This window comes from Alcaligenes sp. Lyrl_28, assembly GCF_051948705.1.
In the GTDB taxonomy this organism is placed as follows: domain Bacteria; phylum Pseudomonadota; class Gammaproteobacteria; order Burkholderiales; family Burkholderiaceae_B; genus Alcaligenes; species Alcaligenes ammonioxydans.
In genome coordinates, this window is sequence record NZ_JAYJLG010000003.1 from 115,344 (window position 1) to 229,474 (window position 114,131).

At 57.4% G+C, this 114,131-nt stretch carries 105 protein-coding genes, 2 tRNA genes and 1 riboswitch (2 of these 108 cut by a window edge); of the genes, 53 read left to right on the top strand and 54 right to left on the bottom strand.

Features of this window, described 5'->3' with window-relative positions:
- From VF694_RS08275 to VF694_RS08295, 5 genes are all read left to right on the top strand, one after another.
- Positions 1–1,195 carry the 3' portion of a formylglycine-generating enzyme family protein gene (locus VF694_RS08275; protein ID WP_440164074.1) on the top strand. 362 nt of this gene lie to the left of the window's left edge, so 1,195 of the gene's 1,557 nt are visible here — the last part of the coding sequence; its start codon lies beyond the left edge, outside the window; the stop codon is at positions 1,193–1,195.
- 48 nt (positions 1,196–1,243) lie between these two features.
- Complete coding sequence (locus tag VF694_RS08280) at positions 1,244–1,975, top strand: hypothetical protein (protein ID WP_003804589.1); 732 nt, start codon at positions 1,244–1,246, stop codon at positions 1,973–1,975.
- A 12-nt stretch (positions 1,976–1,987) separates the two neighbouring features.
- A complete protein-coding gene (locus VF694_RS08285; RefSeq protein ID WP_003804587.1) occupies positions 1,988–2,494 on the top strand; it encodes a hypothetical protein in 507 nt (168 codons plus the stop codon).
- A gap of 6 nt (positions 2,495–2,500) precedes the next feature.
- The gene (locus tag VF694_RS08290; RefSeq protein WP_440164076.1) at positions 2,501–4,039 is read left to right on the top strand and encodes a hypothetical protein; all 1,539 of its coding nucleotides are present in this window, start codon (positions 2,501–2,503) and stop codon (positions 4,037–4,039) included.
- A gap of 122 nt (positions 4,040–4,161) precedes the next feature.
- A complete protein-coding gene (locus tag VF694_RS08295; protein WP_003804584.1) occupies positions 4,162–5,478 on the top strand; it encodes a DUF445 domain-containing protein in 1,317 nt (438 codons plus the stop codon).
- Between the two features lie 165 nt (positions 5,479–5,643).
- Here the strand turns inward: VF694_RS08295 and VF694_RS08300 are convergent, their stop codons facing one another.
- Positions 5,644–7,299, bottom strand: coding sequence for a methyl-accepting chemotaxis protein (locus VF694_RS08300; RefSeq protein ID WP_440164078.1), 1,656 nt, complete (start codon positions 7,297–7,299; stop codon positions 5,644–5,646).
- A 283-nt stretch (positions 7,300–7,582) separates the two neighbouring features.
- Positions 7,583–9,313, bottom strand: a complete 1,731-nt coding sequence (locus VF694_RS08305; protein WP_003804581.1) for a methyl-accepting chemotaxis protein — start codon at positions 9,311–9,313, stop codon at positions 7,583–7,585.
- A 408-nt stretch (positions 9,314–9,721) separates the two neighbouring features.
- On the opposite strand from VF694_RS08305, the gene VF694_RS08310 reads away from it, so the two are divergent.
- From VF694_RS08310 to VF694_RS08320, 3 genes are all read left to right on the top strand, one after another.
- Entirely contained in the window at positions 9,722–10,666 is a 945-nt protein-coding gene (locus tag VF694_RS08310) for an NUDIX hydrolase (protein WP_003804578.1), read from the top strand.
- Between the two features lie 95 nt (positions 10,667–10,761).
- Complete coding sequence (gene nadC, locus VF694_RS08315) at positions 10,762–11,661, top strand: carboxylating nicotinate-nucleotide diphosphorylase (RefSeq protein WP_131071456.1); 900 nt, start codon at positions 10,762–10,764, stop codon at positions 11,659–11,661.
- 20 nt (positions 11,662–11,681) lie between these two features.
- Positions 11,682–12,701 (top strand): tripartite tricarboxylate transporter substrate binding protein, encoded by a 1,020-nt coding sequence (locus tag VF694_RS08320; RefSeq protein ID WP_440164320.1) that lies wholly within the window; start codon positions 11,682–11,684, stop codon positions 12,699–12,701.
- Between the two features lie 199 nt (positions 12,702–12,900).
- Here the strand turns inward: VF694_RS08320 and VF694_RS08325 are convergent, their stop codons facing one another.
- A complete protein-coding gene (locus VF694_RS08325; RefSeq protein WP_003804572.1) occupies positions 12,901–13,173 on the bottom strand; it encodes a hypothetical protein in 273 nt (90 codons plus the stop codon).
- Between the two features lie 163 nt (positions 13,174–13,336).
- The gene (locus VF694_RS08330) at positions 13,337–14,740 is read right to left on the bottom strand and encodes a GntP family permease (RefSeq protein WP_003804570.1); all 1,404 of its coding nucleotides are present in this window, start codon (positions 14,738–14,740) and stop codon (positions 13,337–13,339) included.
- A gap of 322 nt (positions 14,741–15,062) precedes the next feature.
- Here VF694_RS08330 and VF694_RS08335 point away from each other — a divergent pair.
- Positions 15,063–15,139: transfer RNA gene (locus VF694_RS08335), tRNA-Met, on the top strand.
- A gap of 1,323 nt (positions 15,140–16,462) precedes the next feature.
- Here VF694_RS08335 and VF694_RS08340 read toward each other — a convergent pair.
- Positions 16,463–17,167, bottom strand: coding sequence for an SDR family oxidoreductase (locus tag VF694_RS08340; RefSeq protein ID WP_440164080.1), 705 nt, complete (start codon positions 17,165–17,167; stop codon positions 16,463–16,465).
- A gap of 104 nt (positions 17,168–17,271) precedes the next feature.
- Here VF694_RS08340 and VF694_RS08345 point away from each other — a divergent pair, with 104 nt between their 5' ends.
- From VF694_RS08345 to VF694_RS08370, 6 genes are all read left to right on the top strand, one after another.
- Complete coding sequence (locus tag VF694_RS08345; protein ID WP_059317880.1) at positions 17,272–18,165, top strand: LysR substrate-binding domain-containing protein; 894 nt, start codon at positions 17,272–17,274, stop codon at positions 18,163–18,165.
- A 149-nt stretch (positions 18,166–18,314) separates the two neighbouring features.
- On the top strand, positions 18,315–18,659 hold the full coding sequence (locus tag VF694_RS08350; protein WP_336579658.1) for a zinc ribbon domain-containing protein YjdM: 345 nt from the start codon (positions 18,315–18,317) through the stop codon (positions 18,657–18,659).
- Between the two features lie 180 nt (positions 18,660–18,839).
- Positions 18,840–19,334 carry an RNA polymerase sigma factor gene (locus VF694_RS08355; RefSeq protein WP_240209326.1) on the top strand — a complete coding sequence of 165 codons (495 nt, stop codon included), beginning with the start codon at positions 18,840–18,842 and terminating at the stop codon, positions 19,332–19,334.
- Positions 19,331–20,266 (top strand): FecR family protein, encoded by a 936-nt coding sequence (locus VF694_RS08360; RefSeq protein WP_440164082.1) that lies wholly within the window; start codon positions 19,331–19,333, stop codon positions 20,264–20,266. Before VF694_RS08355 ends, VF694_RS08360 begins: the two co-directional genes overlap by 4 nt.
- Positions 20,267–20,367: 101 nt before the next feature.
- The gene (locus VF694_RS08365; RefSeq protein WP_440164084.1) at positions 20,368–23,085 is read left to right on the top strand and encodes a secretin and TonB N-terminal domain-containing protein; all 2,718 of its coding nucleotides are present in this window, start codon (positions 20,368–20,370) and stop codon (positions 23,083–23,085) included.
- The gene (locus VF694_RS08370; protein WP_440164085.1) at positions 23,058–24,287 is read left to right on the top strand and encodes a cytochrome-c peroxidase; all 1,230 of its coding nucleotides are present in this window, start codon (positions 23,058–23,060) and stop codon (positions 24,285–24,287) included. Before VF694_RS08365 ends, VF694_RS08370 begins: the two co-directional genes overlap by 28 nt.
- Before the next feature lie 141 nt (positions 24,288–24,428).
- Here the strand turns inward: VF694_RS08370 and dctP are convergent, their stop codons facing one another.
- From dctP to VF694_RS08425, 11 genes are all read right to left on the bottom strand, one after another.
- Positions 24,429–25,526 (bottom strand): TRAP transporter substrate-binding protein DctP, encoded by a 1,098-nt coding sequence (gene dctP, locus VF694_RS08375; RefSeq protein WP_336579655.1) that lies wholly within the window; start codon positions 25,524–25,526, stop codon positions 24,429–24,431.
- A 17-nt stretch (positions 25,527–25,543) separates the two neighbouring features.
- Positions 25,544–26,866, bottom strand: a complete 1,323-nt coding sequence (locus tag VF694_RS08380) for a TRAP transporter large permease (protein ID WP_003804548.1) — start codon at positions 26,864–26,866, stop codon at positions 25,544–25,546.
- A complete protein-coding gene (locus tag VF694_RS08385; RefSeq protein WP_003804547.1) occupies positions 26,856–27,356 on the bottom strand; it encodes a TRAP transporter small permease subunit in 501 nt (166 codons plus the stop codon). Before VF694_RS08385 ends, VF694_RS08380 begins: the two co-directional genes overlap by 11 nt.
- Before the next feature lie 410 nt (positions 27,357–27,766).
- Positions 27,767–29,137, bottom strand: a complete 1,371-nt coding sequence (locus tag VF694_RS08390; protein ID WP_275694131.1) for an amino acid permease — start codon at positions 29,135–29,137, stop codon at positions 27,767–27,769.
- A 414-nt stretch (positions 29,138–29,551) separates the two neighbouring features.
- Positions 29,552–29,641: riboswitch (glycine riboswitch) on the bottom strand.
- Between the two features lie 254 nt (positions 29,642–29,895).
- Complete coding sequence (locus tag VF694_RS08395) at positions 29,896–30,378, bottom strand: cysteine hydrolase family protein (protein WP_440164087.1); 483 nt, start codon at positions 30,376–30,378, stop codon at positions 29,896–29,898.
- Positions 30,379–30,473: 95 nt separating this feature from the next.
- Positions 30,474–31,481 carry a YeeE/YedE family protein gene (locus VF694_RS08400; RefSeq protein ID WP_440164088.1) on the bottom strand — a complete coding sequence of 336 codons (1,008 nt, stop codon included), beginning with the start codon at positions 31,479–31,481 and terminating at the stop codon, positions 30,474–30,476.
- Positions 31,482–31,513: 32 nt separating this feature from the next.
- Positions 31,514–32,809 (bottom strand): NAD(P)/FAD-dependent oxidoreductase, encoded by a 1,296-nt coding sequence (locus VF694_RS08405; RefSeq protein ID WP_003801731.1) that lies wholly within the window; start codon positions 32,807–32,809, stop codon positions 31,514–31,516.
- Positions 32,810–32,811: 2 nt separating this feature from the next.
- Positions 32,812–33,165 carry a c-type cytochrome gene (locus VF694_RS08410; protein WP_003801730.1) on the bottom strand — a complete coding sequence of 118 codons (354 nt, stop codon included), beginning with the start codon at positions 33,163–33,165 and terminating at the stop codon, positions 32,812–32,814.
- Between the two features lie 162 nt (positions 33,166–33,327).
- A complete protein-coding gene (gene soxZ / locus VF694_RS08415; protein ID WP_003801728.1) occupies positions 33,328–33,654 on the bottom strand; it encodes a thiosulfate oxidation carrier complex protein SoxZ in 327 nt (108 codons plus the stop codon).
- A gap of 13 nt (positions 33,655–33,667) precedes the next feature.
- Positions 33,668–34,171 (bottom strand): thiosulfate oxidation carrier protein SoxY, encoded by a 504-nt coding sequence (locus VF694_RS08420; protein ID WP_003801727.1) that lies wholly within the window; start codon positions 34,169–34,171, stop codon positions 33,668–33,670.
- Positions 34,158–35,486: an FAD-dependent oxidoreductase gene (locus VF694_RS08425; RefSeq protein WP_003801725.1), complete on the bottom strand. Its 1,329-nt coding sequence runs from the start codon at positions 35,484–35,486 to the stop codon at positions 34,158–34,160. Before VF694_RS08425 ends, VF694_RS08420 begins: the two co-directional genes overlap by 14 nt.
- A gap of 389 nt (positions 35,487–35,875) precedes the next feature.
- Here VF694_RS08425 and VF694_RS08430 point away from each other — a divergent pair, with 389 nt between their 5' ends.
- The gene (locus tag VF694_RS08430; protein ID WP_009461028.1) at positions 35,876–36,085 is read left to right on the top strand and encodes a cold-shock protein; all 210 of its coding nucleotides are present in this window, start codon (positions 35,876–35,878) and stop codon (positions 36,083–36,085) included.
- Positions 36,086–36,257: 172 nt separating this feature from the next.
- On the opposite strand, the gene VF694_RS08435 is transcribed toward VF694_RS08430, so the two are convergent.
- Positions 36,258–37,613: an ATP-binding protein gene (locus VF694_RS08435; RefSeq protein ID WP_003801722.1), complete on the bottom strand. Its 1,356-nt coding sequence runs from the start codon at positions 37,611–37,613 to the stop codon at positions 36,258–36,260.
- Between the two features lie 12 nt (positions 37,614–37,625).
- On the bottom strand, positions 37,626–38,288 hold the full coding sequence (locus tag VF694_RS08440; RefSeq protein WP_003801720.1) for a response regulator: 663 nt from the start codon (positions 38,286–38,288) through the stop codon (positions 37,626–37,628).
- Between the two features lie 253 nt (positions 38,289–38,541).
- On the opposite strand from VF694_RS08440, the gene VF694_RS08445 reads away from it, so the two are divergent.
- The 5 genes from VF694_RS08445 (at position 38,542) to VF694_RS08465 (ending at position 43,496) form a co-directional block, all read left to right on the top strand.
- Positions 38,542–40,137 (top strand): cbb3-type cytochrome c oxidase subunit I, encoded by a 1,596-nt coding sequence (locus VF694_RS08445; RefSeq protein WP_301607099.1) that lies wholly within the window; start codon positions 38,542–38,544, stop codon positions 40,135–40,137.
- Complete coding sequence (locus VF694_RS08450) at positions 40,134–40,784, top strand: cbb3-type cytochrome c oxidase subunit II (RefSeq protein WP_003801717.1); 651 nt, start codon at positions 40,134–40,136, stop codon at positions 40,782–40,784. The genes VF694_RS08445 and VF694_RS08450 overlap by 4 nt, the downstream gene beginning before the upstream one ends.
- An 8-nt stretch (positions 40,785–40,792) precedes the next feature.
- Entirely contained in the window at positions 40,793–41,602 is an 810-nt protein-coding gene (locus VF694_RS08455) for a c-type cytochrome (protein ID WP_440164091.1), read from the top strand.
- Positions 41,603–41,623: 21 nt separating this feature from the next.
- Entirely contained in the window at positions 41,624–42,712 is a 1,089-nt protein-coding gene (locus tag VF694_RS08460; protein ID WP_003801712.1) for a c-type cytochrome, read from the top strand.
- Positions 42,713–43,163: 451 nt separating this feature from the next.
- The gene (locus tag VF694_RS08465) at positions 43,164–43,496 is read left to right on the top strand and encodes a hypothetical protein (protein WP_157784348.1); all 333 of its coding nucleotides are present in this window, start codon (positions 43,164–43,166) and stop codon (positions 43,494–43,496) included.
- Positions 43,497–43,640: 144 nt separating this feature from the next.
- Here VF694_RS08465 and VF694_RS08470 read toward each other — a convergent pair whose 3' ends face one another.
- On the bottom strand, positions 43,641–44,315 hold the full coding sequence (locus tag VF694_RS08470; RefSeq protein ID WP_230406281.1) for a metallophosphoesterase: 675 nt from the start codon (positions 44,313–44,315) through the stop codon (positions 43,641–43,643).
- A gap of 188 nt (positions 44,316–44,503) precedes the next feature.
- Here VF694_RS08470 and VF694_RS08475 point away from each other — a divergent pair, with 188 nt between their 5' ends.
- A complete protein-coding gene (locus VF694_RS08475; RefSeq protein WP_440164094.1) occupies positions 44,504–45,637 on the top strand; it encodes an aminotransferase class V-fold PLP-dependent enzyme in 1,134 nt (377 codons plus the stop codon).
- A gap of 170 nt (positions 45,638–45,807) precedes the next feature.
- Here VF694_RS08475 and VF694_RS08480 read toward each other — a convergent pair whose 3' ends face one another.
- From VF694_RS08480 to VF694_RS08495, 4 genes are read right to left on the bottom strand one after another with little or no spacing between them, the layout of a single operon-like run.
- Entirely contained in the window at positions 45,808–47,283 is a 1,476-nt protein-coding gene (locus VF694_RS08480; protein ID WP_440164096.1) for a TolC family protein, read from the bottom strand.
- Positions 47,284–47,293: 10 nt separating this feature from the next.
- Positions 47,294–47,980 carry a MarC family NAAT transporter gene (locus VF694_RS08485; RefSeq protein ID WP_003801704.1) on the bottom strand — a complete coding sequence of 229 codons (687 nt, stop codon included), beginning with the start codon at positions 47,978–47,980 and terminating at the stop codon, positions 47,294–47,296.
- A gap of 22 nt (positions 47,981–48,002) precedes the next feature.
- Complete coding sequence (locus tag VF694_RS08490; protein ID WP_003801702.1) at positions 48,003–49,475, bottom strand: metal-dependent hydrolase family protein; 1,473 nt, start codon at positions 49,473–49,475, stop codon at positions 48,003–48,005.
- A gap of 44 nt (positions 49,476–49,519) precedes the next feature.
- Positions 49,520–51,154 carry a Na+/H+ antiporter gene (locus VF694_RS08495; RefSeq protein WP_003801700.1) on the bottom strand — a complete coding sequence of 545 codons (1,635 nt, stop codon included), beginning with the start codon at positions 51,152–51,154 and terminating at the stop codon, positions 49,520–49,522.
- Positions 51,155–51,357: 203 nt separating this feature from the next.
- On the opposite strand from VF694_RS08495, the gene VF694_RS08500 reads away from it, so the two are divergent.
- From VF694_RS08500 to VF694_RS08520, 5 genes are all read left to right on the top strand, one after another.
- Positions 51,358–51,612, top strand: coding sequence for a YtcA family lipoprotein (locus VF694_RS08500; protein ID WP_003801698.1), 255 nt, complete (start codon positions 51,358–51,360; stop codon positions 51,610–51,612).
- A gap of 7 nt (positions 51,613–51,619) precedes the next feature.
- Positions 51,620–52,669, top strand: coding sequence for a multidrug transporter subunit MdtN (gene mdtN, locus VF694_RS08505; RefSeq protein WP_440164099.1), 1,050 nt, complete (start codon positions 51,620–51,622; stop codon positions 52,667–52,669).
- On the top strand, positions 52,656–54,407 hold the full coding sequence (locus tag VF694_RS08510) for an FUSC family protein (RefSeq protein WP_440164100.1): 1,752 nt from the start codon (positions 52,656–52,658) through the stop codon (positions 54,405–54,407). The genes mdtN and VF694_RS08510 overlap by 14 nt, the downstream gene beginning before the upstream one ends.
- Positions 54,408–54,723: 316 nt before the next feature.
- On the top strand, positions 54,724–56,103 hold the full coding sequence (locus tag VF694_RS08515) for an NCS2 family permease (protein ID WP_240209318.1): 1,380 nt from the start codon (positions 54,724–54,726) through the stop codon (positions 56,101–56,103).
- A gap of 69 nt (positions 56,104–56,172) precedes the next feature.
- On the top strand, positions 56,173–56,784 hold the full coding sequence (locus tag VF694_RS08520) for an HAD-IB family hydrolase (protein ID WP_240209317.1): 612 nt from the start codon (positions 56,173–56,175) through the stop codon (positions 56,782–56,784).
- 165 nt (positions 56,785–56,949) lie between these two features.
- Here VF694_RS08520 and VF694_RS08525 read toward each other — a convergent pair whose 3' ends face one another.
- The 4 genes from VF694_RS08525 to VF694_RS08540 form a co-directional block, all read right to left on the bottom strand.
- Positions 56,950–57,519 (bottom strand): HdeD family acid-resistance protein, encoded by a 570-nt coding sequence (locus VF694_RS08525; protein ID WP_003801687.1) that lies wholly within the window; start codon positions 57,517–57,519, stop codon positions 56,950–56,952.
- Positions 57,520–57,864: 345 nt separating this feature from the next.
- Positions 57,865–58,347, bottom strand: a complete 483-nt coding sequence (locus VF694_RS08530; RefSeq protein WP_003801686.1) for a copper chaperone PCu(A)C — start codon at positions 58,345–58,347, stop codon at positions 57,865–57,867.
- 20 nt (positions 58,348–58,367) lie between these two features.
- On the bottom strand, positions 58,368–58,985 hold the full coding sequence (locus tag VF694_RS08535; RefSeq protein ID WP_131071470.1) for an SCO family protein: 618 nt from the start codon (positions 58,983–58,985) through the stop codon (positions 58,368–58,370).
- A 56-nt stretch (positions 58,986–59,041) separates the two neighbouring features.
- Complete coding sequence (locus tag VF694_RS08540; protein ID WP_301607116.1) at positions 59,042–59,455, bottom strand: hypothetical protein; 414 nt, start codon at positions 59,453–59,455, stop codon at positions 59,042–59,044.
- A gap of 82 nt (positions 59,456–59,537) precedes the next feature.
- Here VF694_RS08540 and VF694_RS08545 point away from each other — a divergent pair, with 82 nt between their 5' ends.
- Positions 59,538–59,702, top strand: a complete 165-nt coding sequence (locus VF694_RS08545) for a hypothetical protein (RefSeq protein WP_157784347.1) — start codon at positions 59,538–59,540, stop codon at positions 59,700–59,702.
- A 21-nt stretch (positions 59,703–59,723) separates the two neighbouring features.
- Here the strand turns inward: VF694_RS08545 and VF694_RS08550 are convergent, their stop codons facing one another.
- A complete protein-coding gene (locus VF694_RS08550; protein WP_003801681.1) occupies positions 59,724–61,430 on the bottom strand; it encodes an FMN-binding glutamate synthase family protein in 1,707 nt (568 codons plus the stop codon).
- Between the two features lie 372 nt (positions 61,431–61,802).
- Here VF694_RS08550 and VF694_RS08555 point away from each other — a divergent pair, with 372 nt between their 5' ends.
- The 3 genes from VF694_RS08555 (at position 61,803) to VF694_RS08565 (ending at position 64,842) form a co-directional block, all read left to right on the top strand.
- On the top strand, positions 61,803–63,722 hold the full coding sequence (locus VF694_RS08555; RefSeq protein WP_440164104.1) for an FUSC family protein: 1,920 nt from the start codon (positions 61,803–61,805) through the stop codon (positions 63,720–63,722).
- On the top strand, positions 63,722–64,210 hold the full coding sequence (locus VF694_RS08560; RefSeq protein WP_003801677.1) for a MarR family winged helix-turn-helix transcriptional regulator: 489 nt from the start codon (positions 63,722–63,724) through the stop codon (positions 64,208–64,210). Before VF694_RS08555 ends, VF694_RS08560 begins: the two co-directional genes overlap by 1 nt.
- Before the next feature lie 101 nt (positions 64,211–64,311).
- Positions 64,312–64,842, top strand: a complete 531-nt coding sequence (locus tag VF694_RS08565) for a CinA family protein (RefSeq protein WP_301607120.1) — start codon at positions 64,312–64,314, stop codon at positions 64,840–64,842.
- Between the two features lie 37 nt (positions 64,843–64,879).
- On the opposite strand, the gene acnA is transcribed toward VF694_RS08565, so the two are convergent.
- The gene (gene acnA, locus VF694_RS08570; protein WP_003801673.1) at positions 64,880–67,534 is read right to left on the bottom strand and encodes an aconitate hydratase AcnA; all 2,655 of its coding nucleotides are present in this window, start codon (positions 67,532–67,534) and stop codon (positions 64,880–64,882) included.
- Positions 67,535–67,703: 169 nt separating this feature from the next.
- On the opposite strand from acnA, the gene VF694_RS08575 reads away from it, so the two are divergent.
- Both VF694_RS08575 and VF694_RS08580 read left to right on the top strand, forming a co-directional pair.
- A complete protein-coding gene (locus VF694_RS08575) occupies positions 67,704–68,708 on the top strand; it encodes a GntR family transcriptional regulator (protein ID WP_003801671.1) in 1,005 nt (334 codons plus the stop codon).
- A gap of 4 nt (positions 68,709–68,712) precedes the next feature.
- Positions 68,713–69,873 (top strand): 2-methylaconitate cis-trans isomerase PrpF family protein, encoded by a 1,161-nt coding sequence (locus tag VF694_RS08580; protein ID WP_003801669.1) that lies wholly within the window; start codon positions 68,713–68,715, stop codon positions 69,871–69,873.
- Here the strand turns inward: VF694_RS08580 and VF694_RS08585 are convergent.
- Positions 69,870–70,856, bottom strand: coding sequence for a helix-turn-helix domain-containing protein (locus tag VF694_RS08585; RefSeq protein ID WP_059317863.1), 987 nt, complete (start codon positions 70,854–70,856; stop codon positions 69,870–69,872). The two genes, VF694_RS08580 and VF694_RS08585, sit on opposite strands and share 4 nt — an antisense overlap.
- Positions 70,857–71,161: 305 nt before the next feature.
- Between VF694_RS08585 and VF694_RS08590 the strand changes: the two genes are divergently transcribed.
- The 6 genes from VF694_RS08590 to VF694_RS08615 all read left to right on the top strand — a co-directional run bounded on the left by VF694_RS08590 (position 71,162) and on the right by VF694_RS08615 (position 77,486).
- Entirely contained in the window at positions 71,162–72,343 is a 1,182-nt protein-coding gene (locus tag VF694_RS08590; protein WP_131071475.1) for an ABC transporter substrate-binding protein, read from the top strand.
- A 39-nt stretch (positions 72,344–72,382) separates the two neighbouring features.
- Positions 72,383–73,774 (top strand): aromatic ring-hydroxylating dioxygenase subunit alpha, encoded by a 1,392-nt coding sequence (locus tag VF694_RS08595; protein ID WP_003801664.1) that lies wholly within the window; start codon positions 72,383–72,385, stop codon positions 73,772–73,774.
- 32 nt (positions 73,775–73,806) lie between these two features.
- On the top strand, positions 73,807–74,343 hold the full coding sequence (locus VF694_RS08600) for an aromatic-ring-hydroxylating dioxygenase subunit beta (protein WP_003801662.1): 537 nt from the start codon (positions 73,807–73,809) through the stop codon (positions 74,341–74,343).
- A complete protein-coding gene (locus VF694_RS08605; RefSeq protein WP_003801661.1) occupies positions 74,343–74,951 on the top strand; it encodes a cysteine hydrolase family protein in 609 nt (202 codons plus the stop codon). The genes VF694_RS08600 and VF694_RS08605 overlap by 1 nt, the downstream gene beginning before the upstream one ends.
- Before the next feature lie 9 nt (positions 74,952–74,960).
- On the top strand, positions 74,961–75,788 hold the full coding sequence (locus VF694_RS08610) for an SDR family oxidoreductase (RefSeq protein ID WP_440164107.1): 828 nt from the start codon (positions 74,961–74,963) through the stop codon (positions 75,786–75,788).
- A gap of 105 nt (positions 75,789–75,893) precedes the next feature.
- Positions 75,894–77,486: a phytoene desaturase family protein gene (locus VF694_RS08615; RefSeq protein WP_240209313.1), complete on the top strand. Its 1,593-nt coding sequence runs from the start codon at positions 75,894–75,896 to the stop codon at positions 77,484–77,486.
- Between the two features lie 199 nt (positions 77,487–77,685).
- Here VF694_RS08615 and VF694_RS08620 read toward each other — a convergent pair whose 3' ends face one another.
- Together VF694_RS08620 and VF694_RS08625 are read right to left on the bottom strand one after the other, a co-directional pair.
- Entirely contained in the window at positions 77,686–78,024 is a 339-nt protein-coding gene (locus tag VF694_RS08620) for a hypothetical protein (protein ID WP_003801655.1), read from the bottom strand.
- 71 nt (positions 78,025–78,095) lie between these two features.
- Positions 78,096–78,542 (bottom strand): carboxymuconolactone decarboxylase family protein, encoded by a 447-nt coding sequence (locus VF694_RS08625; RefSeq protein ID WP_153008891.1) that lies wholly within the window; start codon positions 78,540–78,542, stop codon positions 78,096–78,098.
- Positions 78,543–79,420: 878 nt separating this feature from the next.
- Between VF694_RS08625 and VF694_RS08630 the strand changes: the two genes are divergently transcribed.
- The 5 genes from VF694_RS08630 (at position 79,421) to VF694_RS08650 (ending at position 87,263) form a co-directional block, all read left to right on the top strand.
- Positions 79,421–81,862 carry a DUF3772 domain-containing protein gene (locus tag VF694_RS08630; RefSeq protein ID WP_059317857.1) on the top strand — a complete coding sequence of 814 codons (2,442 nt, stop codon included), beginning with the start codon at positions 79,421–79,423 and terminating at the stop codon, positions 81,860–81,862.
- A 39-nt stretch (positions 81,863–81,901) separates the two neighbouring features.
- On the top strand, positions 81,902–84,304 hold the full coding sequence (locus VF694_RS08635; protein ID WP_131071479.1) for a mechanosensitive ion channel family protein: 2,403 nt from the start codon (positions 81,902–81,904) through the stop codon (positions 84,302–84,304).
- Between the two features lie 99 nt (positions 84,305–84,403).
- Positions 84,404–85,702 carry an MFS transporter gene (locus tag VF694_RS08640; protein WP_301607131.1) on the top strand — a complete coding sequence of 433 codons (1,299 nt, stop codon included), beginning with the start codon at positions 84,404–84,406 and terminating at the stop codon, positions 85,700–85,702.
- 18 nt (positions 85,703–85,720) lie between these two features.
- Positions 85,721–86,833 (top strand): aminotransferase class V-fold PLP-dependent enzyme, encoded by a 1,113-nt coding sequence (locus tag VF694_RS08645; protein WP_003801645.1) that lies wholly within the window; start codon positions 85,721–85,723, stop codon positions 86,831–86,833.
- Between the two features lie 13 nt (positions 86,834–86,846).
- Positions 86,847–87,263 carry a hypothetical protein gene (locus VF694_RS08650; RefSeq protein ID WP_003801643.1) on the top strand — a complete coding sequence of 139 codons (417 nt, stop codon included), beginning with the start codon at positions 86,847–86,849 and terminating at the stop codon, positions 87,261–87,263.
- A gap of 9 nt (positions 87,264–87,272) precedes the next feature.
- Here VF694_RS08650 and VF694_RS08655 read toward each other — a convergent pair whose 3' ends face one another.
- The 4 genes from VF694_RS08655 to mgtE all read right to left on the bottom strand — a co-directional run bounded on the left by VF694_RS08655 (position 87,273) and on the right by mgtE (position 93,513).
- Positions 87,273–87,803: a helix-turn-helix domain-containing protein gene (locus VF694_RS08655; protein ID WP_003801641.1), complete on the bottom strand. Its 531-nt coding sequence runs from the start codon at positions 87,801–87,803 to the stop codon at positions 87,273–87,275.
- 235 nt (positions 87,804–88,038) lie between these two features.
- On the bottom strand, positions 88,039–89,052 hold the full coding sequence (locus VF694_RS08660; protein ID WP_440164108.1) for an HD-GYP domain-containing protein: 1,014 nt from the start codon (positions 89,050–89,052) through the stop codon (positions 88,039–88,041).
- On the bottom strand, positions 89,045–92,011 hold the full coding sequence (locus tag VF694_RS08665; RefSeq protein ID WP_059317852.1) for an MHYT domain-containing protein: 2,967 nt from the start codon (positions 92,009–92,011) through the stop codon (positions 89,045–89,047). Before VF694_RS08665 ends, VF694_RS08660 begins: the two co-directional genes overlap by 8 nt.
- A gap of 161 nt (positions 92,012–92,172) precedes the next feature.
- Positions 92,173–93,513: a magnesium transporter gene (gene mgtE / locus VF694_RS08670; RefSeq protein WP_003801633.1), complete on the bottom strand. Its 1,341-nt coding sequence runs from the start codon at positions 93,511–93,513 to the stop codon at positions 92,173–92,175.
- A 150-nt stretch (positions 93,514–93,663) separates the two neighbouring features.
- Between mgtE and VF694_RS08675 the strand changes: the two genes are divergently transcribed.
- Positions 93,664–94,032, top strand: a complete 369-nt coding sequence (locus tag VF694_RS08675; protein ID WP_003801631.1) for a NirD/YgiW/YdeI family stress tolerance protein — start codon at positions 93,664–93,666, stop codon at positions 94,030–94,032.
- Positions 94,033–94,183: 151 nt separating this feature from the next.
- On the top strand, positions 94,184–94,945 hold the full coding sequence (gene cnbZ, locus VF694_RS08680) for a 2-amino-5-chloromuconate deaminase CnbZ (RefSeq protein ID WP_003801629.1): 762 nt from the start codon (positions 94,184–94,186) through the stop codon (positions 94,943–94,945).
- Positions 94,946–94,996: 51 nt separating this feature from the next.
- Here cnbZ and nhaA read toward each other — a convergent pair whose 3' ends face one another.
- The 7 genes from nhaA to VF694_RS08715 all read right to left on the bottom strand — a co-directional run bounded on the left by nhaA (position 94,997) and on the right by VF694_RS08715 (position 99,647).
- On the bottom strand, positions 94,997–96,361 hold the full coding sequence (gene nhaA, locus VF694_RS08685) for a Na+/H+ antiporter NhaA (RefSeq protein ID WP_301607139.1): 1,365 nt from the start codon (positions 96,359–96,361) through the stop codon (positions 94,997–94,999).
- A 118-nt stretch (positions 96,362–96,479) separates the two neighbouring features.
- Positions 96,480–96,938 (bottom strand): D-aminoacyl-tRNA deacylase, encoded by a 459-nt coding sequence (gene dtd, locus VF694_RS08690; RefSeq protein ID WP_003801625.1) that lies wholly within the window; start codon positions 96,936–96,938, stop codon positions 96,480–96,482.
- Between the two features lie 15 nt (positions 96,939–96,953).
- On the bottom strand, positions 96,954–97,298 hold the full coding sequence (locus VF694_RS08695; RefSeq protein WP_003801624.1) for a DMT family transporter: 345 nt from the start codon (positions 97,296–97,298) through the stop codon (positions 96,954–96,956).
- A 6-nt stretch (positions 97,299–97,304) separates the two neighbouring features.
- On the bottom strand, positions 97,305–97,823 hold the full coding sequence (locus VF694_RS08700; protein WP_003801622.1) for a DedA family protein: 519 nt from the start codon (positions 97,821–97,823) through the stop codon (positions 97,305–97,307).
- Positions 97,824–97,859: 36 nt separating this feature from the next.
- Positions 97,860–98,330 carry a GNAT family N-acetyltransferase gene (locus VF694_RS08705; protein ID WP_440164111.1) on the bottom strand — a complete coding sequence of 157 codons (471 nt, stop codon included), beginning with the start codon at positions 98,328–98,330 and terminating at the stop codon, positions 97,860–97,862.
- A complete protein-coding gene (locus VF694_RS08710) occupies positions 98,327–98,728 on the bottom strand; it encodes a YchJ family protein (protein WP_059317846.1) in 402 nt (133 codons plus the stop codon). Before VF694_RS08710 ends, VF694_RS08705 begins: the two co-directional genes overlap by 4 nt.
- 160 nt (positions 98,729–98,888) lie before the next feature.
- Complete coding sequence (locus VF694_RS08715; protein ID WP_440164113.1) at positions 98,889–99,647, bottom strand: M48 family metallopeptidase; 759 nt, start codon at positions 99,645–99,647, stop codon at positions 98,889–98,891.
- 290 nt (positions 99,648–99,937) lie between these two features.
- On the opposite strand from VF694_RS08715, the gene VF694_RS08720 reads away from it, so the two are divergent.
- Positions 99,938–100,423: an SgcJ/EcaC family oxidoreductase gene (locus VF694_RS08720; RefSeq protein ID WP_003801612.1), complete on the top strand. Its 486-nt coding sequence runs from the start codon at positions 99,938–99,940 to the stop codon at positions 100,421–100,423.
- 277 nt (positions 100,424–100,700) lie between these two features.
- Entirely contained in the window at positions 100,701–100,931 is a 231-nt protein-coding gene (locus VF694_RS08725; protein WP_440164115.1) for a hypothetical protein, read from the top strand.
- A 208-nt stretch (positions 100,932–101,139) separates the two neighbouring features.
- On the opposite strand, the gene VF694_RS08730 is transcribed toward VF694_RS08725, so the two are convergent.
- Positions 101,140–101,218, bottom strand: a tRNA-Ile gene (locus VF694_RS08730).
- Between the two features lie 788 nt (positions 101,219–102,006).
- Between VF694_RS08730 and VF694_RS08735 the strand changes: the two genes are divergently transcribed.
- Positions 102,007–102,273, top strand: a complete 267-nt coding sequence (locus VF694_RS08735) for a hypothetical protein (protein WP_100214838.1) — start codon at positions 102,007–102,009, stop codon at positions 102,271–102,273.
- 143 nt (positions 102,274–102,416) lie between these two features.
- Here the strand turns inward: VF694_RS08735 and VF694_RS08740 are convergent, their stop codons facing one another.
- On the bottom strand, positions 102,417–102,947 hold the full coding sequence (locus tag VF694_RS08740) for an AAA family ATPase (RefSeq protein ID WP_301607149.1): 531 nt from the start codon (positions 102,945–102,947) through the stop codon (positions 102,417–102,419).
- Positions 102,948–103,085: 138 nt separating this feature from the next.
- On the opposite strand from VF694_RS08740, the gene VF694_RS08745 reads away from it, so the two are divergent.
- Positions 103,086–103,433, top strand: coding sequence for a DMT family protein (locus VF694_RS08745; protein WP_100214837.1), 348 nt, complete (start codon positions 103,086–103,088; stop codon positions 103,431–103,433).
- 328 nt (positions 103,434–103,761) lie between these two features.
- On the opposite strand, the gene VF694_RS08750 is transcribed toward VF694_RS08745, so the two are convergent.
- Together VF694_RS08750 and VF694_RS08755 are read right to left on the bottom strand one after the other, a co-directional pair.
- Entirely contained in the window at positions 103,762–104,577 is an 816-nt protein-coding gene (locus VF694_RS08750; RefSeq protein ID WP_003801574.1) for an META and DUF4377 domain-containing protein, read from the bottom strand.
- 106 nt (positions 104,578–104,683) lie between these two features.
- Positions 104,684–105,391: a tellurite resistance TerB family protein gene (locus VF694_RS08755; protein ID WP_039943287.1), complete on the bottom strand. Its 708-nt coding sequence runs from the start codon at positions 105,389–105,391 to the stop codon at positions 104,684–104,686.
- A 210-nt stretch (positions 105,392–105,601) separates the two neighbouring features.
- On the opposite strand from VF694_RS08755, the gene VF694_RS08760 reads away from it, so the two are divergent.
- Complete coding sequence (locus VF694_RS08760) at positions 105,602–106,753, top strand: ABC transporter substrate-binding protein (RefSeq protein WP_440164118.1); 1,152 nt, start codon at positions 105,602–105,604, stop codon at positions 106,751–106,753.
- A 78-nt stretch (positions 106,754–106,831) separates the two neighbouring features.
- On the opposite strand, the gene VF694_RS08765 is transcribed toward VF694_RS08760, so the two are convergent.
- The 4 genes from VF694_RS08765 to VF694_RS08780 form a co-directional block, all read right to left on the bottom strand.
- Positions 106,832–107,098: a DUF3892 domain-containing protein gene (locus VF694_RS08765; protein ID WP_221081945.1), complete on the bottom strand. Its 267-nt coding sequence runs from the start codon at positions 107,096–107,098 to the stop codon at positions 106,832–106,834.
- A gap of 87 nt (positions 107,099–107,185) precedes the next feature.
- Positions 107,186–107,842 (bottom strand): 3'-5' exonuclease, encoded by a 657-nt coding sequence (locus VF694_RS08770; protein WP_003801567.1) that lies wholly within the window; start codon positions 107,840–107,842, stop codon positions 107,186–107,188.
- Positions 107,843–108,184: 342 nt separating this feature from the next.
- Positions 108,185–109,633, bottom strand: coding sequence for a GGDEF domain-containing protein (locus VF694_RS08775; RefSeq protein ID WP_415302257.1), 1,449 nt, complete (start codon positions 109,631–109,633; stop codon positions 108,185–108,187).
- A 178-nt stretch (positions 109,634–109,811) separates the two neighbouring features.
- On the bottom strand, positions 109,812–110,078 hold the full coding sequence (locus tag VF694_RS08780) for a hypothetical protein (protein WP_003801561.1): 267 nt from the start codon (positions 110,076–110,078) through the stop codon (positions 109,812–109,814).
- A 552-nt stretch (positions 110,079–110,630) separates the two neighbouring features.
- On the opposite strand from VF694_RS08780, the gene VF694_RS08785 reads away from it, so the two are divergent.
- Positions 110,631–111,500, top strand: coding sequence for an MOSC domain-containing protein (locus VF694_RS08785; RefSeq protein ID WP_100214826.1), 870 nt, complete (start codon positions 110,631–110,633; stop codon positions 111,498–111,500).
- A 42-nt stretch (positions 111,501–111,542) separates the two neighbouring features.
- On the opposite strand, the gene VF694_RS08790 is transcribed toward VF694_RS08785, so the two are convergent.
- Positions 111,543–112,001: an Lrp/AsnC family transcriptional regulator gene (locus VF694_RS08790; protein ID WP_440164323.1), complete on the bottom strand. Its 459-nt coding sequence runs from the start codon at positions 111,999–112,001 to the stop codon at positions 111,543–111,545.
- A 149-nt stretch (positions 112,002–112,150) separates the two neighbouring features.
- On the opposite strand from VF694_RS08790, the gene metC reads away from it, so the two are divergent.
- Positions 112,151–113,374 carry a cystathionine beta-lyase gene (metC, locus tag VF694_RS08795; protein WP_003801555.1) on the top strand — a complete coding sequence of 408 codons (1,224 nt, stop codon included), beginning with the start codon at positions 112,151–112,153 and terminating at the stop codon, positions 113,372–113,374.
- Here the strand turns inward: metC and VF694_RS08800 are convergent.
- Together VF694_RS08800 and VF694_RS08805 are read right to left on the bottom strand one after the other, a co-directional pair.
- On the bottom strand, positions 113,354–113,827 hold the full coding sequence (locus tag VF694_RS08800) for a hypothetical protein (RefSeq protein ID WP_003801553.1): 474 nt from the start codon (positions 113,825–113,827) through the stop codon (positions 113,354–113,356). The two genes, metC and VF694_RS08800, sit on opposite strands and share 21 nt — an antisense overlap.
- Positions 113,828–113,982: 155 nt before the next feature.
- Positions 113,983–114,131, bottom strand: partial view of an NUDIX hydrolase gene (locus tag VF694_RS08805; protein ID WP_440164120.1) — the 3' portion only. The gene runs 265 nt beyond the window's last position; only the last 149 of its 414 coding nucleotides appear in the window; the start codon falls outside the window, past its right edge — the gene reads right to left on this strand; it ends in the stop codon at positions 113,983–113,985.

Below are 114,131 nucleotides of genomic sequence, written 5' to 3' on the forward strand. Positions count from 1 at the left end.
CTGCCCGACACCCAAAAATACCTTGGTGGTGCCGCAGACCGAAATCAGCTGGATGGACGCGATCCGTGTGTCCGACCTGTACAACCAGTGGTTGCGCGACAATGCCGCCGACAAGCTGCCCAAAGAAGACGGCTTGGCTGGGTTTGTGCGTCTGCCAACGGAAATCGAGTGGGAATACGCGGCCCGTGGTGGCTCGTCCTTGTCTTCGGCCGAGTTCCGTGACGTGCGCTATCCCATGCCTGAAGGCATGAACGACTACGAGTGGTATGCCGGGTCGCAGTCGTCCAATGGGGCGGTTCAGCTAATGGGGCGGCTCAAGCCCAATCCGCTGGGGCTGCACGACATCTTGGGCAATGTGGACGAGATGATTCTGGAGCCGTTTCGCTTGAACAAGCTGGATCGTCAGCATGGTCAGGCAGGCGGCTTTGTGGTGCGGGGCGGCAATTTCCTGTCCAAGCCCGAAGCCTTGCGCGCTTCGGCGCGCAAGGAATTAGCCTATTACGGCTCCAAAGGGCCTACCCAGGCCAAAACGACGGGTATGCGGCTGGCTCTGGTGTCAATTGCCCTGACTTCGCGCGACCGGGTGCAGGCCATTGAAAAGAGCTGGCAGGCCTTGGGGACCGAGCAAGGCACTGTCAACCCGGATGCGCCGGCACAAGAGTCCGCCGTGCAGCGTTTGGGCTCCCTGGCCAGTAGTCTGGAGGACGACACGCTCAAGACGCAGCTCAAGCAGCTGGAAGGGGATTTGCGCGCTGCCAATTTGCGACAGGAGGAAATGCGCGACCAAGCCATTCGCGCCAATCTGGAGCTGGGCTCTTTTCTGTGCACCAAACTTAAAGACGACGTCTTGTTCGTGGAGCTGCTGCAACGAAATTACGAGGCGCTGTGTCAGGCCAGCCCGGACGACAAACAATGTGTCAGCCGCAAATTGAAGCTGGATGAACAGCACGATCGTGTTGCGAAACTGGCGCGTTATTACGCCAGCAACTTGATTGACGCCTCGTCCCTGTACGGGCTCACCTTGCTGGAAAAACAGGTGCCGGTCGCACGCCAGATGATGGAACAGAACAAGAGCCTCAGCGCCCTGAAACCTTATCTGGACGTGCACTGGAAGAATCAAAAAGACTATTTGAAAACAGATTCGATTGATATCAGTGCCTGGAAGAACAACTGCAAATCGATTCCCAACTCGTAAAGAGCGGGTCAATAAAAAATAGACGTACTTCAATTGTAAGAGGAAGTTATGCAACACGTGCGCCGTTTTACCCCTAGAACCTTACTGGGCAGTCTGATGCTGGGTGTGGCTTTGCTTTCGGGCTGTGCCAGCACGGGCAGTAGTTTGCTCAGTGGTGCTCAGGCCGATGATCGTCTCACCAGTGGTCAGGATGCCAAATTCTTCAGCCGCTCTGGCTTTCAGGCCTGCGCCGGCGCGGCGGCGGTGGGCGTGCTGGCTTGCATGCTGTCGAACTCCAGCAACAAGGCGGCTTGCGCGATTATCGCGGGCGTGGCGGCCTGCGGGGTCGCCATGGGGACCAACTACTATCTGGATCAGCGTCGCACCGAATACGCCAATACCACGGAGCGTCTGGCCGCCATGCAACGTGACGTCGAGGCCGATACTGCCAATATTCTTGAGCGAACCCGTACGGCCCAGCAGGTGATTGCTGACGATAAAAGGCAGATTGCCGACATTGAAAAGCACATGAAGGCCAAGACGATGGAGAAAAAACAGGCTGAAAAGCAACTGGCCCGTATTGATAAGAATATCGAGGTTCTCAATCGCGATCTGAAAAACATGACTGAAAAAGTCAGCCTATATCGGGATGTGGCCGATGCGGAGCGCAAGGACGGAGGCAAGAAGGCGGAAGTCCAGCGTCTGGATCGTCAGATTGACGAGATGAATGTCAAAGTGGCCGTGCTGCAAAAAGAAGTGGACGACCTGTATTCCATGCGTTCTGCAGTGACCTTGGGTTAAAAGGGATTTTTCATGCGAGTATTTCTACGTTGGTCACCCGTTGCGGCCAGTCTTGTGCTGGCAGGTTGCGCCACCACCATGAGCGAGTGTGATCCGTCGGATCAAAACGCCGGTTTCCTGACCAAGATCAGTTGCGACACCTCGGGCGCCTATCGCCAGCACATTGACACGCGCGAGCAAAGTTTGCTGAGCGCGCAGCAAGCCAATGCGCTGTTTCATCAGGTCTACAAGGATATTCAGGCTCAGCAAAGCTTGAGCAACGCCAGTCTGGCCCGGCAGCGTCAGGCCCAGACTGCGCTGAACCGTTCCATGGGGCAGTTGTTGCGTAGTTTGCAGGCCAGTAAAGGTCAGCAAGCCGGCTTGCAGAATCAGCTCAAGGATCTGGATAAAGGGCTCAAGGACGTAAACCGTTCCACCGAAGACAACAGCCCGGCCGCGATAGCCCAAAAGCAGCAGCAGTTGCAACAGCTGCAAAAAGATGTCAGCCGCCTGCAGTCCAGTTTGGGATACGACGAGTAAAGGCCTATGCAGCGCGTCATACTTGATTCGGTGGGGCCCTCCGGGGCCTATCGTCAGCATCAGCTTGCGCTGGATATCCTGAAGCGTCAGGATGAACCCCTGACGCATCTGTTTTCCATTTATCAGGCCGATGGTTCGCAGACGACGGCCTGGTGGACGGGCCTGCAGGGCCAGGCTGTGGCCAAAAGCAGTTTGCCGGCTGCTCAGCAACAGGCACTGGACGCGCGTTATCAGCAAGCGTTGGACCGGATTGAGCTGTTGATTCGCCAGTTGCACGATCAGGGGGCGAGCCAAGATGCGCAGGCGCTACAAGCCCTGCTGCAAGACGGGGCGGCCCAAGGGGCGATCTACAGCGTAGGCGGCAAGCCGTTGCTGGTGATGAGCGAGAATCCGGCGCTGTCGCCCGAACCTTTGTTCGCGTCTGCCCGACGTCGGATGGCCGGAGCAGCGGCTGTGCCGCCGGGTCCACCGGCGACAGCGGCTCTTGGGGCTGGCGCGGCTGTCATGGGGGAGCCTGCTGCCAAGGCTCGCCCGCTTCTGTGGTTTCTGTTGGCCGCGCTACTGGCCCTCCTGCTGGTGCTGCTCTTGTCCTGGTGGTTCAAGTGGCCTGCCAACTGGTGGGACAGGAGTGGGATGCCCGTGGCCCCGCCCGCAGTGGTCAAGCCAGCGCCTGCGGTGCAGGAGCCTGTCCTGCCCCCGGTTGTGCCTGCTCAAGAGCCGTTGGCGCCGGTCCCCGAACCGCCCAAGGTCGAGCCTGTGGTACCGGAGCCGCCCGTGCCTGAGCCATCGCCTGCGCCCAAACCCCAGCCCGATCCCAAGCCTGCCCCCAAGGTGTCATCAGACCCTAATTTTGTGTGTGCGCACGATGATAAGGGCCAGGTGCTCAAACCCGAGGTCTACCTTATTTTTGATACGTCCATGTCCATGCTGTTGAGCGTGGATGCCAAGATTCAGGACGAGGAGTGGTTTTTCAGCCAGGACTTGAGCGATATGGGTTCCTGGAGCGATTACGCGACCCAACGGGCTAAAACCCTGTTTGAAGGGACGTCGCGCATCAAGGCGGCGCGCAGCGCTTTCTCCAGCATGGTGGACAGTTTGCCCGCGGGGCAGGACCTGCATTTGATAACCTTTGCGCAGCAGTGCGCCGCACCCAATTACCAGGGCCGCTTTACGACGGCTCAGCGGGGACGGTTGAAAAACCTGATTCAGACTATCGAGGCCAAGGACAGCACCAATCTGGTTCATTCCCTGAATCTGGCGGCCAGTCGGGTGGATGGCGTTAAACGGGATGCTTTGATTGTCTTGTTTGTTGATGGCAATGACGGTTGCGAGCAGGATATTTGCGCTGTGTCCCGCAGTATTGCACGCGCCAAGCCGCGCTTGCGGATCAATGTGGTGGATATCACCGGTCAAGGCCTGTCCGCCTGTGCGGCTACGGCGACGGGCGGAGTCACGCTGGCTCCCAAGCAAGCGGGTCAGATTGCCCAGGCCTTGCGCGATGCTACAACCGACTTTGTGAAGCGTGCCGAACAGGCTTGCCAGTAAACCCCCGGCATGTGGCTGGGCCTGAATCAGCCTGGATTGCCCCAGGCTGATTTGCTTCTGGACAGCCAGAAAAAGACAGGGTGACAATAAGGTGGTCGCTAAACGACGCATAGACTGTGCACATGCCTGTATCTCCCTCTCGCCCCGATTCGCCTGAACGTCGTCTGCGTCGCATGAAACGCGGCGCCCTGGCTTTGCTGGGCCTGACGATCAGCCTGTTCCTGCTCAGTCACGCCATGATTGGCCGGGGCGAGGCTGCGCCGGTTGCTGGACTGTGGCCTTGGCTGCGTGCCTTTAGTGAAGCGGCCACGGTGGGCGCGCTGGCTGACTGGTTTGCCGTCGTGGCCTTGTTCCGGCATCCCCTGGGCCTGCCTTTTCCGCATACGGCCATTATTCCCAATAAGAAAAACAGTCTGGGGGAAAGTCTGGGCGTATTTGTGCGCGACCACTTTCTGGATTCGGCGATGTTGTTGGAGAAACTGCGCAGTCTGGACCCGGCGGCTCGCCTGGGGCAGTGGCTGTCGCAACCTGAGCAAAGCGAACGTGTGAGCCGTGCTTTGCAAACGGCCCTGGGCGAGGCCCTGCGTTTACTGGACGAGCGTAGCGTCAAACAGGCCCTGACCGATGGGGTGCGCAGCTATCTGATGCGGGTGGATATGGCGGGGACCAGCTCCCAGATTCTGGGCTTGCTGACGCGTAATGCCCGGCATCAGCGCCTGCTCGATGAGGTCTTGCAGCAATTGGGCACTTATTTGTCCAATGAAGCCGTCAAGCAACGCGTGGCGGCTGTGCTTGTGCGTTACGCTCAGCGCGAATGGCCCAAACTGTTGGCGATGGTGGGCGTGGTGACCTCCGTGGACGAATTGTCAGGCAAGATGGCCGACCGCTTGGCGCGTGCGCTGGTGGACGAGGTACACACAATTTTGAGTGAACCCGAGCATCCCTTGCGTAAGGATTATGAGCAGTGGGTGCTCGATTATATTCAGCGCCTCGGCCAGGACTCTGAGCTCAGAGAACAGGTCGAAGCCATCAAGCAGCGGTTTTTGCATCACAAAGAGGTGGGCGAATACATCGATGGCATCTGGACTGATGTCATGCGTGTGCTGCGCAGCGATCTTGCCAGACCGGACTCCTCGGTTGCCGCCCATTTGCGGCAGGTGGCTCAGGACCTTGGCGCCCGCCTGAATACCGACGCCACGTTGCGGGCCACCTTGAATGAGCATATGTTGTCGGCGGCGGCCGGGCTGGCCGAGCAGTTGCGCGAAGGGGCCAAGGATCATATTTCGCGCACCGTTCGTCAGTGGGATGACAGGCAACTGGTGCGCGAGCTGGAACTGACGGTGGGTACCGATCTGCAATACATCCGCTTTAACGGCACGGTCGTAGGTGGCCTGGTGGGCGTGGGCCTGCACGCCATCCTGCTGTTGGGGCTGGTCTGACAATAGCAGTCAGAGTGGTGCCAGGCGAAGATGCAAACCGTGCCCGGCGAACGAACATGTTCGTCGCTGCCAGTCAGAATGTGTTCAGATCTCAGGGCGGAGCGGGCCAGGGCATAAGCGGGTGGGGCAGCGAGCCGCTGGGGCCTTTGCCACCCAGCCCTTCACTCAGGCCACTTTCAGCAAGGGGACGGGCTTCTGGGTAGCATTTGGGTCGGGCACGTAAGTCGAGCGGTTCGTCGTGCCGGTATTGAGCAATTGAATCGACAGTTTCAGCTCCTTGGCCTGGCGGCTCAGTTCGTTGACGGTCTCGCCCAGGTTGCGAGCCAGATCCGCGTTGTCGTTGATGTCGCTGTCCATGGTGGATACGGCATCGTTGATTTGCGCCAAACCGTTGGCTTGCTCGTTGGAGGCGGTGGAGATTTCGCTGATCAGATGGGTGACATCTGAGACGGATTGCATGATCTCGTCCATGGTGGAACCTGCCCGCTTGGCGTGATGCGCCCCGGTCGCCATGCGTTTGAGCGAATCCTCCACCAGGTTTTTGATTTCCCCGGCGGCTTGGGCACTTTTTTGCGCCAGACTGCGCACTTCACCGGCCACCACGGCAAAGCCCTTGCCTGCCTCACCCGCGCGGGCCGATTCTACAGCGGCATTCAGGGCCAGGATATTCGTTTGAAAAGCCAGTCCTTCAATAATCGACACAATATCGCCAATACGCTCAGAGCTGTTGTGTATGTCCTGCATGGTGCTGACCATGTCCTGAACCACTTCACCACCTCGCCGTGCGGTAGACAGGCTCTGGTCGGCCAATTGATTGGCCAGACGGGCATTGTCCGCGGTCTGCTGCACATTCATGGTCAACTGCTCCATATTGGCGGCGGTGCGCTGTAAGGAGCCCGACTGAGCGGCGGTACGATGGGAAAGCTGGCGATTGCCCTCTTCAATCTGTGTGGACACATCCAAAGAGGCCTGGATGCCTTGATGCACGTCGCAAGCCAGACCCAGCAGGCTTTTGCGCATCATGTCCATGTAGAAATAGAGCTGTGCGATTTCCTGGCTGCGGGTGTGCTGGGGGTTCAGATCGATCAACAGGTTGCCGGTGGCAATTTGCTGGGCGATATGGGTGGCGCTGTGCAGGGGCTGCATCATGCGCTGGGTGACCATCCAGCCGTAGGCCAAGGTTACCAGGCTGACCAGCCCCAGACTGCTCAGCCCGACAGTCAGATACGTGCCGGATGCGCCACTGCCCACCAGCAAGCCGGCGCTCAAACTTACAAGTGCCGTGGTCAGAAACCCAAATCGCAACAAGCTGGCACGCAGGCTGCGATTCAAGGGTTGGAGCAGGGTGTTCAGAACCGAGCGCCAGCCTCTGGCCTGCAATTGACCTTCGTGTAAACGAAAACCGCGCAATCCTTGTTGCTGGATGGAGTGGTACAGATACTCCGCTTCTTTGATGTCCTTGGCTTGGGCACGTACCCGAACCGAGGCGTAGCCGCTGACGCGGCCGTTTTCAAATAAAGGAATGACGCGGGCTTTGACCCAGTAAAAGCCGCCGTCTTTGCGGCGGTTCTTGATCAGCCCCGACCAGGATCGTTGTTGTTTGAGTGTCTGCCATAAATCCTGAAAAATCACGGCCGGCATGTGGGGGTGGCGCACAATATTGTGGTGTGCTCCGATCAGCTCGTCGAGGCTGTAGCCGCTCACCTCGATAAAGGCGGGATTGGCATAGACGATGCGCCCTTTCAGGTCGGTCTTGGAGATTAAATAGGTTTTTTCGGGTACCTGTGTTTCATGAGAGGTAATGGCTTGGTTTTCACGCATGATCTGGCCCTGTTAAAGACGTAGGCGGAAAAGGACAGATCATTATGTTGCATATCGACTTAATTTTGTTACTTAGTATTTGTATTAAAGTCTAAATGTGTCACCGTGATGACGGAGAAAAACCGGTTCAAAAAGCGTAATCCGGTCTCTATAAGCAGTTGATTTTATTAATTATTGTTTTTTGCTGGTCTGGTTGTAAAAAACCGATCCCAGATTAAATGTTTTGTCTAGCTGTCAGTAGTATCAGGATCGGCAAGGGGGCTGCCGATCCTGAAGGGCCTGCTTAACGACGAATCGCTTCCAGTCTGGCGTTCGCCGTTTTGGCGCTGTGAGCCTGGAAGGCCGGTGTGTTCTGGTAGGACAGCACCTGCACGGTAGAGGCTTGACTCAACTGAGCCAGGGCCGGGGCACCCTGGGCCGATTCCACCGAGCCCGTATTCAAAGCCTTGATTGCATCGGCCAGCTCGGACGCTTCCGAGGCCAGGTCGCTCATGGTATTGCCCAGATCCTGCACCAGGGCGGCGTTTTGCTGGGTGACACCATCCATTTTGGCCATGGCCTCATTGATCTGGTCCAGGCCACTGGCCTGCTCGATCGAGGCGGTCGAGATTTCGCCAATGATGTCCGTGACACGTTTGACCGAATCGACGACCTCGCCCATGGTGGCGCCGGCGCGGGCCGCCTGTTCGGCCCCGATGGCCATGCGGCTGACAGAGGCGTCGATCAGGTTCTTGATTTCTCCGGCAGCTTGCGAGCTCTTTTGAGCCAGGCTACGTACCTCACCGGCCACGACCGCAAACCCGCGTCCCGCTTCGCCGGCGCGAGCCGATTCCACCGCTGCGTTCAACGCCAGGATATTGGTCTGAAAGGCAATGCCTTCAATAACAGTGACGATATCGCCAATGCGACGTGAACTGTCGTGAATGCCTTGCATGGTTTGCACCACTTCGTTCACCACAGCGCCGCCACGTTGGGCAATCTGCATACTGGCATCGGCCAGTTGGCTGGCTTGATTGGCATTGTCGGCGTTCTGGCGCACCGTCACGGTCAGCTCTTCCATGCTGGCGGCGGTTTCCTGCAAGGAGGCGGCCTGATCTTCAGTGCGGGAGGCCAGATTGGTATTGTTCACCTCTAGGATGCGGGCGGCATGAATCGAGGCGTCAATTCCCGCTCGGGCATCGCTGGCAATGCCCACCAGACTTTTGCGCATCAGGTCCAGGCAGAAGTAGAGCTGACCAATTTCCGAATTGCTTTCGCTGGAGCTGACATCAATGTCCAGTTGCAGATTGCCGGTGGCAATTTGCTGGGCGATCAGCGAGGCCTGATCCAGGGGGCGGATGACGCGCTGGGCAATCAGCCAGCCGTAGCCCATCATGACCGCACTGGCCAGACACAAGCCACCGGTCAGCCACAGGCCCGAGCCCTGGGGAACCCCTCCCGTCAGGGCGAAGTACAGCGCAGTTCCGGTGGTAGCCAGCGCCAATGTGCCCATACGGAACAGGCTGGCCCGCAGGGAGTTGCTAAATGGGCGGCGCAACTGGCTCAAGGCCTTTCGCCAGCCGGTCGGCACAGCACGACCTTCATGCAAGCGCACGCCGTGGGCACGTCCCTCATTGATGGCGGTGTACAGGCGCTCAGCCTCGTCAATCTGTTCCTGGCTGGGTTTGACCCGGACCGAGGCATAGCCGGCTACCGTGCCATTTTCATAAATGGGCACCGCCATGGCGTAGACCCAGTAAAAGCCACCATCCTTGCGTCGGTTCTTGACCACCCCCATCCAGGGGCGCTTGTTTTGCAAGGTGTCCCAGAAATCCTGAAACGCCTCGGGCGGCATGTCGGGGTGGCGGACAAGATTGTGCGCCTTGCCGATCAGCTCTTCCCGGGTGAAGCCGCTGATGGCGATAAAGGCCGCGTTCGCGTAGGTGATCCGTCCTTTCAGATCGGTTTTTGAAATAAGGTACTGATCGGCCCGGACGCGAACCTCGTCCTGGGTAATGGGGAAATTCTTACGCATTCATCATCCTGGAGGGGAGCAACAAAGGGGACGCGAGGGGCCGTCAAGCCCGCAGGGGCCATGCAAAAAAAGCAAAGGTTTCTACGCCCGGTTACTGACTGCTCTGAACTGTCAGAAACCTTCTATTTTTGCGAATGGCGGAGCAGAACAAAGCGTGAAACTGTTGACTGATCCGGCCTTTGACTGAGCGCTTGCTTGTCATTTATGGCAAACACATACAGTTCAAATGCTTAACGGCTGTCAAACAAAATTCTTTAGGCTTAGATGTTCATGGATCATAATTTGATCATCTGAAAATAATGTACGGACTGTATTGCGTGGCGTACGTGCTCGCTCCGAGGTGGGGGCGGCTCAGGGCTCGCTTATAATCGGCCACACGCGCATGGGCGAGATTCAGAAGGAGAATATGTGATCGATACGCAGGAACCTGTAGTCAGCGCTGAGCTGGTCGCTGTGTTAGTCGCTGTCAGCGACGGCGAGCCCCGTGTCTTGACCACGGATGGCGGGCAGGCCTTGCCCGCCGGGCCGTTTCAACATACGCATCGCTCTTTGCAAACGGGGCTGCGCGATTGGGTGGAAACGCAAACCCATCACCCGGTAGGGTATGTGGAGCAGCTTTATACCTTTGCAGATCGCGATCGTTTTGACGCTCAGGGAACGCGTATCGTGTCAGTCAGCTATGTGGGGCTGACGCGGGAAGTGGGTCAGCCGGATGTGGCTCAGGTGATCTGGCAGGATTGTTATCGTTACTTTCCGTGGGAGGACTGGCGTGAGGGTACTCCTTCGATCATTCAGCAGACCATCGTGCCGGCCTTGTTGACGTGGTGCGAGCAGGACGAGTCCTTGCGTGCATTACGACGTCAGCGCGTCAATTACAGCTTTGGGCTGGAGGGCGCCATCTGGAACGAAGATTTTGTCTTGCAGCGCTACGAGCTGCTGTACGAAGCGGGCCTGTTACCCGAATCCTGTCGCCGTCGCCAGCAGGAGCAGCAAGCGCAGGGCAAGCAGGATGCCTTGGGACTGGGCATGCGCCACGACCATCGCCGGATTCTGGCTACGGGTCTGGCGCGCCTGCGCGCCAAAATCAAATATCGCCCCGTGGTGTTTGAGCTGATGCCCCCGGAGTTCACCTTGCTGCAATTGCAGCAGGCGGTCGAAGCGCTGGCTGGCCGTGGCCTGCACAAGCAGAATTTCCGCCGCTTGATTGAGCAGCAGGCATTGGTCGAGGAAACCGGCGCGATGAGCATGGGCGGCTCGGGGCGGCCTGCCAAGCTGTTCCGCTTTCGGGGTGACGTGTTGTTTGAGCGGGCTATCTCGGGTAGCAAGTTGCCCTTGGCGAAACAGGCGCGTTAAAAACCGGGCCTATGGCTTGACAGTGCTTATGCTCAGGAATAGCATAAATGCACCGTGCCATTAGGCCTTATTTTTTAGCGATTTAAATACTCATAATGAGCATAATTAATGCCCCTGCGCCGGCAGCGCAAGCTGCGCAGACACGCGCGCACCGTATTCCTTCCCTGCCCGACGTGATGCTTGAGCCTCTGGTGCGCGCCACCTTGCAGGAAGATCTGGGTCGTGCGGGTGATCTGACAACGGACGCCATTGTGCCTGCCGACTCTCGTACGCAAATGCGCCTGGTAGCCCGCGAACAAGGCGTGTTGGCTGGTCTGGATCTGGCTCGTCTGGCGTTTACCTTGCTGGACCCTACGCTGCGCTTTGAGGCCCAGCTTCAAGATGGGGATGACCTGATGCCGGGTGCCCAGATCGCCGTCATCAGTGGCTCGGCCCGCTCCATGCTGACGGCAGAGCGTAGCGCATTGAATTTTCTGGGGCATTTAAGTGGCGTGGCATCGGCAACGGCCTCCATCGCCCGGGCCATTGCGCCTTACGGCACCCAGGTTACCTGCACCCGCAAAACCATGCCCGGCCTGCGCGCAGTGCAGAAATATGCGGTGCGCGTGGGCGGTGGCAGCAACCATCGCTTTGGTCTGGATGATGCGGTGCTGATCAAAGACAACCACATCGCTGTGGCCGGGGGCGTGAAAGCGGCCGTGGAAGCGGCTCGCGCCTATATCGGCCATCTGGTGTGCATCGAGGTGGAAGTCGATACCCTGGAGCAGCTCGATGAAGTGCTGGAGCTAGGGGTGGACAGCATTCTTTTGGACAATATGGATATTGCGACCTTGAGCGAGGCTGTGGCCCGCGTTGGTGGCCGCGCCAAGACCGAAGCCTCGGGTCGTATCACGCCCGAGACCGCGGTGGAAATTGCCCGCTGTGGCGTGGATCGGATCGCGGTGGGTTGGATTACACACAGCGCCCGTGTGCTCGATATTGGTCTGGATGCTTGAGTAACAAGGTGCTGGCGGTCATGGCGGGTTTTCAGGTGAGCAAGCGGGTGGCAGCGGCCGCCTTGCTGGGGGTGGTGGCGTGGGGCGCAAGCCCCTTGACGGGGCGGGCCAGCGAGGTAGCAGTCGCCCAGACTGCAAAGTATCCCCTCAGACCCATTACCGTGATCGTGACCTTTCCGCCGGGTGGGGGAACCGATTTGCTGGCTCGCAAGTTGGGCCCCCGTCTGGAAAAAGCCCTGGGCCAGCCGGTCATCATCGACAATCGGCCCGGGGCCAGTGGCAATATTGGTGCGCGTGCCGTGGCTTATGCCCGTGCCGATGGGCATACCTTGCTGATGGCCAACAGTTCCTTTGCCATCAATCCAGGTGTGTTCCGCAACCTGGGTTTCAAGCCTAAAGAAGACTTCGCACCCATTGCCAATATAGGCTTTGTGCCCTCCGTCATTGTGACCGGGAGCGGCTCGGATACTCAGAGTCTGCAGCAAGTCCTGCTGCAGCAGTCCGAACCGGCGTTGGCCTATGCGTCATGTGGCAATGGCACCCCGCAGCACCTGGCCGGAGAAATGCTCTACGATCTGCGTGGTGCGGCCTTATTGCATATCCCTTACCGAGGCTGCGGCCCGGCCTTGAACGATGTGGTCGCCGGGCAGGTGCCGATTGGCATCGTCACCTTGTCCAGCGCAGCTACCTTGATCGAATCCGGACATCTGCGCGCTCTGGCGGTCACCTCTGCCCAGCGCAGTCCGGTACTGCCTGATGTGCCGACGGTGGCTGAAGTGAGCAAGACAGGGTTTGAACTGGATCAGTGGCATGGCTTGCTGGCTCCTTCCCACACCCCCGAACCCATCATCACTACGCTGAATCGTGTCGTGCAAAAAGCCTTGACGGACCCCGCCCTGCAGGCGGAATTGCTGGCATTGGGTTATACGCCGCAAGAAGGAAACGAGTCTGCCCGGCCCAGCGGCTTCAAGGCCATGATCTGGAACGATATCGACCGGTTCGGGGCCCTGTCGTCCAAAATAGGCTTGCAGGTGGATTGATGCGGCAGCGGTGTGGCCTTGAGTGCGAGGCCGTTTTTTCAGGTGCGGATCGCCCCTTGCCCGCGCATGCAAGCAGAGTCAGAATCAGGCAGCCGTTTCAGGCTGCCTGGCTGAGGCTAAACATCGTCGGGGCACAGAAAGAGGGCTCGAGCAGCGTGTCAGCGACGTAGGCGGAACGCGGAAAACGGCCTGCAGGTGGTTAAAAGAAGCTGTCTTCCTCAGGCGTTTCAGGAACAGGCTGGGTGGCAAACCAGTGTTTCTCCAACAGCAGCGTATGCGTCAAACCGTCCTTGCTGCAGTGAGAGTCAATCTCGATCTGGCCGCGCTGGCTGCCACCTTCATTGAAGTTGTCGGCCTCGACTTCGGCAGCGGCCATATACGCCTGTAGGTTCAGCTCAGGCTGACCACGATCCAGCACAAACTGACGAATGGCTTCCGCGCCTAACTCATTGAGGGTATAGGTGTAGTTCATGGCGTGCTCCTGATTATGGCTAATGATAATACGGGCCCCTACGCGTGAATCCTAGCATGCTCAGTCTCAACAACGGATAGCAAAGCGTTACCGGTTTTGGATAAAAAAACAGCGATGTGCGAGGGGCACACCGCTGTGGACAAGGCCATTTTAGGCAGACGGTTTAAAAGCTGCCAAAAATCGTACCCAGCGTAATCACGGTGATCAGCGCCACAATAGGGGCTGCCATCGTCACCATGGCGATATTGCCGTAGGACTGGCGGTGGTTCAGCTTGCAGATGGACAGCAAGGTGATGATGGCCCCGCAATGGGGCAGGGTGTCCAGGCCACCTGCGGCCATCACGGCGACACGGTGCAGCAATTCGGGGCTGATGCCGGCTTGTTGAGCCATGGCCAGATAGTCCGGGCCCAGGGTCTGCAAGGCAATGCTCAAGCCGCCCGAGGATGAGCCGGTAATACCGGCCAGCGTGGTCATGGCGACTGCCTCGGAAATCAGTGGATTGCCCGGTGCCACGTTCAGTACAAAGTCCCGAATAATCGCAAAGCCTGCCAGGCTGGCAATGACCGCACCGTAACCAACTTCAGAGGCGGTATTGAACAAGGGCAGCATAAAACCGAATACCCCTTTGTTGATGCTTTCGCGCAGGTTTTTCCAATGCCCCAGACGGCTGATGATCAAGACCAGAATGGCCGTGATCAACGCAATAATCAGCGCCCACAGACCGGTAATTTTGGCCGGGTCCAGCTGAGGGAAGCGCTCGGCCATGAACCCGAAGTTTGTGTCGGGGAAAATGCCATAGGTGAACAGGGCATTGACGCCGATCACCAGAATCAAAGGCAGCAAAGCCAGGAAGATGGGCATGGGTTTCTCACCTTCCGTGCTATCGGGGGTGCTGGCGTCGAACTTATCCTGCCCATGATCCCCGTAGGTCTCGCCTTGGGCAATGGCCTTGCGAGCCCGTGACTGCAGCCACCACAAGCCACCGAAGGCCATGATCAAGGCACCAATAATTCCCAGTCCGGGCGCTGCAAACACGTTGGTGCCGTAGTAAGGGATAGGTATGGCGTTCTGGATGGCGGGCGTGCCGGGCAGGGCGGTCATGGTAAAGGTAAAGGAGCCCAGGGCAATGGAGGCGGGAATCAGACGCTTGGGAATGCCCGCGGCACGAAACAGATCCTTGGCAATGGGATAGATAGCAAAGGCCACGACAAACAAGGACACGCCGCCATAGGTCAGCACAGCACACACCATCACAATAGTGGCAATCGCGTGGCGATGCCCCAGCTTATGGGTGATCCACTTGGCAATGGCCTGCGCCGCTCCGGAGTCCGCCATCAACTGACCAAACAGGGCGCCCAGCAAGAAGATGGGCAGGAACTGCAGCACATAGCCGCTCAGTGCGCTCATGAAGGTGGAGGTATAGATGGGCAGCAAAAACCCGGAATCCCCCGAAAGCAGCACGGCCAAAGCGGCCATCAAGGGAGCCAGCAACAGAACCGTCACCCCCCGATAAGCAAAAAACATCAGCAGTAAAAGCGAGACAACGATAGCAAGCGTACTGGCCATAAACAAAGTTCCTGTGCAAGGTCCGGATCACGGACGTCAATAAATGAGGTGGGGTCGAACGCCAAGCAGGCAGTGTAGCAACAGGCAATGACAAAACGGCTTGATAGCGCGCAAGACGGGGACCGGGCCCCAAAGACGGAGTTGCATCGGGTTTCTTACATCTTGTTTCTTGATGATGAGAACGGGCTAGGGTTACGGGAAATGGGTAAAGCTAGTAAATACAAGGGCTTAGCGGTTTTATGGGTGGAAGACATCAAAAAGAGTAAAAAATTTCGAGAGAAGTGCTTGCCAAAAGAAGAAACCTTGCTATAATTTCTTCTTCGGCGCATTAGCTCAGCAGGTTAGAGCGACGGAATCATAATCCGCAGGTCCCCTGTTCGAATCAGGGATGCGCCACCAAAATTTAAGCGGCTCACAGCAATGTGAGCCGCTTTTTCTTTGCTCCGCCGTTTTGGTCGTGCTGCGCGCAATCTATTTGGTAGGGCTTGCCTTGCCGCCGCCACGGTTTTGGGCCTAGTGCGCCATTCTGCTTGCCGACTAGTGCCCAGGCTGATGCTGTGTCTGGTGGATGTGACCGATACTCTTTGCCTGGACTGTGTCCGCTTTGGCGGGTAAGTCACGGTGTTGCAATTTGCTGTTCGGGGCGCTGGCAGCGTCGCGTGCTCTGACAAATCTAACGCTTAAGCTCCCGTCCCTAATGGATGACCATTCGCGTCAGCGATGAGCGGGAGACTCGTGGTCTTGGGGTTGTCCGTATTGCTCATTCGATTACATGTGCAGATGCGATGCGGCTGGGTTGCACTGCGTATTTCATCGCTGTAGTTATGTCTCTTTCTGGGTCAAAGAATGAGCAGGGAAGGCTGCCCCCTTTGAGAAACGGCTCTCGCCGTGTGGGACGTATGGTTTTAGTGGCCCGTCCGGCAGTGGCCTTGTTGTGGGGTAGGCATGGGTGCTTGCCTGGGTGTCTGCTCGGGGCCTATTCGAGCCGGTTTGCTCAATCCCTGCTATGCTCAACTTGGCTGAGGGCTTGTTCGTGATGATTTGACCCTTCAGTTGTGCCTTTATACCTTAAGGCACTGCCGAATATCCTCTTGTCTGTTTCCTGCTGCCACGCATAAACCGGGCACATGGGAAACAAGTGCAAATTTAATCAAACTGGAGAGAGAGAGACATGGGTACTAAAATTGTGACTGAAGCCGATCGTAAGCGTACTCCGGCCCCCGCCGCTCCCAAGGGTGTCACCCTTAGCACAAAGTGCCGGGGTCAACGTGTTAGTCAGGAGCGTGGTGCGCATACTCGCAACAAGAAAAATCCTGGCAAGCGCGCACATTCGGGGTAATGTCTTGGGGGGGCGTCACTGGTGTTCTTATGCCTTCTTGGTGATGCCACTGGCCCCAGTTTTTTACGCTTGTCCGCCCGCCGTTCCAGACGACGCTATAGTGCGGCAAGGTGAATCAGTAATGCGGCATTCAGATAAAGAAAACGGCCACCCAGCAAGGGTGGCCGTTTTTTTTGGTGTTCAAACCGTCGGTGATGGACTCTGGGCTCATAGAGTTTGGGTGGTGCGGAGAGAGGGCGATTAGCTCTGTTTTTTGCCGCACAGCGTCTGGCTCCTAATCCCTCAATGCCAATGCGCATGGCCTTTCCTGCTGCGCATGAGCGCCTTTCTTGTCAGGATAAGCCCTCTATAAGACGGGTCCAGTGGGCTGCACGGCTTGCGGTTTACACCGAACGTGTCAGCCCTCCATCCACTTTGATGTTCTGACCCGTAATGTAAGCGGCGCCGTCTGACAGCAGGAACGCAATGGTCGCCGCAATTTCCTCGGCCTTGCCATAGCGCCCCATCGGTACGCTGTCGCGCCGCTCGTCGGTCGCTGGCAGGCTATCAATCCAGCCAGGCAGCACGTTGTTCATGCGTACATTTTGGGCTGCATAGCTATCCGCAAAAATCTTGGTGAAGCTTGCCAATCCGGCGCGGAACACCGCCGAAGTGGGGAACATTTCCGCAGGCTCAAACGCCCAGGCGGTCGAGATGTTCACGATAGCGCCGCCGCCTTGCGCTGCCATGATGGGGGCCACCAGTCGGGCGGGGCGCACAGCATTCAAGAAGTAGATGTCCATGCCTGTGTGCCAGTCTTCGTCGCTGATGTCCAGGATGGGGCCGCGTGGGCCGTGCCCGGCCGAGCTGACCAGTGCGTCAATGCGTCCCCATCGGTGCATGGCCAGGTCGACCAGTCGTTTCAAGTCCTCGTTGCACTGGTTGGATCCCGTCAGTCCGATGCCGCCTAGTTCCTTGGCCAGTGCCTCCCCTTTGCCGGATGAGGACAGGATGGCGACCTGATAGCCATCTTGAGACAGTCGACGTGCGGCCGCGGCCCCCATGCCGGATCCCCCAGCGCTGATAAGAGCAACTTTTTCTATAGTCATATAAGGCTCCTTGTTAAGTGATTAACGTTATTATTTCAGTCTGATAGGAAAAAATCAGGCGTTAAATAAACGTCTTAGACTGTAGAAAAACTATTGCCTATACCATGAGCTCCTCACGTCGTTCCCTGCCTTCCTTAAATGCCTTGCGCGCCTTCGAAGTGTCGGGGCGCAGGCTCAGTTTCCGAGCAGCGGCTCAGGAGCTGGGGGTGACGCAGGGGGCGGTGGCGCAGCAAGTCAGGGCCTTGGAAGAGCATTTAGGCGTGGTGTTGTTTCAACGTCGGCCGCGTGGACTGCACCTGACGGGGAGGGGGGCGGCGTATCTGGCCGATGTCACCCGTGCTTTTGATACGCTAAGCGAGGCGACAGGGCGTTTACTGACGCGCCCGGATACCGTCACCATCAGTGTGACGCCCACCGTTGCGGCCAAGCTATTGATTCCACGGCTGGGAGATTTGCAAACTCTGCTGCCGGATGTGGAGTTGCGCACCGTGGCAACGGAAGCCTTGTCGGATTTTGAACGCGACCAGGTCGATATTGCGGTGCGTCTGACTCGTCCTCCCTTTGCGGCGGATCTAGAGGCACAGTTGTTGTTTCGTCAAGATGTGGTCGCGGTAGCCAGCCCTGGACTGGTAGGGAATGCCGCACTGCCTTTGTCCATGGAGCAGTTGCATGCCTTGCCGCTGTTGCATGATGCGCAGAATCATTGGGCTGCTTTCTTGAAAACCCCTAGAAAACTGCCCGGTGCGGTGTTCAATCAGACCACTCTGGCACTGGATGCCGCATTAGCCGGCCAAGGGGTGGCATTGGCTTGCAAGGCGTTTGTAGCCAGGGATCTGGCGGCCGGCCGTTTGGTGCAGGTGGCGCATGCGGGGACCGTGGGCGCGGACTTTTATTTGCTGCGCAAGCGTTCGACCCCCGCCCGAAAGTCGGTCGAGGCGGTATGGGGCTGGTGTTTGCATAGGCTATTAATTGACTTGCCTGACGCGCCGCTCATTTGACCGGTTCTTGGCCGGACTGTGCCTTGGCGACGAGGCTGGCGCAGTATCGCGCTGGTCTTGCGTGGGGTGTTTTTGGTGTTCCTGATGCGAGGGGCTACACTGGCCGCACTTCTGGTGCGGTAGCACCCAGCTTTTTACAGGAAAAAAATATGAGCACACCGCTTCCCTGTCCTCAGTGCACCTTGGAAAATACTTACCATGACACCGAGCAATGGGTCTGTGCCGATTGTGGCTATGAATGGCAAGATAATCATCAAACGACGGATGTCGAAACGGACGAGGACGAGCTGATTGTCAAAGACAGCAACGGCAATGTGCTGCTTGCGGGCGACGATGTGATTCTGATCCGGGATTTGAAGGTCAAAGGTTCCAATACCCTGAAAAAGGGTGCCAAGGCCAAAGGCATTCGTCTGGTTCGAGGTGACCATGAGGTCGATTGCAAAATTGATGGCATCAGCTACTTGCTGAAAGCCATGTATTTGAAGAAAGCCTGAGCATTCAGGCTGGGTTTCGCCAGGCGCCGCATTGTAATGCGGCGCTTTTTTTTATGCCTGATCGCCAAGGGAGTGACAACGATCAGCACATTCAAGGAGTTCTGACAGCGGTAAATCAGATGCCTGGCGCGTATATAATAATGAGAATGATTATTGATTATGTAAATTGATCGCCTTTTCATGTCCAAGCTGACGGCGGCCTTTCTGGCCCATTATCCGGATCTGATCCGCTATTTGCGCAGGCGCACGCATTGTCCTGAACTGGCACAGGACTGCGCGCATGACACCTGGTTGCGCTTGCTGGAAAAGGGCAAGCAGGTGCAGGCCGATAACCATCGCGCGTATGTATTCCAAGTGGCGGCCAATATCGCTGCAGACTGGTATCGACGCCATACGCGTGAGCAGCGTGCTGTCGACGGGTACGCTTTGAGCATCGCCCATCACCATGCCCCTGATACCTATGAGGAAGTGCTGGCCAAAGAGATCTTGCAGCGTTTAGAGCACGCCTTGATGGCCCAATCCCCCCGCAGCGTGCGTATCTTCATGATGCATCGTTGCGAGGAGCTGAGTTATGCCCAGATTGCCCAAAAGCTGGGCGTCTCCGAAAGTACGATTGAGAAGCATATGATGCGCATCTTGCTGGTGGCCCATCATGTTCTGATGACGACGGCATGAGCGCGCTGCCTGATCCGACCTGGAGCCCAGTCGATGAGGACGCGGCCCGTTGGGTATTGCGCAACGCCCAGGGCCGGCTGCCGCCAGGGGGCAGGGCCGAGTTTGAGGCCTGGTACGCGGCCGATCCCTTGCACGCGCGAACCTACGATGCCCTGGCGGCAAGTTGGCGACGACTGGGGCAGTTGAAGGTGTTGCCGGTGGCGCGCAAGAGAGGCAAGCCTGGTTTCAAGGCCTTGTTGGGGGCCTGTGTAATGGTGGCTGCGTCTTTGCTTGCCTGGCAAGCCTGGCAGCAACACGGAACGATCAGCAGCGGGATAGCGTTGACCCGGCTGACTTTGCCAGATGGTTCCTTAGCGATTCTGGACGCGCACACGCGTGTACGTTTGCACTTTGAAAAGGGGCAGCGACACGTTCAGCTGGAGGCAGGCCGGGCCTTTTTCCAGGTAGTGCCGAGCAATGACAAGACAGGTCCCTTTACGGTGGTGGCGGGCCCGGCGCAGGCGATGGCCTTGGGTACACAGTATGAGGTCAGTCTGAACGGCCAGCTCAGCCGCGTTGCGGTTTACGAACACACGGTACGTGTGCAGTGCCACGTTTGTGACACCGCCCAAGCTGTGATCCTGCAGCCCGGTGAGCGTGCCACCGTGGCTGGCAGACGGCTGCAGACGCTGAGTTCACCGCCGGGACAGGCGGACACAGCCCCGGCCTGGACACGCGGCTTGCTCAGTGTTGATGATATGAGTGTGCATGAGTTGGCCCGTCAGTTGGGCCAGTACACGAAGCGCCTTATCTGGGTCGTGAATGAGCGTGCGGGTTCCACCCGTGTGTCCGGGGTGGTGCGAGCTGCTCAACCTGCCGCCGCCTTGAGTCTGTTGCTTGCCGGCAGTGACGTGAGTATCAGGGAATTGCCGGGAGTCATAGTTATTTACTAATGATAGTTATTATCAATTAAAAAATATGATGGCAACCCGGGGTGAGGGGAGACGGATAGCACAGCGTCCTGATAGTAGTTGTTTAAATAGGATGCTCAATCATGAAGTGCGCTTTGCAGTACACGCCGTCTGTTCTTGCCCTGCGCAGGCAAACGCTTGCTGAGATGGCGGCCGACCTCGGTCCCTCGCATCGGCCAGGACGTCTGAAACCGGGACCATTGGTGTTATGGATTGCCAGCATGCTGCTGGTTTTTCCACCTGCACAGGTGCGGGCTGACGACGCTTTGGTGTTGAACATGAGCCCTCAAGCGCTGGCAGACGCGCTTTTGCAGATAGGGCGTCAGGCTCAGGTGGAAATCGCATTCTCACCTGGGCAGGTTCGGGAGAAACAGGCCGTGGCCCTGCAGGGTGAGCTGACGGTCGAGCAGGCACTGGACAATTTGCTGGCCCCCTGGGGGCTGGCCGCGCGCCAGCAGGGGGCGCGTCGTTATACGGTAGTGACGGCGACGGTGCCCAAGGGCTTGTCGGTGCTGGAACCTGTGCGTGTTCAGGGCCAGCGCATCGGCGAACGTGTTTACTCCCGAGGGGATATGGATCAGCGGCCCGCCGGCAATCGGGACGTGTCCAGTTTGCTGGCCGATCACCCCGCGGTGCGTCAGGATGATGCCGCGCAAAGCGGTGTGAATCGAGGTTCCCTGGCGCTGCAAGACATCAGTTTCTACGGGGCCAGCCCTTTTCAGAACCAGTTCCAGATTGACGGCATTAGCGCCACCAACCAGATCGACCCTGCCAGCCGCAATTTGAATCTGCAGGTGGGCAATGTACCGGCCTATGCCCAGGCTTACAACCTGGATACGCACCTGCTGGAAAGCGTGACGGTACTCGATAGTAGTATCCCTGTGGACTATGGTCGTTTCACGGGGGGTGTGGTCGATGCCAGGGTACGTAATCCCCAAGGCGACAACAGTGTCCGGTTTGATTTCAGCTACAACTCCTCGGGGCTGACTGCGCAGAAGATTGCGCCCGAACAAAAGAAGAATTTTGAGGCGGGCAAACCCGGTTTTTCTCCGGTCTGGACCAAACGGTTCACCTCGGCAATGCTTGACGTGGGATGGACACAGGATACGGCAGCCCTGATCCACCTCTCCCGACGTCAGTCCACGATTGATCGGTCCATGCGTGTGCGCTACGATACGGTCTTCACGGATTTGAAGACGCGCTCCATAGACCGGGTCGATAATGGGTTTGTCAAAATTCATACTCGCTGGAGTGCCGACACCGACTCCGCCTTGACCCTCAAGTATGCGGATCGTCGTGAGGATCTGGTGGACTCGGGCAGTTTGGCCGACCAGATTCAGTGGCAGCACCAGCAACAATCCTACGGTCTGGGGTTTGATCTGAACCATGATCTGCGCTGGGGGCAGGCGCGTGTGCAACTGGGTTATGACCAGATGAACAGTTACCGCCATTCTGACGGTACCGACTATATGGTCCACATGATGTATCAGCCCACGGGTCGCCTGGATTACACCTATATCACCGGTGGCTTTGGACAGGAATCGACCGAACAGCGCAATCTGACCTTGAAGTCCCGACTGGAGTTCAAGCCGGTTCAGACCGGGGCAATTGAACATGCCACGTATGCCGGTGTTGAGCTGGCCCATACCCAGGGCGAATTCGTGCGTCAGAAGGATGCTTACGGCGGTAATACTCGCCATTTCAGCAATGGTCAGCCCGATAAGCTGCAGACCTTGAACTACTACCAGGCCGGCAATGTGGGGGTCAGCTATACCGCTGCGTCGGTTTACCTGTCTGATCGTTTGTCATGGCAGCGGCTGGCCCTGACCGGCGGTTTGCGTGTGGACAGGGACAATTATTTCGGCAACACCAATGTGGCGCCACGTACCTTGTTGGAGTGGGATGTGCTCGGGACAGGGGAAACGCGTTTGTCGGGCGGCTGGTCCCGTTATTACGGCATGGACATTCTTGGGACCGCCATGCGTGAGCGCAAGAGCCAATTGCACACCTTGTTAATCACCGGAGGTAATCGGGTAGATCGACCTTCCCATACCGCCTATACGCTTGACGGCTTGCGCACGCCCTATGACGACGAGTGGGCTCTGCGTGTGCAGCAACAGTTGTCAAGCACGGTGGTCGCCGAGTTGGGCTATGTGCGTCGTTATGGCCGCCAACAGGTCTCTATCGAAGGCACGAGCAAAACTGGCTACCTCTACACCAATAAGGGACACGCCAAAACCGATGCCTTCACCTTGAGTGTAAAGAGCATTGCACCCTGGGCGGTGGGGCCGAGTCGATGGACGGCGCATCTGGATATCACCCATCAGCGCAGCAAGCGCAATACCAAACTGGCCGATGGTTATGAGGGCGCCGCCGAGGAGATGGACGACGACATTTACTACAATGGCGACCTGATCCGTCGAGGTGACCGTCCCGTAGGAGATTACAACCTGCCGTGGCGTGTCAGTGCGGGTCTTACAGGAAGGTGGGCATCGTATGGTCTGCAACTTAGTAACCGCATTCATTGGAATGGCGCCCGTAAGGATGTGCATTATCTGGGCCTGAATCGGAGTGACGGGCGGGAAAAATACGAGTCTGGCCGGGTAGGTTCTTACTGGACCTGGGATATGCGTCTGGACTGGGAGCCGACGATGTTCAAAGGCTTGGGCGTGGGGCTGGATGTGCTGAATGTGCTGGACAAGCAAGCGCCTTTGGTGATCAGCACGCCGAACTCGGCAAGCAGCCAGAACCTTTATCGGACAGGAAGAGAGCTGTGGTTGCGCGCTTCGTACCGTTATTGAAGATCAAACGGCGCGGCGTCGTCTGGCTGAGGGTGGCGCTGGGAACCCTGTTGTCCGGTGCGGCCTGCGCGGCCTCTGTGACGACTACGTCCACTGCAGGGGGCGATGATCCCGCGGTGGTGCTTGCCCGCTGGTCGCCCGGTCTGGAAGCGACGCCCCCATCTTGCTGGCAGGAGGGCGAACTTGATGCCGCTTGCCTGCGCACACGCTATGAGCATGTTCCGCGTCAATGGCCGGCCCCTGATATGGATGAGGCAGAGCGGTGGCTGGAGTGGGGGCCGATACCAGGCCCAGGCTCGGACGCACAGCATGAGGCAGCCCAGGATGCCAGTAACAAGCAGATTGTGGCCTTGGGCGCGCGCCTGTTTTTTGATAAGCGGCTCTCGCGTCGGCAACAGATCTCCTGCGCATCCTGTCATCAGCCCGACAAATCATTTAGCGATGGCAAGGCATTGGCGATTGGGGAGGACGGTCTGATGGGCAAGCGTCGTACGCCACCCTTATTCGCTGCGCCATTTGCCAAAGACTTGTTCTGGGATGGTCGGGTGCAGACTTTGCAGGATCAGGTGCTCGGTCCGATTGAAAACCCGGTGGAAATGAATCATGCCTTGCGCGATCTGATTGTGCGCCTGCGTACCTTGGACGATTATCCCCAGGCGTTTCAACAGGCCTTTGGACCGGCCTGGAACGCTGGGGTGGATGCCCAAGGACTGGCACGGGCGCTGGCCGCCTATGTGGTCACCCTTCGACCGGCCGCAACGCGTTTTGACGATTTTCTCGCGGGTAATGTGGCTGCCTTGAATGATCAGGAGCTCACTGGCCTGCACTTGTTTCGCACCAAGGCGCGCTGCATGAACTGCCATAACGGCCCCTTGCTGACGGATAACCGCTTTCACAATATAGGCCTGTCTTTCTATGGACGTCGCTTGCAGGACCTGGGCCGGTTTGAGTGGTCTCGCGACCCGGCCGACCTGGGGCTGTTTCGTACCCCCAGCTTGCGCAACGTCGCGCGGGCGGGGCCCTGGATGCACAATGGCTTGTTCCCGAGCCTGGAGGGTGTCGTACGCATGTACGATGCGGGCATGATCCCTGACGCTGGGCAAGCCGGTCCGTTGATACCACGTAAGTCACCACGCATACGAAAGCTGAATTTGAGTGAGGCGGAAATCCAGGCTTTGTTGGCGTTTTTACAGGTGCTGTGACACGTGTGGCTCAAGAAGCGAGCCGTGGGCCCATAAAAAAACGATAGTGGCAGACCACTATCGTTTGGAGGTAGTTGCCGCGGCGAGGGGTTCCGATTGATCTCAGGACCGGGTTCCTCTGCCACGGCAAGGACGTCGGCTTTATTTCAGGCAGGCTTTGATTTTGTCCAGATCGGGCCCCTCGATGGGACGGCCAAGATTGAACGGCATAGAGGTTTCGCGCCAGTCTTTGTAGTCGTGCAGGTACTCCATCTGGCTGGCATACACCTTGGCGGCATCCGGGTTGCTGCAAGCCATGGCAATCATGACTTCATTGGTGACTTGCTGAATGGTTTTCAGGCTCTCATCGTCCATGCGGTGGATTTCCACCCCGGCTTTCTGAAAGGTGCGCAAGCCTTCGGTCGCTTTCTTTTCAGTAAAAGCGATGGACCACATCATGGTGGCATCGGCTGCGATTTTCAGTTTTTCCTTGGCCGAGTCGCTCAGGGCATCCCAGGCGGCTTTGTTGATCATGACGCCAAAGACGGATGCAGACTGGTGCCAGCCGGGCGTTGTCCAGTGCTTGGTGACTTGATGAAGGCCGGCAGACACATCCACGTTAGGAGTGGAGAATTCGGCGCCTTCGATCACCCCCCGCTCCAGTGACTGATACAGCTCTTGCCCAGCCATGGAAACCTGAGTGCCGCCAATTTTTTCCAGTACCTTGCCTTGCTCCAGTCCGGACAGACGCAGGCGCTTACCCTTGATTTCCTCCAGGTTGCGAATCGGAACGTTGGTATGGAAACCGGATTCATTATTGGTGATGGCGTAGGGGAGGTAGACCATGCCATATTTGCCATAAATCTCGTTATAAAGCTCGGCGCCTCCCCATTCCTTGATCCAGTTGGCGTAGTCCACCGCATTGAATAGACTGGAGTGAGTCCCCAAGGGGGAGAAGGCCGGGTTGCGGCCTGCCCAGTACCCTGGCCAATCAGCCCCTGCCTGGATGGTGCCGGACTCAACGGCACTAAAGACCTCGCCGGTAGGGACAAGGGCGCCGCCTTCGTAGAACTCGATTTTCAGTTCATCTCCAACCAGTTTATTGGCTAGATCGACCCATTTTTTGTCCAGTTCCACCAATTCGATCGAGGCTGGCCAGGTGCTGGTCATGGTCCATTTCTGGGCGGCCTGGCTCAGGCCCGTCATGCCTAGCAAAGCCAGACCGGTCAAGGCGCCAATTGCCTTTTTTGTCAGTTTCATTATGTCTCCTTGTTGTATTAGGTTCCGTACAGCACGGTGGGTAACCAAGTGGCCAGACCAGGGAAAATGGCCAGCAAGATGCACATCAAAATAATCAGGCCGATAAAGGGGATGACGCCGGTAATGATCTCCATGGTCTTGACCGATTTGGGTGTGATGGCCCGCAAATAGAACAGGGCATAACCAAAAGGCGGGGTCAAAAAGGACGTTTGCAGGACAACCGAAACCAGAATCACAAACCAGAGCAGGCTGATGCCCATCTCCTGCACAATCGGCAGCAGGATGGGGAAAGACAGCAGGACGATGCCGGTCCAGTCCAGAAAGCAGCCCAGAATAAAGATGATCAGCAGCATGACGACGATCAGCAGCCAGGGTTCCATGTCTAAACCGCGCATGATGTCCTGGGCAGCGCCCAAACCGCCGGTGATGTTAAAGACCCCGGTAAAGGCCGTGGCACCGACCACAATGAACAGAATCATGGAGGAGGTGCGACCGGTTTCATACAGGGCATTGAGAAAAATGGACCATTTGAACTTGCCCCGGAAAATCACGATCAGCAAGGACAGCAGCACCCCGATAGCGGAGGCTTCGGTGGCCGTGGCAATGCCGGCCAGCATGGAACCTAAAATGCCCAGAATCAGAAAGATGGGTGGCACGGCTTCCACCAGCAGCATGCGGATCAAGGCGGGCCTGGAGATCTTTTCATCGGGCTCCACGGAAGGGGCGCGTTCAGGATGACGCCAGGCAACAAACACGACCCACAGGGCATAGAGCAGGCCCAGCAGCACGCCAGGAATCAGCGCGCCGGCAAACAGCTCGCCAATCGACAGTGGGGAGTAGCTGGCCATCAGGATCAGCATGATGGACGGCGGGATCAGGATGCCCAGGCAGCCCGAAGCGGCAATCACACCGGTGGTCAACTTGGGGCAATAGCCATAGCGCAGCATGGGGCGCAGTGCCATCATGCCGGTAACCGTAATCGAGGCGCCGATAATGCCGGTGGTGGCTGCCAGCAAGATGGAGATAAATACCACAGCCAGCGCCAGCCCACCCCGAACGCGAGACATCAGCAGGCGCAAGGCCTCAAACATCTTGTCGGTGACTTCGGAGTCGGACAGAAAACGTGCCATCAGAATAAACAGCGGGATGGCAATCAGCGTGTAGTTGTCCAGGACATCGCCGTAAATGCGGTTAACCACAATGCCCAGAACCATGGGTTTGCCCGCCACCAGCGCGCCGATGACAGCCGTGCTGCCCAGAACAAAGGCCAAGGGGTGTCCCATGAACAGCCCCAGCAACAGCAGGCCACCCATGACAAGTGCAATCAATTCAGGCGTCATGGCGGGGGGCGTCCTTCTGACTGAGCAAACGGATAACTTCAGCAATTCCCTGGAGCAGCAGCAAGGCGGCCGCCAGAACCATGGAGAGTTTGAGTGGATAAACAGGTAATTGGACCGCGCCGTAGGTGGTCTCGCCTTGAGCCCAGGAGCGCATGGCAAAGTCATAGCTGCGGGTTAGGAAAACCCAGGCGAAGGGGAAAAAGAAAATCAGGTAACCTGCAATTTCCGTCCATTTTCGGACGGCAGGAGAAAAGCGCTGGATGAGCAGATCGACGCGGACGTGGGCCTGGTGCTTGAGTGCGTAGGCGCCCAACATCAGAAAGTAAAACCCATATAGCTGCTTGGTGACGTCAAAAGTCCAGCGTGTGGGCTGGTTCATCACGTAGCGCATGAAGACTTCGTAAATAATGATGGTGGAAAAAATGATGGCGATAAAGGAAATAAGCTTCCCTATCCATTCATTGAGCGAGTCGATTAGACGTAAAACCATGCTTGTCCCTTTTGTACATTCTTATTGGCTACACATCGGGTTTAGTCTATGAGTAAGCTTTGCCGCGTCACAACTTGGGTTTACCCTTACGTCAACCTGAGAGAAGGCATTAAGGGTAATAAGGTGTAAATGAGGGCGTGTAAAAGGTTTTTCCGTCTGAATCTGTGTTATTGGCGTGAAATATCGGGGGCCTAAAGGGTTGGGGGCTCGCGGCTACCGCTTGTCTGCACATAGAAAAAGCCACCCCAAAGGGTGGCTTTCGAGTGCCGGGCTTCAGCCCTTGCTCCAGGTCTACTCTCCCACGATTGCAGGATGAGAGGTCGTCTGTGGGTGCGGACCTACGCCTGTGGAGCCAGCCCCTGGCTGCGGCAACACGGCCCCTGGCAGGGCCGTGTTGGGCGCAGGGGATCTTAACGGACGCTTTGCGCCGCCAGGCCCAGGGCCAGATGCTGTTTCATGCGTTTCTTGTAGAAAGGCAGGCAGATGAACAGCGCCAGGAACCAGAACGGCGTGGCAATCAGGCCGATCAGGGTTTCTTCTTCCTGGCTGAACAGATAGAGCGCGAAGGCAAAGAAAGCCAGGGTCAGGTAACACATGGGAATCGCAAAGGGCATTTTGTAGCTCGATGCGGCATGGGCTTCGGGGCGAACCCGGCGGTACTTCAGGTAGGTGATCAGGATCACGGCCCAGACAAAGATAAAGCAGATGCTGGCCACGGTGGTCACGATGGTGAACACACGCATGACATCGCCTTCTGCATACAGCAGGAACAGGCTGGACAGCAACAGGGCGCAAGAATAGATCAGGCCATTGCGGGGGGTACCATTGCGCGACAGCTGGCTGAATGCTTCAGGAGCCAGCTTGTTCTTGGACAGACCGTACAACATGCGGCCTGTCGAGAACATGCCGCTGTTGGCCGAGGACAGGGCCGAGGTCAACACCACGAAGTTGATGATGGCAGCGGCTGCACCTACGCCGATCAGCAAGAACATGTTTACAAAGGGGCTCTTGTTGGGGGCCACAATATCCCAGGGAGTGACGGTCATGATGGCGGTCAGGGCCAGCACGTAAAACACAATCACGCGAACGGGAATCTTGTTGATGGCTTTGGGCAGGTTCTTGGCAGGGTCCGCTGTTTCAGCCGAGGCCGTACCCACCAGCTCAATACCCACGAATGCGAAGATGGCGATCTGGAAGGCAGCAAAAAAGCCACCCAGGCCATTGGGGAACATCCCGCCCCGATCCCACAAGTGGGTCAGGCTGGCTTTTTCACCGGTTGGGCCCACAAAGCCGGTAAACAGCAGATACGCACCCACGCCAATCAGGGCCACAATGGCAATAATCTTGACCAGTGCAAACCAGAACTCCAGCTCACCAAATAATTTGGCCGACAGCAGATTAAAGACCAGCAAAAAAGCAATGCAGGCCAGTCCTGGTAACCACAATGGAATATCCGGCCACCAGAATTGGGTATAGCCGGTAATGGCCACAATATCTGCAATCCCAATGACTACCCAGCAAAACCAATAACTCCAGCCCAGAAAATAGCCCATGGTCGGGCCTAGAATATCGGCGGCGAAATCGACAAAAGATTTGTATTCCAGATTATGCAGAAGCAATTCTCCCATTGCCCGCATAACAAAAAACAAAAAGAACCCGATGATCATGTACGTAAACAAGACCGAGGGGCCGGCCAGGCTGATCGTGCGGCCTGATCCCATAAATAGCCCTGTGCCGATAGCGCCTCCAATTGCTATCAGTTGCAGGTGCCGGTTTTTCAACGAGCGCTGCAGTCCAGATGAATGTTGCTGAGACACACTGTTCTCCTGATTTTTATTCGTTCAAATGCGTAATTATGACTGTGCTGCGAGAAAACAAAGGGTACAACCCGTCCTCAAGGACGGTTTTCTTGATACCGATCTAAATATGATGGGGAGCGCACAACAGTCCTCCTTGTTCTGATGACATGAAATGTCAGAACAGACCTGTGTGCGATTAAAAATAGAAATAAAGTAGTGGTGGGTCAGGCGTCCAGAAAAGGCACCTGACTATCTGCTCATAGATAGACTCCGGACAAATAGGTGAACAAAGACCATATGGTCTCTGTACCCCCTCTGTCCGTTTACCTGAGAGCTTATCCATCGGTTCGCGATGGTCCCCTTCGGTGGGCACGGGTGTGCCTCTCTCCAGATGGTCAAAGGTTCAGGATTCTTTTGCCTGAGAGATTCCGGGGTCGTTGCTCCGTCGGCGCTTCATCAATGTGAAGACTCTCACCTGAACCGTTATTGACGCCGCTATTGTATAGACAGGCAAAAAGCGATGACTACTAGCGTTAACCTGTAGTGTTTTAAGACGGGTAATTCTTGTTTCTTGGCCGGTTTTGTGGCTATGTGGGACCGCAGACATGAGGCGCAGAACGCTTGGCAGCTGGGCACTGAAGCGGGCCGATGCGATGCATCAGAGGGTCGACAGGCTTAAGAGCGTTTAGCAAGCGGGTGTCAATGACAAGCAAGGCGTAACGCAAGGGGAGTGACTAAGGTTATGGCGGGTCCTGCTCAAGCCGCAGCTCGCGGCTATGAATCGTGCGACCGAAGTGATGTTTCCACAGCTTGATGCCCATCGCGCCGGATCGATCCAGCGATGAACCCACGGTTAGATCGGTAATCAGGGTGGGATGCAGCCCAGCATCAAACAAGGCAAAACCCGCAGCCAGCACGCAGGTATCGGTCTGAATACCGCAGACCAGAATGCGATCGGCCTGATACTGCCGCAGATACTCCATTGCAGCAGGGCTGGGTGTGTAACCATGCTTGATGAAGATGGCGTCGGCATCGATCAGGCAGCAATCATCGCGCGGCGGACACCAGCCGAGCTGACTGAGGAAAGGGGTTTGGGACTCGTCATGCTGCTCGATCAGCGCCACACAGGGCAGGTGGCGGCTGAGCCTATTAATCCCTTCGATCAGCCACAAGGGAGGAGCAAAACAGCTTTGCACATCGACAACAAGCAGGATCTGTCGCATTGCACGAGCCTCAATAAGCGCCTGCAGCAATGCTAGCCTCAGGAGCGTCGGGCAGCCTGCAGGGTGGTCCATCAAACCCCTATTGAAACACGGACTCAGGAGTTGGGGCGTGCCCAGACCAGGCGCGAGCCAATCACGATCCCCAGCACCGCCAGCAAGGAGGTGGCGGACAAGGTAGACAGGCCACTCAAGCCCTGGCCGATGGTGCAGCCCAGGGCCAGTACACCGCCTACGCCCATCAGGGTGCTGCCGGTCATGGCACGCAGCATGTGGCGCGGTGATTCAAAGCCTTCCAGTTTCCAGCGTCGGCGCAGCAGAGCACTCAGGCAGGAACCGGCCAGCACACCCGCCACCATCAGGATGGTAAAGCGTGGACTCATGCCGGTGGAGATCATGGCGTATTGAATACTTTCCCCAATCGGGGCCACAAAGCTCAGCGAGCTGACGGGCACAGGCTCGAAGGGGTCATCGCCCAGCCAACCGGTGGTCAGCCAGCCTGCTACGATCAGCAGCCCGATAAAGACGCCTGCCAGCAGATCATTCAGCCGCTGGCCGTCCAGACGGGGGCGCAGGGAAAAGGCGATTAAAGCGGCAACGAGCAGGGCAATGACGATGGATCGTACGGGGCCTGCGGGCAGGGTGACGGCAGGCAGGGTGATGCTGCTGACTTGGGCGAGGTTCATGCGTAGCGGGGCCAGCAGTCCGGTCAAGGTCATGTAAGCGGCGATACCCAGGCATAACAGCACTACAAAAGAGCGCAAATTACCTTGCCCCAACAGAATCAGAGCGCGGGCACCGCAGCCATTGGCCAAGGTCATTCCCATACCAAACAGCACGCCACCGACCGGCACCAGCAGCCAGGAAAAAGTCGGATTCAGGTACAAGACCTTGTCCAGGCTGATCAGCCCACTGCCTGCAGCCAGTTGTGTACCGGCCAGGGCCACGGCCAGCGCCAGGGCAAAGCCCTGGAGCTTGTAGCCGCTGCGCCCGGACCAGCGCTCGGTTAAACCACGATAAAAGCAAAAACCACTGAGCTGGCCACTCATGCCAAAGAGCAGACCAATGGCCAAGCTGACCCACAGTACAAGTTCTGTATTCATCATGTGCGCTGGAGAGGGAACGGGATTGAAACCACTTAGCCTTGGGTGCCCCAGATGTCGCGACTGATTGCGGCATACCAAGCCTCGCCATACTGGGCTTCCTGCTTGCGAAAGGCCGGGCTGGCTTCTTTGGGGCTGACCCCGCCGGAGGCTTCGGCCAGCTTGTCATCGGCAAAGGCGTACAAATGCCCCACGGAAATGCCATAGTCAGGAGCGATCAAACTGTAGCAGGTATTGCTCAGGGTCGCCTGTGGCACGGGCTTGCCGTTCAAGGCATTGATGATGGCAGCCGCTGCCAGCTTGGCTTGTGTGTTGGCCGAGAAGCCGGACTTGGGCATGGGCGAGGCAATGGTGGCATCGCCCACCACATAGATGTCTTTGACCTGCTCGGATTCGAAGGTATGCGGGTCAATGGGCACCCAGCCGCTGGCGTTGGTGACACCGGCCTGTTCGGCAATGGTTCCCGCTTTTTGAGGCGGAATCACGTTGAGCACATCGGCCTTGTGGATTTCGCCAAACTCGGTTTCCACGCTGAGCTTGGCGGCATCCACGCGGGTGACTTTGCCGTCCTTGGAGAAGGGCACCCATTCGATCATGTCGCCATAGACGTGTTTCCAACCGTCCTGAAACAGGCCTTGTTTGGAGAAGCTGTCTTTGGCATCCAGAATCAGAATCTTGGACTTGGGTTTGTTCTGCTTGAAGTAGTGAGCCACCATGCTGGCGCGCTCGTAGGGGCCAGGCGGGCAGCGGAATGGGTTTTCGGGGGCCACCATAATAAAAGTGCCGCCGTTGGGCATGGCATCGAGCTGGCGTTTGAGCAGCCGGGTTTGCTCACCGGCTTTCCAGGCATGCGGCGCCAACAAGGCGGCGGCCTCGTCATACCCTTCCAGGGTGTTCCAGCGAAAATCAATGCCAGGCGAGAGCAGCAGCTTGTCGTAGGACAGCGTCTGGCCTTTGGACAGGCTCAGGGTTTTGGCCTGGGAGTCCACTGCCGTTGCCCGATCGTGGATCACCTCAATACCCGCTGCACGCAGGTCCTCAAAGCCGTGGCCCTGCTGTTCAAAGCGGCGCAGACCGGCCAGATACAGATTGCTGAATGGGCAGGTGTAGAAGGTGGTGGCCGGTTCGATCAAGGTTACTTTCAGGGATGGATCGCCGCGCTTGAGGTAGCGGGCCGCAGTGGCACCGCCAAAGCCGCCACCGACCACAATCACATGGGCGGAACGGCTGCGTGCATACACCGGCAAGGCACTCAGAGCCAGGCCAGCGGCACTGGTCTTACCGACACGGCTCAGCCATTGGCGACGGGAGGAGTTTACGGGTGTGCTCATGCTTAACGTCCTTGCGCCATGCTGACAGGGGTGGAGGGAAGTGTCGAGAAGTACTGGGCCAGAGCTTGCAGATCCGCATCCTGGTAGCCTTTGACCAGACGGTTCATGATGGTGGTGCCAGCCGGGGGATTGTCAGAGGCAAAGGCACGCAACTGCTCCAGCAAGGCGGCCTGGGGACGGCCTGCCAGCGAGGGAATGATGGTGGTGGAACGTCCATCCGGGCCGTGACAGTTCGCACAGGAGCTGGCTACGGTCTTGATATCCAGCGTGGAACTGGCCCAGGCCGGTGCCGCGGCACTGCTGGCCGCCAGCAAGGCGGGGGCGAAAAGGAGACGACCTACCAGAGAGAGGGACATGGGCATTCTTCTTGTCAATGTGCTTCGTTGCAGGAAAAGACGCTCAGCGTAGCATTCTCCTTACGCCCACTTTGTATGACTATATAGAACGCTGTTATGAGTTCAGCGCCCAATAGGGGCGCCGAGATGGGGGTAGGGAGTCTGATGGGAACCGAGCAATAATCAGTCGCTGATGCTCAGCTCGGTCTGGCCGGTGATGACAGCGCCCTGGTCGTCCGTCCAGCTCATCTCCAGAACCCCTGAGCGTCGTGCGACAAAAGTAAATTCAAGGTAGGGGTTTTGGGAAATGGCGGTTTCCGGTTGCCAATTGAACAAGAGTTCACCGTTAAAGGTGGCCTTGAATTCGTGGATGATGTTGCGTGGCACAACCTGACCTTCTTTGTTCAGGCGCAGGCCGCTTTCCATGCGGTGTTCTACCAGCGCACGCACGCGCACGATCTCGCCTGTCTTGGGCGTGGCGTTGCTGATCCAGATACGGGGTTTACTCATGAGGGGCTCTTGTTTACATGCCGCAGCCGCCAGCGGTCACGGTGATGTGATGCTGGGCGCTCAGAACGCGGCCATCGCTCAACCGTGCCAGGGCACGGATGGTTTGGGTTTCAATCAGACGCAGGCGCACGGCGACTTCCGTTGTACCTGCCAGGGCGGTAAAGCGAAAGCGGCAGGCCAGGGGGTGTGGGTTGCCCTGGGCCAGAATGATCAGCTCCTGGCAGTACAGCTCGTCATTGACGGGTAGGTCCAGCACGACCTTGACGGGCACTGCGGCGGGGTTGTCTCCCAGGGCGGGCATGTCCAGCTTCAAGCCTTTTTCCTCAGGGGGCGCGCCGTTCAGGAACTCGTTCACCACCGCCTGGACCTGGGCGGCGGTGGCCGGCTTGAGCAATTGATCAAAAGCGACTTGTGCATGCAGATTGACGGGCAGCCAGGCGGCGCCCAGTCCGGCCGCACTGCCCAGCAACAACTGGCGACGACGCACGAAACGGGAGGGAAGTTTAGAGGAAGTCATTGAAACGGCTCTGGATCCACTGAAAATCTTCTTGAACAAGGTCGGGGGTGCGAACATCCATATCAATCTGTGTTTGCAGCACCTTGCCGCTGGCATCCAGCTCGTACTCAAACTTGACCGAAATTTCTTCTTGCGGGTCCCCATTCACCATCATGTAGCACAGGTTGTCGGGGAGTACCGGCACGACTTCCTTGCCTGCAATCCGTTCGGCTAGGTTCTGGGAAACGATTTTCGCCACGGCATGCGCAACGTGCGCGCTCTTGGGGTAGTGGCCGAACTGATCGGAAATAAAGCCCATCGAGTCACCCACCACATAGACATTGTCGTCGTCGCGTGCGGTGAACAGGCGCGGATCAATATTGGCCCAGCCGGTGGGTTTGCCGTCAGGGCCTGTGCCCACCAGACCCGCGTTCCAGACCATGTCGGCCGCCTGATGCGGAGGCATGAGCACGGCATCGTCGAAATCAAAGTCGCCTGCAGTGGTCTTGATGTGTTTTTTGAAGGGGTCGACTTCACGCACCCGTGCATTGGGGACATGGGTGATGATGTCCGGGTACAGCTCCTGGAACGCGGCGCGGTAGCCCTCGCCAATCGGGGCGATATTGGGCTTGGGGTCCAGAATGATGATCTTGCCTGGAATCTTGTTGGTCTTGATGTGCCAGGCCATCAAACAAGCGCGTTCGTAGGGCGAGGGCGGGCAGCGGTGGGGCGGCGGGGGCAGCGTCATGACAATGGTGCCGCCCTTGAAGGCCTTGAGCTTGTTCTTCAAAGCAAACATCTCGGCGTTCGGGATGTAGGCATTGGGAAAGTGCTGGCGTGTGTATTCCGCGGCGTAGGTGTCATTGCCAAACCAGGCGTCATAGGCATTGCGTATGCCGCCCGACAGGATCAGGTAGTCGTATTCCAGCGCGCCCTGGGTGGTACGTACGGTTTTCTTGTCGCGTTCGATGGCAGTGACTTCGGCATGCACCAGGCTGTACCCATACTTGATCGAAGGCGCCAGCATGTCATGGTTCAGGAAATCAGTGTTGACGATATCAATCAGCCACTTGTTGCTCATGGGCCCCGACCAGAAGGTGGGGTTGCGCTCGATCAGCACGACCTGAGCTTGGGGAACCAGCTTGGACAGATATTTGGCAGCGGTCATCCCGCCCCAACCGCCGCCACAAATCACAATGCGCGGGCCTTTGGTGTGGCGCGGCAGGATCTGACTGGTGTTGGTGATGATGGCGGGGGCTGAAAGGCTGGTGGAAGGAAGAACAATTGTTCCGAGTGCGGCGGCTGGGGTGGCCAGCAGAAAATTTCTACGATTCATTGTTATGTTCCTCGTGATCATGACATGACACACGTCAATCTTGGTAAGTAGACCGCTTGGTGCGAGCCAGTATAGCCAAGACTGTCGGGGCTGCGTGGGGTTTTTTTGCCGGGTTAAGGCGTTGAAACCAAGGTTAGAGGCCGCTCAGGCACGGTGCAGCAGCGCAGTTCAGTGTGGGTGGGGGAAGAACGAAGTGGGGGGGAGGGTTGGTCGTGCGGTGGAAACGTCGGACTGCGGGTAAGGGTTAACACTCGGAAATGCTCAGGAAACAACAGAAAAACCGGATTTTTTGGATTAAAACGTAACGGCGCTATCTTTGTGCACAAAATCGGAGGATAGTGCAGGGAGAGAAATTTTTTCTCTGTTCGTTTTTACATTTAGGACTTATTTTGAAGACAGAAATTGGTATTGTGAAGTGGTTCAACAGCGAAAAAGGCTTCGGATTCATCGTGCCGGAGAACGGCGGCAAGGATCTCTTCGCACACCACAGTGAAATTCAGGGAACCGGGTTCAAAACATTGGAAGAGAACCAACGCGTTTCCTTCATCGAAGGTGCAGGCCAAAAAGGCCCATGCGCAACTAAAATCCAAATTCTTTGATGATGGGCTTGCCTGAACCGGCAAGCACCGCGTCAAACTGAAAAGGCCGGAACCCGTCAAGGTTCCGGCCTTTTTTAATGCTTGGCAAGCTGCCACCTGCAATCCAGAGATGGGCGCTGCGTGCTCTACCAGCAGTAGGTCCGATGTCGGGCAGCTGGAGCGACACGTCGCTTTAGAGCGGCGTTGACGCGCTTAGCGGTACGGTTAGCCGAGCCTCCAGACCGCCACCTTGCCGGTTCAGTAGCTCCAGCGTTCCTCCATGCTGGGTGGCGATGGCGTTCACGATGGACAAGCCCAGTCCGTAACCGGCCTGTTGCTGTGAGCCACGCCAGAAGCGGTTCATAGCCAGATCGCGTTCGCTCTCGCTCAAGCCAGGGCCATTATCCAATACGCTGATACGCAGGTAACCCGGTTCACCCGCCTCAATTCGCAGGCTGATGGCTGCCAAGGCCTTGGCATAGCGCAGGGCATTATCGATCAGGTTCTGTATGGCTACTGTCAGCAAGGACTTTTCAATTTGCACCGGTCCGTGTTGAGTGTGTGTGTCCAGCGTGATGGCGTCGATGGTGTCACCATGGATGGCCTTGAGTGCATGTAAAGCTGCATAGACGGCATCATCGGCCTGACTGCTTTCCTGACTCGCACCCTGGCCGTCCAGCCGAGCCAGCTCCAGCAGCCTTTGCAGGATATTTTGCAGTTGCTGCACACCCTGATCGGCCTGACTTAAGGCGGCATCCAGCGTGTCACGCTCGCCAGGACGTTGGGCCGCCAGATGAGCCACTTGAAGGTGGGTTTTGATGCCTGTCAGCGGGGTGCGCAATTCGTGGGCTGCGCTATCGGTAAAGCGGCGTTCACGCATGATGGCGGCCTGTTGCCGCTCCAGCAGCGCCTCAATCGTACGCAGCAGCGGCTGCAGCTCCACCGGGGCTTTGACCTGGGGAAGCGGGCTGTCGTCACCGGGACGGCGGCGGGCCAGCAAATCCCGAATCCGCTCCAGAGGGGCCAGCCCGTGACCAATCCCTATCCACAACAGGAGCAGACTGCCAAACAGGGCCACTACGAAAGGCAGCCCGGCCGAGAGCATGATTTCCCGTACCAGGGATTCGCGTATCTCGATGCTGTCAGCGGCGGCAATCTGGATATGCCCCTCGCGCAGGACAAAGGTGCGCCAGCGCTTGCCGCCATGGATATGGGTGCCAAAGCCCAAGGCCACTTGCGACATGTCCGGACTGCCGGCGGTACGGCTGACTGCCTGAATCTCCACTTCACTGCGCACCACGCTGATCTCGCAGGCAACCCCGTCGCGGGCAATGATGTCCAAGGGGCGCTCGGCTGACTGGGCAAGCTCCTGTAGATTCGGAAATTGGGCTACCAGCCCGGCCACCATTCGCGCCGAGGCCGCCAGACGGCTGTCCAGCGCCTCACGCAGGGAATGGCGCGCATCCATCAGCATCCAGGCCGCCACGGCACTCCATAGCACGGTCAGGGAAATGCCGATCACAAGCAGCAACCTCAGGCGCAAACTCATGTTGTTTCTTTCCTAGCCCGCCGGCCCCAGTCGGTAGCCCAGACCGCGAACGGTCTCAACGATATGGCTGCCCAGCTTGCGCCGCAAATGGTAGATATGGACATTGATGGCATTGCTTTCCAGATCCTGGTCGTACCCGTAGACGCTGTCACACAGCTGTTCGGCACTCAGAATGGCATGGGGTTTGTTGAGCAGGGCGCGCAACAGGGACAGTTCGCGCCGGGCCAGGCTGACTGGCTTGCCATCCAGAGTGACATGGCCGGTCGACGCACAGAAGCTTAATCGTCCATATTCAATGCAGTCGGTTTCGTGACCGGCCAAGCGTCGTGTCAGCACATGCAGACGCGCCAGCAGCTCGTCCAGGTCAAAAGGCTTGATGACGTAGTCATCGCCTCCGCCCAACAAACCCTCGACCCGGTGATGCAGCGCATCGCGGGCGGTCAGGATCAGAATGGGCAGTTTGCGGCCCTGATCGCGCCAGCGGCGCAGCAGCGTCAGTCCGTCCTGATCGGGCAAGCCCAGATCCAGAATACAGACATCAAAGTGCGAGGACAGCAAGGCCGTATCGGCCAGACTGGCGGTGCCTACGTGGTCCACCGTCAAGCCGTGCAATCGCAGGCCGGCCACAATTCCGCTGGCGACCAGCGCGTCATCTTCAACCAGTAAGACGTGCATTCTCCCCCCTTGTCGCGAATGCGGCGTGTTCAGGCAAAGCCTGATGTTCATTACGTTTCGGCGTTCATGTTAGCAGTCTTGAGGCGGGCGGCAAAAGGCGCCTCTCTCTTAATTCGGCCTTAATCCTGATCCTCTACTGTGAGCTAGATTGCATTGCATTTGCATCTCGGTACTTACTTTTTTAATAAAACCGGCTGGGGCAATGACGTTTCTCCAGGCTTAGCCGCATGATCGATCTCGGGCATTTATTCACATGACTCCTATATTGGGAATATTACTGGCGACCAGTTTTGTCGCCTCTTTGGTGGCACTGGGCATTCTTGTCTGGGCCGTTGCAAACAAACTGATTTTCGTCGGCAAGAACGAGGCTGAAACCATCTTCATGAAAGGGGAGTTGGGCCAGCCTGACGATAGCGCTTCCTTTGGGGAGAAGAGCGAGGCGCAGGCGCATCGTTTTGACGTGTTGCGTGCCGGCATTGATCGCAGTGGCCGGGGGCCGGTTCTGCTGTTGGTGACGGTCGGAATTACCTGGCTGCTGATAGGCTCGGTGTTTGGCGTGATGGCATCGCTCAAACTGCACTGGCCCGACTGGCTGGCCGATGTGGCCCAGGTGACGTTTGGACGGGCGCGCACCTTGCACCTGAATATTGTGGCCTATGGCTGGTTGTCGGTGACCGGAATCGGTGTGGCCTTGTGGCTGTTGCCACGCATTTTTCATACCCCCTTGCGACGGCCCAATATGGTGTACTTCGGTGCGGCCTTGTGGACCCTGGGGGTCTTGGGCGGCACGCTGGCCGTTGCCAATGGCTGGTCCGATGGCATTGAGTGGCTGGAGTTCCCCTGGCAGATCGATATTTTGCTGGCGGTAGGCGGTTTTTTCCTGGCCTGGCCGGCTATTGAAACTGCGGCCAAGCGCAAGTCGCGCCATATCTATGTGTCAGGCTGGTACTTTCTGGCTGGCATGGTGTGGTTTCCCTTCCTTTTCCTGGTATCGAATATCCCGGGCCTGCACATCGGTGCCCAGCAAGCTACCGTGAACTGGTGGTTTGCTCACAATGTGCTGGGTCTGTGGTTGACGCCGATGGGCGTGGGGGCGGCGTACTACATCATCCCTAAAATCATTGGCAAGCCCGTGTATTCCTACAACGTGTCTTTGCTGGGTTTCTGGAGCCTGGCGCTGTTCTACAGTCAGGTGGGCATGCATCACTTGATGGGGGGGCCGGTGCCGACCTGGGCCGTCACCCTTTCCGTGGTGCATAGCATCATGATGTTTGTGCCTGTGATTGCGGTAGCCATCAACCAGCACGTCACGGTGGCGCAGAACTTGTGGGCCTTCAAGCAATCCATGGCCTTGCGTTTTGTCTGGATTGGCGCACTGATGTACACCCTGTCCTCTTTCCAGGGGTCGCTGGAGGCCATCCGTTCGGTGAACTCGGTGACGCACTTTACGCATTACACCGTCGGTCACGCCCATCTGGGCGCCTACGGCTTTGTGTCCATGGTGATGTTTGGCACCCTGTATTACATGATGCCGCACATTCTGGGACGTCGCTGGCCCTTTCCGGCGCTGATCAAGACCCATTTCTGGCTGGTGACGGCAGGCTTCACGATTTATGTGCTGGCCTTGAGCATTGCCGGGGTCGTGCAGGGCATGGGTCTGATGGACCCGGGCGCCAGTTTCGGCGAGATCACTCGCAAGATGGTTCCGTATCTGGAGGCCCGCTCGATCGGCGGCACCATGATGACCTTGGGTCATTTCATTTTTGCGGCTCACTTTGCCTTGCTGTTGTTGCGCAAAGACACCGCTGTTAATGCGACTCCTACACTTGCTCGGGCAGATGCATCATGAACCGACTCTTACCTTTACTCATCGGAGCCATTGGCGTTTTGCTGCTGGCCACTCTCATGCTGGTGATTCTGCCGGCTTGGCAATTGCGCACCTCGGAGCCTCCTGCGCCATTGAAGCCCTATACCGTCCAGCAGTTGCAGGGCCGTGATCAGTACGTGGCGAACGGCTGCTTGTACTGTCACAGCCAGCAGCCCCGCTCGAGCGGTCAGACTCTGTTTGACACCGCCCGTGGCTGGGGGCGTGCTTCTACGCCCGGTGACTATTTTTACGACTCGCCCCACTTGCTGGGAACGATGCGTACCGGTCCGGACCTGTTCAACGTCGCAGCGCGCATGAAAAGTCGGGATTGGCACTTGACTCACCTGTACCAGCCGCGTGCGATTTTCGACTGGAGCCTGATGCCATCCTACCCTTATATGTTCGAACTGAAAGCTCAGCTCGAACCGGGCGATGTGCTTGTGCGTCTTCCCGAATCCTTGCAGCCAGAGGGCAAGCATGTGGTTGCCCGCCAGGAAGCCCTGGATCTGGTCGAGTATTTGCTGGCCTTGGATCGCACCTACGCGACTACAAGCCAGGAGTTAGATAAACGCGACCGCGGCTACGACCGCCGCCCTGGCGAGACCTTGATGGACTCGGGCGCTCAATAGGACATGTCATGACAAAGAAAAAAGATTCGAGTTCGCCTCTGGTCGAGAATATTGACCCTAGTTTTGATCCATGGGAGCCACCGCGTCCCATTCCGATTTTTCTGCTGGCCGTGCTGGTGGCGCTGGCCTTGGCGGGCGTGGGCCTTTATCTGCATGATCTGGCCCCGCATGCCGCGCCAGATGAGTCCACTGTCATCGGCTCTCACGGCGGTGGTACGCCAGTCGTGCCGGCAATGGCTGCTTTAAAGGATGCACCGGTGCTGGTGCATTCGGGGCAGGGCAGTGTGTGGAGCTGCGCCTCCTGTCACGGTGAGGCGGGTGAAGGCGCGGGTATCACCCCTCGTCTGGCCGGTATTCCAGAGGCATATCTGCTCAAGCAGCTCGAGGATTTTGCCAGTGGCGCACGTTTGAATGAGTCCATGCAGTATGTGGCTCGTGGCTTGCAACCGGCGGATATGAAAGAGCTGGCCAGCTACTACGCCAAGCTGCCTGTCCCCGCTACTGCAGTACCCAGTTCGGACGCGGATCTGGCGCGTGGGCAGGCCTTGTTCCAGAAAGGAGACTGGAAGCAGAACGTGCCCGCCTGCATCAGCTGTCACGGCAGCCAAGGTGAAGGGGTAGGGGCTGCGTTCCCGCCGCTGGCGGCTCAACAGGCGGACTACCTGTTCAGTCAGCTGTCGGCCTGGAAAGGCGGTCATCGTCACAATTCGCCGCAAACGCTGATGGATGATATTGCCTCGCGCCTGTCCTACGAGGACCTGTATGCGGTTTCCTACTACGCCGCCTCCTTGCCAGCCCCTGGCACGCAGGCGAAATAAGATCAGAACAGAGAGTTTTTTATGAAAGATACGCAAGAGCAGGGTCGTGGCAAACCCGTCATGTCGGGCGGACGCAGACTGGCCTGGGGGGCCGGTATAGGGGTATTGCTGTTTGCCATCGGATATGGTCTGAACGCCAGGGGCTGGTTGTCTTTTTCCCTGGGCTCGCCCGATTCGGCGACGATTAAGGTGGGCGATGTCGGTTACAGCCGTGAGGCCATGCAAGCCGATCGAGAGGCGCAAAGCAAGGACAAGCTCGCGGTCACGGCGGGAATGCCGGTGGGCCCGGACGGCTACTTTGTGCCGCCTGCCGAGAGCAGCATTCCCGACACACCATACGGGGAAGCCGTTCGGCGTGGACAACAGATTTTTATGGAAACCTCCACGACAGTGTCGGATCACGTGGGCAACACACTGGCCTGTGTGAACTGCCACCTGGATGCCGGGCGCCGTGAGCATTCAGCGCCCATGTGGGGGGCTTATGTCAGCTACCCGGCGTACCGTTCCAAGACCAAGGCCATCAGTACCCTGGAAGATCGCATTATTGGTTGTTTTACCTATTCGATGAATGCCCAGGCTTCTTCTACGGGCGTGGCGCCACCGGCAGGCAGCGACGTCTACCGTGATTTGATGACCTATATGTACTGGATGTCTGACGGGGCGCCGACCGGTCAGAAGTTGCCTGGCGCCGGCTTTCCCAAGGTGAAAAAGACGGAGCTGGGCTATGACGTCGCGCGGGGTAAAGAGGTTTACACCAATAACTGTGTGCTGTGTCACGCGGTGGATGGTCAGGGACAGAAGGATGCTGAAAGTGGCGTGGTCTTCCCGCCTTTATGGGGGAATAACTCCTACAACTGGGGAGCGGGGATGGCACGTATTGATACGGCAGCGGGTTTCATCAAGGCCAATATGCCTTTGGGTAAACCATTTTCCCTGACCGATCAAGAAGCCTGGGATGTTGCCGCTTACATCAACAGTCATGAGCGTCCCAAAGATCCTCGTCAGACAGGGACGCTGGAGCAGGCTCGCGTGGAATTTCACGATGGAGAGGAAAGCTACTACGGCAAGAAAGTGAACGGCCTTGTGTTGGGTGGGGGCGTGGACAAGTAAATGTTGGGCTGTTGGAAAGCGAGGTCGTAGGACGCCGGTACTGGGGATTTGCCGATTGATTGCTTCCTTGGACCCATAAGCAAAGTAATTGGGCAGCGGTTTGTGCCGTAAACACCCAATGAAATCAGGTCGATGGATGTTATGCACAAGCAGTTATCGGCAGTTGCAGCATCCGGCTGTCCAGTGACCTTGATGGACTGGGCTGAAAAGCACCCCATTAAACGGCGGATTATCCAGCATATGGTTGTTATTAATATCATAAAGAGATAAAAACCATACCTTATCTGCTTGGCACTCGCCGACCTGTTCCAACTTTTTTGACCTCTTTTTTCGAATGATTCCCTTTAAACAACTTGGCATCTGCGCCCTTGCTCTCGTGCTGGCAGGCTGTGCCGCACATCGGGCTCCTTCCCGCTTTGAGGGCAAACCTGTATCGGAAGCCGTGAACGCCATGCCCAAACGTTTGCAACAGTCTGGAATAACCAACGATGGCAAACCCTACTATTACTGGATATTTGACGAAGTTGAAACGGTGACATTCACAGATAGCTACGCCTATCACAACACCGATCGGCCTGGTATGACCACAGGCCTGTATTTTTATGAACGCGAACTGCCTCGCAAGTGCTCTGTGGTAGTGGTGTATGACGAAGCCACGCAAATCGTGACCGACTTCCAGGTCAATAAAACCCGCAACGCCAAATGCCGGAAAATGGAATCGTATCTGGACGGCAGCGCCTACAAACCCGGCTTTCTGCTGCAGTTCAAAGATCCTCTGCGTTAGAGACATCATTACAGACAGCAGAGTTAGGGCGATGTCTTGATGGGGTGGTCATCCGCCTGTTCTTTTCTAGGGGATGACCGATGTTCAAGCCGGTGCAGAGACAGCGTGAGGGAAGAAGCCCGCACCAGCATTGACGAAAAACGCCTACAAAGCCACCAAGCGCTTCAAGTCCAGCAAGGTGAAATGCCCATGATCCAGCCACCCGCCGGTATCAATGAAAAACACATTGCCCAATTGCCGCATTTTGTGCGTTGTCTGGTGCCCATGCACCAAGGCTCGCACGCCACTGACCAGACCGTCGTAGCCCGTCACATAGCGGTCTCTGGACCACATGCAAACATAGCGGTCATTGGCATCGAAAGCCTGGGTATGGATGTGTTGCCAGTCTTCGTAGGGGAAGTCGGCATGCACCATACCCACTAAACCCAGGGGCGTTTCAATTTCCATTGCCAAAGGCAGGGCTTGCAGGCGTTGCGCGATAAGGGATTGTTCGTCCGGTGTGCAGTCGTCCAGCCATAGCCCGCCATGCACACGATGGTCTACTTCTTGAATCGCTTGTCCAATCGCCCGCCGCCAGGTCAGTTGTTCGTGATTGCCACAAATTGCGTGAAACCAGGGCAGGTCAAGCCAGTCTAGAACCTGGTGCGACTCCGGGCCGCGATCTACCAAGTCCCCCACTGAAAAAAGCCGGTCCTTGGAGGGATTAAACCGAATCCGTTCTAAAGACTTCTTCAGCTTGGTGAAGCAACCGTGAATATCTCCCACGGCAATATCGCGTCCCAAGGTATTTGGCTTAAAGCGGGCTACATGCATTGTCATGTTCGGGCTGGGTGATACGTGCCCATCACGGTACTCATAGCCGGGACTGGAGTCAAGAAAGGCACGGCCTGCTTCCGATAAACCTTAGTCTGAGCAGACTACGCGATGGGACAAGCAGACCGTGTTGGATGGCTTGGTCTAAAATCCCTGGAGCTTACTATTTTTTCTCTCTGAATTCCGAGGTTTTCATGTCTCACACCAATACGCCTGTTGATCCGGACGGCCTGCTTGAGTATTCGGTGGTCTACACCGATCGCGCGCTAAACCACATGTCGAAAACCTTCCAGGAAGTGATGCGCGAAATCTCTCGCACGCTCAAGCTGGTCTATCAGGCTCACTCGGCGATTGTGGTGCCGGGCAGCGGGTCGTTCGGCATGGAGGCGGTCGCCCGTCAGTTTGCGACTAATCGCAAGTGCATGGTGATTCGTAACGGCTGGTTCAGCTACCGATGGACGCAGATTTTCGATATGGGCTCCATCCCTGCCAGCACGACGGTTCTGAAAGCTCGTCCGATCGAGCCAGGGACGCAGGCGGCCTACGCGCCTGCGCCTGTCGAGGAAGTGATCGCCGCGATTCAGGCTGAAAAGCCGGCCCTGGTGTTTGCCCCGCATGTGGAGACGGCCTCGGGCATTATGCTGCCAGAGGACTATATGCGTCAGGTAGCAGATGCGGTGCATGCGGTCGGCGGACTGTTTGTGCTGGATTGCATTGCCTCTGGCACCGTCTGGGTGGATATGAAGCATGTGGGCGTGGATGTCTTGATTAGCGCGCCACAAAAAGGTTGGACCGGTTCAGCGTGTTGCGGCCTGGTGATGTTGAGCGAGCGGGCTCGTCAGCACATTGACAGTACAACCAGCACCAGTTTTGTCTGCGATCTGCGCAAGTGGCTGCAGATTATGGAAACCTATGAAAATGGGGCTCACGCCTACCACGCGACTTTGCCTACGGATTCGTTGAAGGTTCTGCAAGAGGCGATGGCCGAGACCGAAGCGCTGGGTTTTGACTGGGTCCGCAATCGTCAGCTTGAGCTGGGTCGCAAAGTGCGCGCTCTGTTGAGTGAGCACGGTTTTCGCAGCGTGGCCGCGCCGGGTTTTGAGGCCCCGGGCGTTGTCGTGTGCTACACCACGGACGACGGGATTCATTCGGCGGCGAAGTTTGCCAAGGCTGGCTTGCAAGCGGCGTCGGGCGTGCCTTTGCAGTGTGATGAACCTGCCGATTTCAAGACTTTCCGCATTGGTTTGTTTGGCCTGGACAAGCTGACTCATATCGAGCGTTCTGTAGAACGCTTGGCCCAAGCCCTGGATGCCATTGAGGCGCTGTAAGGCGTGGGTGCACACCTTTTTTGCCCCCATGAAAAGGGAGCCGCGAGAGGCTCCCTTCGTGGATGACTGGGCTCGGCCGGAGCCCCTGCCCCGATTGACTGGGCCGGCATTCGAGGCAGGCCCAGCCGGATGGCAGGGTTGGCCAGCCGCCGCTGCTTAAGATTGAGGGTTTAGGGCTCTTTGGGCGCCTGGTTGAGTTCACCCATGGCAAAAGCGAGATTGACGGAGCCCACCAGCCCTGCCGTATGGGCCAGAGTCTGGGCCTCCTGGGCGCCCAGCAGCCCCGTGTGGGCTTCGGTCAGCAAGGTCATGCCGGTCAGACCTTCCTGATAAGACTCCAGCGCGCCCTGGTAGGTGATCTGGGCGGCCTCGACCAGACTGCTGGCGGCCTGGTGGGATTCCAGAGCTGCGCGCAAGGCATCGGCGGCGATGATCAGTTGCTTGTAGGCATCCTGCTCGGTCTTGACGACACGTTCGCGCGCAGTGTCAGCGCGTAACTGGGCTTCGCGCACTTGCTTGTTGCGCAATCCTGCATCGTAAAGCGGGATGCTTAAGGCCAGCACGGCCCCCCGGGAGGAGGCTTGGGGGCTGATCTCTGGCAGGCTGCCGACGCTCAGTGAGCCCATGCGCTTGGACATGAAGCCCATGAGTGCCAATTTGGGCATGAAGCTCGCTTCGGCAGATTCGATGCCCGCCAGACTGGCTTGATGCGCGGCTTGCAATGCCTGAACATCAGGGCGCTGTGCAATGGCTTTTTTCAGGATTGCGTTGCCGGGAATGTCCAGGTCTTCCGGCAAGGGCCGCGAGGCGCTGTCCGCGACCGAAAGCTCCGCCTCGGGCGACAGGCCAATGGCCCCCAATAACGTCTGATAGGACTGCCGTGCCAGTGTGCTGGCATTGACGTGATGCAAACGGGCCTGTGCCTTGAGTTGCCGCGCCTGGGCCACTTCGATCTGGGTGCCCAGGCCATTGCGTTGCCGCTCCAGAGCAATGTCTTCGATCAAGGTGGCATTTTTCAGACCTTGAGCAGAGATGCGCGCGCGCTGACGGGCCGAGTTGTAGTTGAAATAGCTGATGGACACCTCGGCAATAACGGCCTGGTGGACACCGCTGAAGGTGACCCGGCTGGCCATGGCCAGTTTGTCCGCCGCCTTTTGCAAGGCTGCCCGCTTGCCAAAATCGAACAGCAGCCATTTCAAGGTAAGCGAAGGGACGGCACCACTTAAATGGGTGTCGTAGTCCACATCGATTTCTCTGCCCAGAATGTGAACACTGTCATCCCGATCACTGCGTATATAGCCGCCCACCACACTGGCAGAAATAAGCGGCAGGTAGGCGCTTTGCACCATGCCGGCGGCTTCCGCAGCTTGCTGGGCCTCGCCCCAGGCGATACGGGTGCTGGGATTGAGGCGTTGCGCCAGATCGATCAGTTCAGGCAGGCTGTATTCGTGACCAGCCCGGATCGTAGGGATGGGCTGGCTGGAGTCGGGGCCCGGCTCGTTGGCCAGTGTCAGTCGGGGCGGCTCAGGGGCATCCTGACCGGAGGCGGGTGAAGCGACGGACCGGTGGTCCGGAGCCGCACAGGCCGTCAGGATCAGGACGGCGGTCACGCTCAGGCTAAGACGCAGAGCAGGCAAACAAGACATAAACATACACTCAGGAGGCGGCAGAATGGGTTAGCAGCGTGGCAGCATACTGCTGACCGCCTTCCAGGACCAGCTGCACGGCCATGCAAACCAATAAAAACCCCATGATGCGTGAGATGGCATCGACGCCGCCATGACCAATGACACGCACGATGCTCAAGGAGGAGCGCAGGCAGATGAAAAAAATCAGGCCGATCAGAACCGCCAGAATCACAGGGGCCACCATTAGGACCCATTGGGCATACTGTCCGCGCATGCCATGCATTTGGGACGAGGCACTGAGGACCAGAGCCATGGTGCCGGGCCCCACAGTGGATGGCAGCGTCAAGGGCACAAACGCGATATTGTTGTGCGAGGCCGTATGTTGATCGTTGGCCTGGGACACCATGTCACTGACAGCGGGAGGAAACAGCATGCGGAAACCGATGTAGGCCACGATCAGGCCGCCCGCGATACGTATGTCCACCATGGAAATGCCCAGGGCCGATGTAATCCACAACCCGGCGTAATAGGTCACCAGCAGGGCCAGGATCACGCATAGCGTTGCCTGGCGCAGCTGCTGTTTTTTTTCCTCTGCACTCAGGCTCTCGCCTAAAGACAAGTACATCACCATGGCGGTTAAGGGGTTGGCCATGGGCAGCAAAAATGCCAGCCCCAGGCCGATCAGTTTGAATAGCTGCATGATGTCGTCTGGCATGGGATCTCCTGGGGGGTGAGGGTCAGGCGGGCAGGGCGTTCTTGTAGATTTTGCCATCCTTGATGATCAGCAGCAGGTTCTGGTCGGGCTGTTCCAGAAAATCCAGACTGTGTTCGGGCTCGCCATCGATCAGCAACAGATCGGCCAGAGCGCCAGGGCGAATGACACCGAGCTCGCCTTCATATGGCTGGCGCAGGCCGGACAGTTGCAGCAGGCGGCCATTGTCTCCTGTCGCCATTTTCAGCACCTTGAGCGGTTCATAAAAACGGGTCAGTTTGGACAGCATCCGGCCGTGATGGGGAAGATGAGCGGGGGTAAACAAAATATCCGTGCCCCAGGCGGTCTGGATCTGGTATTTGTCGGCCAGTTCGTAGGCACGTACAGTGCCCACGGCAACCTGCTGCTGCTTGGCTTTGCTGTGTGGGTCGCGCTGGACGTTGGCATCCTCGTCGGCCAGGAAAGGTTGCAAACTCCACCACACGCCTTCGCCGGCCATCATGCGGGCCGTTTCGTCGTCTGCCAGTTGGCCATGCTCGATGGATTTGACTCCCGCCTTGATGGCACGCTGGATGCCGCGCGCACAGTAAACGTGCACCATTACGTAGGTGCCCCAGTCGCTGGCGGCGCCGACGGCGGCGCGCAGCTCTGCATCGCTAAACTGCAATCCCTCCAGGGGGTCGTACAAGGACGTCACTCCGCCCCCAGCCATCAGCTTGATCTGACTGGCCCCCAACATCAGTTGCTCACGCACGCGACGCAGAACCTGGTCGGGCCCATCGGCAATACAGGTGACCCCGGCCCGTTCGGTGTGACTCAGATCGCCCTGCGCCCGGGGGACTTCGTAACGCATCCGGAAGTCGGCGTGCCCCCCGGTTTGCGCAATCATCGCCCCGCTGGGGTAGATGCGGGGACCGTGCAGCAAGCCCATATCAATACCGCGTTTTAGCGAGAAGCTGGGGCCACCGGCATCGCGCACGGTGGTAAAGCCGCGCAGCAAGGTACGCTCGGCTTCTTTGCTGGCAATCAAATGCAGATCAGCCGGGTCGGCCATCATGGCGGTCATCTGGTCTACTGCACACAGCAGACTATGCCAGTGTGCGTCAATCAGCCCGGGCATCAGCACTTTATTCTGACAATCCATGACGGTGGCATCGGCGGGAATCTCGGCTACCGGCATGACCGCTGTGATTCGACCCTGATCAATCTGAACGGCCAGACCGTTTTTCAACTCGGTGCTCTGGCCATCGAACAGGCGCAGATTGCTCAGAATGAGTTTTGGGGACAGGGCGAGCGGCTTTTGCTCCAAGGCATTGTTGGACTGGAAGGCCGGACCTGTTGGGGTGGCGTTGGGAGCAAAGCTGGCCGCTGCGCTCAGACGCTTGTGAATGAAAGGGATGGAGGGGTGCGCGCAAACACAGGCCGGCACACCGTGGCGATAAGCCAGACGTTGTTGGCGCAGAGCAGGGGAATGGCCCAGGTAAGAATAGGTCTGCATGGCGTCCTGAAAAATCAAAGGTAGGGGAAAGAGAAAGAGCGGACTCAAGACATGCGCAATTCGATCAGGTCCAGTAATCGGACCCGTTCGCGAGCGATTTCATCGGATATCTGACGGGTACGCGCCAGGGTGTAAACGGCGTTGCGAGCCGCGCGGATGGCTTGGATTTGCATGTTTTTCTCCAACTCCTGTTCGGCCAGATCCTGGTCAACCCCTTCGGCGGGCGGGCTATGGGCAATGGCGCTCAGGACCCGGTCGGCCATGGCGGTGTAGCGCGTTCCGGAGGACTCGGGATTGTGGGCAATCAGTTCATTCAGTGTTTGCGCGACCGATTGCGCACTGGCGTGTCGCACGGCCTGCTCGGCCAGTTCTTCCTGCTCCTGGCGGCGTCGCAAAGTCGGAAAGGAGACGCGTTTCATCAGGGGAGGTAAAACCAGGCTGGCGGTCAGCAGCGAGACGATAATGACGACCGAGGCCAGAAAGATCGCCAGGTCGCGGGCCGGGAAGGGACTGCCGTCCGTTAAGGTCAGCGGCAAGGTCATGACACCGGCCAGGGTGACGGCGCCCCGCACCCCCGCAACCGACAGGACCAGCACCAGCAGCGGATTGGCCTGAGCGGTTTCGTCGTGATGACGCAGCCCCAGTAGTGAAAGGCCTCGTCGCAGCCATAAATAGCCGTACACGCATAAAAACCGCAGTGCAATCAAGGTGGTACACATGGCCACCGCATACACCAGCAGCCAGGCAGGATTGTGGTGGCCGGTTTCTTGGACCACCTGTACCGCGCCCCGAAAAATGGCTGGCAACTGTTCGCCCAGCAGGACAAACATCATGCCGTTCAAGCTCAGTTGCACGGTGTCCCACACGGTCTTGCGCTGCATGCGGGTGGCGGCCAGCGCATTGCCCGAGAGTTCGGCATAGCTCATGGTAACGCCCGCCGCTACAGCAGCCAGAATGCCGGACGCTTCCCATTGCTCGGCCAGGTAGTAGGACGCAAAGGGCAGCAGCAGGCTGAACAGGACTTCGGCCCCGGGCTCCTCGCCCCAGCGGCGCACAAAGAGATTGCGCACCAGCAGCAGGGCGCGCGTGGTTGCCACACCCACGGCCAGGCCGACAAGCGTTAGCCACAGGAAGTTCTGGCTGGCTGCCGTGACTGAAAAAGAGCCGCCCAGAGCCAGGGCGACAGCAAGCCGAAACGCCACCAGTCCGCTGGCGTCATTGAACAGGGATTCACCTTCGAGCAGGGCTTGCAGTCGTGGCGGCAAGGGCACGCGCCGGGTAATGGCGGAAACGGCGACCGGGTCGGTTGGTGAAACAATGGCGGCCAATGCAAAAGCGACTGGCAAGGGCATGGCGGGAATAAGCCAGTGCAAAACATGCCCCAAGCCGAACACGGTCAAAAATACCAGAATGAAAGCCAGAACCAGAATGCCGATCCGATCTCGAATTAAACCTTCTTTGGAAATGCGCCAGCCGTCCAGAAAGAGCAGGGGCGGCAGAAACAGATAAAAGAACAGGTCCGGATTCAGGGTGATGCCGTGATTGAACCAACCTGCGATCAAAAAGCCGATCAGGATCTGCACCAAAGGAGCAGGGATGGCAACGGGAATCATCTTTACCATGCTGTTGCTGATTAAAACGGCAGCCAGCATGCTCAAGGTCAGGTTTACGTCGTCCATGGCGATTCTGTATAAATGACGGTGGTCATTGAGGCCCTATCAGAAAGTTGCTTGTCACTATACGCGTAAAAATGCGAGAGACACAGATGTACGATCCGGCATGAATAAAAGGTCTATGCCTGAAAGGGCTCAGGTACAATTCCCCGCAGTTATCTGAGCAAGATACGGGGATCGTATTAAAAATAATCGGGGGGGTGCCACGCATGCGTGCGCTTACAGCCAGTCTGACAGTGCTGCCTTTGTTGGGCGGATGTTCTCTTGCGCCTTCGGTCTATATGGCAGGCTCGTATTTCCCCGCCTGGCTGGTGTGCGTGCTGCTTGCCGTGCTGTTGACCGTGTTGATTCGTTGGGGGTTGATCCGTGTGGGTGTGGACGATGCCCTGCCCATGCGCCTGCCCGTCTACGCCTGTTTGACGCTGGCATTGACGTTTGCCGCACTTCTTCTTTTCTTCGAGTAACTGAGCCATGACCCAGGCACAGATATCTTCTTCTCGTAAAGGCCTTGCCCGTGTATTGAGCGTGCTGATTGTTGTTGCCGCGCTTATCCTGGCCTGGTGGTATTTGCAGCGTTTGGCCAATAATCCCCTGTCTGAAGATGCGGTGATTGGCGCTGACGTTGTTCACATTTCCAGCTCCCTGCCCGGGCGCATTGAGCGCATGGCGGTGCAGGATGGGCAGTATGTCAGCCGCGATGACTTGCTCTTTACCGTAGACCCGGTGTTTTATCAGCTGCGTCTGGAGCAGGCCCAGGCAGAGCTGGCGCTGGCTCAGGCCACGCTGGACATGAAGCAGCGGGCCGTGCGGGCAGAAGGACATAATGCGGTCATTGCCGACGACCAGATCACCCGCGCCAAGACCAATCTGGCCATGGCTGCGCAAAGCCAGCGCCGCCTGGCGAACCTGGCGGCCAAAGGCTACGTTTCTCAGCAGCAGCTGGATGAGGCCAATACCTTGCTGCGCGATGCCCAAGTCACCTTGAAACAGGCCACAGAGCAGTCGGGTGCTGCCCAGGCGCTGGTGGGCAATACCCAGGCCGAGGAAGCGATGGTGCAAGCGCGCCAGGCCGGCTTGGCGATGGCCCAGCGCGATCTGGAACATACCCAGGTCAAGGCTCCGCACAATGGCCGTATCGTCGGTCTGCGTGTCGGGTCGGGAGAGCATTTGATGCCGGGCATTTCTGTGTTCACCTTGCTTGATACCGACTCCTGGTATGTCACTGGCATGTACCGTGAAACCGACCTGAAAGAGATCAAGCCTGGCCATTGCGCGACGGTCTACGTGCTGTCGGACCCTTCGCGCAAGCTCTCGGGCAAAGTCGAGGAAATCGGCTGGGGCGTGAGTAGTCAGGAGCAGATCAACCTGCCGCGCAGCCTGCCTTACATACAAAAATCCCTGAACTGGGTACGGGTGGCGCAACGCTTCCCGGTGCGCATTCGTCTGGATGCCCCCCCTGCGGATCTGATGCGCATGGGCGCCTCGGCCACCACCATCATTCATCGCGATGGCAACTGCTGAAACCGGCTCGCTGGGTCTGGCCCGGCTGGTCTGGCAGGATCTGCAGCCCACTCCCGGCCGTTTGGCGCTGAGCTGGCGCGTAGCAGTCTTGTGCGCCCTGATGGTGTTGTTGGCCATGAACTACGGCATTCCCGAGTCGGCCGTCAGCTGCTTCGTCATCTTTTTTGTGATGAAGTCCGATGCGGGTGAAAGTTCGGTGCTGGCCCTGGCGCTGGTCGTGCTGGTGTCGGTGGTGGTGCTGTTGATGGTGCCGTTGATTCAGGTCACGATCCAGTTCCCGGCCTGGCGTCTGCTGGCCATGGTGCTCACTTCCTTTGTGCTGCTGTTTCTGGGCGTGGCCAGCAAGCTGGGGCCGCTGGGGGGCATTATTGCCTTGGTCATCGCTTTTGTACTGACCTTGCTCGGTTATGTGCCTTTTGGCGAAATTGCTACCCGTGCGGTGCTCTATGCCTGGTTGATGACTGCCTCGCCCATGGCCTTGGTACTGATCTTCAATCTGTGTTTTGGTTTGTACCCGCACAAGGTGTTGCGTCGCGAACTGGCTGCTCGTTTGCGACTGGCCGCGCAGGGCTTGCAGGGGCAGGCCGATACACAGGATTTGTGGGATGAACTGGCGTTGGGCGTCAGCGCTCAACAGAAGCGATTGGGATGGATCAGATTGTTTCACTTGCGGCCTGCTCATGAGCAGGCAGAGCTGGAGCAAGCTATTCTCAATGTGTACCGAGCCTTGCTGGCGGTGGCTGTCTTGCGGGATCAAGGTCTGGATACGGAGCAGTCGGCCGTCTTTGCTCCGTATTGTGAACGCAGTGCTCAAGCCATCGAGCAGGGGCGCCTGCCGTCAGGTCAGGACTTGCCCGAGCTGTCTGCTTCCAGTGCCTTGGCCGTGCAGGACTTGCGCGATGCCTTGTTGGCCTTGTCGGGAGCCGTGTCCATTGGCAAGGCGGACCCCGAGAAGGAGTCGTTCATGGTCCCTGATGCGTTCCGCAACCCGGTTTATCAGCATCATGCCCTGAAGGCGACAGCAGCCGCTGTATTGTGTTATTTGATCTACAGCGCGGCGGACTGGCAGGGTATTCATACCGCCATGATTACCTGTTATGTGGCTGCCTTGGGTTCGACCGGGGAAACCGTTCACAAGCTGGCCTTGCGGATTGTGGGATGCCTGCTTGGGGCGGCGCTCGGCTTTGTGACGATCTTGTTCATCATGCCGTATTTGCAGGATATTGGCGCCTTGATGGCTTTGGTGTTTCTTGTGTCCTTGCTGGGTGCCTGGGTGTTTTACGGGCCCGAACGTATTTCTTATGCCGGTATTCAAATTGCTTTTGCCTTTTATCTGGTGGTTTTGCAGGGCTTTGGCCCCAGCTTCGATCTGGACTCGGCCCGTGACCGGGTGATTGGTATTTTGCTGGGCAATGCGGTGATGTATCTGATGTTTACCCAGGTCTGGCCTGTCAGTATCGCGGGGTCGGTGCGTCAGCGCCTGGGCAAGGCAGCGGAAGGTCTGGTGGGTTTGGGAGCCATGTGGCAAACGCGCCCGGCCCAGGCCGTGCAGCAGTCGGCCAGCGTGGCCCAGGAGTTGTCGGCAGCCAAATATGGGCTGGCCCTCATGCAGCTTGAACCGGGAGGCCTGCGCCCCGAGCCCGCGCAGATTCAGGCGATGCAGGCCCAGTGGCAGGAGCTGCGACAGCAGTTCATCGGCCAGGCCTATGTGCCGGTATCGGACCGGCAAAGCGATTGATAACCCTCATTACCCAGAGGTGATTTTCCTGTCCCGGACGGCTCGTAGAATGAGCCTCACTTCCCATTATCGGGATCAAAAGAAGCGCCGCAAAGGCCTCGGTTCGGTCGGAGACACCCCCGTATACCTCTTCTTTCTGCCCATGTCTGCATTCTGTTGCGGGCAGGGGCAGGACTTGTCTTTGCTCAACGCCCGCTTTTGATTCAGGTCGTGAGAGGCGCCTTGCCCCTGGGGGGCGGGACCTGTCCATTACTGATTCCTGATGACGGCAACGCACCGTTTCAGACATCACAATACTGATAAAGGAGCATGGAGTATGGCTGAGCAAGAATCCGCATTGCGGCCAGGGCAGGAGGCCTTGGCTCCGCCGCTTACGGGTGGTTGGTTGCAACAACATTTTGCGTATACAGAGCGCGGCAGTTCCCTGCGTCAGGAGGTATTGGCAGGGCTGACCACCTTTCTGGCAATGGTGTATTCCGTATTTGTCGTGCCTTCCATGCTGGGTAAGGCGGGTTTTGATACTTCCGCTGTTTTCGTGGCGGTCTGTCTGACCAGCGCCCTGGGCTCTTTGCTGATGGGGTTCTGGGCGAATCTGCCTATTGCCGTGGGCTGCGCCCTGTCTCTGACGGCATTTATGGCTTTCGATCTGGTTCTGGGGCAGCAGCTCAGTCCAGCCGTGGCGCTGGGCGCGGTCTTTCTGATGGGGTTGATCTTCACCCTGATTTCGGCCACTGGCATTCGTACCTGGATCTTGCGCAATCTGCCGTTGGGAATCGCGCACGGCACGGGCATAGGCATTGGTCTGTTCCTATTGATGATTGCCTCCAATGAAGTGGGCCTGGTCACTCGCAATACGGGCGCCGGTTTGCCAGTTGCTTTGGGGGATGTAACTTCCATGCCAGTCTGGCTGAGCGTCGTGGGTCTGGCAGCGATTTTTGGACTGGAGCGACGCCGCGTAACCGGGGGCATTTTGCTGGTGATACTGGGCTTGTCTGCCATCGGCCTGGTGTTCGATCCCAATGTGCGTTTTACAGGCCTGTTCGCCATGCCCAGTTTGTTTGGGGAGCACTCTCTGATTGGGACCATGGATATTGGCGGCGCTTTGAACGCGGTTGTCTTGCCCAGTGTGCTGGCCTTGGTGATGACAGCGGTGTTTGATGCGACAGGGACGATTCGCGCGGTGGCAGGCAATGCCGGACAGTTGGACAAGGACGGCCAGATCATCAATGGCAGTCGTGCCTTGACAACGGACTCCCTCAGCTCCCTGGTGTCGGCCAGTCTGGGGGCGTCGCCCGCTGCTGCCTATATTGAGTCTGCTGCCGGTACCGCGGCAGGGGGGCGGACTGGTTTGACCGCAGTGGTGGTCGGGCTGGGCTTTTTGATGCTGATTTTCCTCTCGCCTCTGGCTGCATTGGTACCCTCCTATGCAACGGCACCGGCCCTCATGTATGTGGGCTTGCTGATGTTGGGTGGCGTGCGTCATCTGAATACCGACGATACGGTCGATACGATGGCAGGCCTGGTGTGCGCGGTGTTTATCGTGCTGACTGTCAATATTGTCACGGGCATCATGCTGGGTTTTTGTACGTTGGTGCTGGGGCGCCTGTTTTCAGGTGAGCTGCGCCGCCTCAATGTAGGTACCGTGCTGATTGCCCTTGCCTTGGCCGTCTTCTATCTGGGTGGTTGGGCCTTGTAAAGCTTGACTTGGGAAGCATGGCTTTCCCCCGTACACTAGCTCTTTTTTTCCACAATGAAAGGGGCGCGTGTGCTGGTCGCATTTGATTTTGATGGCACCATTACAGACCGGGACAGCTTGCAGGACTTCATCCGTCGCATGCGAGGCTGGCCGGTCTGTATTCGGGCCTACCTGGCTTGTGTGCCGCGCTTTCTCGTTTGGGATCGGGGGCCGCTGCGTCGTCAGGCGATCAAGCATTGTTTTCTGCGCAGTGCCCTGGGTGGATTGAGCTGTGCGCAGGTTCAGGCCTTGGCAGACGTTTATGTACGGGATTATCTGCCACGGATTCTACGCCCGGAGATGATGGAACGGGTTCGTGCGCATCGTGAGCGAGGGGACACGGTGTTGCTGGTCAGTGCCTCGCCGTCCATATATTTACAGCTCTGGGCGCACGAGCAGGGGATGGCTCAGGTGCTGGCGACCGATTTGGCATTTGATGAGCACAAAGGTTGTAGGGGCCTGGCCAGCGCCAATTGCTGGGGAGAGGAAAAAGTGCGTCGCCTTCAGGCATGGCTGGGTGACAAGCCCGTGGAGCTGGACATGGCTTATGGTGACAGCCCAGGTGACGGACCGATGCTGGCGCATACACGCCAGCCCTGGTTACGGGGGCGTGATGCGGCACTGCCGAGACTGGAGGGCTGAACAGAGGCGGCTGATTTCGGGGCTGACAATCTGGGTGCCCACGGCGAGATCGTAAAATGCCCGACCCACATGTGTTGCGGGACGGGCATGGTGAGATGAGTCAGTCAGGTCAAAGACGCTCGTCGTGTTCAGGGCGGCGAGCACTCAGGGTCGGCTCAGGTGACATCAGGCTTCGTTGCGTTTGATGGCCATGCCCAGCAACAGGCTGGCCCAACCTTGAGTCAGCAGGTCGATCCCCAGGATCAGGCCTAAAATCCAGACACTATTGCCTGGCCAGCCAGCAGCAATGATCAGCCCCGCCGCCAGCGTGATCAGTCCGGAAAAGGCCATCCAGCCGCCGCCAGCCTGGGCGCGATTCTGAAACCAGATCCACAGCCGGAATGCTCCGGATGCGATCAGGAAAGCGCCAAAAACCAGGGTCAGCACTGTTGCGCCCATCAGAGGATTGCTGATGGCAATCAGACCGGCGAACAAGTACAAAATGCCACTCAAACTCCAGAATAGAAAGCCACGCCAGCCTTTGGAGCTCCAGGCATGGATAAGATGCAGCACCCCGCCTATGCTCATCAGGATACCGATGTAAACGACGCTGGCAACCGTGGCACCTACGACATAGATCAAGGCGATCAGACCCAGAATAATCAGGGCGATGCCCAGACCAATAAACCATCCTGGCTTCAAAGGTAGTTGACGTAGCAATTCAGAGCGATTGGTGTCATGAGGACGTGAGGCCATCTGCATACTCCTTGCAAGGTTAAACCGGCGCTACGGTTTTAACTGTACTCCAGACCCGGGCAGGGGCCTAGTGATACGCAAAGGCAGGGGGCATTGTGTCTGAAGGGCGACGGCCAAAAGACGAAGGCCCTACCGTTGCGGTAGGGCCTGTGGCCGCTCTGGCGGCGGTGAACTACCATGATGGCAGTTTTGGAAAGCTGCGTTTCAGGCAGCTTACTGACACTTTGTCAGTGATTTCACTGTACGTCAGCTAATCAAAACCTGCCAATTATGGAAAACCCGCAAATGTGAAACCCGGCCTTTTCTTCCATGAACGAAGCGGCTATCGGGCCGGATGACACGGGCTCAATGGCCGCCGTGCGCGCCGTGGTGGCCTTGGCCCGCCTTGCTGTTCAAGGCGCGTACGGGGGCATGAACCTTCAGCTCCTCTTTCTGGCCGGCGGCATTCAGGATCTCCAAAGTGAGATCCACGGAGCTGCCCACTTCAAGCTGCTTGTCCAAACCCAGCAGCATGATGTGGTAGCCGCCCGGTTTCAAGTCCACCGCTGTATCCGCGGGCAGGTCGATTTTCTCAACCTGACGCATACGCATGACCTCGTTTTCCATGGCCATTTCGTGCACTTCAACCTGTTTGCTCAGGCTGCTGCTGGCACCCAGCAATTGGGCGTTGTCAGTGGACTTGAGCACCATGAAGGCGCCGGTCGCCTGTTGGCCAGGAACGGTGGCGCGCACCCAGGGATCAGTCACAGTGACTTCGGCCTGCGCCAGAGTGGGCAGGCTCAACAAAGCGGCCAGGGAGAATAGAGAGCTCGCAATCGTACGTTTCATATTGGTTATCCTGTTGGGGTTCACTTGCTCAAAGCCAGCACCTGGCGGATATCAGCCGCGGCTTCGTCAGCCGTTTGCGTGTGGCGCAGGGCAATTTGCAGCTTGCCTTGGGTGTCATACACATAGGTCAAGGCACTGTGGTCCATGGTGTAGCTGGAGCCGGTCGGAACCTTTTGGTAAAAGACTTTGAAGTCGCTGGCGGTTTTGGCCAGCTCTTCTTCGGTGGGGCGCAGAGCCACGAAACCGGGGTCAAAAGCCTGCATGTAGGCACGCAGCAGTTCGGGCGTGTCGCGCTCTGGGTCAATGGAGATAAACAAGACCTGCAGCTTGTCGCCATCCTCACCGAGCTGCTCCTTGATGTCGACGGCACGAGTCAGTGCAGTCGGGCAGACGTCAGGGCATTGGGTAAACCCAAAAAAGATCAGCACGATCTTGCCACGGTAGTCCGCCATCGTACGACGTTGGCCTTCGGTATCCAGCAAGCTGAAATCCTTGGCAAAGTCGGCGCTGCTCATGTCCACCCCTTCCAGGTTACGGAAGGCTGGTTGCTTGGGGGCCTTGTCGCCGCAGGCGCTCAGGACCAAAGGAGTCGCCAGCATGGCAAGCAAAAGCTGGCGGCGAGAGAAGGAGGCGTTCATAGAAATATCCCGCGAATTGACAACATAAGGTGGCCGCGTCGGGCAGCCGGGGCAGGTCAGCAAGCGAGCGAGGAAGGCGGGCCGCGCGCACTCAGGGGCGGGCCCGTTAGGGGAAGAACGGGAGCCGCCGCCTGTTGGGCAGTGTCCCAGGTATGAGGGAGTGTGGGTGCCAGATCCCAGGCGGGACTGGGCCCATCGTTAAGAGCTTTTTGCGCCTGGGCCTGCGCGAACAGACAGGCGGCATGCAGGCTGTGCTGCTCATCGTGTTTTGGATCGGGGAGCTGAGCGCTCCATTGCGCCAGGAAGGGGTCGCCTTGAACGCACAGGCTCAGGGCGGCGGCGTTGTCCGGATTGGCACTCGGCATGTAGCCGTTGGGGATCAGTCCGCGCAGCAGCAGGGCGCACAGTGCCAGCACCAGTAAAAACCGGCTGCGAGTACCCGAGAAGGAAAGTGCGCAGTGCCTGATCATGATCTCAGCATTCTAGTACAGATGGAAATCTGTTTGCCCAGATTCTGTGGCACAGTATTTGCCTATCATCAAGGAGCTTGATATGCGACAGATTTATGGAGTGCTGGGCGCTTTGCTCATGGTCGGCGGACTGATGGCGTGCTCAACTGCGGATCGTTCCTCTGACACAGGCTGGAGTCGGTCATCCGGCGTGCAGGTGTATGGAGAAGTGGATGCCGGAATAGGGACAGTGCAGCAGTCTCGTTAGGGAGACTGCCGCCATCGCTGCTCAGGCCAGCGCCTGGCCCGCGCTGTCAGCCATATCCTGTTTTTTGATGATGTCGTCCGGCTCGGCCTCATCGTTCAGGTACGACAAGGCTTTGCTCAGGCTGTAGGCGGGCTCGAAAGAGTCGGGGTTGGCCATGGGCCAGCCCACCCGGAAAATGGTTTGGCGGTAGTGGCCGCGCAACAGCTCACCTTTCTTCAAATCGGGGAACAGGGCCGACAGAACCCGGACTTCGCCGTTGCTGATGCGGCGGGCAATATGGTGGGGGCGCAGCTGGTCAGGGTGCTCCAGCCCGGCAGCACCCAGCAGCTCGGCCAGCGCTTTGAGCGTATTGCCGTGGAAACTGGCCACGCGCAAGGATTTGTCGTCAACCACCAGCGCTTTTTGACGCTGCGGGTCTTGGGTAGCCACGCCTGTCGGGCATTTGTCGGTATGACAAGCCTGGGCCTGGATGCAGCCCACCGCAAACATGAAGCCGCGGGCGCTATTGCACCAGTCCGCGCCCAGGGCCATGATGCGTGCCATGTCAAAAGCACTGATGATCTTGCCCGAGGCGCCCAGACGAATCTGCTCACGCAGGCCGATGCCGACCAAGGTGTTATGAACCAGGCGCAGGGCTTCGCGCAAGGGCGTGCCCACATGGTCAATGAACTCGACGGGAGAAGCTCCGGTTCCGCCTTCGGCCCCATCGACGACGATAAAGTCGGGAGTAATGCCGGTTTTGAGCATGGCTTTGGCAATTGCAAACCACTCCCAGGGGTGTCCGATGCACAGTTTAAAGCCCACCGGTTTGCCGCCAGACAAGGTACGTAGTTGAGCGACGAACTCCAATAGCTCCACGGGTGTGCGGAATGCGCTGTGACTGGCCGGGGAGTTGCAATCCACGCCCTCCGGGACGCCCCGCGCCAGCGCGATTTCGGCCGTCACTTTGGTGCCGGGCAAGATGCCGCCGTGGCCAGGCTTGGCCCCTTGCGACAGCTTGATTTCAATCATCTTGATGTGATCCTGGGTCGCACGCTCGGCGAAACGCTCGGGTGAGAAGTTGCCGTGCTCATCGCGGCAACCAAAATAGCCCGACCCGATGTTCCAGATCAGATCTCCGCCATGGCGCAGATGATACGTGCTGATTCCGCCTTCGCCTGTATCGTGGGCAAAGTTGCCCATTTTGGCGCCCTTGTTCAGCGCCAGAATGGCATTGGCCGACAGCGCCCCAAAACTCATGGCCGAGATGTTCAGCACAGACAGCGAGTAGGGCTGCGTACAGTCTGGCCCGCCCACCTGCACTCGGAACTGCGAGTCCTTGATGTGTTTGGGCGTCATGGAGTGGTTGATCCACTCGTAGCCGTTGTTATAGACCTCTTGATGGGTGCCAAAGGGCTGCTTGTCGATCTGCTGTTTGGCACGCTGGTACACCAAGGAGCGATCGGCACGCGAGAAGGGCAGTTGCTGCTCATCGCCTTCCAGGAAGTACTGGCGAATTTCAGGTCGAATGGCTTCAAAAATAAAGCGCAGATTGCCAATAACCGGGTAATTGCGACGAATGGCATGACGAGTCTGAGTGATATCGACCAAACCTTGCACGCATAGGGCCAGCCCGGGAATGGCCAGCCATAACCAGCTCGCGCTCTTGAACAGGGACAACAGCAAGAAAAAGGCGGTAAGACCAATGATGATGTAGAAGGCGGTGTAGCGTGTCAGCCACTTTTGCATAAAGACTCCTGCCATAAAAACGGGGTGAGGGAACAGGATTTCGGGTACCTGCCCATCAGGATGCCCACATCATAGAACGGCCCCGTACGGTTTGACTATGCCTGGGCTGCGATAGTTAATGAAAACTGACAATGAAAGGCGACCTTGCAGAAAAAGTCCCGATTTGCTGCAAAGGGTTGACGTAGAAAAAGCCTTGGAAACGGGGCAGACAGGCTTGTGCCGCCACGGCGAGCAGCGGTTTGCATTCGAGCGCCAGGTCCTTGAGACAAGGCGTAGCGCAAGTGGCACTCTGCGCCACGACTCGACAATTGAATAGATAGGTGAGCTATCTATATAATTGAAGTTTCGCTCGTTTAGACGTCCCTTTCTTTTATGTCTGTTTCTTTTCCCTGGCTCCAGCTGGACAGGCCTGCGCTGCTGCATGGTTTAAACATGGCGTTGGCTGCCGGCTTGTCGTTTGCGATTGCGGTTTTGCTGTCTGTCGACAACCCGTTCTGGGCCGCCATGCCAGTGTGGGTTCTGTCCCAGCCCTATCGGGGACTGGTGTATGAGCGCGCCTTGTGGCGAATAGTGGGAACCCTGGCAGGGGCAGGGCTGGGGCTGGCCTTTCTGCATTTGCCCCACCCTTATTGGCAATTGTTGGGGATGGCCCTGGTAGTCGGGGTGGCCTCCGCCTTGACCCATGTGTTGCGGGGTGCCTTGTCATATTTGCCCATGTTGGCGGGCATCACGATTGGCGTGGTGGTCCTGCCCTCGGTGCTCTCGCCAGACAGCTCCTTGGATCTGGCGTTGTCGCGCGTGCAGTGCACCCTGATCGGGGTAGTGGTCACTACCGTCCTGTGCTCCCGCACGACGCCGCATAGCCAGCGCCAAACGTATTACCAACGGGTGCGTGTTCTGGCGGCGGACGCTTTGCGTCTGGCTGCGCACGTGCTGGGCCCTGCTTATAAAGAGTCGGACCCGGCCCTGTCCGCACGGATAAGGCAGGAAATAGTGGACTTGGATGCTCAGGCCCGTATTACGGCTGCCGGTTCCTGGGATGCTTATCGTCGCCTGCCCTATGTGGACGCGTTTTTATATGCCGTGATCGAGCTGTTGGCCGCCAGTGAGCTGATTGTGCGCCAAAGAGAGCGGGGTCGTTTGCCCGCCGCCGATGAGGCGCAGTTCTTGCTGGAGCAGGCGCAGCGTCTGGAGCAGGGGCATTCTTTGACGGTGTTGGAAAAAACCGGCGTCAGGCCGCCCGAGCAAATCAGTTTGGCGCGGTTGCGCCGAGCCATGGGGCAGATTCGGCGGGCTGAAACGGGTCTGTTTGCCGCTCGGACACCAGCCCGACGGGGCCCTCACCGGTTCTTGGCCACCCCGGCACGGTCGGTGGACTGGCCTCTGGCAACACGTACCGGCTTGATTAGCGCCTTGGCTACCTTCAGTGCAGGGGCGCTTGCCTTTGCCTTGTCCAGTCCGGCACTGGAGTTGATGGCGATGGGGGTGTGTACTTTCTCCATTATTTTGGGCTCCATGCCACGTCCGCAGCTGATGAGTCGCATCATGTTCACCGGAATTACGGTGGGCGTGCTGGTGGCCAGCCTCTATCGCTATCTGATTCAGGGCTATTTGGTGACGGACTGGCAGGTCATCGTTTCAGTGCTGCCTTTTGTGGTGGTGGGTGGTTTGTTGCGGGCCAATCGCCCCACATCTGCTTGGGCGCTGGATGCCAATATGTGTTTCCAACTGGCCAGTCAGGCGGGTATGGCAGCCGTTAGCTGGCCGCTCATCATCAAGGAGTCCGTGCCTTTGCTGGCGGGTTCTGCGGTGGTATGCAGCGCCTTTTTTCTGTTGCCGCGTCGTACCCATCCGCGTGGGCAGGCTTTGGTGCGGCGGGTGGTGCGCGAGCTGTATCCCTTGATCCGCCGTTCCCGGCCACGCCTGTTTCGCGTCTGGCGGGCACGGGTGGCCCGGCAGTGGGTGCGCCTGCTGCACTGGATGGGGGAGCAAGCGCCACAGGGTCTGGTGTCGCTGATCAATCTGGGGCATGGGATTGTGGCATTGAAGCGTCTGGGCAGGCGGGGCGCGCCGCAGCAGACGTGCGTCAATCTGGTATGTGAACTGCTGGAGGGCTTTGAGAGCCAGCCGCAGGAGCTGGCTCAACAGTTGCTGCGTATCAGTCAATCCTGTGCCGATCCTGTGCTGGCAGAGGCGATCCGGGATGTTGCTCAGTCCTTGCTGGGGGCTACCCCCGTTCTGGTTTATGCTTACCCCCCTAATACGGTGCCTCGTGCTGTGGAGTCGACCTGATGAATCACCAACTGTATGAACGGTTTGGCTTGTCCATGATTGTGCTGGCGCGTCTTTACCGTCGTGAGCTGGATCAGACGCTGGGGCGTTACGGTGTGTCCGAGGCCACCATCCTGCCTATTCGTTATCTGGCTCAGCTGGGCGAACCCATACGTCAAGGCCAGTTGGCGCGCATGATGCGTCTGGAGGGCCCGACACTGGTTCGTCTGATTGATCAATTAGAATCGACGGGTTTGCTCGAACGTGTGCCCGACGAGCAGGACAAACGGGCGCGGCTATTGTGTCTGACGGACAAAGGACGTGACTTTCATGCGCATTTGCTGGAACTGTTGCGCCAGTCGCGCGCCCCCTTGTTTGCCGGCATTCCCGAACAGGATATTAAGGCGGCCTTGCGCTGTTTTGACATGTTGGCCAGCAATCTGGGCCTGAAAGCCAGCGATATGAGCAGCCTGTTTGGACAGCATTCAGGGCAGGTTGCTGACACGTAAGCGCATGTTCCAGATGGTGAGAGAACGCGGAACTTTATTTCCTGCCGTATTTCTTTATGTTTGAATAAACCGTCCTTGTGTCCTGATAAGGAGGGTTTGTCATGAAAAATCTGGATCTGGCTAGCCTGGTCAATATCCTGAGCGATGCCAAGCTGACGCTGGCAACGGCGGAGTCATGCACGGCGGGTTTGATTGCATCCACCCTGGCCGACCAGAAGGGGGCGGCAGCCGTACTCGACTGCGCGTTTGTGACCTATTCGCCACAAGCCAAGTATCGTTGCCTGGGCGTGGACCAAAGCGTGCTGTCGGAAAACAATCTGTGCAGTGAAGCGGTAGCCAGAGCCATGGCCAAAGGCGCAGCGCAACTGACTCCGGCCAATCTGATCATTGCCAATACCGGCGTGGCCGATGATATTGCCGAGCCACAGATTCCCGCCGGAACGCAGTGCTTTGCGTGGCTGTTCAAGCCGCAGGACAAGTTTGATCCTTTGGTCGTGTATACCGAGACGATTGTGTTTGACGGCACACGGGATGAAATCCGTCAGCAAAGCGCGCGCTATGCCCTGGGCCGCATAGAACACTGGCTGGGGCTGGCCAAACAGGAACGCCAGGGCGTGGGCCCTGGCGTTTGAGAGAAGCGACAGCCTGTTGGCCTAAGCCAGGGTAGGCTTAGTCCTCCAGGTACTTGCGCCAGACGCGGGGCAGGATGCCGCCGTGACGCCAATACTCCATGTCCTCGACAGTATCCAGTCGTACAGTGACCGGTACGGACTGGGTGCTGCCATCCAGACGGTGGATAATCAGCTGGGCTTGCGAACGTACGCCCAGGTTTTCTTCCAGACCCTTGACGTCAAAGGTTTCGGTTCCATCCAGGCCCAATGTGTCGGCATTGGTGCCTTCCTGAAACTGCAGGGGCAGCACACCCATACCGACCAGGTTGGTGCGGTGGATACGCTCGAAGCCTTCGGCAACCACCGCTTTCACCCCCAGCAGTGCCGGACCTTTGGCCGCCGAGTCACGGGACGAGCCGCAACCGTAGTTCTTGCCGGCGATGACCAGCAGCGGAACCTGGCGTTCCTGATAAGTTTGAGCAGCTTCAAAAATGCGCATCACTTCACCCTCGGGCATCACCTTGGTGACCCCGCCTTCCACGCCGGGAACAATCTTGTTGCGCAGACGGATGTTGGCGAAAGTCGCACGCTTGACCACTTCATGGTTGGCACGGCGCGTGGTGTAGTTGTTGAAGTCTTTTTGCTCCACCCCCTTGGACAGCAGGAAGTCAGCGGCAGGCGTGCCCAGGCTGATCGAACCGGAGGGCGAGATATGGTCCGTGGTGATGGAATCACCCAAAATGGCCAGTGGGCGCATACCGTGCAAGTTGGCCACGGGGGCAGGCTCGCGCTGCAGGCCGTCAAAGTAAGGCGGTTTGCGGATGTAGGTACTGTCGGCTTCCCAGGGGTAGTGACCGCCATTGCTTTCGCGGGCCAGGGCGTCCCAAGGCTCGCCACCGTCGTACAGCTCGGCGTAGCGTTCGATGAACAGATCGCGGTCGTAAGCGCCGTGGATGGCTTCTTGCACTTCGGCGGATTTGGGCCAGATGTCGCTCAGGTAGACGTCTTTACCGTCCTGATCTTTGCCCAGCGGGTCGCGGGTCAGGTCCACATTCAGATTGCCGGCCAGGGCGTAGGCCACGACCAGAGCGGGCGATGCCAGGTAAGCGGCACGCACGTTGGCGTGAATGCGGCCTTCAAAGTTGCGGTTGCCGGACAGCACGGCGGTGGCGATCAGCTTCTCCGATTCAATCGCGTTGACGATATTGGCAGGTAGCGGTCCCGAACCACCGTTACACGTGGTGCAGCCAAAACCGGCAATGTTGAAACCCAGCACGTCCAGATCATCCTGCAACTGGGCGCGTTCCAGCACGTCGGCGGTCACCTGGCTACCTGGCACCAGCGAGGTCTTGACCCAAGGTTTGCTGCGCAGGCCACGAGCGACAGCGTTACGCGCAAGCAGGCCGGCGGCCATCATATTGGCGGGGTTGGCCGTATTGGTACAGGAGGTAATGGCGGCAATGACCACATCGCCATCATTTAACACGAAGTCCTCGCCTTCCACGGGCACTGCGCGTTGCGGATCGTAAGGACGGCCGGCAATTTTCTGGTGATGGGCGGGGAAGGACTGAGCCGCGGCATCCAGATCCAGGTGATCTTCAGGATTGCTGGGGCCGGCCAAGCTGGGTTTGATGCTGCTCAGATCCAGCTTCAGCACGGTGTCGTACACGGGAGCGGGAGCGGCCGGATCACGCCACAGCTTTTGTACCTTGCTGTACTGCTCGACCAGATCAATCTGCTCTTGTGGGCGGCCTGTCATGTGCATGTAATGCAGTGCCGCGTCATCGATCGGGAAAAACACCGCAGTGGCGCCGTATTCTGGTGCCATATTGGCGATCATGCCGCGGTCGCCCAGGGACAGCTCGTCCACGCTGGGGCCAAAGAACTCGACAAACTTGCCCACTACCCCCAGCTCGCGCAGTTTCTGGGTAATGACCAGCACCAGATCGGTAGGCAATACGCCGTCATTTAGCTTGCCGCTCAGTTCAATGCCGACCACCGCTGGCAAGGCAATCGCCACGGGCAGGCCCACCATCACCGCTTCAGCTTCAATGCCACCCACGCCCCAGCCTAGAATGCCCAGGCCGTTGACCATGGGCGTGTGGCTGTCGGTGCCCACGCAGCTATCGGGGTAGACCAGATCCACATCCTTGCCTTCTTCGGTCCAGACGACCTGACCAATATGCTCAATGTGCAACTGGTGCATGATGCCTTTGCCGGGCGGAACCACTTTGACGCCGTCAAAGTTGCTCGAACACCAGCGCAAAAAGGCAAAGCGTTCGCCATTACGCTCGTACTCGCGGGCCAGATTGATGTCGGCTGCCTTGGGGTTGGCCCAGCTGTCCACTTGCAGGGAGTGGTCGATAATGACGTCGATAGGGACTTGGGGGCGCACGCGGCTGGCGTCGCCTCCGGCCGCTTGTACGCCTTCGCGCAAGGCCGCCATGTCCAGCAACATTACCAAACCCAGAATGTCCTGACCAAATACGCGGGCAGGGTAGAAGGTGATGCCATCGCCCACCTTGCGCTGGAGCAGGGAATCGATTTCCTGATCCACGTCGGCGTGACGCACGGCCTTTTGACGACAGAGGTTTTCCAGCAAGACACGCAGCGAATAGGGCAGCTTTTCAATACCGGGTATGTCGGCAATGGGAACGTAACGCACGGAACGTCCGTTCAGGGACAGCGTTTGTAGGGCAAGAGACTGGGACATGGCAAACGATTCATCCGTAGTAAGTAGCCAGACAGACAGGGCCCGCCTAGGCAAGAGTAATCAATAAAGTTATGCGTCTGGGGCCTTGAAAAAACAATTGAATTGTATTTTGTTTGTATATAGTACAATAAAATGATCGAGAATCGCGTTGATTTTTAGGAAAACCGGCATGAAAGGCCAATCCAATTCTTTGCATGTCACCTTGGCGCATCGCCTGCTGGACTACGTGCGGGCAGGGCATTTGCAGGCCGGGCATCACTTGACGGAACAATCGCTGGCCCACGCGCTGGGTGCATCGCGCTCGCCCATACGGGGAGCGCTGGCCTATCTGGCGGAAAAAGGCATTGTGGGCGCCCAGCCGCCCCGGCGGGGTTTGTACCTGTTGAAAGGGGCCGATCAGCTCGGTGTGATCGAAGAAGAGCTGGGCACCAGCCAGGATGACCAGATCTATTTGCAGCTGGCTCGAGACAAGCTCTCCGGAATTTGGGGCGACACCTTGTCGGAAAACGATGCCATGCGTCGTTATGGCCTGACGCGTGAGCGTGTGCGTCGTGTTCTGGCCCGCGCCGCCAATGAAGGCTGGATGGAACAGCGTGCCAGCAAGGGCTGGTCGTTTCTACCCATGATTGACGGCCCCCAGGCTTGTGAGGAGAGCTATACCTTGCGGCAGATGCTGGAGCCGGCGGCCATGCTGCTGCCCAGCTTTGCAATTGATTCGGCCGTCTTGCGCCGGGTGCGTCTGCAACAGCAAGCCTTGGCCGATGGGGGGTGGCGATATGCGGGACATGCTGAAATGTATCAGGCCAATGCGACGTTCCATGAGGCTTTGGCCTCCTTGTCGGGCAATCGTTTTATCGCTCAGACCGTCACCCGTCAGAACCAGTTGCGGCGCCTGCTGGAATACCAGGAAACGCTGGATCGGGAACGTATTCGTCGTCAGTGTCTGGAGCATCTGGCGATTCTGGATTTGCTGGAAAAGGGCGAACGCGCCCAGGCCTCCGCTTTGCTAGCCCGCCATCTGGGCAATGCCAGTGAGGAAAAAGTGCAGCAGTTGGAACGACAACAGCGCACGATCCGATCAGACTTTGTTAGTGAACCGATAGTCTCTCACGCCGAACCCATGCAGGAGACGGCGCAGTTTTCTTTAATGGCGCAAGCCAAGAACCAGGAATGACGTGATGAAACAAAAATCCCTTCCCGCCGTGTTCATGCGTGGTGGCACCAGCAAAGCCTTGATGCTCAATATCGCAGATCTGCCTGCCAAGCGCGAGGACTGGACACCGTTGTTTGCGGCGGCCATGGGCACGCCCGACCCGTACGGTCGTCAACTGGACGGTATGGGTGGCGGGGTCTCCTCACTGTCCAAGGTGTGTATTATCGGCCCGTCCAGCCATCCGGACGCCGATGTGGACTACACCTTTGCACAAGTGGCGATCAAGGAAGAGAAGGTGGATTACCGCGGCAACTGCGGCAATATGAGCTCGGCAGTCGGCCCCTATGCCGTTGAACAAGGCATGGTCAAGGTGGAGGATGGCGAAGCGTGTGTGCGCATCCTGAACACCAATACCAACAAGATCATCCATGCGCATTTCACCGTCGAAGATGGCCAGCCCCGGTATGACGGTGATCTGTCCATTCCCGGCGTAGGTGGTACCGGTTCGCCTATCCGTCTGGACTTTGTGGAACCGGGCGGTGCCTCGACCGGCTCCCTATTGCCTAGCGGTGAATTGACCGAATGGCTGGATGTGCCGGGCGTGGGCCGTATTGAAGTCTCGCTGGTGGATGCTGCCAATGCCGCTGTTTTTGTACGCGCTGCCGATGTGGGTCTGACTGGTCTGGAACTGCCTGATTGGCTGGAGGCGCATCCTGACGTGCTGGAGCGTCTGGACGCCATCCGCGTGCAGGCTTCGGTACGCATGGGCATTGCGCCCGATGTGGAAGCTGCGCGTCAGATTCGCATCGTGCCGTTTGTCTGCATTGTGTCACCTGCCCAGGATAACCCCACGCTGTCGGGTGAGGTGGTGCCTGCCAAGGATATTGATCTGGTGGCCCGTGTGATTTCCAATGGTCAGCCGCACCGCGCCTTGCCCTTGACGATCTCGCTGTGTACCGCGGTGGCCGCTCGGCTGACGGGCAGCCTGCCCTCACAATGTCTGTCCGACTCCGTCGCTCCTCAAGGCCCCTTGCGTCTGGGTATGCCTTCCGGCGTGCTGACCGTAGGCGCGGAAGTGGAAAAGAAAGACGGCCAGTGGTTTGCCAAGGCCGGTTCGTTCTACCGTACGGCGCGCCGTCTGTTTGATGGCCGTGTCTGGGTTCCCGGCAAGGCCTTGAAAGACTAATCGACGATGCGCAAGTCCTGCGAGGGCGAACGCCCGAAGCGGGACTTGTAGTCGGCACAGAAGCGGCCGAAATGGTTGAAACCGCAGCGCAAGGCAATCTCGCTGACCTGGGTGCCAGGTGTGGCGGTGCGGATAGCCTGCTGGGCCGCTTCCAGACGAATCTGCTTTAAAAATTGCATGGGGCTCAGGCCCCGTTCCGTACGAAATGCCAGCGTCAGGCTGCGGACACTGGCACAGGCTGCGGTAGCGATTTGTTCCAGCGTCAGGGCCTGGTCCAGACTGGCGCGCATGAAATCTTCCGCCCTTTGTACCCGGCGCGAACTGGCCGGGCGCACAGTTTGCTGCAACTGCCGGCTGTAATTGCCGGGTTGGGTATGAAACAGATGCAGCAACAGATTGTCCTCGGCCTGGCGCGACCATTGATCCATTTCCGGAGGCAGATGTCCGCCATAAGCCAGCAGGCTGCCAATTTGATGCTGCCAGGCGCAACCTTGCGGTGAGTCCAAGGGCATGCCAGCGGCAAACTCAATGGGCCGGTCCAGGCTCAGGCCCAAGGTTTGGCGGGCCACCTCTTCCAGCCTGTAGCGCGGGATCTTCACCAAAAACTGTTCACAGCCTTGCTCCCAGTCCAGCTCGACTTGCAAAGAAGGGGAGATGACGCTGGCGACTTTGGGGTTGGCCTGGACGTACTCCCGACCAACCCGGATACAGGATCGTCCCTGTATCGGCACCTGAAACAGCAGGAAATCTTCCAGAATCCCCGGCGACACCTGCACGGCTGCACCATATTTAAGCAAGACAAAGGAAAAGCTGTGGCTGCTCGCATAGCGCAGCGAGGCATCGACCGGGCCGTCATTCCAGGTCAGGCGATGCTCGGTCAAAAAGCCGGCAGTCTCGCTGCGAGTCTGGTCTGGGCAGCGCGATTGAAAACGCGGCGCACTGTGTTGCAAGGGGGCCAAGCCTGACATAAACCACGCTTGCATGATGTGTGTCTCCAAATTTTTGCCGGTTAGGGATAAGGCTTGCCATATCTGGATAGCCGCCTGTTCTGAGCCGGTCTAATGTATTTCAAACCTAAAACAGTAATCCTGTCCCGGCACCTTAGCAGATTGGGATACGACTGGGAATTGCTGTATTCACGTAGTCTATTGGGCCCGTTTCCCCAGGCCTGCAGGACAAGCGCCGCACAGACCACCGGCGTCAGTGATACACAGTTTCCGGCGTATTGGGGGTGATCCCAGGCAGACCTAAAGTCCAGTTTTTTGAAAGACAGAGGACGGAGACAAACATGAAAAAGCAAGTGGCGTTTTGCATGAGCACGCTGGCCTTGGCCCTGGCCTGTAGCCCGGTGTCCAGTCAGGAAGTATTCAAGGTCGGTTTGCTCACGACCTTGTCCGGTCCCGGAGCGGCCATTGGCGCAGAAATTCGCGATGGGTTCGAGCTGGGCCTGACGCACTCGGGCGGCAAGCTCGGTGGCGTGGATGTGGCCCTGACGGTGCTGGACGATCAGCAAAAACCGATGGAAGGCCGTCAGGCCGTGGACCGTCTGGTCAAGCGCGACAAGGTCGACGTGATCACCGGCATGGCCTTCTCCAATGTGCTGCTGCCCGTGATGCCGACGATTTTGAACAGTGACACCGTCTACATTTCCGCCAACACCGGCCCGGCCGATTACGCAGGCGAGCGTTGCCACCCCAATTTTTTCAGCGTGTCCTGGCAGAACGAGGATATTCCCGCCGCCATGGGCAAGTACGTGACCGATCAGGCGCACAAGAAAGTCTATTTGATCGCCCCCAACTATCCCGGTGGCCGTGAGTCCATTGAAGGCTTCAAGCGCTTGTTCAAGGGCGAGATTGCCGACGAAGTCTATGTGAAGGTCGGTCAGATGGATTATGCGGCCGAGCTGGCGCAAATGCGTGCGTCGGGCGCGGATGCGGTGTTCTTCTTCCTGCCCGGTGGCATGGGTGTGTCCTTTATCAAGCAGCTGATCAACTCGGGCCTGTCCACGCAATTGGCGGTGTACACCCCCGGCTTCTCGGCCGATCAGGACACCATTGCTGCCATCGGTGAGTCCATGAAAGGCATGGCCAATGCCGCTCAATGGTCACCGGATCTGGATAATCCGGTCAATAAACGCTTTGTAGCGGATTTTGAAAAAACCTATGGCCGCTTGCCGTCCATGTATGCCTCTCAGGGGTATGACGCTGCCCTGTTGCTCGATGGCGCACTGAAGGCCGACCCGAAAGCGGCAACCGATCGTGAGGCCTTGCGTAAAGCCTTGCGCAGTGCGCCGTTTGAGTCTGTGCGCGGGGCCTTTGCCTTCAACAACAACCAATATCCGGTGCAGACCTATTACATGCGCGAAGTGGCCCCGAATGACAAGGGCCAGATGAGCAACAAGATTGTGTCCACCGTATTTGAGCAATTCCAGGATCATTTTGCGCCGCAGTGCAAGATGGAAAAGTCATAAAGAGGATGCGTCAAGCATCCGGCAGCAAGGAGGTTAATGATGAGCTATAGCAACGAACAGCTGGCCGCACTGGTGCGGGGAGACAGCGTACATAAATCGGTCTATACCGACCCTGAAATCTTCCGTCTGGAGATGGAACGCATTTATGGCCGTGCCTGGATTTACATTGGTCACGACAGCCAGGTGCCCAATCCGGGCGATTACCACACGACCTTGTTGGGTGGTCAGGACGTCATCATGGTTCGCGGCAGCGACAAGAAGGTGTACGTGCTGTACAACCGCTGTCCCCATAAGGGTGCCAAAGTGGTGGCCGATGGGTGTGGCAATGCCGGCAAGTTCTTCCGTTGCCCCTACCACGCCTGGACGTTCAAGCTGGACGGTCAGCATTTGGCTGCGCCCATGAAAAATGGCTTTGAGGGCACCTGCTTCGACCCCAAACATCCGGACTTTTCCATGCGCCGTGTGGCTCGTGTGGAAACGTACCGTGGTTTTGTGTTTGCCTGTCAAAGTGCCCACGGCCCGGATTTGAAGGAGTTTCTGGGGCCCATCATTAGTTCCATCGATAATCTGTGCGATCGCTCGCCAGTGGGGGAAGTGGAAGTGGCCGGCGGCAGCTTCAAGGTCTGGCAGCCGTCCAACTGGAAAGTGTTCTACGAGAATCTGCACGACACCATGCACGCGAATGTCACGCATGAGTCATCCTACGTGGCGGCCCGCGAGCAGGCCAAAGATTATGGCTCCATGCCGCTGGAGCTGCACATCATGGACGGCAACGGCGAGCCTTACGGTTTCTGGGAAAAGCTGGACTTGTACGCCTTTGATAACGGACATGGCTACATGGAAGGCATTTTCAATCCCGGTGCCATTGAGACTGATCCTGTCACCAAGGCGCACTACGAAACCCTGAAACAAGCCTATGGCGAAGAAAAAGCCCTGAACATTCTGGGCGAGAACCGCCACAACAGCATCATTTACGGCAGTGGCTCGCCCCATACCGTATTCCAGCAGTTTCGCGTGATTCGTCCTGTGGCGGTGGATCGCACACATGTCGAAATTCAGTTGTTCCGCCTGAAAGGGGCGCCGGATGAAATTTACAAACGCGGCCTGATGTATGCCAACCTGATCAACTCCCCCTCGTCCAACGTGATGCCGGACGACATTGAGGTCTATGGTCGTTGCCAGGAAGGTAATAAAACCAACGGTGGCGACTGGATCAGCATGCATCGCTATGACGGCACTGACAAGGAAATTGAAGGCGGTATGGTGGCGACCAATGGCACCAGTGAACTGCCCATGCGTAACCAGTTCCGCGCCTGGAAGCATTTCATGACTACCAGCCTGTACGACGCGCCAGCGCAGTCGGAAGACAGTGGTAAAGCCACGGTGCGTTCGGCTTCCGGTGAGCCTATCGCCCCCGCCTCACAGGCTTAAGCGGGCTGCTGTCCGAGCCAAGGAGAATTCTTATGTTGTTTGATATTGATTTTGACGTCAGCGTGGATCAGGTCACACCTGTGAACCTGAGCCTGGAAGCCATCCGCGAAGTGGAGCAGTTCATCTATCACGAGGCCCGCTTGCTGGACGAGCGCCGCTGGCAAGCATGGCTGGATCTGTGGACCGAGGAAGGCATGTACTGGATTCCTCACAGCTACGATCAGCAAAGCCCGTACGAGCACATTTCCCTGTGCTGGGAAAACAAGCTGCTGCGTGAATTGCGTATTCGTCGCTTGGAAAACCACCGCAACTGGTCCCAGCAGCCGATTACCCAGTCCTGCCGCGTGCTGGGTAATGTGATGATAGACGGGACCGATCCTGAAGGTTATCTGGTGGTGCGTTCCAGCTTTCACTCCATGGAATGGCGCGGCAAAGATCCGGTCCACCGGGTGGGTAGCCTGATTCACAAGCTGCAGGCCCAGGAGGGGGGTGGCTGGAAACTGCGTATGAAGCAGGTGAATCTGGTCGATCGTGATGCGGTCCACGGCGCCATTCAGGTGTACATCTGATGTCGGCAGCCCATCACACCGCCTTGCTGGCCCTGCATTACCAAAACGACGTCCTGCATGCTGATGGCCTGATTCGTGTGGGAGTGGAGGCTGACAGCCCCCAGCGTCAGGCGCTGATCGAGGCCGCAGGCCGTCTGCTGGCACAGGCGCGTGCACAGGGCGTGCCCATTGTGCATGTGCGGGTGGGCTACCGGCCAGACTATGCCGATCTGCTGTGCAACGCCCCGATTTTGCACAATGTGAAACGCATCGGTGCCATGCAGACTGGCAGTTGGGGAGCCCAGTTCTTTGACGGGCTGGCTCCCTTGCCCAACGAGTTTGAAGTCCATCACACGCGCATCAACGCTTTCTTTGGTTCCGCGCTGGAGCCGGTGGTACGTCGTTTGGGCGTGGAGCGCTTGGTGATTGCCGGTGTGGCCACCCATTCCGTGGTGGAAAGCACGGTGCGCCATGCGGTGGATATGGGCTATGAAGTGGCGGTGGTGGCCAGCGCCTGCGGCGCACCGCCCGCCACGCATGAAGCCTCCCTGGCCAGCATGAGCCTGATAGCGCATATTGATCGTGACGAAGATTGGGCAGCCGTCTTTGGCGCGCCACAAGCAGAGTAGGAGAAGCCCATGCAACAGGATATGCAGGTGAATTTACACGGTAAGGTCGCCATTGTGACCGGAGCTACCCAAGGGCTGGGAGCGGATATCGCTCTGGCTCTGTGTGCCGCTGGTGCGTGGGTGTTGGTGGTGGGTCGCAGCCAGGAAGAGGGACAGCGCACTGAAGCGCGCCTGCAGGCTGTGGGCAAGGCCCAGTTTCTGGCTGCCGATATTTGTGATGATGCGCAGCTCGATGCCTGCGTGCAGGCCGCATTGGCACAAACCGGACGCATCGACATTGTGGTGAACAATGCCTGCTCCTACGGGGACGAAGGGCTGGCTTCCAGCCGCGAGTTGTGGCATCAGACTTTGGATGTGAACCTGATCTCCAGCGCGATTCTGGCCCAGAAAGCCACGCCGCATATGGGCCCAGGCGGGGTCATCATCAATATGGGCAGTACCGGTGGGAAGTTTGGCGTGGCCGGACGCGCGCTGTACCCAGCGTCCAAAGCGGCCATTTTGCAGTTCACTAAAAGCTTGGCGGTGGAATTGGCCCCATCGGGGATTCGTGTCCTGACGGTTTCGCCCGCCTGGACCTGGTCGCCGTCCGTTGAGCGCATGAGCGGTGGCTCGCGTGAACTGGCCAATCAGGTGGGCGCACAAGTTCATCCGTTGGGCCGAGTCGGTTCCGGCGAAGAGGTTGCCCAGGTGGTGTTGTTTGCTGTGTCGGGTGCCGCTTCCTGGATGACAGGGATCGACCTGCCCGTCGACGGTGGCTTTTCCGTGCTTGGGCCAGAGCAGGGCAAGTCGCCCCGTCACTGGTTTGAACGCTGGCAGGCGCAGTCGTCTGGCTCATAAATAGAAAAGTGCGGTAAAAGATGCCCAGGGCTTGTTGACAGCTGTTTCTTGCGGCATGTTTACAAGCCCTGAACCCGTTCAGGGCAATTTACAAAAAGGTGTGGGATGACAGATTCAACAAATAACAAGTCATATGCCGTCATTGTGGTGGGCAGTGGCATTAATTCCTTGGTGTGTGCGGCCTTGCTGGCGCAAAAAGGCAAGCAGGTTCTGGTGCTGGAGCGTAACGACCGTGCGGGTGGGTGTATCCGCACCGAGGAACTGTTCCCCGGTTTTACCCATGAGCTGCTGTCATCCTGGTACCCCTTGTTTACCTCCGGGGCGGCGTATGCACGCCTGAAGGATGATCTGGCTGCCCAAGGGGTCGAGTTTCTGGAAAACGGCTATACCACCGGCGTGGTGGGCAGCGATGGCAAGGGCATGGCCCTGCGTCACGATGTGGGCGATTCGATTCAACGTATCAATGCTTTGCAAGCAGGCGATGGCGACGCCTTCGGTGCCATGTGCAGCCAGTTGTTCGAGCGCGATGCCGGTCTGACCTTTGGCTTGCTGGGCACCGAGCCTTACAGCCGTGGCTTGTTGGGTTTGCTGTTCTCGCAATGGCGCAAGCGTCGCATGGACGGCATGGTTCAGTACGGACGTGAGTCCCTGGAATCCTTCCGCCGCTGGGCCGATCGTGAACTGAAAGATGACCGGGTGCGCGGCATGATGGCTCCCTGGGTCTTGCACTCGGGCCTGGGCCCTGACGACGCCTGCTCGGCCCTGATCGGCAAGCTGACCTTTGCCGCCGTGGTGGCCGGTGGTATGCCGGTGGTGAAAGGCGGTGGCCAGAATCTGGTGCGTGCGCTATGCGCCATTATTGAAAAAGCCGGTGGCCGCATTCAACTGAACACCGAAGTAGAAGAAATTGTGCTGGAAGGACAAAAAGCCCGTGGCGTGCGTGCCGGTGGCCAAGTCTACGAAGCCAGCCATGTGGTGTGTAACGTCACTCCGCCACAGCTCTATGGCCGTCTGTTGCCGGGCGCTCCTGCCCAAGTGCGTAAGCAAGCCAATGCCTACCGCTTTGGCCGTGGCGACATGCAAATTCATCTGGCGCTGGACAGCATGCCGAACTGGAGCGATCCGGAGCTGCTGAAAGTACCGTTGCTGCACCTGTCCGACAGCCTGGAAGACGTCAGCATGAGCGTGGCCCAGGCCAATAACGGCCTGATTCCGGCCAGGTTCACCGTGGCGATTGGTCAGCCTTGCGCGGTGGACCCCAGCCGAGCACCCCAAGGCAAATGGATTTTGTGGATGCAGATGCAGGACATGCCATCGAAGCTGCGTGGCGATGCGGCTGGCAAGATCGACGTGCCGGAAGACGGAAAATGGTCCGAAGAAGTCAGCAAGGCCGTGGCCGAGCGCATTATCGACCAACTGGAAGGCGTCATGCCCGGTCTGCGTCAACAAATTGTGGGCCAGAAAGTGCTTTCGCCCGCCGACCTGGAATCCATCAATTGCAATCTGGTGGGCGGCGACCCGTACTCGGGCATCTGTTCGCCCGACCAGTTCTTCTGGATGCGCCCCTTTGCGGCCAGTAACGGTGCGCGCTCCCACGCAACCCCGTACAAAAACGTCTACCACATCGGTGCGTCTACTCACCCAGGTCCAGGCTTGGCAGGGGCGTCCGGATTCATGGTGGCGGAGCAGATTCGTTAGGGAAGCACGTTTCGGAAAACATAACAGGCCAGACAGACCGTCGTGCGGTCTGTCTGGCCTGTTTGCATGGGGTAGGCTTGGCGGTCCAGGCATCGTATCCTCCCCTAAAGGCGATCGCCGGATCACCGAAGAAGCGGGCGCCTTGCAGCCCTGAGGCTTATGGCTTGAATGTCACGCGCTTGATGTTGGCCAGATGCCGTCAATGCACGGGCTCGGAAATATTGCCTCCCCAAAAACCCGACCCTTGCATGAATGAGAGCGCAATATCCGAGCTGATGCCCAATATGCCTTGGGTAGCGGGCATATTGACCAGAATGCGTCCGGCGGGCAGGGTGCTGGAAAACTGATGAATCTCGTCCTGATCTTTGCTGTGGATGACGGCCGAGTGTCCGGCTCCTTCCTGCCACAGCAATTTTGCATCCAGACTGATTCCCTGGCCGGCCTCAGATTTGGACCGCGTCACAATCGGAGCCATTTTTTCCCGGCTCAGGAAGGCGTGCCGCTCGGGATCGGCGGCAAGCCAGGTCAGCAGGATCATCTTCAAACCTGCTTTGGAAATACGGTCGCCAGGTGCTAGCACAGCGTCGCGTATGGAAAATGCTCCGTTAGTTAGAGGCTGATTTCGTAGTTCATGCTGATAGCCAAGCGGTTCCAGACGTTGATCAAACCGACCAGATACGTCAGATCGACGATTTCCTTGTCATTGAAGTGAGCCTTGAGTTCATGCAGTGGCGTCTGCTTATCGTCCAGATTCTGAATAAAAGTCACTTGCTCAGCCCAGCGCAGCGCCGCCTGCTCCTGCTCAGTGAACAGGGGGGCTTCTTTCCAGGCATTTAAAAGCAGGAGTTTTCGTTCGGCAATGCCCAGACTCAGCGCATGTTTGCTATGGACATCAATGCAAAATGCGCAACCGTTCAGTTGCGAGATTCTGACCTTGATCAGCTCGATCAACTCTTTGTTCAGCGTAGTCTCGCTGTAGATCTGGGCGTCGTACTTGACGAGGGTCTTGTAGATGTTGGGGGACAAATTAGATGGGTTAAGTCGAGTCTTAGACACGGGATCTCCAGTCAGTGGGAAAAGGGTTGGGGCGGGCATGTGAATACGCCGGTTTTAGCCTTGGGTTTTACTATCGTCAGGGCAGGTTCGGTAGTTTTCGAGTTGCCGTAACAGAAAGGTGCTGGCTGAGCAGCTTGGCGTGAGAATGGCGCTTAAGAGAAGCCAGGCAGTCAGGGTCGCTACATCTGGATGGAACCGGTTCATTCCGCCCCAGGTGATATCGACATTATTCAGTGTCCCCCAACTCCCGAAGCGGTCTGCCACCGCAGATAAAAGAGTGAGGCTAAGTGACGGTCTTAAAAAACACGATGAATGTCATTTTGGTTGCGTTGCTGTGTTCGAGAGGGGGCGCAATGATTTCTTTCTTTGTGTTTAAGAAAATTATTTCACATTTCCTGATTATTTAAGGGCTAATTTTTTAATCTTCGTTTTGCTGTTTGCTATCTAATTGACTTTTTCCTTGTGTTCTGTGTTTTTTCTTGCCGTCTTATAGTTAAGAAATGCTAGAGGAATAACTTGGTTTTTAATCAAAATAATGATTGTTGATAGTGCTTTTTTTATGGGGGTTTTGTTTTTTTAATTTTCCTTGATTATTTTTTTGGGTTTCATATTTTTTGCGCTTGGTTTTAAGGGTGGTTTTTAGAGCTTGGTTGCGTGTACTGAGCGGTCTGTTGTCCGGGGCGACTCGAAGTTGACCGTGGCAGAATGGGTAGGGCATGCAGTGCAAGGCGATCTGAGCCGGTTGAGAGAGAGGGGTTTTTCGTTTGTCCCTTCTGTGTTTTGTGCCAAGAGGATGATTCTTTCGGTATTCTGTGCATGTTTGTGCTGCCCGTATCCCTGTCGGGGCGTGGCCTGATTGTTTAGCCGGAGTTTTATTAATGCGCGCTTTTCGCTGTTCGCGCCTGTGTGCCTTTTTGGCCTTGTGGCTGCTGGCCGTGGTGCTGGCTGTTACCCCTATCCCTGCAGCAGCCGAGACTGCGGCCTGGACGCCTGCACAGGCCAGTGAATCCCTGAATGAATTGCGGGACACGCTGCAAACGGTGCAGCAGCGTTTGCAGAAAAAGGACGGCTTGGGAGATTCTGATCTGGTCGCCTTGCGCAATCAGTTGCTGGCGGCACAGGAACAGGCCCAGGAAATGAGCGTGCGGCTGGAGCCTGAACTGCTCAGTGTGACGGCCCGTTTGAATCAGTTGGGGCCGGTGGACGACCCGGCGGGCGAGTCCGATGACATCGCACGCCAGCGGGCGCAGCTGCAGCAGTCGGTCACCGAGCTGGATGGCATGATCAAGCTGGCCCGCCTGATCGGCGTAGAAACCACCCAAGGGCTGGATTTGGTGTCCAAGCAGCGTCGGGCGATCTTTCAGGCCGAGCTGGGCCTGCAGTCACAGTCGGTTTTGACGCCGCGTTTCTGGAGCAATGTGTCGCGCGACCTGCCCGGCGATCTGGCCCGGGTCGATCGCATGCGCAAGGATCTGGCACAACGGCTCTTGGACTTGCCCACGTATGTGCTGTGGTCAGCAGCAGGCCTGGCGCTGGTTTGGCTGGGTCTGGCGGTCTGGGCGGTGCGCGGGCTGGAGCGCTTTACCATCAGCCATACCAAACCCTCACGTTTGCGGCGTTCTTTCTACGCTGCGGCCCTGATTGTGCTCTATAGCCTGGTGCCCGGGGTTCTGGCCTCCTTGGCGGCGGGCCTGTTTTATTGGAACGGAAATCTGGCTCCCGACTTGTCCAGCTTCGTGTCCAAATCGGTGTTTGCCCTGTATCTGGGCGGCTTCGTGACCGGCATGGGGCGGGTGCTGCTGTCCGCACAGCGGCCTAGCTGGCGCTTGCCTCCGATCCCCAGCAATGTGGCGCTGAAACTGGCCTGGCTGCCGCTTGCGCTGGGCGTAATGGTGGCCCTGACCTGGATGTCACAGCAATTGTTGGGGCTGGTCAATGCGACGCTGAGTACCACCTTGCTGGTCAACAGCTTCAATACGCTGACCCTGAGCATTTTTATTGCCATCGCCGCCTGGAATTTGAGTCAAGGGCGCGAAAAGCCCCCTGTGCCTCAAGAGGGTGACGACCCGCAGAAAACCGTCCCGGTACAACAAGGGTCGACCTGGCTGCGTGCCATTCCCATCACTCTGGGAGTGGTGATCGGGCTGGGAATGATCGCCTTCTTGCTCGGGTACATCGCGTTGAGCAGTCTGATTGTGCAGGAAGTCCTGTGGCTGAGTCTGGTCATTTGTACCTGCTATGTGCTGGTGGCGCTGATTGCCGATATTGGCCAGAGCCTGTTGCTGCAGTTCAAGGAAAAGCGGGCCTCCAACGAGTGGACCAGCGCCCAGGTGCGGGGCAGCAGCCAGATCGTGATTGTTCTGTCGGGGGCGCTGCGCCTGTGCCTGATCATTATGGCCGTTACCCTTGTATTGCTACCGTTTGGCGAAGACCCCACGCAGTGGCTGCAACGCCGTTTGGGCTTTTTGGTCACGGGTTTTTCGTTGGGGCAGGTTCAGCTCAAGCCCAGTTCCGTGCTGCTGGCCGGGATGATTCTGGTATTGGGTGTGTTGTTTGTCAAAGCCCTGCAGCGCTGGGTAGCTAACCAGCTTTTGCCTGCCACCCGTATTGACCCTGGAATGCGGGTCTCGACCGCGAATCTGTTCAGCTATGTGGGCTATTTTGTGGTGGTGGCCACGGCCATTTCTTCCTTGGGCATTGGCCTGGAGCGGATGGCTTGGGTGATCTCTGCCTTGTCGGTGGGGATTGGTTTTGGCCTGCAGGCAGTCGTGCAGAACTTCGTGTCGGGGTTGATCCTGCTGGCTGAACGTCCCATCAAGATTGGCGATTGGGTCAGTTTGAACGGCGTGGAGGGCAATGTGCGCAAGATCAATGCGCGGGCCACGGAAATTGAGATGTTCGACCGCTCGACCCTGATTGTGCCGAACTCGGAGTTCATCACCAAGACCGTGCGCAATGTGACCTTGAGCAATCCCTTGGGTGTGGTGAAGGTCAAGATCAATATGCCCATTGACACAGACGCTAAACGGGTGCGTTCTATCATGCTGGAGGTGATGCAGAATTACAGCGATGTGTTGGCCGATCCTGCGCCAGAAGTGACGCTGGACGGATTTGATGCCAACGGTTTGCAGTTCACCGCCACTTGTTATGTATCCTCGCCGCGTGTCAGTGGCCGGGTGCGCAGCGTCCTGATGTTCGATATTTTGGATGGGTTGCGAAAAGAAGGTCTGGCGCTGCATCACACTCAAACCATGACGGTATTGCCGACCTTGCCGGTGGCCAGCCAGACCGAGGGCGGCAATCCCTTGTTCAATAATTGAACGTTAAAAAAACAGATCGGTCCCCGGGAGGCAAAAGCCATGAAGCCGCTACGACGATGTGCGCAGGTCTTGCTCGTTTTGCTGAGCTTGATGGTGGGCTGGGTGCCGATGGTCCAGGCGCAAGCCCTGTCCGAGTCCGAGCAAGAGCGTCAGATGATGCGCGAGTTGCAGCAGGCCCAGGACGAGCTGCGCCTGATGCAGTATGGCCTGGAAGGCAATCAGGCCTCGATACGACCTGAGCGCAGTTATGAGCAGGATCAGAAACTGCAGCGAACGCAGGACTTGTCCAGCCGCGTGGTGCAATCGCTGGAGCGGCGCAGTCGCTTGTTGCAGGCCCGTCTTCAGGAGTTGGGCGAGGACGCCGGCGATGAGGCCGATCAACTCACACTGCACAATGAGCGTATGCGCCTGCGACGTGCGGATGCCGCCTTGCGCGCGGACTTGCGTGTCGCCCGCCTGGTGCAGTTGGAGTCTCAACAGACCCGTCAGTTGCTGCATGAGGCGACAGCTCGTTATGCCAAAGAAAAACGCTGGCAACGCAGTCCCTCCTTGGTTTTGCTGGAAAGTTTGCCCGAGCTAAGGGCGGCTTGGCCCGAGGATCGTCAGAAGCTGTCCGATCTGGCCGGGCAGTGGCGGCAAACCTGGAAAAACAGCAGTTGGCAGCAAAGCAGCGCCTCCTTGTGGCTGGTGGCTGCTGTTTTGATGCTGGGGATGGTCCTGTTTCGCATGACGCCCATTTGGATCAGTCGTTACCTGCCAGCCGGACGTTTACGTCGATCCAGTCTGACGATCGTCAATTTTTTTCTGTGGTTTATTCTCAGCTGGGTTCTGGTCGATCAACTGGTCGAGTTGGTGATGGAGCGGCCTGGCCTGTCGACCATACAGTATGAACTGCTGGCCTATCTCAACTTGGCGGCATGGCTTGCCGCGGTGGTGCTGGCATCGATCAAGGGCATTGTCATACAGCCTCGCTCTTCCTGGCGCTTGATACCCGTGTCGGCCCAAACCCAAGGTCGCTTGCGTTATTTTGCCTACGCTTTTTTTCTGGTCGCCTATCTGGATGTGGCGGAGAGCTTCTTTCGCGGTTCCATCGGCGTGTCGGATGCGTTTCAGGCCCTGCTCGATGGGGTGAGCAGTGTGCTCTATCTGCTGTTGTATGCCTATGGCTTGTGGGTCATGCGCGATGAGCTGTTTGATCGTACCGAGATACAGGGGCAAAGCGCGGTTCGCACGGGGCGCAGTTGGGCACGTCTGGCCTTTAAAGGCGCTGTCGTGGTTTATGTTCTGGTCTTGGGCTTGTTTATTGGCGGCTGGCAAGTCCTGTCTGATGATTTGATGACTCATTTCATGACGATGCCGCTGGTGTTGGGTCTGCTTGCCTATGTGTTCATGGTCTGTTTGCAGGACATGTCCGATTCCTTGCTGGCCTATCTGCGCAATCGCAGTCGTGACCCGGAAGCGGCGCCGATTCGCGTGCAAAGCCAGCTCGTTGTGGTCTTCTTTGCGCTCGCGCGTATGACCGTGCTGGGTCTGGCCATCTGGATGGGTAGTGGGGACTGGTTGAACGAACCCAAACAGATGCTGGAGTCCGGCCTGGGCGTTTCACGCGATGTCCTGCGACTGGGCGCTGTGCAGTGGCGCCTGGATTTGTGGCTGATTGCCTTGGGCGTCATGTTGGTGGGTGCGGTCCTGATCCACTGCTTGCGGGTCTGGCTGCGTCAGCGCTACATGCCTAACACCACGCTGGAGCCCGGCCTGCAAAATGCGATTGTCGGTGTGGTGGGATATATCGCCTATTTTGTTCTGCTGGTGATCTGCCTGTCTATGCTGGGGGTGCCGATTGAGTCCGTAACCTGGGTTTTCACCGCCCTGACGGTGGGCCTGGGTTTTGGTTTGCGCGGCATTGTGCAAAATATCGCGTCGGGTCTGATGCTGATGGTCGAGCGCCCCGTGAAAGTGGGGGATTGGGTGGAAGTACAGGGCAGTGAAGGCAATGTGCGCCAGATTCGCCTGCGGGCCACCTATGTGGAACGTTTTGATCGCACGATGGTGATGGTTCCCAACTCTCAGATGATGGGTCAGCAGGTTCGCAATCTGACCTACACCCCTAGCTCCCTGGGGGCGATTGAGTCCCGGCTGCTGTTCCCGCTGGATGTGGATGCGGATGCCATCATGCAGATTCTGCGTGAAGCCGTCATGTCCGAACCGGAAATTCTGGACGAGCCGGCCCCCGTCCTGTCGTGTGACGGGATTTTTGGCGATGGTTTGGCTTTTAGCATGCGCTGTTTCATCAACAGCATGCGGGTACAGCGTCGGGTCCGGAGCAACCTGATGCTGGAGATCTTGCGTCGCCTGCGCCAGCAGGGCATTACCTTGCACCCTGCACAACGCTGGGTGCAACAGGCCATGGATAAAGACAGGGCGCAAGAGCCAGATTTCTAGGGTTTTCCCAGTGATTGAAAGCTGAAATATTCATCCGTATAATTTGTTTAGCCACACTAAACAAAAAAAGCGCGTGACGCGCATCTGGATGGATGAGACATGAGTAAGCAACAGCCCCTTCAGGGTACGGCCCCCGTTTCGCCCTGGCGTGCTGCCAGTGCAGCCGGCTTGGGCACCATGATCGAATACTACGATTTTCAGCTCTATGGCGTGCTGGCCGTGACGCTTAGCGTGCTGTTTTTCCAGACGGGTAATGAAAGCGCTGCTTTGCTGTCCACGCTGGCCGTATTTGGCGGCGCCTTTCTGGCCCGCCCCTTGGGGGGCATCTTTTTTGGCTGGTTTGGTGACAAGCATGGCCGTACCGCTGCTCTGATGTTCACAATTGTGGGCATTGGGGTCGCCAGCGCCTTGATGGGCATGCTGCCGACCTATGCCACCTTGGGGCTGGCTGCTCCCGCCTTGTTGCTGTTGTGCCGTTTACTGCAGGGTTTTTTTGCCGGGGGCGAGATTACCGGGGCCGCCACCTATGTGGCGGAATGCTCGCCAGTGGGCAAACGCGGTTTTTTCGGCGCATTCAATCCGGCCGCGGCGACTCTGGGTCTGTCCTTGGCTACGGGGGTGGCGGGCCTGGTCACCAGTATCGTCGGCAAGGACGCCATGCTGGAGTGGGGCTGGCGGATCCCCTTTTTGTTGTCCATTCCCCTGATCGTGTTGTGTGTCTGGGCTCGCTCGCGTATTGAGGATTCACCGCTATTTAAAGAGATGCTCAAGCGCCATCACCCTGAGCATTCGCCCTTGTCCCTGATTGTGCGTGATTACCGTCGCCCCTTATTGCAGGTGATCGCCATTGGCTTTGCCCAGAATGCGGCCGGCTATGTTGGCGTGGTGTATCTGAGCACCCATTTGATCCATACCCTGAAATACGACGGCACCGCGGTGTTCTGGCTGATTTCCCTGGTCACCTTGTGCTCGGCCTTCATCATGCCTTTTGCCGGCAGCCTGTCTGACCGTTTCGGTCGCAAGCCCTTGCTGACGATTGGCCTGCTCGGTTATCTGGTGCTGGTTCCCTTGACGATGTGGGTGGCCTCCTGGGGCAGCTTCCCGCTGGCCGTCATTGCGGTGGCCGTGTCCATTCTGCCGTTCATTGTGGTCCAGGCCGTGGGTTACCCCCTGTATGCCGAATTGTTTCCTACACGAGTGCGCTACAGCGGTGTGTCGCTGGGCTTTAACATCGCCACCATTCTGGGTGGAGCGACGGCCCCTTTTGTCGCCTCCTGGCTGACAGGTCTGACTGGTTCGAGCATGGCACCTGCGTTCTATGTGATGGTGGTGGCATTGATCGGGATGGTTGCCTTGAGCACGGTGCAAGAAACCTCGGGTCGCCAATTGGCTGATTGATTTTCAAGGATGTAAACGATGTCTGGGTATTTTTTGTATCACTCCATTGGCATGTTCGAGGGCAAGGAAGCCGCCATGCGTGCCGAGCTGGATCAGTTCAGTCAGGTCTGGTCGGCACCGGATGATGCGCAGTGGGGCTACGCCTTGGGCCAGAAACAGGCTTTCATGGATGCCTGGGCCAGCCTGATTGGCGCTGACTCCAACGATATTGCGCTTAGTGAAAACGTGACCGGCGGCCTGTACAGCATTCTGGGCTCCTTGCCAGCGCACGTGCTGAAAGGACGTACTGTGCTGGTGGCGGCCGATTGCTTTCCCAGCCTGCATTTCCTGCTGCAAAAGCTGGCCCTGCGTCTGGGTTTCACCTTGCGCACCGTGCCTTTGAGCGCCGGTCTGTCCTATGTGACCGATGATGATTTCATCCATGCCTGGGATGACAACGTGGGCCTGGCCCTGGTGACCTGGGTCAGCTCTACCTCCTCGCACCGCGTCAATGTGGACCGTATGGCGCAGTGTGCGACAGAGCATGGCAGCCTGATGGCGCTGGATTTGACGCAAGCGGCCGGTCTGGTGCCGTTTACCGTGCATGAAGGCGTCGCCTTTACCTTGTCTGCTTCCTTGAAGTGGGCTTGTGGTGTGTCGGGAGCCAGCCTTTTGCACGTGCGTGCGGATTTGATCGAGCAGTGCGAGCCCGAGTTTCGTGGCTGGTTCAGCCAGGAAAATCCCTTTAACTGGAATCTGGACCAGTTCAGCTATGCTGACGGTGCGCGTCGTTTCGACCATGGCACACCGGCTGTTTTGGGCAGTATTGCCTCGTTACCCGGCCTGCGTTTCGTGCTGGAAACCGGCGTGGAAAAATTGCTGGAACAAAACCGGGCATTGACGGCTATCTTGCTGGATCGCGCCGCCAAGGCCAAGTGGCCGGTGCTGACGCCTTTGGCCGAAAGTGAACGTGGCGGCAGCATCATGTTGCGTGCCAGCAGTGCCCAGCGTGCGCAGGCCATGGTTGATCGGTTGCGCGAGCAGGAACTGTATTGCGATCAGCGTGATGGCGTTTTGCGCCTGTCCCCCGGCAATGTCTGCACCGAGCAGGATGTGCTGCGCTTGTGCGACACCTTGCAAGCCGGCTGGTAAAGGAGGAAGGGCTATGGATAGTCAAACTTGGGCGCATCAGGCCAGCCGTCGTATCGAGCGATCAGCCAAGGTCGTAATGGACTATATGGCCGATCTGGATGCATTGGGGCGCTGGTCTTTAGGATGCTTGAATACGCAAGGTGTGGGGCCTGGGCTGGTGGTGGGCACTTCCTTGTTTGATGGTGGGCAGACGCACGTCAGCGTCGAGGTTCTTGCTGAGCAAGGCCTGATCCGCTATTGGGTGGGCAGCGCGATACAACGTACGCCGCGCATCAGCGCCATGGTGCAGGCGCTGGATGAGCAGACCTGCATCTTGATCCTGCTGGCCACACGCGCTACGGATATGGATGAAAATCGGTGGTTGCGTTTGCAGCGTTGCCACGAAACCGAACTGGATCTGATCCAGGCCCAGTTGCACCGCGGGGGCTGATCCTCGCGCTCAATAGCTGGGCGGGGTGATCGCTACAATAAAACGCACATCCTGCTCGTAAGGATTGCGATAGGCGTGAGGCAGACTGGAATTGAAGTAACAGCTATCGCCTGTTTGCAAGCAGTGTTGATCATCCCCGACATCAACCAGTAACTGGCCTTCGGTGACCAGCACACATTCTTCGGCAGGGTGGCTCCAGCGCTGCCCAACCGAGCTGCCGCCCGGCGGTAAAAAGCCCGCCAGCATTTCAATACTGCCAAAGCCCGGCGACACCCGCTGGTATTGCACGCCAGAGGCGGACTGAATGCTCATGCGTTCGTTCTTACGCACCACGGCCACTTGTTCCACATCGTCTTCCAGGAGGGAAAACAGGGGCGTATCCAGTGCGCGGGCGATTTGGCGCAAGGTGTCCAGGCTGGGTTGGGTCAGACCTCGCTCTACCTGGCTGATCAGGCCAGGGGAGACTTGCGCCAGCTCGGCCAGCTTGCGCAATGACAGTTTTTTGTGAAGTCGGACCTGGCGAATACGCAATGCGGCCATGGAAAAGCGAGCGATAGGTGAGAAAGACGGTATTGTAAGACAAGCTCGCCAAGCTGAGGCGCCGACAGTTCGGGGCTGTCGGCGTGCAGGCTATCGCTGATATCCGGTACAGACCTAGTCGGCGCGCTTTTGCTCGTCGTTACCTGTCCGGGCACGCACGTTGGATTTCACGTCAGAGAAGGTCGGTGGCCTGGTGCCCAGGGTGTCAGGGTCGTGTTAGTGAGGGCTGGGTGTTCTAGGGTGTGGTGTGCTGCGGTTCATCCGCCCATTTTTCTTTGATGTGCAGCATTTCGGGCAGGCACTTATCCAGCAGCGCAATCAGTTGAGGATCAAAGTGCTGACCGGACTGCTCACGCAGATAGCTGACGCATGTCTCCACACTCCAGGCTTTTTTATAGGGCCGCTCGCTGGCCAGTGCATCAAATACATCTGCAACAGCTACGATGCGGGCAGGCAGGGGAATGTTCTCGCCTTTCAAGCCGTAGGGGTAGCCGCTGCCATCCCATTTTTCGTGATGATACAGGGCAATAGTGCGAGCCAGCTTGAGCAGACCATGTGAATGCTGGCCGATAATGCGCGCGCCAATCAGGGTATGCGTGCGCATGATGTCCCATTCTTCGGGGGTCAGTTTGCCCGGTTTTTGCAAAATGAAATCAGGGATGCCGATTTTGCCTATATCGTGCATGGGCGCAGCATGCAGCATCTCGTCGGCCGCTTCGTTGGAATACCCCAGCCAGTGGGCCAGAATGCGGGTGTAATGGCTCATGCGGATCACATGCCGGCCAACTTCGTTGTCTTTGTACTCGGCGGCCGTACCCAGACAACGAATGATTTGCAGACGGCTGTCGCGTAGCTCCTGCATCTGTACCAGGGACAGGTGATTGCGTATGCGTGCTTTGAGAATGGCCGGGTTAAAGGGCTTGGAGATATAGTCCACTGCGCCCAGGTCCAGGCCCATTTGCTCATCGTGGGGTTGCGAGAGTGCCGTGACAAAGATAATGGGTATATGGCGGGTTCTGGGGTCGGCTTTCAAGGTCCGACACACGTCGTAGCCCGAGAGCTGCGGCATCATGATATCGAGCAAAATCAGGTCGGGCACATCGCGTTGAGCCAGTTCCAGTGCCTTGGCGCCTTCTTTGGCAAAGAGCAGGCGGAAGTCCTGCTGCAGGGTGTGGCGCAGAATCTGCAGATTGGCCGGCTCGTCATCAATGAGCAACAGTGTCTGGCGTGGCGAGCTAAATTCATTCATGGCGTGGCGGATCCTTGGCCAGGCTGGCATTCAATTCCGTGATTAGCGCAGTCAAGATGCTGCTTGCCTGCACAAAGTCAAACAAATCAATGGTTTTATTCAGATTATTCAGCGTCTCGCTTTGTCCGGTACTTTCCAGGTACTGACAGATCGCCTGCAAGGCAGGCTCATCGAGCTCATTGAGTTGCACGCTGCTATGCAGAATGTGCAGGTAATTCAACACCACGTCGGGGCTGTGTACCACGCCTGCTTGTGAATCTGTATAGGGGGCCGGTGGACCATGGTGGCTGAGCTCCTGGGCAATGCGGTTGAACATGTCCTGCAACTGCTCGATGCGTCCGCGCATCTGGCGCGTCTGGCCACGACGGATTTTTTCTTCCAGCTCGGCGCTCAGTAAGGAAACCTGTGGCAGGCCCAGATTGCCTGCCGTGCCGCGAATACCATGCAGACTGCCCAAGACAACTTCCCAGTTTGGTGAAGCCTGTTTGATCTCATCGAGTGGGTAGCGGGTATGCAGATCCGACAAGAAACTAAGCAGCGCACGGCGCAAACGCACTGGCGAGCCCCACAGGCTCAGACCCAGGTCCCAGTCGATCAGGCCGCTTTTCTGGGGCTCGACGCTGTCGTCTGGTGAGCTGGTTGTGGCCAGGCCCATGACTCGTGCAATTTCCTGCATCAAGGCAGGCAGGTCCAGCGGTTTGGTGGCAAAGCCGTTGATGCCGGCTTCCTGTGCAGCGTGGCGATCGGACTCCATGACACTGGCTGTCAGCGCAATCAGCGGTAAAGGCAGGCGTGCTTCACGACGTTCCTGTTCGCGCCATCGACGGGCGGTCTCCAGTCCGTCCAGTTCAGGCATGTGAACGTCTAGTAAAACGACGTCAAAGTCTTCTTTGTCCAGCAGCTCCAGCACCTTGTGGCCGCTGTCGGTGGCGGTGACCGAATGGCCGTGCTGTTCAAGCGTCAGGGTCAGCAGTTCCTGATTAAGGTTGATGTCATCGGCTACCAGAATTCGCAGGGGGGGCAGGTGGGGCACGGCTTGGTTTTCCGGGCTCAGGCAGGGTTCGTTGCCCGGCTCCAGGGGGATGCGGACTTCAAAGACGCTGCCCACACCCAGGGTGCTTTGAACCTCCAGCGTGCCGCCCATCAGGTCCACCAACTGGCGGGCGATGGACACGCCCAGGCCCGTGCCGCCAAAGCGACGGCTGATGGAAACGTCGGCCTGAGTGAAAGGGGTAAATACATGACGCAACTGCTCAGGACTCATGCCGATGCCGGTGTCGGTGACACGGATGGAGACTGCATTGCGTCCGGGCTCGGGGTTGACCTCGACCCGCACTGCACCACTTTGAGTAAATTTGATGGCATTGCCGATCAGATTGTTGAGTACCTGCTGGATGCGCATCGGGTCGCCCTTGTAAAAAGGGTGCAGCTCGGGCGCACAGCTCAGACGGAACTCCAGGTTCTTGGCATCGGCCGCCAAGCGTAAAGAAGCGACGACCTGCTGGCACAGGTCGATCAGAGAAAAGTCCACCTGTTCCAGTTCGACCGAGCCCCGCTCCAGTTTGGTGGTGTCCAGAATATCGTTGAGCAAGGCTAGCAAGGAGCGCGCTGACTGATTGATAATGTTCAGGTGTTTGCTCTGTTGGGCAGTGAGCGCGTCGTTGAGCATCAAGTCGCTAAACCCAATAATCGCATTGAGCGGAGTCCGTATTTCGTGGCTCATATTGGCCAGGAAGGCGCTCTTGGCCTGGGCTGCCTGCTCGGCTTTCTCCGCGCTTTGACGCAAGGATTCCGTCAAGGCGTTGTAGCGGCTCATATCGGTCACAAAGCCGACAAAAATGGGGTCCCCCGGCTGACGCACTCGACCCACCGCCAGCCGCATGGGCATCAGGCTGCCATCCTTGCGCAAGCCGGTGACATCGCGGCCTACGCCGATCACTTTAGGGTCATTGCTGCGCAGATAATTGGACAAATAGCTGTCATGGCGAGAGCGGTCTGGTTCGGGCATGAGCATATTGACGTTACGCCCCAATACTTCACCCGCTTTCCAGCCAAACAGACGCTCTGCCGAATGGTTGAAATCCAGAATGGTGCCGTTGCTGCTGATCGTGATGATGCCGTCAATGGCCGTATCTACAATCGCGCGGTTATGCGATTCACTCTCTTCCATTTTCAGGAACAGTTGACGGTAGCGCAGCAAGCCATTGGCGGCGGCCACCAGCACCGTTACGGTAATGGTGAACGTGGACAGCACCATGGAGGCAAAGGTGCTGTTGAAGATGATCAGGTCATCGGGCGGGGTAGTCTGACCGATAAAACGGGCCGCCGCCATGCCGGTGTAGTGCATGCCAGAGATGGCCAGCCCCAAGACGATGCCACTGATGACCACGCGCTGCAGCAAGGTCAGGCGCGTACGGTGCAGGCGAAAGCGTATCCACAAAGCCAGGGTGGCCAGAATGACTGCGACGCCTATCGACAGGAAGAACGTGACGGGTTCATAGCGCAGCAGGGGAGCCATGCGCATGGCGGCCATGCCGCTGTAATGCATGGTGCCGATGCCCAGCCCCACCAGAACCCCGCCGATAATCAGGTGCGAGCGCTGGACGCGGGCTTGGGAGAGAATCTGCAGGGCCACCCAGGACGCGCCTACGCTGGGCAGCACCGACAGCATGGTGATGGCCGGATCATAATGCACGCTGGTACAGAGCTCGAAGGCCAGCATGCCGATAAAGTGCATGGTCCAGATGCCACCGCCCAGGGCAATGGCGCCTGTGCAAATGGCAATCTGGCGATGCAGACGCAAATCGGCCATGCGGGCAATATGCGCGGTATGCAGAGCCATGCCCGACGAAAAGATGGCAACCAGCAGGGACAGGATGACCAGGCCACTGTTATAGCTGCCAACCAACAAGGGAGCCATGGGGTCCGCACTGATGAAGAACTGGTCGAGTATCCGCATAGGTGCTGATGTCCGAAGCGGCCCACGGGGCCAAGTTAGACGAAATGTGTCAGGCTCCCTCTGCATAGCAAGAGGGAATGTAACGATGAAACCCGGATAGGTTACCGAGTTTGTCTCTTACTGTGCAGCTTTTTACATGGATTGACGAAAAATATTCATGTTTAAAGCAAGGTTCCGGTCAGCAGCAGCGCCGCTACTGAAAAGTATATGACCAGCCCGAGCACATCCACCAAGGTGGCAACCAGGGGAGCCGAGGCGCTGGCCGGGTCAAAACCGACGCGTTGCAAGATAAAGGGCAGCATGGAGCCAATGCAGGAGCCAAAGGTCACAATGCCCACCAGAGCCAGCCAGATCGTAAAGGCAATCAGCAAGGAGTGTTCGCCGTAATCGTACAAGCCCAGATGTTGCCAGACTTCAATACGCACAAAGCCGATGGCCCCGAGCAGGGTGCCCAGCACCAGACCGACCGGCAGCTCGCGCAATAGCACACGCCACCAGTCTCGTACCCGCACCTCACCGAGCGCCAGGCCACGAATCAGCAAGGACGTGGCCTGCGAGCCGGAGTTTCCTCCTGAACTCATGATCAGGGGAATGAACATGGCCAGCACCACAGCCTTTTCCAACTGTATTTCGTAATACTGCATGGCGCTGGCGGTGAGCATTTCGCCCAGGAATAAAATGGCCAGCCAGCCCCCCCGCTTGCGGATCATGGTGCTGAAGCCGGCCTGCAAATAGGGTTTGCCTATATGCTCGGCGCCGCCAAACCGGTTCATGTCCTCATCGGCTTCGTCCATCAAGGCGTCAATGACATCATCTACCGTCACAATGCCGATGATGACCTGAGCCTCGTCGACCACCGGAATAGCCAGAAAGTCGTGTCGCCGAATAAGCTGGGCCACAGCCTCCTTGTCAGTGAGTGCCTGCACCGTGATGGGGCTGTCACCGCTCCACAGATCGGTCAGGGCCGCTTGGGGCGCAGCACACACCAGCTTGCGCAAAGGCACCACAAATTGGAGCTGCTGCTTGTCATTGACGACGTAAATGGCATAGACCGTCTCGCGCGTGCTTTCCACCTCCCGGATGTACTGTAGGGTCTGGGCGACGTTCCAGCTCATGGGAACCTGCAGAAACTCCGTGGTCATGATGCCGCCGGCCGTATCGGCGGGGTAGTACATCAGCCGCATGACGGAGGTACGGGTGGGCTGGCTCAAACGGCTCAGAATCTGCTCCTGATCCTGCGGGTCCAGGTCTTGCAGCAGGTCGGCCATGCGGTCTTCAGCCAGTGTTTCCAGAACAGGCAGGCGTTCTGGCCGACGCAGCTCCATCGCAATGGCGCTGGCCCAGCGCAGTTCGGGTCGTTCCAGCAAAGCCTGCAGTCGCTCATTGTCCAGCTCCTGGGCAGCGAGCAGGGCGGGGCCGCGCTCGAGCTGGTTCAAGGCCAGGACAATATCGGCAATCGGAGTGGGGGGGCCAAGTAGGTCAATAGATGGATGCTTGGGCATGCAATACTCCAGTGGACGTGCAAGTACGGAATGTCGTGGCTTGGCGTGGTGACTGTTGGGCGCGGGGTTCTTGTAACGATCTGCCAGGATTGATTGTCCTGGGCCAGAATGGTGCTAGGATACGAATAGTGTTAACCAGTGGAGCATCTTATGGACATGAAGGCCAAACTGACAGCCCTGACAATCACGGTATTGATGGGCGGAGCCGTTATTCCAATGGCTCAAGCGCAATATGTGGGTCCCTCCAGCCAGAAAACATTCACTAAAGTTGAACAGCTTGTGAACAACGCCAAGGACGATGATCCGGTCGCCTTGCGGGGCAAATTGCTGCGCAAACTGTCCGATGAAACGTATCTTTTTGCCGATGAAACCGGCGAAATTCAGGTCGAGATCGATGACAAGATTTTCCCCCAAGAGCCGGTGGATGCTAACACAACCGTCGAGATCGTTGGCGAGATGGACAAGGCCATCGTTGGCACCAATGAAGTGGATGTCAAGACAATCACTATCGTTCGGTAAACGCGTATCTTGAATGTAAAAAAGCCCGCCGACCCGGTTCGCGGGCTTTTTTATGGTGCCGGCGATGCTATAGTGCCCGCTCTCGCCCCCTGTACTGAAAGGATAAGTTCAGGGCACGGCGATTTTGTCCGCTACAAGACCAGGAACCACCATGAGCACCGCAATTAATTTTGATAAAGGCAACTACCGCTTCATTCCGACTGGCGTGAATCGCTTTTCGGGCGGGGTCGCCGCTCAGCCCGGCTACGAGATCTGTCGGGTCGTGTTCTCCGCGCCCGTCCCTCTGAAAGAGGGTTTTGATTTGATTCAGGCCGTGCTGGAAGCCGAAGAACGTCCTTTGACGGCTTTGTGCGCGTGTGAATTGCGTTCGCCTGAGCCTGTCAGCGACAGTGACTTCAATAAATTCAATGAGTTGTACCTGGAAACCCTGAAAGAGTGGGGTTTGCTCAAAGGCAAACATAATCCGGTTGCACGCAGCAATGTGTCGCCTTTGGTGGGGGCTCCGGCCGAGCCCAGCTTTTATGCCTTCAGCTACACGGTGGAAACCGATATTGAAGAGGCCACCTTTGTGATCGCCGGCAGTTGCGAGGTTCCCGAAACCCCGGACGATTACATAGAGAGCATTGTGGCGTATCAGGACGTCTCGCCCGAAGGCCTGTTAAAAAAGGCCCAGTGGGTGCTCGATGAAATGGAGCGTCGCCTGGAAGTGCTGGGTCATGAGTGGGCCGATACGACGGCCACTCATGCTTACACCGTGCATAATCTGCATCCTTTCATGGCCAGTGAGCTGGCCCAGCGCGGCGCGATCAATCATGGTCTGGGCTGGCACTTGGCACGACCTCCGGTCAAGGATCTGGAATACGAAATGGATTGTCGTCGTATTTTGAATGAGCGAATTCTCACGATTGATTAAGCTGCCTGATCAAGCTGCAGACAGGCCCACGCTTGCGTGGGCCTGTGTGTTTTACGCCTGACTGTATACCGGCTCAGCGGCTGAGCGTTGATAACGGCGACGTACCATCAGTCCCCACAGCAGACCCAGCACGGCTGAGACTAAGGAGCCGCACAGCACGCCCAGCTTGGCCGCATCCAGCAAAACGGGCTCTGCAAACGCGAGGTTGGCAACAAAGATCGACATGGTAAAGCCAATACCGGCCAGCAAACCAATCAGGGTGACGCCGGCCCAGCTCATGCCTGCTGGCAGAGTGCATAGCCCCAAGCGTACAGGCAGCCAGGTTCCCAGCAAGACGCCCAGCGGCTTGCCCACAATCAAGGCAATCGCCACACCAAACAGAGCACTATGTGCACCGGCTGCATTCAGGTCTAAACCGTTCAGGCTGACACCGGCATTGGCCAGGGCGAAAACCGGCATGATGATAAAGGCCACCCACGGATGCAGCAGCGCGGGAATACGCTGCACAGGGGGCAGGATCTCACGTTGAGCAAGTTGCATTTTTTGCAGCGTATGCATGATTTCCTGTGTGTCATGCTGGCTCTCCAGCTTGGTCGCCAGCTCCAGATTCAGATGGCGAGCCTTGCGCGGCAGTGGCAGCGTGCGCACCGGGCTCATCATGCCTAGAACAACGCCGGCCAACGTGGGGTGAGCACCCGTTTTCAAGAGCCCAAACCAGAGAATGGCGCCAGGAAGCACATAGGCCCAGGCCGAACCTATTCCCATTTTCTGTAAGCCCAGCACTGCCGCAATCCCCACGGCGGCGATCAGGAAAGCGCTGTAGTCCAGCCCACCCGAGTAGAAGAAGGCGATGATCAGAATGGCGACCAGATCATCAATGATGGCCAGAGCCAGCAAAAAGACGCGCAGGCTGGGGGGCAGGGAGCGACCCAGCAGAGCCAATACGCCTACTGCAAAGGCAATATCGGTGGCGGTCGGAATAGCCCAGCCCATCAGAACCTGCGGCTCGGGGTTCATTGCCGCATAAATGAGTGCGGGCAGGGTGATGGCAGATAGGGCGGCGCAGATTGGCAGCATGGCCGAGCGCCAGTCGGACAAGGCCCCGTCATGGATCTCACGACGGATCTCCATCCCGACCACTAGAAAGAACAGGGTCATCAAGATATCGTTGACCCAAAAATGCAGATCTTGCGAAAAACGCCAGCTACCCAGCTCCAGGGTGATTTGGGTATGCCATAAGGCCGAGTAACTGTCAGCAAACGGGGAGTTGGCCCAGATCAGGGCGACAGCGGCGGCCATCAACAAGATGACGCCGCCTAGGGCTTCAATGTGCAAAAGACGCTGAAGCTGGGCCTGTAGTTGGCGGGTCAGGACATGGGCGCGCGGTAAAGGCGCGCCGGAAGAGGGGTGAGACATGGTCGGCAATTCTCCACAAGGCGGCCCGACCCTGCGTAAGCATTTAACCTGCCCTGCTGCACCATGCCAGCAAAACACCCTGCGCAATTATAGGGAGGGAGTTTCTTTAAGGCAAATGTCAGCTTGGGCGGGTCTCGGGGACGATATGCAAGGGAATGGTGACCGGGCCATCATTGATCAGGCTCAACTGCATGTCGGCGCCAAACACACCGCACTGTGTATCGGGCACGCGCACGCGGGCCATCGCCACCAGTTCATCGAACAGCGGCTGGCTGATGGCCGGTGGCGCGGCGCGGCTAAAACCGGGGCGGTTGCCTTTGCGTGTATCGGCGGCCAAGGTGAACTGGCTCACCAGCAGCAGTTGCCCCCCGGCTTGCAGCAGATTCAGGTTCATCTTGCCCTGCTCATCTGAAAAGATGCGTAGAGCCAGTAGTTTGTCCAGCAAACGCGCGGCCTGCTCACTGGTGTCCCCGTGCTCTGCACAGACCAGAACCGCCATGCCGGCACCGATTTTTGCGACAGTCTGGCCGTCAATATCGACCTGGGCCCGCCGTACTCGTTGAATCAAGGCAATCATTGTGTTTCAGTAAAATCAGTGGCCGACGGTTTCAGAGAACAGGTTCACGATCAAGACGCCCACCACAATAAAGGCAATGCCAATCATAGCGGCCAAATCCAGTTTCTGCTTAAAGAACACCCAGCCAATCAAGGAAATCAGCACAATACCGACGCCGCTCCAGATGGCGTAGGCCACGCCCACGGGCATTACCCGCAGGCTTAGGGACAGAAAATAAAAGGCAGCGGCGTAAAACAGAATGGTAAAGGCGCTGGGCATCAGACGGGTGAATTGCTCAGAGCGCTGCAACAAGCTGGTCGCGATGATCTCGAAAATAATCGCGAAGCACAAATGCAAGTAGGCGAGGCTGGCGGGAGTCATTGAAAATCAGGATTGAAAACTGAGCCAGCCGGGCAAAAGCAGCACACTGGCCCACAGCGCGGCCGAGGCCCAGGAAGAAATATGAAAGCTGAGGGGCGACATGGAGCAGGTGCCGGCAATCAGGGGCACGGTCGAGCGCAAGGGGCCGATAAAGCGGCAAGCCACAATACTAAACCATCCCCAGCGGGCAAAAAACGCTTGCGCCTTGGCATACAGATGTAAACGCTTGCGCGCCCATTCAAAATGGAACAGGTTGCCGCCGTAACGCTGGCCCAGGTAAAAGGAGATGGCGTTGCCCACACCAGCCCCCAAGGTGACGGATAACCAAACCGGCAGCAAGCTCATTTCACCGGCACCGACCAAGGCGCCGACGGACAGAAGAATGGCGGTGCCTGGTATGACCAAAGCCAAAAAGGGCAGGGATTCGATCAGACACAGGGCAAATACGGCGGGGGCAACCCATTGGGGGTTGGCGCTGATCAGCGCCGTGGCTTGCTCTGCAAAATTACTTAAAGTGCTCAGCATATCAATCAGGGAGAGGTGACAGCGACAGGCCGTTCTTTATTTCAAGGCAAGGCTCAGGATCAGACGGTCCTTGTGCTGCAAACCGTCCTCAAAAAGAGCCTCGTCGTAATAGCGTAGGAAGTAATCAGGTTCTACCGCCACGACCCGAAAGCCGGCGCGCTGATAGAAAAACAGCGGATACCCGATGGTCCCAGTGGCAACAGTGAGCGTATGGGCACCCTGAGCACGCACATAATCAATGACAGTCGATAACAGTTGCGCACCCAGACCCTGGCCCTGATCTGACGGCGCTACCGCGATATTCATCAACTCCCAGCTCTGAGCATTCTGGGGCTGCACAATGGCGGCCGCAGCCGTGTGCTCCTGATCGTCGATACGCCAGGCATGGGGAGTGTGTCGATATGTCTCGATCAGACGCGGGCTGGGGTCGGCGTGCAAGAGCAATGACAGGGGCAGGCTGGACCCGTGTACCTGCTGTGGGTGGCCCGGCTTGCGGGACGGGTTCATGAGAACTCCCCGTCCACGTAAAACCATTGCCCCTGCTCCAGCACAAAGCGGCTGACCTCGTGCAGACGGTTAGCCCGTCCGTGCAGCCGATTGCGGGCGACAAACTCCACAAGAGCGTGCGTGTCGGAAATGCGCTCATGACGGCGCACTTCCAGCCCCAGCCATTGCAAACCCTCCGCATTGGGCTCAAGCGAGTGCGGGCGGGTGGAACTATGCCAAGTGGCCAGCAGGTAGTCCAGGTCGTCGCGTACGAAAGCGCTGTAACGCGAGCGCATCAAAGCGGCGGCATCCGGTGCTTGCAAATAGAGAGGGCCTTGATGCCAGGGACCACAGCAGGTTTCGTAGGGTTTGGGGTTGCCGCAAGGACAGGAGTTTTTCGAAAAGGAAGTCTTTTTCAAGGGCGTTACTGCCAAGATCGAACAATGGCACAAGCATACCTGAAAGCAGCGGTGGCTTTAGAGCAATGGCAGCGACCAAACGTAACGGAGCCCGGTATCAAAAAACCCGCCCGCAAAAGCGGACGGGTCAGGGCGAGATGCCAGATCACCTTAAAGCGGCTTATTTGGCTGCGTCAATACGCTGCTGCATACGTTGGGCACGCACCTTGGAGCCAGGGTGAGAGCTCATGACGCTGCTTTGTCCGCCGTCCAGGGCAGCCAGTTTTTCAAATGCTGTCACCAGCCCTTGGGTCTTGAGCTGGCGCTCGCTGAGCAGTTCAAACGAGTAGTCGTCTGCATCGGACTCTTGCGATTGGGAAAACTGTGCGTTCAGAAAAGCTTCAGACAGCTCGCCCAGCTGGCTGGCGTTCAATTGAGTCACCAAGGTGTTGCCTGTGGCGGCGGCCGCATCACGAGCCGCGGACAGGCTGTAGGCTGTTTGCATGGCTTTCTTGCTGTGGCCCAGTTCCACGTGGCCCATTTCGTGGCCGATGACGCCGCGCAGTTCATCGTCATTCATTTGGTCCATCAGACCCGCGTAGACGCGGATGCAGCCATTGGCCATGGCCCATGCGTTGACTTCCTGGGTCTGGTAGACCTTGAAGCTCGGGGTTTGGCCATTTAACGGTTTCGTCAGCGGCTTGACGACACGTTGCAGGCGCTGGTTGTACTTGCTGTTGGCACTGGCCACTTTATGTTCAGCGTCCATTTGTTGGCAAGATTGATCAGACAAGGCGATCACTTCCTGATCGGACAGACTGAATGCCTGCACGGCCTTGCTGCCAGCGCCTACCATGCCGCCCATGTCCATGGTTTGGCAGCCCGCTGTCAGACCAGCGAGGGCCAGCATTGCGGCCAATGTTCCGATACGAGACATCATCAACTTCCCCTTCTGTTTATGCAAAGAGACGGAATTTTAATGATGAGGTGGCTAAGGAGTGGCTTATAAAACAATATTTAACATTGTTCCGGGTGTGCTTACACAAAGGAAAGGAGACGCTGAAACGTACCCGGCAGGCTGATGTGATGCCGGCCACGGGGATCGGCCTGACCATGACAGGCCTTGACCTCCTTGAGTTTCGGCGAGCCAGATCCGAGTGAATTTAAACGCTGCCTATCAGGGGGCAGTGCTACTATCAAACTCACAAAAACGACAGGGAGGACAAGGAAATGAGTAAAAAAATCATAGTCTTACTAGGGGTTGTGGCACTGACGGCCTGTACGACTCAACCCCGTCAGGAGCGGCATGCGGCTGTCCAGACCAGTGAACGTTGCGCGCCGATTGACGAGGCCAGTGTTGCCGCCTTGTTTGAGCGCTGGAACACGTCGCTGCAAACCGGCCAGCCCGAGGAAGTGCTTGAGAATTACGCAGAGCGTTCGATTTTGCTGCCAACTTTGTCTGGGGTGAACCGTATCAGCCGCGCAGAGAAAGAAGACTATTTTGAGCATTTCTTGGCCGCTCGACCGCAGGGTAAGGTCACCGAAAGGCAAATTACCTTGGGCTGCAACATGGCCGTGGATTCGGGCTCCTATACCTTCCATATGGGAAATAGCGGCGAGGACGTCAAAGCGCGCTACACCTATACCTACCAATGGGATGGCAAGCAGTGGTTAATTGTCAGTCACCATTCCTCGTTGGTGCCAAGGGATAAATAAGGCTTTTATGAGGTTTTCAGTGCCTCCGGCCAGGGCCGGAATGGGCGCTGAACCAGATGGGAGCGGGGTTTGAAGGAGCACTGGGTGCCAAGCCCGGCAGGTAGTGGGGCGAGAATATCGGAGCCTGAGCCTGTGGGGCCTGCATACCGACGACGTTACCCTGTTTTTCATGAACGCAGTCTGAATGAAAATCTCAGAACAGGTTCAGATAGTGGTGCTCATAATAAGGCCAGGCTTGTATGAACAAGCCTGACTTTCCTACTCAAGGAGCTTTATCATGAAACGCTCGACATTGATTTGTACTGCACTGATAAGCGTGACGGGTGCCTTGGCCGGTACAAGCGCGATGGCCCAAAAGCCAGCGCCCATGCCCCATGCCCCCGCCTATACTGCCACGACGACGGCCCCCAAGGCCAAAGCTCCGGAGGCTCCCAAGGCGACCGCGGCTCGTGCCGCTCATAAACCCACCAGCCACACGCCTGCCAAACACACGAAACCTACTCGATGAGCACGTCATCTGGCGCCGTTCTGACAGAACCCGTGCCGCGTTCACGTTTCCTATGGGTCAGGCCTTGCCTGGCCCCTTTTTTTGTCCAGAGCGAGCGAGTACCAACAAAAAAGCCCGCGCGATGGCGGGCTACCGGCGAGGGCGTCAAATTTTCCCTCACTACTATTTTGCGCGAGATTCCAAATTCTCATGAAACCCGCAAGTTATTTGGTGCCCCCCCCGTGAGTCGAACACGGCACCAACGGATTATGAGTCCGCTGCTCTAACCAAGCATGAGCTAGAGGGGCAACAAGTCCGCAATTATTACATAAAGTCCTTGTTTGTGCCTAGCGTGGCCAGTTGTCGAGCCGGACTTTCAACTGTTTGTAAAATGAACAGTATTTTCTCGCGATTGGTAGCACCTTGTTGTCGATCCTTGTAGCACAATGAGCGCGTCTTTCACCCGGGGAAATAAAATTATGAGAACCCTTCTTGTGGCCGTGACCTTGACGGCTATTTTATCTGCCTGTGCCGTTTATACGCCCAGAGGCTCTGTCATTGTCGATCCCGATGGCTATGGCGGCTATGGACAACGTCACTGCCCGCCTGGCCAAGCGAAAAAAGGCAATTGCTAGTAAACGGTGCCGCGTTTGCTGCGCTATTTGCGCTGATATCGTTTGCTGCCCGTGCTGGTTTCGCAATAACGTCCGCCTCGCGGGCCTGTGCAATAAGTCTGGCTGGAGCAGGGGCAACTGCTGGTGGAGCGCAGGGTTTGAGGGGCGGGCCTGGTGTTGCTTGCTGCAGTACCTGTGTACGCTGGGCAAGACCGTTTGCTGGCGCTGGCTGAGCCATCGCGACAAACAAAGACTTCCCCTTCGCAATGAGAAATGCCGCCTTTTTTTCCCGAACAAGGGGTGTTTCTTGCCTGCGTATCCAGAGGGAGTAGGGTCAGGATCAGGCACAAGAATAGCCACTTCATACTTGTCTCTCGCTGGAAGTCCGTTTTTTGCCTTGGCAATGGCGGTTGGCAGGACACGGATACAGTAATGATTGTTATGCTCTGCGATAAAGCAGATTTTTATTCATGGATGAGCTCATGCGAATCTTAATGCTTGTTCCCGCATTTTTGTTGGCCGCTTGCCAAAGTGCCGTACCCACTGAGAAGGTGGGCAGTTACGCCTGGCTGGAAAAGGTGGATCGTCAACTGGCCGTGTCCGATGGCCAGGGACATGGGCCGGATTACGCCTCGCAGGAATGGTGCAATGTGGTCCATTTCCGTTTGTATGGCCAGATAGCTGAAACCCCCGTGCCGTGTGATCAGGCATGGATGGAGCAGGTCGATCAGCAGTTGAAAAAACGCTAGGCCCTTTATGGGCTTACAAGTAGGGTGGCGAAATGCAAACCCATGCTCTGTCTGTGCTTTGTCTGGCCCTCTCTACCTGGCCTTAACCCGACTGCTAGCTTGGGTCGTCCATCGTGTGCTCGAATCGAAGTGATGTCATCCCCTTAACGCTCCAAGCCGTTAGCCTGATAAAACAAGCTCAGTTCGCGCGGGTTGCGCAGCCTGACTTTAGCTAAACTGCTTTTCTCGAAAACAGTCAGGTATTTATGGCGATTGGGCGGGGTGACAATGGCGATGTGTCGGATCATGTCCCATTTCAGACGGTCTTTGCTACCTGGCAGCGCACCCTTTCGTTTACGTTCCAACAGGGTGCGCCGAAAATAGCGCAGCAAACTAGCTGCCGTGGATATTTCCAGCACGATAAAACCGGTGGCCCGTTCCAGACGAGGGGCTAGGTGGCGTGTGTAATTGCCGTCCATCACCCACTGCTCCCGCGCAATTGCGGCAGCATGTAAGGCGGCAAACTCAGCGTCAGGTCGCGGTACCCAGTCCGTGTGCGGCAGGTGGTAGAGCGGATCCAGGTGGATGGCGGGAAGTGCAAGCTTGCGTTCGATGGCTTTAGCCAGGGTGGATTTGCCGCTATTGGAGGGGCCCAATATGCAGATGCGCGGGCCCAGTTGTTCAAGAGAAAGCATGGTGCAAAAAAAGAGTAGGTTGAACAAAAGTCTTTCGGCTTGCGAATAGAGCTGCCTGATTATCCCCATATCCGCTGTCTGAATGTGACGCTACACTGCTGGGGTCGCGGCACCGGCCGTTTTTACTTTTTTGTGTCCATCATGGCTAAGATCCTTCCTATCTTGATGTTGGTCGTCTCCAATGTGTTCATGACGATTGCTTGGTATGGGCATTTGAAGTATCCCAACAGCCCCCTGCTTAAAGTGGTGCTGATCAGTTGGGGCATTGCCCTGGTGGAGTACTGCCTGGCAGTACCGGCTAATCGTTTAGGACACACCGTCTATAGCGCGGCCCAGTTAAAGACCATGCAGGAGGTGATTACCTTGCTGGTCTTTGTCGTGTTTTCGGTGCTGTATCTCAAAGAGAGCTTCACACTCAACCATCTGCTGGGCTTTACGTTGATTGGTGCGGGGGCATTTTTTATTTTTTACGGACCCTTGAAGTAGCCCATAGGGGGCGTGTCTGGGGCATAAAAAAAAGCCTCGCGTGATGCAAGGCCCCAAACCGGATAAATAGGGAGGTGAAAAATGTTATCCGGTCACGCCATACTACGGACGGGCGGGGGCGCTGACTAGGCTCAAAGCATAGCAGTGAGTAACTATTTGTGGCTCATGCGCATAACGTTGTCAGACCCAGGGGAATGGGTCTGGGTCTAAGCATGCCGCTCCATCACAAGTTCCGAAGCTGCCTCAACAATAAACCCCAAGGCCGAAGCAAACTCCAGCCTTGGGGCAGGTGAACCGATTTCTGGCTCGTTCAGTCGGGGCGAGCCCCTTACTGGCTGACTTGCTCAGACTCCACGACCATGTCCAGCACGTCGGCCTTGGATGAGGCGTCGGCGGGCACATTCTTTAGTTCATAACGATTGATGCGCAGTACGTTACGCACGCCAGGGGTATGGGTGTAGCCTTCGATATCACCGTAGTAATACATCCATTCACCGGTATGGGTTTTGACGCCTGCATCGTTATATTGAATTTCTCGTACTTTCAGGCACTGATAGTTTGGCATCATGGGGTGTGAACATGCCTCGCGCTGAGCCGCCACTTCCAGAAACACGCGGGTGGGTTCGCTGCCGTAACGGGTGGAAGCTGTCGGTTCACCCTTCAGGCGCCATTTGGTACCGTCCTTGAAGTTCAGGGTCAGAACGGGGGCGGGGTTGTCCGGGGCGGAATCCGCCTTGGCCATGCTCCAATCTGTTGCCGTCGGAAGCAGTTTGCCCACGGCCTGCTCATTGCGCATCAGCTCGGGGTCTGAACACATTTTCATCGTGCTCACGGGCGAGGTAAACGTGATCTTGGAGCCCTTGATGGTGTAGCCGCTACCCAGAACATTGCACAGATTGTCTACTGACATCATGTTGTCGGTGAAATTCAGGGTAACTGGCTCTCCGTTTGCACCCGTTATGCCAGGGGCTTGCTGGCCACTTTTGTCGGCGGTCGCAAACAGGCGCCAGTGGTAAGCCTGTAAAGAGTTTTCTTTGTCCATCTGGCGCTCGGAAGGGGCGGTATTGCTGCTGTTTGGAGCCGCACAGGCGGCCAGACCCATTAAGGCCAATGAACCAATCGTCAACTTGAGGGTTTTTGTCATAGGTGGTTTCCTTGATGAGTCATTGGGCTACCGGATGGGGTAGCCCTGGGTTGAAAATAGGCAGTCAGGGTGGGAGTGGCCGGATCGGTCAGTCCCCGCTGCCGGTTCAAGATTGAGGCAAAGCCTGTATCTGATTATCCAGACTTTCGCGCAAGGAATCTGGCAAGGATAGTAAACGTGCCAGCTCGTCCAGATAGGCGCGTTCCATATAGCTTTGTTCATCAATCACCAGAGCGCTGGTCAGATAAATTTCGGCCGACATCTCGGGGGTCTGAGCCAATTGGGCAATGGCCTGAGGATCGACAGGTTTGTGCAGTTCTTGCGAGAACCAGTGACGGGCCTGCTCGGGGGCGGGCATCTTGTTGATCTCTGCATCGATCAGTTCACGCTCGGCATCACCAATATGACCATCTGCCTTGGCGGCGGACACCAGGGCGGCCAGGATGACCATGGCGTGCGTGTCGGCTTGCCCAGTGGCTGCCACTGGTAGCGGCGCGGCCGGAACAGCTTGCACTGGCGCGGGTGTCGCTTGCTTACCCGCATTCTGTTCCTGCCAGTTTTGATAGACTTTGACGGCCAGCGCGCCCAGCGCGGCTGCTCCCCCATAGGCAGCCATGGAGCCGCCCATTTTGCGGAATTTTTTGTTGCCCAGCAGTACGCCCAGAACGCCGCCAACTACGGCGCCGCCGCCAAAACCGCTGGCCTGCTCACTCAGTTTTTTCCCCAGTCCGGAAGAATTCAACTGACCTTGGCCCTGTTTCAGCGCGCCTTGGCCGCTTTGCAGAATTTGTTGCAACATTTGCTGTAGTGACATGGATTCGCTCTATCAGAGGTAAACAGTAGCTTCGTTATAAACTACTTTATTAGGTAAGCCCGCGTACAATTGTAAGCAGACCTGCCGAAGAAGATGCCCTAAGAGGACATGTGCGGCACGGAGAATTTGCTATCGTATGTCCAGATCAATCCATATAGGCGCGGGCGCGCCGATATCAAGGGGGGAAGGGCTTAACTGGCTCTGCATATTATGAAACTGACACGAACTGTCTTTGCTTTATCCGTTGCGCTGGCTGCCCTGGCCGCTCCGGCCCATTCCCAAGTCAAAATCGGCGTTATCGCTTCGGCGACCGGGCCGACGGCGGTCGTTGGTTTGCCACAGCGCAATACGGTTCCTTTGCTGCCGACCAAGATGGGGGATCTGACGGTGGAGTACATCTCCATGGATGATGCCAGTGATCCGAATCAAACGGTGACCTTGTTCAAGAAAATGATCTCCGAGGACAAGATCGATGCCTTGATCGGGCCGACAGGCTCGCCCAATGCCATGGGGCTCATTCAGTTTGCGGCCGATTCAGGCACGCCGGTATTGGCCCCGGTGGGTGCGGCCTCGGTGGTGCTGCCCATGACCGAGCAGAAAAAGTGGATTTTCAAGACCACGCAAAATGATGACATCATTGCGCAGGCCCTGGTCAAGCATATGGTCGACAATGGTGTGAAGACCGCAGGTTTTCTGGGTTTCAACGATGCGTATGGCGAGAGCTGGCTGACGGTGTTCAAAGAGCTGGCCGAGGCGAACAATATCGACATTGTGGCGACCGAACGTTATGTGCGCTCGGATACGTCGGTCACCGGCCAGGCCTTGAAGATTTATGCGGCCAAACCGGATGCGGTGCTGGTTGCAGGTACGGGTGCTGCGGCGGTGTTGCCCCAGGTGACCCTGGTCAAACAGGGTTACAAAGGGCAGATTTATCAAACGCACGGGGCTGCTTTACCGGCTTTTCTGAGTCTGGGCGGCGAACAGGTGGAGGGGACGATTCTGGCAGCCAGCCTGATGCTGGTCTTGCCAGAGATTGCGGACAGCAATCCAGCCAAACCCATTGCGCAGGACTATATCCAGCGTTATACCGAACGCTACGGTCAGGCTCCCGCTACCTTTGGCGCCAATGTGTATGACGCGGGTCTGTTGCTGGAGAAGGCGGTTCCGGTTGCTGCTGCCAAGGCCAAGCCCGGGACCCCCGAGTTTCGTTCCGCTTTGCGTGATGCTCTGGAGCAAACGCGTGATCTGATCGCTACGCAAGGTGTCTATACGATGACGCCAGAAGATCACAGTGGCTTTGACGAGCGTGGGCGTGAGCTGATTACGGTGCATGACGGCCAGTGGCGTTTGCTCAAGCCCTAAGAAACAAGCCTTACGATGAAAAAACGCGGCTCGGGCCGCGTTTTTTCTGGTTAAAGACTGCAGAACAAGCCAGCCTGTTCAAGTCGCTTGGTTGGGCAGGCTGAGCAAAATGTGAGGCTCTTCAACTTCCAGCTCTGTTTTCAGGTACTTGGAACCAAAACGGCTAAGCGCCACGATCAGTTTGGCGGGAATGCCATCCAGCAAAATGTAGTAGTCCTGCTGGCCTTGCTCGATATGTCGGACAACCTCGGGTTGTGAGTGTTGCCAGCCTGCGCCTCCAAGATGGGTAATTCGTTCGTAAGGGTCCCGACGCATATCTTTCGTGACGTATGCAACCTCGATCATTTGCCACCTCATGAAGTTCTTGTTGGGACCTTCATCATTGGGCATATGCCGGTTGGCAGCCATTAGGGATTTTACGAAGCTTAAGACTTAGACTTTCAAGGCCTTGATTAAATAGGGATCCAGATCCGGCTGGCGCAGCAGCCAGTTTTTATAGTCTTGTGGCACATCGGCAATGGCCATGCCCTTGTGCTTGCCAAAGTGCAGTGTGGTCGGGATACGAGCGTGTTCAGAGAGCTGCCATAACTGCTCCCAAGTATGAATATTCTGGGTCAGGCCCAACAGATGCTGCAGAAGCGACAGACAATTGCGCACATCTGCCAATGCACTGTGCGCATGACGCAGACGCTCACGCGCGTTGGCGCGGTCAATATGATAGATCAGGGCAGATTGGCTGTAGCTGTCCAGTCCTGGTATCAAGTGACGGGCCAGGGCCAGCGTGCAAATGCGCTTGACCGCCGGGTAAGCGGCCACACCCCAGTCATAATCGACGTTATGACCAATAATGTATTGGGTGTCGGCAGGCAGCTTGAACTCGGTATGAGAAGGGCAGTCTTGTAGCTCTTCGTCGTAAATGTGGTGCGTGGCCAGAGCGCCCAGAGTATTGGGCTCATCGGGTCGGTAGCGTTGTTCGAACTCTTCGTTGACCAGCAAGAAGACAGGGTCGCTCAAACGCAGCCAGGCCGCCTCAATCACTTGAGGTTTGGCGGAGCCGGTGGTTTCAGTATCAAACAGCAGGGCAGACATACGCAATCGCTAACAGACAAAGCTGTCATGGTAGTGCATGTGTTCTGCTTTGCCTATACAGGTTTGAGCCGGAAGCCTTCGGGAATGCCCCAGCGGTTGGTGCGCAACAGCCAGTGAGTCTGACAGCTCAGGCAACGGTACTGAGTTTCGTGCGCCCCGTCGGCAGAAGGGGGGTGCTGACCGAGTAAGCGCAAATCAGCGTGCGCTTGGCTGGTGCTTACTCCGTGCGGCAAGGTCAAACACGCCTGGCACAAAGGTGAGGCATAAACTGACGCCATATTACCGCTCCCTGATGGTTTGTTTCGTTTTGACACATCAGTATCGGTTTGCTTACGGGTAACGTCAAGTCCCTGTTTGGGGTTCGGGGAACGGGTAGGAAAAGCTCTGGTCCCGGCCCGCCCGTTTAGCCTCATACAGGGCTTTGTCGGCTTGGCGAAGCAGGGCATGCAGATCCAGGGTGGAAGGCTCCAGAGTGGCAACCCCCAGGCTGGCGGTCATGGTCAGTTGCTGCTGATTGTCCAGAGAAAACGGCAGCAAGGCGATGCTTTTGCGGACTCGCTCGGCCACGGCATGCGCTTGAGCGGCCCCGCAGTCTGGCAGCAAAATGCCGAACTCCTCACCTCCCAGCCGCCCGCATAAGTCGGTATCGCGCAACGCCAAGGAAATGCGTTGCGTAATGGCGCTCAGGGCCAGATCGCCGACATGATGGCCATGCGTGTCGTTAATGGGCTTGAAGTGGTCGATATCCAGAACAATGACGCTGACGGGGATATGTTTCAGGCGGCATTGGGTCAATGCATCCTGGCTTTGCTGGTAAAAGGCCTGTTTGTTGAGCAGACCTGTCAGGGCATCGCGGTGCGCCAGTCGCTGGAGTTTCTCCACCGCCAGATTGCGTGCCGACATCAGGCTGGCGCAGGTAATGCAGGCCAGGGCAATAGAAGCGATTCCAATCCGCAAGGACAACAAATCCAGCGATGTGTGTAACTGGCTGGGCAGAAAGTACACCGGCGGGTTCAGGGCGAAAAGTGTCCAGAGTACGTAGAACAAGGTCAGTAGCGTGGTGGAAAAGAGCGAATAGCTCAACGCGCACCACAATAAAGGCAGAACGGGAAAGGCCATTGAGCCTGGGCCGTCAATCAGCAGGCTCAATAAGCTGGTCAGCAGTAACGACAAAGCGGGTGCCAACTGAGCCAGGCTTGTCAGGTGAGGTTCATTCCAATATTCCAGAAAACGGCGTAGGGGACGGGAAGGGGCCGTTAGAATGACCGGAAGGATCGCCGCGTAGGAAATCATGCCCGTCAGCATCCAGGACAAAATGGCCAGTGACAAAGGCTGGGGAGTATGCAGATACAAGGCAAGGCCGCCTAGCAAGGCCGACACCACGCAAGCCAGACTGCAGTAGGCAGCCAGGGTCAACATGGCCTGGGGGCGACGCAAAGATAGATCCAGCAAAGGGTTGTGCGTGATGAGCCAATAAGCCAGGCCCAAGCCGCTGGCGTCGGCCACGGTCAGTAATAGGGCGATAGGCAAGGGGTTGCCGGCAATCAGTTCGGCACACAGGTAGGCCACTACCACAATGGTCCAGTTAAGAACCTGCCGCCCCCAATCCGGGCGTCGAAGAAACAGCCCCAGAAGCACCGCTTCGGCTGGCCAGAAAATGGTCAGAGCGTCGTAATGGCGCAAGCGGGTACCCAGCAGGGTCAAGACCAAGACCAGGCTGAATAGAAGAAAACGAGAGAGGAAGGAGTGGCGCCGGGATGGGCGCAAGCAGAACGCCTGCTTTGGGTTCATATCCGTTGCCATAGGAGCGCCTGCTCGTCGTGGACGCTTTACAGCGTCGGATAAGTTTCAAGCCGCTACTATTTTAGGATGAAAGCGGAAATGTTTATTTCAAATTGTAATTATATGTTCTTAAATGAAATTAATGCGGGGTATTCCGCTTACCCCGCATTATCTGGCACACATCGCTTTAGTTCAAGGCGGGCATAGGATGACGAGGCGCCACGTGATGCACGTCCTGCAAACGGAAGCGGAACCGCACATTCGCATCCTGACTGTGAGCATCGGCCGTGTAGGTCGTGCAGCCATGTACGGGTGAACTGAAGATCACCGTGCCGGCCATGCGCGGGCCGTTCTTGGGTTGTAGATAAACCGTATCGCCAATGCGAATATCGGTTTTGTTCAGGGCAATATGCTCAGGACGCGAGATCAAGCCAGTTGGATAGATATTTTTCATGTTTTTTTCCTTATCGTGTGGCGTCATTACATCGTTTTTTTATTGAGATTTGATGACACCATGATGGACCGGACTCCACACGGAGACCAGGCCATTACTATTTCAATGTAGATCTTTGCTGACTGGACGACAAATGCACCAGACAAACAAGCTCTGTTGTGGCATGGACAGCGCCTTATTCGTTTGCCAAGCAAATGGACGCAGCGAGACCGCTACGATGCAAAAAATAAGTCTGGATGTGGCTGTCGTCGCCGTAGTGAATGAATACCCGCATGTTTGGGGGACATGCCAAAAGGTCAGCAGGACCTAAGTAGATGGGTACATTCCAAAAAATTTGACCGCATATTTTTAATCTAATGGATGTGTTGCTGCGATCAGTCATTCATTAAGACATGATTCGATGGCTTTGTCAAGATATAAAGCGGCAAAGGTATCGGAGGGCGATGTTTCTGACCCACGTCGTGGGGAGTGCTTGTCTTGGTATTTGGGGCTGCCTGTTCTGGCTGATCTAGAATGGATTCCTTGTCTTTTTGCCTTTTGTTGTCGCGACTCATGATTACCATTACCGGTTTGTTTACTCATCCCATCAAGTCCTGCGCAGCCCAGGCGCACCCGCAGGGGGTGCTGGCGAGTGTGGCAGGCCTGGCTTACGACCGAGAGTGGGTGGTGGTCGATCAGCAAGGCGTATTCATGACCCAGCGCCGCTGGCCCCGAATGGCTTTGATTCGCCCTGTTGTGCAGGATGGGCGAATCACCGTCCAGGCGCCCGGTATGGAAACCTTGTCCTGGTCTCTGGACGCGCCGGTCGGCGAGAACGTCGCCGTGTCGGTGCGTATCTGGAGCTCGGACACCTTGGGCCGGGATGAGGGCGACCTGGTCGCACACTGGTTCAGTGATTTTTTGCAAACCCCATGTCGGGTGCTGCGCAGGCATAGCCGGGCCCGTCGTCATGTCTTGACCGAACGTGTGCGTCCCTGGGAAGAAAAGTCACAGGGCTGGCGTTCAATCGGCGATCAGCAACAGGGTTTTGGCTTTGCGGATGCACTGCCTTTCTTGTTTATCAATGAAGCGTCCGTGGAAGAATTGAATCGTCTGGTGCAGCAGTCCGGTGAGCAGGCCGTGCCCGTCGATCGTTTCCGTGCCAATGTGGTTTTCAAGGGTCTGCCTGCCTACGAGGAAGATTATGTCCTTGGCCTGAGCAGCGAAGGATTAAGTTTTGCCTTCGTTCGCCAATGTACTCGTTGCCCTATGCCTAACGTGAATCAGCTCACCGCCGAGATCGGCACGCAGCCAGGCCTGGCCTTGGCGCAAAGTCGCCAGTTTGCGCAAGGTACCTTGTTCGGCATGCAGGCCATGCTGGTCGAGTCACCCGCTCAGAGGCTAACGATTGGTCAGACCCTGGATGTGGAATACAGTTTTTAGGGCGCTGGCGGGCTTGAGTGCCTGAGAGGCGGGCAAGAGGCTTCAGGCATAGTCCAGGGGCAGGCGTGTCGTGAACTTGATTTGCTCCATGGCAAAGCTGGAGCTGACATCGGTCAGCTCAATTTCCGAGATCAGGCGCTGGTAAACACGATCAAAACTCTTGATGTCCGGTACCACGACGCGTAGTAAATAGTCGGTATCGCCGCTCATGCGATAGAACTCCACGATCTGAGGAATGGCCTCGACCACGGCGGAAAACTGGCTGTACCACTGCTTGTTGTGCTGATTCGTTTTGATGGCCACAAACACCGTGACACCCACATTCAGCTTTTCCGGGCTGAGCAGCGCCACTCGCTTTTCGATATAGCCATCTTGCTCCAACCGTTGTATGCGACGCCAGCATGGGGTGCTGGACAAACCGACACGATCGGCAATGTCCTGGATGGGCAAAGTGGCGTCGTTTTGCAGTATTTCCAGGATGTGCTTGTCGAACTTATCCAGCATAAGAAAAAATTCCCAATAAAAAGGATGGATGAGGATTTTTATTCTATTTATTCTCCTTATCCTAGGGTGAAAAGGCAATAATTGCCTGCCTGCTCTTGCGTAGACTGTTTCCATTCATCTCTTGTGAACAGGACCAGGAAAACAGCATGCAGGATTGCGATTATCAAAATACCCGTTTGACGCATATGGGTCGGGACAGCCGTGTGTCAGGCGGCTTTGTCAATGTACCCATTTGCCGGGGGTCGACCATTTTGGCCGACAATCTGGAGCAATGGACACAGCGCAAAGAGCCTGATAACCCGTACGCCTCTTATGGTCGTTTCACCAACCCCACCTTGCAGACCCTGACACAGGCCGTGGCCGAGCTGGAAGGGGGATTTCAGGCCAGTGTGTTTCCTTCCGGTCTGGCTGCTTGTACCCACACCTTGCTGGGCATGCTGGAAGTGGGTGACCATTTGCTCTTGCCTGATTCGATTTATGGTCCGATGCGCACGTTTGCGCAGCAGGTGCTGGCTGGCCGGATGCGTATTCAGGTTCAGTTTTACGAGCCCTGCATCGGAGAGGGGATCGCTCGTCTGATTCGTCCCAACACCAAGGTCGTGTATGTGGAGTCCCCGGGGTCTGCCACTTTTGAGATCCAGGATATCCCCGCTATCGCGCGTTGCGCGCATGCAGCCGGGGCCTATGTATTGCTGGACAACACGTGGGCCACACCTTTGTTTTTCCAAGCTTTTGAGCACGGTGTGGATGTGTCCATACAGGCCGCCACCAAGTATTTGACCGGGCATTCGGATGCCTTGCTGGGGGTTGCGACTGCTAATGAGCGGGCCTGGCCTTTGCTGCGCCGTGCGGCACATGATTTTGGCCAGACAGCGGGGCCAGATGATGCCTTTTTGGCGTTGCGAGGCTTGCGCACCTTAGGCGTGCGCCTGCGTCAGCATCAGGCCAGCGCCTTGCAGATTGCGCGTTTTCTTGAACATCATCCGCAGGTGCGTCAGGTATTGCATCCTGCACTGGAATCGCACCCCGGGCATGCTATCTGGAAGCGGGACTTCACCGGCGCAACTGGCCTGTTCGGCGTGGTGCTCGAGCCCTTGAGCCACGAGCAGCTCTCACGCTTTTTTAAAGCCTTGCAGCTGTTCGGTATTGGCCTGTCCTGGGGCGGCTTTGAAAGTCTGGCTTTGCCCATCGATATGCCCAAACGCAACGGGCGTGCCTTGTTTGGCGAAGGACAACTGCTGCGTTTGCATGTCGGGCTGGAGGAGCCCGGGCACTTACAGCAGGATCTGGCGCAGGCTCTGGACGCGGCCTATGCGGTGGAAACGTCCGAAAACTCCGTAGGCTTGCGCTTAGTTGCCCAGCAGGCTTAATTGCTGGTTTTCTTGCCGGGCGATCAGGCGGCGTGTCTGCTCCTCGCTGATATCCAGGCTGGGGTCATCCAAGGATGGCTGCGCCGGGCTGGAGATGCGTTCTGCAATCCGGTTCCAGCGCAAACCCAGTTTGCTGGGCTTGGCAGGACGGCGACGACTGCGAGGAGCGGTTTCGTGTTGGTCCGGTGAGTATTGGGTGAGATCAAACTGGCCGGTCACAATCCCCACTTGCTTGAGCAAGACCATGGCTTGCAGGGGGCTTTTGAAGCTGCGTGGATCTTTACTGCGGGCGGTGACCAGCACCGCCTGTCCGGCACGCGTGGCTACCTGTACAAAAAAATGATTGCCTTGTCCTTTGATGGACACACCCAAAATTCCCCCTGCCTGCGTGGCGGCACGCAGTTGCTGAAGGGTAAAGGTGACGATTGCGCCTTGACAGGGCAAAGAGGACATAAATTAGCGCTCAATAAAAAAAGCCCGCCGTGGCGGGCTGGCCGGGCAAATAGCTGCGTCCCCCAAGAGGAGACTCAAGGGCGACATTATGCCAAAAAATAGTCGGCTCGTGGTTTGTGCCGCGCAAGAGAGCTCGCCTCAGACCCAGTCACCTCTCAGGCGCTTGCCGGAGCGCACAGGCGCGGCAAAATGTGATTGGCCAGCAAGGGGGCGAGGGTCAGAGAACGGATTTCTTGAGGGCTGACCCAGCGGGCTTCCTCCAGTTCGGCTGCCGCCTGGATGTCGCGCTCTACTGATAGGGTAA

Coding starts and splice junctions, on each gene's coding strand:
- VF694_RS08280 (WP_003804589.1), top strand. CDS start 1,244: ATGCAACACGTGCGCCGTTTTACCCCTAGAACCTTACTGGGCAGTCTG.
- VF694_RS08285 (WP_003804587.1), top strand. CDS start 1,988: ATGCGAGTATTTCTACGTTGGTCACCCGTTGCGGCCAGTCTTGTGCTG.
- VF694_RS08290 (WP_440164076.1), top strand. CDS start 2,501: ATGCAGCGCGTCATACTTGATTCGGTGGGGCCCTCCGGGGCCTATCGT.
- VF694_RS08295 (WP_003804584.1), top strand. CDS start 4,162: ATGCCTGTATCTCCCTCTCGCCCCGATTCGCCTGAACGTCGTCTGCGT.
- VF694_RS08300 (WP_440164078.1), bottom strand. CDS start 7,299: ATGCGTGAAAACCAAGCCATTACCTCTCATGAAACACAGGTACCCGAA.
- VF694_RS08305 (WP_003804581.1), bottom strand. CDS start 9,313: ATGCGTAAGAATTTCCCCATTACCCAGGACGAGGTTCGCGTCCGGGCC.
- nadC (WP_131071456.1), top strand. CDS start 10,762: ATGAGCATAATTAATGCCCCTGCGCCGGCAGCGCAAGCTGCGCAGACA.
- VF694_RS08320 (WP_440164320.1), top strand. CDS start 11,682: ATGGCGGGTTTTCAGGTGAGCAAGCGGGTGGCAGCGGCCGCCTTGCTG.
- VF694_RS08325 (WP_003804572.1), bottom strand. CDS start 13,173: ATGAACTACACCTATACCCTCAATGAGTTAGGCGCGGAAGCCATTCGT.
- VF694_RS08330 (WP_003804570.1), bottom strand. CDS start 14,740: ATGGCCAGTACGCTTGCTATCGTTGTCTCGCTTTTACTGCTGATGTTT.
- VF694_RS08340 (WP_440164080.1), bottom strand. CDS start 17,167: ATGACTATAGAAAAAGTTGCTCTTATCAGCGCTGGGGGATCCGGCATG.
- VF694_RS08345 (WP_059317880.1), top strand. CDS start 17,272: ATGAGCTCCTCACGTCGTTCCCTGCCTTCCTTAAATGCCTTGCGCGCC.
- VF694_RS08350 (WP_336579658.1), top strand. CDS start 18,315: ATGAGCACACCGCTTCCCTGTCCTCAGTGCACCTTGGAAAATACTTAC.
- VF694_RS08355 (WP_240209326.1), top strand. CDS start 18,840: ATGTCCAAGCTGACGGCGGCCTTTCTGGCCCATTATCCGGATCTGATC.
- VF694_RS08360 (WP_440164082.1), top strand. CDS start 19,331: ATGAGCGCGCTGCCTGATCCGACCTGGAGCCCAGTCGATGAGGACGCG.
- VF694_RS08365 (WP_440164084.1), top strand. CDS start 20,368: ATGAAGTGCGCTTTGCAGTACACGCCGTCTGTTCTTGCCCTGCGCAGG.
- dctP (WP_336579655.1), bottom strand. CDS start 25,526: ATGAAACTGACAAAAAAGGCAATTGGCGCCTTGACCGGTCTGGCTTTG.
- VF694_RS08380 (WP_003804548.1), bottom strand. CDS start 26,866: ATGACGCCTGAATTGATTGCACTTGTCATGGGTGGCCTGCTGTTGCTG.
- VF694_RS08385 (WP_003804547.1), bottom strand. CDS start 27,356: ATGGTTTTACGTCTAATCGACTCGCTCAATGAATGGATAGGGAAGCTT.
- VF694_RS08395 (WP_440164087.1), bottom strand. CDS start 30,378: ATGCGACAGATCCTGCTTGTTGTCGATGTGCAAAGCTGTTTTGCTCCT.
- VF694_RS08400 (WP_440164088.1), bottom strand. CDS start 31,481: ATGATGAATACAGAACTTGTACTGTGGGTCAGCTTGGCCATTGGTCTG.
- VF694_RS08405 (WP_003801731.1), bottom strand. CDS start 32,809: ATGAGCACACCCGTAAACTCCTCCCGTCGCCAATGGCTGAGCCGTGTC.
- VF694_RS08410 (WP_003801730.1), bottom strand. CDS start 33,165: ATGTCCCTCTCTCTGGTAGGTCGTCTCCTTTTCGCCCCCGCCTTGCTG.
- soxZ (WP_003801728.1), bottom strand. CDS start 33,654: ATGAGTAAACCCCGTATCTGGATCAGCAACGCCACGCCCAAGACAGGC.
- VF694_RS08420 (WP_003801727.1), bottom strand. CDS start 34,171: ATGACTTCCTCTAAACTTCCCTCCCGTTTCGTGCGTCGTCGCCAGTTG.
- VF694_RS08425 (WP_003801725.1), bottom strand. CDS start 35,486: ATGAATCGTAGAAATTTTCTGCTGGCCACCCCAGCCGCCGCACTCGGA.
- VF694_RS08435 (WP_003801722.1), bottom strand. CDS start 37,613: ATGAGTTTGCGCCTGAGGTTGCTGCTTGTGATCGGCATTTCCCTGACC.
- VF694_RS08440 (WP_003801720.1), bottom strand. CDS start 38,288: ATGCACGTCTTACTGGTTGAAGATGACGCGCTGGTCGCCAGCGGAATT.
- VF694_RS08445 (WP_301607099.1), top strand. CDS start 38,542: ATGACTCCTATATTGGGAATATTACTGGCGACCAGTTTTGTCGCCTCT.
- VF694_RS08450 (WP_003801717.1), top strand. CDS start 40,134: ATGAACCGACTCTTACCTTTACTCATCGGAGCCATTGGCGTTTTGCTG.
- VF694_RS08455 (WP_440164091.1), top strand. CDS start 40,793: ATGACAAAGAAAAAAGATTCGAGTTCGCCTCTGGTCGAGAATATTGAC.
- VF694_RS08460 (WP_003801712.1), top strand. CDS start 41,624: ATGAAAGATACGCAAGAGCAGGGTCGTGGCAAACCCGTCATGTCGGGC.
- VF694_RS08465 (WP_157784348.1), top strand. CDS start 43,164: ATGCCCAAACGTTTGCAACAGTCTGGAATAACCAACGATGGCAAACCC.
- VF694_RS08470 (WP_230406281.1), bottom strand. CDS start 44,315: ATGACAATGCATGTAGCCCGCTTTAAGCCAAATACCTTGGGACGCGAT.
- VF694_RS08475 (WP_440164094.1), top strand. CDS start 44,504: ATGTCTCACACCAATACGCCTGTTGATCCGGACGGCCTGCTTGAGTAT.
- VF694_RS08480 (WP_440164096.1), bottom strand. CDS start 47,283: ATGTCTTGTTTGCCTGCTCTGCGTCTTAGCCTGAGCGTGACCGCCGTC.
- VF694_RS08485 (WP_003801704.1), bottom strand. CDS start 47,980: ATGCCAGACGACATCATGCAGCTATTCAAACTGATCGGCCTGGGGCTG.
- VF694_RS08490 (WP_003801702.1), bottom strand. CDS start 49,475: ATGCAGACCTATTCTTACCTGGGCCATTCCCCTGCTCTGCGCCAACAA.
- VF694_RS08495 (WP_003801700.1), bottom strand. CDS start 51,154: ATGGACGACGTAAACCTGACCTTGAGCATGCTGGCTGCCGTTTTAATC.
- VF694_RS08500 (WP_003801698.1), top strand. CDS start 51,358: ATGCGTGCGCTTACAGCCAGTCTGACAGTGCTGCCTTTGTTGGGCGGA.
- mdtN (WP_440164099.1), top strand. CDS start 51,620: ATGACCCAGGCACAGATATCTTCTTCTCGTAAAGGCCTTGCCCGTGTA.
- VF694_RS08510 (WP_440164100.1), top strand. CDS start 52,656: ATGGCAACTGCTGAAACCGGCTCGCTGGGTCTGGCCCGGCTGGTCTGG.
- VF694_RS08515 (WP_240209318.1), top strand. CDS start 54,724: ATGGCTGAGCAAGAATCCGCATTGCGGCCAGGGCAGGAGGCCTTGGCT.
- VF694_RS08525 (WP_003801687.1), bottom strand. CDS start 57,519: ATGGCCTCACGTCCTCATGACACCAATCGCTCTGAATTGCTACGTCAA.
- VF694_RS08530 (WP_003801686.1), bottom strand. CDS start 58,347: ATGAAACGTACGATTGCGAGCTCTCTATTCTCCCTGGCCGCTTTGTTG.
- VF694_RS08535 (WP_131071470.1), bottom strand. CDS start 58,985: ATGAACGCCTCCTTCTCTCGCCGCCAGCTTTTGCTTGCCATGCTGGCG.
- VF694_RS08540 (WP_301607116.1), bottom strand. CDS start 59,455: ATGATCAGGCACTGCGCACTTTCCTTCTCGGGTACTCGCAGCCGGTTT.
- VF694_RS08545 (WP_157784347.1), top strand. CDS start 59,538: ATGCGACAGATTTATGGAGTGCTGGGCGCTTTGCTCATGGTCGGCGGA.
- VF694_RS08550 (WP_003801681.1), bottom strand. CDS start 61,430: ATGCAAAAGTGGCTGACACGCTACACCGCCTTCTACATCATCATTGGT.
- VF694_RS08555 (WP_440164104.1), top strand. CDS start 61,803: ATGTCTGTTTCTTTTCCCTGGCTCCAGCTGGACAGGCCTGCGCTGCTG.
- VF694_RS08560 (WP_003801677.1), top strand. CDS start 63,722: ATGAATCACCAACTGTATGAACGGTTTGGCTTGTCCATGATTGTGCTG.
- VF694_RS08565 (WP_301607120.1), top strand. CDS start 64,312: ATGAAAAATCTGGATCTGGCTAGCCTGGTCAATATCCTGAGCGATGCC.
- acnA (WP_003801673.1), bottom strand. CDS start 67,534: ATGTCCCAGTCTCTTGCCCTACAAACGCTGTCCCTGAACGGACGTTCC.
- VF694_RS08575 (WP_003801671.1), top strand. CDS start 67,704: ATGAAAGGCCAATCCAATTCTTTGCATGTCACCTTGGCGCATCGCCTG.
- VF694_RS08580 (WP_003801669.1), top strand. CDS start 68,713: ATGAAACAAAAATCCCTTCCCGCCGTGTTCATGCGTGGTGGCACCAGC.
- VF694_RS08585 (WP_059317863.1), bottom strand. CDS start 70,856: ATGCAAGCGTGGTTTATGTCAGGCTTGGCCCCCTTGCAACACAGTGCG.
- VF694_RS08590 (WP_131071475.1), top strand. CDS start 71,162: ATGAAAAAGCAAGTGGCGTTTTGCATGAGCACGCTGGCCTTGGCCCTG.
- VF694_RS08595 (WP_003801664.1), top strand. CDS start 72,383: ATGAGCTATAGCAACGAACAGCTGGCCGCACTGGTGCGGGGAGACAGC.
- VF694_RS08600 (WP_003801662.1), top strand. CDS start 73,807: ATGTTGTTTGATATTGATTTTGACGTCAGCGTGGATCAGGTCACACCT.
- VF694_RS08605 (WP_003801661.1), top strand. CDS start 74,343: ATGTCGGCAGCCCATCACACCGCCTTGCTGGCCCTGCATTACCAAAAC.
- VF694_RS08610 (WP_440164107.1), top strand. CDS start 74,961: ATGCAACAGGATATGCAGGTGAATTTACACGGTAAGGTCGCCATTGTG.
- VF694_RS08615 (WP_240209313.1), top strand. CDS start 75,894: ATGACAGATTCAACAAATAACAAGTCATATGCCGTCATTGTGGTGGGC.
- VF694_RS08620 (WP_003801655.1), bottom strand. CDS start 78,024: ATGATCCTGCTGACCTGGCTTGCCGCCGATCCCGAGCGGCACGCCTTC.
- VF694_RS08630 (WP_059317857.1), top strand. CDS start 79,421: ATGCGCGCTTTTCGCTGTTCGCGCCTGTGTGCCTTTTTGGCCTTGTGG.
- VF694_RS08635 (WP_131071479.1), top strand. CDS start 81,902: ATGAAGCCGCTACGACGATGTGCGCAGGTCTTGCTCGTTTTGCTGAGC.
- VF694_RS08640 (WP_301607131.1), top strand. CDS start 84,404: ATGAGTAAGCAACAGCCCCTTCAGGGTACGGCCCCCGTTTCGCCCTGG.
- VF694_RS08645 (WP_003801645.1), top strand. CDS start 85,721: ATGTCTGGGTATTTTTTGTATCACTCCATTGGCATGTTCGAGGGCAAG.
- VF694_RS08650 (WP_003801643.1), top strand. CDS start 86,847: ATGGATAGTCAAACTTGGGCGCATCAGGCCAGCCGTCGTATCGAGCGA.
- VF694_RS08655 (WP_003801641.1), bottom strand. CDS start 87,803: ATGGCCGCATTGCGTATTCGCCAGGTCCGACTTCACAAAAAACTGTCA.
- VF694_RS08660 (WP_440164108.1), bottom strand. CDS start 89,052: ATGAATGAATTTAGCTCGCCACGCCAGACACTGTTGCTCATTGATGAC.
- VF694_RS08665 (WP_059317852.1), bottom strand. CDS start 92,011: ATGCGGATACTCGACCAGTTCTTCATCAGTGCGGACCCCATGGCTCCC.
- mgtE (WP_003801633.1), bottom strand. CDS start 93,513: ATGCCCAAGCATCCATCTATTGACCTACTTGGCCCCCCCACTCCGATT.
- VF694_RS08675 (WP_003801631.1), top strand. CDS start 93,664: ATGGACATGAAGGCCAAACTGACAGCCCTGACAATCACGGTATTGATG.
- cnbZ (WP_003801629.1), top strand. CDS start 94,184: ATGAGCACCGCAATTAATTTTGATAAAGGCAACTACCGCTTCATTCCG.
- nhaA (WP_301607139.1), bottom strand. CDS start 96,361: ATGTCTCACCCCTCTTCCGGCGCGCCTTTACCGCGCGCCCATGTCCTG.
- dtd (WP_003801625.1), bottom strand. CDS start 96,938: ATGATTGCCTTGATTCAACGAGTACGGCGGGCCCAGGTCGATATTGAC.
- VF694_RS08695 (WP_003801624.1), bottom strand. CDS start 97,298: ATGACTCCCGCCAGCCTCGCCTACTTGCATTTGTGCTTCGCGATTATT.
- VF694_RS08700 (WP_003801622.1), bottom strand. CDS start 97,823: ATGCTGAGCACTTTAAGTAATTTTGCAGAGCAAGCCACGGCGCTGATC.
- VF694_RS08705 (WP_440164111.1), bottom strand. CDS start 98,330: ATGAACCCGTCCCGCAAGCCGGGCCACCCACAGCAGGTACACGGGTCC.
- VF694_RS08715 (WP_440164113.1), bottom strand. CDS start 99,647: ATGATGTCTCGTATCGGAACATTGGCCGCAATGCTGGCCCTCGCTGGT.
- VF694_RS08720 (WP_003801612.1), top strand. CDS start 99,938: ATGAGTAAAAAAATCATAGTCTTACTAGGGGTTGTGGCACTGACGGCC.
- VF694_RS08725 (WP_440164115.1), top strand. CDS start 100,701: ATGAAACGCTCGACATTGATTTGTACTGCACTGATAAGCGTGACGGGT.
- VF694_RS08735 (WP_100214838.1), top strand. CDS start 102,007: ATGCGAATCTTAATGCTTGTTCCCGCATTTTTGTTGGCCGCTTGCCAA.
- VF694_RS08740 (WP_301607149.1), bottom strand. CDS start 102,947: ATGCTTTCTCTTGAACAACTGGGCCCGCGCATCTGCATATTGGGCCCC.
- VF694_RS08750 (WP_003801574.1), bottom strand. CDS start 104,577: ATGACAAAAACCCTCAAGTTGACGATTGGTTCATTGGCCTTAATGGGT.
- VF694_RS08755 (WP_039943287.1), bottom strand. CDS start 105,391: ATGTCACTACAGCAAATGTTGCAACAAATTCTGCAAAGCGGCCAAGGC.
- VF694_RS08760 (WP_440164118.1), top strand. CDS start 105,602: ATGAAACTGACACGAACTGTCTTTGCTTTATCCGTTGCGCTGGCTGCC.
- VF694_RS08765 (WP_221081945.1), bottom strand. CDS start 107,098: ATGATCGAGGTTGCATACGTCACGAAAGATATGCGTCGGGACCCTTAC.
- VF694_RS08770 (WP_003801567.1), bottom strand. CDS start 107,842: ATGTCTGCCCTGCTGTTTGATACTGAAACCACCGGCTCCGCCAAACCT.
- VF694_RS08775 (WP_415302257.1), bottom strand. CDS start 109,633: ATGAACCCAAAGCAGGCGTTCTGCTTGCGCCCATCCCGGCGCCACTCC.
- VF694_RS08780 (WP_003801561.1), bottom strand. CDS start 110,078: ATGAAAAATATCTATCCAACTGGCTTGATCTCGCGTCCTGAGCATATT.
- VF694_RS08785 (WP_100214826.1), top strand. CDS start 110,631: ATGATTACCATTACCGGTTTGTTTACTCATCCCATCAAGTCCTGCGCA.
- metC (WP_003801555.1), top strand. CDS start 112,151: ATGCAGGATTGCGATTATCAAAATACCCGTTTGACGCATATGGGTCGG.
- VF694_RS08800 (WP_003801553.1), bottom strand. CDS start 113,827: ATGTCCTCTTTGCCCTGTCAAGGCGCAATCGTCACCTTTACCCTTCAG.